The sequence below is a fragment of the Chryseobacterium nepalense genome (genome assembly GCF_023195755.1).
GTDB lineage: Bacteria > Bacteroidota > Bacteroidia > Flavobacteriales > Weeksellaceae > Chryseobacterium > Chryseobacterium nepalense.
The window spans coordinates 2,191,517-2,306,859 of record NZ_CP096203.1 but is presented as its reverse complement, the minus strand read 5'-3'; the positions used below and the strand labels follow the sequence as shown (position 1 = coordinate 2,306,859).

At 37.2% G+C, this 115,343-nt stretch carries 103 protein-coding genes, 2 tRNA genes and 3 rRNA genes; 57 read left to right on the top strand and 51 right to left on the bottom strand.

Annotation, left to right across the window (positions count from 1 at the left end; genetic code table 11):
* Window positions 1-14: 14 nt before the first annotated feature.
* The 8 genes from thiS to M0D58_RS10005 all read left to right on the top strand — a co-directional run bounded on the left by thiS (window position 15) and on the right by M0D58_RS10005 (window position 6,701).
* Window positions 15-221 (top strand): sulfur carrier protein ThiS, encoded by a 207-nt coding sequence (gene thiS / locus M0D58_RS10040; RefSeq protein ID WP_248388891.1) that lies wholly within the window; start codon window positions 15-17, stop codon window positions 219-221.
* Window positions 222-239: 18 nt separating this feature from the next.
* Window positions 240-2,051 (top strand): phosphomethylpyrimidine synthase ThiC, encoded by a 1,812-nt coding sequence (thiC, locus tag M0D58_RS10035; RefSeq protein WP_248388889.1) that lies wholly within the window; start codon window positions 240-242, stop codon window positions 2,049-2,051.
* Window positions 2,048-2,632 (top strand): thiamine phosphate synthase, encoded by a 585-nt coding sequence (locus tag M0D58_RS10030; protein ID WP_248388887.1) that lies wholly within the window; start codon window positions 2,048-2,050, stop codon window positions 2,630-2,632. Before thiC ends, M0D58_RS10030 begins: the two co-directional genes overlap by 4 nt.
* Window positions 2,608-3,351, top strand: a complete 744-nt coding sequence (locus tag M0D58_RS10025; RefSeq protein ID WP_248388885.1) for a hydroxymethylpyrimidine/phosphomethylpyrimidine kinase — start codon at window positions 2,608-2,610, stop codon at window positions 3,349-3,351. The genes M0D58_RS10030 and M0D58_RS10025 overlap by 25 nt, the downstream gene beginning before the upstream one ends.
* A gap of 90 nt (window positions 3,352-3,441) precedes the next feature.
* A complete protein-coding gene (thiE, locus tag M0D58_RS10020; RefSeq protein WP_248388883.1) occupies window positions 3,442-4,056 on the top strand; it encodes a thiamine phosphate synthase in 615 nt (204 codons plus the stop codon).
* Window positions 4,053-4,829 (top strand): thiazole synthase, encoded by a 777-nt coding sequence (locus M0D58_RS10015; protein WP_248388881.1) that lies wholly within the window; start codon window positions 4,053-4,055, stop codon window positions 4,827-4,829. The genes thiE and M0D58_RS10015 overlap by 4 nt, the downstream gene beginning before the upstream one ends.
* Before the next feature lie 12 nt (window positions 4,830-4,841).
* Window positions 4,842-5,960 carry a 2-iminoacetate synthase ThiH gene (gene thiH, locus M0D58_RS10010; RefSeq protein WP_248388879.1) on the top strand — a complete coding sequence of 373 codons (1,119 nt, stop codon included), beginning with the start codon at window positions 4,842-4,844 and terminating at the stop codon, window positions 5,958-5,960.
* Between the two features lie 30 nt (window positions 5,961-5,990).
* Complete coding sequence (locus tag M0D58_RS10005) at window positions 5,991-6,701, top strand: HesA/MoeB/ThiF family protein (RefSeq protein WP_248388878.1); 711 nt, start codon at window positions 5,991-5,993, stop codon at window positions 6,699-6,701.
* Between the two features lie 158 nt (window positions 6,702-6,859).
* On the opposite strand, the gene M0D58_RS10000 is transcribed toward M0D58_RS10005, so the two are convergent.
* Both M0D58_RS10000 and M0D58_RS09995 read right to left on the bottom strand, forming a co-directional pair.
* Complete coding sequence (locus M0D58_RS10000) at window positions 6,860-9,094, bottom strand: outer membrane beta-barrel family protein (RefSeq protein WP_248388876.1); 2,235 nt, start codon at window positions 9,092-9,094, stop codon at window positions 6,860-6,862.
* Window positions 9,095-9,152: 58 nt separating this feature from the next.
* On the bottom strand, window positions 9,153-9,242 hold the full coding sequence (locus M0D58_RS09995; RefSeq protein WP_248388874.1) for a hypothetical protein: 90 nt from the start codon (window positions 9,240-9,242) through the stop codon (window positions 9,153-9,155).
* On the opposite strand from M0D58_RS09995, the gene M0D58_RS09990 reads away from it, so the two are divergent.
* On the top strand, window positions 9,228-9,365 hold the full coding sequence (locus M0D58_RS09990) for a hypothetical protein (protein ID WP_248388872.1): 138 nt from the start codon (window positions 9,228-9,230) through the stop codon (window positions 9,363-9,365). The genes M0D58_RS09995 and M0D58_RS09990 overlap by 15 nt on opposite strands.
* 31 nt (window positions 9,366-9,396) lie before the next feature.
* Here the strand turns inward: M0D58_RS09990 and M0D58_RS09985 are convergent, their stop codons facing one another.
* Window positions 9,397-10,236, bottom strand: coding sequence for a DUF5694 domain-containing protein (locus M0D58_RS09985; protein ID WP_248388870.1), 840 nt, complete (start codon window positions 10,234-10,236; stop codon window positions 9,397-9,399).
* 183 nt (window positions 10,237-10,419) lie between these two features.
* Between M0D58_RS09985 and M0D58_RS09980 the strand changes: the two genes are divergently transcribed.
* Both M0D58_RS09980 and M0D58_RS09975 read left to right on the top strand, forming a co-directional pair.
* Window positions 10,420-11,436, top strand: coding sequence for a sensor histidine kinase (locus M0D58_RS09980; RefSeq protein WP_248388868.1), 1,017 nt, complete (start codon window positions 10,420-10,422; stop codon window positions 11,434-11,436).
* Window positions 11,423-12,106, top strand: coding sequence for a LytR/AlgR family response regulator transcription factor (locus M0D58_RS09975; protein ID WP_248388866.1), 684 nt, complete (start codon window positions 11,423-11,425; stop codon window positions 12,104-12,106). The genes M0D58_RS09980 and M0D58_RS09975 overlap by 14 nt, the downstream gene beginning before the upstream one ends.
* Window positions 12,107-12,159: 53 nt before the next feature.
* Here M0D58_RS09975 and M0D58_RS09970 read toward each other — a convergent pair whose 3' ends face one another.
* A complete protein-coding gene (locus M0D58_RS09970; RefSeq protein WP_248388864.1) occupies window positions 12,160-14,427 on the bottom strand; it encodes an aconitate hydratase in 2,268 nt (755 codons plus the stop codon).
* 102 nt (window positions 14,428-14,529) lie between these two features.
* Here M0D58_RS09970 and M0D58_RS09965 point away from each other — a divergent pair, with 102 nt between their 5' ends.
* The 4 genes from M0D58_RS09965 (at window position 14,530) to M0D58_RS09950 (ending at window position 19,501) form a co-directional block, all read left to right on the top strand.
* Window positions 14,530-15,327 (top strand): WG repeat-containing protein, encoded by a 798-nt coding sequence (locus M0D58_RS09965; RefSeq protein ID WP_248388862.1) that lies wholly within the window; start codon window positions 14,530-14,532, stop codon window positions 15,325-15,327.
* A gap of 305 nt (window positions 15,328-15,632) precedes the next feature.
* Complete coding sequence (locus M0D58_RS09960; protein WP_248388860.1) at window positions 15,633-17,738, top strand: TonB-dependent receptor; 2,106 nt, start codon at window positions 15,633-15,635, stop codon at window positions 17,736-17,738.
* A gap of 474 nt (window positions 17,739-18,212) precedes the next feature.
* Entirely contained in the window at window positions 18,213-18,989 is a 777-nt protein-coding gene (locus tag M0D58_RS09955) for a hypothetical protein (RefSeq protein WP_248388858.1), read from the top strand.
* On the top strand, window positions 18,977-19,501 hold the full coding sequence (locus M0D58_RS09950) for an acyl-CoA thioesterase (RefSeq protein WP_169231884.1): 525 nt from the start codon (window positions 18,977-18,979) through the stop codon (window positions 19,499-19,501). Before M0D58_RS09955 ends, M0D58_RS09950 begins: the two co-directional genes overlap by 13 nt.
* A 137-nt stretch (window positions 19,502-19,638) precedes the next feature.
* On the opposite strand, the gene M0D58_RS09945 is transcribed toward M0D58_RS09950, so the two are convergent.
* A complete protein-coding gene (locus M0D58_RS09945; protein ID WP_248388856.1) occupies window positions 19,639-20,010 on the bottom strand; it encodes a hypothetical protein in 372 nt (123 codons plus the stop codon).
* A gap of 140 nt (window positions 20,011-20,150) precedes the next feature.
* Between M0D58_RS09945 and M0D58_RS09940 the strand changes: the two genes are divergently transcribed.
* From M0D58_RS09940 to M0D58_RS09925, 4 genes are all read left to right on the top strand, one after another.
* On the top strand, window positions 20,151-21,101 hold the full coding sequence (locus tag M0D58_RS09940) for a 2-hydroxyacid dehydrogenase (RefSeq protein ID WP_248388854.1): 951 nt from the start codon (window positions 20,151-20,153) through the stop codon (window positions 21,099-21,101).
* Window positions 21,102-21,218: 117 nt separating this feature from the next.
* A complete protein-coding gene (locus M0D58_RS09935) occupies window positions 21,219-22,481 on the top strand; it encodes a serine hydrolase domain-containing protein (RefSeq protein ID WP_248388852.1) in 1,263 nt (420 codons plus the stop codon).
* Between the two features lie 25 nt (window positions 22,482-22,506).
* The gene (locus M0D58_RS09930; RefSeq protein ID WP_248388850.1) at window positions 22,507-24,273 is read left to right on the top strand and encodes an Ig-like domain-containing domain; all 1,767 of its coding nucleotides are present in this window, start codon (window positions 22,507-22,509) and stop codon (window positions 24,271-24,273) included.
* 2 nt (window positions 24,274-24,275) lie between these two features.
* A complete protein-coding gene (locus M0D58_RS09925) occupies window positions 24,276-24,734 on the top strand; it encodes a heme-binding domain-containing protein (protein WP_248388848.1) in 459 nt (152 codons plus the stop codon).
* Between the two features lie 66 nt (window positions 24,735-24,800).
* Here the strand turns inward: M0D58_RS09925 and M0D58_RS09920 are convergent, their stop codons facing one another.
* The 5 genes from M0D58_RS09920 to M0D58_RS09900 form a co-directional block, all read right to left on the bottom strand.
* Window positions 24,801-25,316, bottom strand: a complete 516-nt coding sequence (locus M0D58_RS09920; protein WP_248388846.1) for an NUDIX hydrolase — start codon at window positions 25,314-25,316, stop codon at window positions 24,801-24,803.
* Window positions 25,313-26,227 (bottom strand): site-specific tyrosine recombinase XerD, encoded by a 915-nt coding sequence (gene xerD, locus M0D58_RS09915; RefSeq protein ID WP_248388844.1) that lies wholly within the window; start codon window positions 26,225-26,227, stop codon window positions 25,313-25,315. The genes M0D58_RS09920 and xerD overlap by 4 nt, the downstream gene beginning before the upstream one ends.
* Window positions 26,228-26,233: 6 nt before the next feature.
* Window positions 26,234-26,656 (bottom strand): deoxycytidylate deaminase, encoded by a 423-nt coding sequence (locus tag M0D58_RS09910; RefSeq protein WP_248388842.1) that lies wholly within the window; start codon window positions 26,654-26,656, stop codon window positions 26,234-26,236.
* Window positions 26,657-26,701: 45 nt separating this feature from the next.
* A complete protein-coding gene (locus M0D58_RS09905) occupies window positions 26,702-27,469 on the bottom strand; it encodes an enoyl-CoA hydratase/isomerase family protein (protein WP_248388840.1) in 768 nt (255 codons plus the stop codon).
* 111 nt (window positions 27,470-27,580) lie between these two features.
* Window positions 27,581-29,068, bottom strand: coding sequence for a catalase (locus tag M0D58_RS09900; RefSeq protein ID WP_248388838.1), 1,488 nt, complete (start codon window positions 29,066-29,068; stop codon window positions 27,581-27,583).
* Between the two features lie 131 nt (window positions 29,069-29,199).
* On the opposite strand from M0D58_RS09900, the gene M0D58_RS09895 reads away from it, so the two are divergent.
* The 5 genes from M0D58_RS09895 (at window position 29,200) to M0D58_RS09875 (ending at window position 33,924) form a co-directional block, all read left to right on the top strand.
* Window positions 29,200-30,150 carry a LysR substrate-binding domain-containing protein gene (locus M0D58_RS09895; RefSeq protein WP_248388836.1) on the top strand — a complete coding sequence of 317 codons (951 nt, stop codon included), beginning with the start codon at window positions 29,200-29,202 and terminating at the stop codon, window positions 30,148-30,150.
* A 233-nt stretch (window positions 30,151-30,383) separates the two neighbouring features.
* Complete coding sequence (gene metK, locus M0D58_RS09890) at window positions 30,384-31,664, top strand: methionine adenosyltransferase (protein WP_248388834.1); 1,281 nt, start codon at window positions 30,384-30,386, stop codon at window positions 31,662-31,664.
* Window positions 31,665-31,749: 85 nt separating this feature from the next.
* A complete protein-coding gene (locus M0D58_RS09885) occupies window positions 31,750-32,241 on the top strand; it encodes a hypothetical protein (RefSeq protein WP_248388832.1) in 492 nt (163 codons plus the stop codon).
* 195 nt (window positions 32,242-32,436) lie between these two features.
* Entirely contained in the window at window positions 32,437-33,027 is a 591-nt protein-coding gene (locus tag M0D58_RS09880) for an RNA polymerase sigma factor (RefSeq protein WP_248388830.1), read from the top strand.
* A gap of 201 nt (window positions 33,028-33,228) precedes the next feature.
* Window positions 33,229-33,924 carry a YjjG family noncanonical pyrimidine nucleotidase gene (locus M0D58_RS09875; RefSeq protein ID WP_248388828.1) on the top strand — a complete coding sequence of 232 codons (696 nt, stop codon included), beginning with the start codon at window positions 33,229-33,231 and terminating at the stop codon, window positions 33,922-33,924.
* 79 nt (window positions 33,925-34,003) lie between these two features.
* Here M0D58_RS09875 and trpS read toward each other — a convergent pair whose 3' ends face one another.
* The 7 genes from trpS to ileS form a co-directional block, all read right to left on the bottom strand.
* Complete coding sequence (gene trpS / locus M0D58_RS09870; RefSeq protein ID WP_248388826.1) at window positions 34,004-34,972, bottom strand: tryptophan--tRNA ligase; 969 nt, start codon at window positions 34,970-34,972, stop codon at window positions 34,004-34,006.
* Between the two features lie 240 nt (window positions 34,973-35,212).
* A complete protein-coding gene (locus M0D58_RS09865; RefSeq protein WP_248388824.1) occupies window positions 35,213-35,857 on the bottom strand; it encodes a SanA/YdcF family protein in 645 nt (214 codons plus the stop codon).
* A gap of 14 nt (window positions 35,858-35,871) precedes the next feature.
* Entirely contained in the window at window positions 35,872-36,510 is a 639-nt protein-coding gene (locus M0D58_RS09860; protein ID WP_248388822.1) for a lipoprotein signal peptidase, read from the bottom strand.
* On the bottom strand, window positions 36,510-36,701 hold the full coding sequence (locus M0D58_RS09855; RefSeq protein ID WP_072884312.1) for a DUF2683 family protein: 192 nt from the start codon (window positions 36,699-36,701) through the stop codon (window positions 36,510-36,512). Before M0D58_RS09855 ends, M0D58_RS09860 begins: the two co-directional genes overlap by 1 nt.
* A 14-nt stretch (window positions 36,702-36,715) precedes the next feature.
* Window positions 36,716-36,961 carry a DUF6576 domain-containing protein gene (locus M0D58_RS09850; RefSeq protein ID WP_248388820.1) on the bottom strand — a complete coding sequence of 82 codons (246 nt, stop codon included), beginning with the start codon at window positions 36,959-36,961 and terminating at the stop codon, window positions 36,716-36,718.
* An 81-nt stretch (window positions 36,962-37,042) separates the two neighbouring features.
* Window positions 37,043-37,423, bottom strand: a complete 381-nt coding sequence (locus M0D58_RS09845; protein ID WP_027378898.1) for a TraR/DksA family transcriptional regulator — start codon at window positions 37,421-37,423, stop codon at window positions 37,043-37,045.
* A gap of 59 nt (window positions 37,424-37,482) precedes the next feature.
* On the bottom strand, window positions 37,483-40,938 hold the full coding sequence (gene ileS / locus M0D58_RS09840) for an isoleucine--tRNA ligase (protein ID WP_248388818.1): 3,456 nt from the start codon (window positions 40,936-40,938) through the stop codon (window positions 37,483-37,485).
* A 512-nt stretch (window positions 40,939-41,450) separates the two neighbouring features.
* On the opposite strand from ileS, the gene flxY reads away from it, so the two are divergent.
* Window positions 41,451-42,743, top strand: a complete 1,293-nt coding sequence (flxY, locus tag M0D58_RS09835; protein ID WP_248388816.1) for a flexirubin biosynthesis putative acyl-CoA ligase FlxY — start codon at window positions 41,451-41,453, stop codon at window positions 42,741-42,743.
* Window positions 42,744-42,769: 26 nt separating this feature from the next.
* Here flxY and M0D58_RS09830 read toward each other — a convergent pair whose 3' ends face one another.
* Window positions 42,770-44,014, bottom strand: coding sequence for an NAD(P)/FAD-dependent oxidoreductase (locus M0D58_RS09830; protein WP_248388814.1), 1,245 nt, complete (start codon window positions 44,012-44,014; stop codon window positions 42,770-42,772).
* A gap of 96 nt (window positions 44,015-44,110) precedes the next feature.
* On the opposite strand from M0D58_RS09830, the gene flxA reads away from it, so the two are divergent.
* The 9 genes from flxA to M0D58_RS09785 all read left to right on the top strand — a co-directional run bounded on the left by flxA (window position 44,111) and on the right by M0D58_RS09785 (window position 55,863).
* Entirely contained in the window at window positions 44,111-45,631 is a 1,521-nt protein-coding gene (flxA, locus tag M0D58_RS09825; RefSeq protein ID WP_248388812.1) for a flexirubin biosynthesis tyrosine ammonia-lyase FlxA, read from the top strand.
* A 65-nt stretch (window positions 45,632-45,696) separates the two neighbouring features.
* Window positions 45,697-46,428, top strand: coding sequence for a flexirubin biosynthesis SDR family reductase FlxB (gene flxB, locus M0D58_RS09820; RefSeq protein WP_248388810.1), 732 nt, complete (start codon window positions 45,697-45,699; stop codon window positions 46,426-46,428).
* Window positions 46,429-46,564: 136 nt separating this feature from the next.
* Window positions 46,565-47,785: a beta-ketoacyl-[acyl-carrier-protein] synthase family protein gene (locus tag M0D58_RS09815; RefSeq protein WP_248388808.1), complete on the top strand. Its 1,221-nt coding sequence runs from the start codon at window positions 46,565-46,567 to the stop codon at window positions 47,783-47,785.
* A gap of 4 nt (window positions 47,786-47,789) precedes the next feature.
* On the top strand, window positions 47,790-48,044 hold the full coding sequence (locus M0D58_RS09810; protein WP_248388806.1) for an acyl carrier protein: 255 nt from the start codon (window positions 47,790-47,792) through the stop codon (window positions 48,042-48,044).
* A 102-nt stretch (window positions 48,045-48,146) separates the two neighbouring features.
* Complete coding sequence (locus M0D58_RS09805) at window positions 48,147-49,031, top strand: lysophospholipid acyltransferase family protein (RefSeq protein ID WP_248388804.1); 885 nt, start codon at window positions 48,147-48,149, stop codon at window positions 49,029-49,031.
* A gap of 197 nt (window positions 49,032-49,228) precedes the next feature.
* Window positions 49,229-50,779: a phytoene desaturase family protein gene (locus tag M0D58_RS09800; protein ID WP_248388803.1), complete on the top strand. Its 1,551-nt coding sequence runs from the start codon at window positions 49,229-49,231 to the stop codon at window positions 50,777-50,779.
* A 76-nt stretch (window positions 50,780-50,855) separates the two neighbouring features.
* Entirely contained in the window at window positions 50,856-52,511 is a 1,656-nt protein-coding gene (locus M0D58_RS09795) for a C45 family autoproteolytic acyltransferase/hydrolase (protein ID WP_248394972.1), read from the top strand.
* Between the two features lie 226 nt (window positions 52,512-52,737).
* Window positions 52,738-53,832 carry a hypothetical protein gene (locus M0D58_RS09790; RefSeq protein ID WP_248388802.1) on the top strand — a complete coding sequence of 365 codons (1,095 nt, stop codon included), beginning with the start codon at window positions 52,738-52,740 and terminating at the stop codon, window positions 53,830-53,832.
* Window positions 53,833-53,850: 18 nt separating this feature from the next.
* Complete coding sequence (locus M0D58_RS09785; RefSeq protein ID WP_248388801.1) at window positions 53,851-55,863, top strand: FG-GAP-like repeat-containing protein; 2,013 nt, start codon at window positions 53,851-53,853, stop codon at window positions 55,861-55,863.
* A 52-nt stretch (window positions 55,864-55,915) separates the two neighbouring features.
* Here M0D58_RS09785 and M0D58_RS09780 read toward each other — a convergent pair whose 3' ends face one another.
* The 23 genes from M0D58_RS09780 to M0D58_RS09670 form a co-directional block, all read right to left on the bottom strand.
* Window positions 55,916-57,088 (bottom strand): DUF2062 domain-containing protein, encoded by a 1,173-nt coding sequence (locus M0D58_RS09780; protein ID WP_248388800.1) that lies wholly within the window; start codon window positions 57,086-57,088, stop codon window positions 55,916-55,918.
* 4 nt (window positions 57,089-57,092) lie between these two features.
* Complete coding sequence (locus M0D58_RS09775) at window positions 57,093-57,569, bottom strand: hypothetical protein (protein WP_248388799.1); 477 nt, start codon at window positions 57,567-57,569, stop codon at window positions 57,093-57,095.
* Window positions 57,566-57,946 carry an ApeI family dehydratase gene (locus M0D58_RS09770; RefSeq protein ID WP_248388797.1) on the bottom strand — a complete coding sequence of 127 codons (381 nt, stop codon included), beginning with the start codon at window positions 57,944-57,946 and terminating at the stop codon, window positions 57,566-57,568. Before M0D58_RS09770 ends, M0D58_RS09775 begins: the two co-directional genes overlap by 4 nt.
* Window positions 57,947-58,079: 133 nt before the next feature.
* Window positions 58,080-58,691, bottom strand: coding sequence for an outer membrane beta-barrel protein (locus tag M0D58_RS09765; protein WP_248388795.1), 612 nt, complete (start codon window positions 58,689-58,691; stop codon window positions 58,080-58,082).
* A gap of 6 nt (window positions 58,692-58,697) precedes the next feature.
* Entirely contained in the window at window positions 58,698-59,333 is a 636-nt protein-coding gene (gene lolB2, locus M0D58_RS09760; protein ID WP_486864310.1) for a flexirubin biosynthesis protein LolB2, read from the bottom strand.
* A complete protein-coding gene (gene lolA2 / locus M0D58_RS09755) occupies window positions 59,299-59,925 on the bottom strand; it encodes a flexirubin biosynthesis/transport protein LolA2 (protein WP_248388791.1) in 627 nt (208 codons plus the stop codon). The genes lolB2 and lolA2 overlap by 35 nt, the downstream gene beginning before the upstream one ends.
* Window positions 59,926-60,066: 141 nt before the next feature.
* Complete coding sequence (locus M0D58_RS09750) at window positions 60,067-60,828, bottom strand: polysaccharide deacetylase family protein (protein ID WP_248388789.1); 762 nt, start codon at window positions 60,826-60,828, stop codon at window positions 60,067-60,069.
* Between the two features lie 179 nt (window positions 60,829-61,007).
* Entirely contained in the window at window positions 61,008-62,069 is a 1,062-nt protein-coding gene (locus M0D58_RS09745) for a beta-ketoacyl synthase N-terminal-like domain-containing protein (protein ID WP_248388786.1), read from the bottom strand.
* Window positions 62,066-63,265 carry a beta-ketoacyl-[acyl-carrier-protein] synthase family protein gene (locus M0D58_RS09740; protein ID WP_248388783.1) on the bottom strand — a complete coding sequence of 400 codons (1,200 nt, stop codon included), beginning with the start codon at window positions 63,263-63,265 and terminating at the stop codon, window positions 62,066-62,068. Before M0D58_RS09740 ends, M0D58_RS09745 begins: the two co-directional genes overlap by 4 nt.
* Before the next feature lie 79 nt (window positions 63,266-63,344).
* Complete coding sequence (locus M0D58_RS09735; RefSeq protein ID WP_066437770.1) at window positions 63,345-63,602, bottom strand: phosphopantetheine-binding protein; 258 nt, start codon at window positions 63,600-63,602, stop codon at window positions 63,345-63,347.
* A gap of 93 nt (window positions 63,603-63,695) precedes the next feature.
* Window positions 63,696-64,235 carry a 3-oxoacyl-ACP synthase gene (locus M0D58_RS09730; RefSeq protein ID WP_248388781.1) on the bottom strand — a complete coding sequence of 180 codons (540 nt, stop codon included), beginning with the start codon at window positions 64,233-64,235 and terminating at the stop codon, window positions 63,696-63,698.
* A gap of 300 nt (window positions 64,236-64,535) precedes the next feature.
* Window positions 64,536-64,784: an addiction module family protein gene (locus tag M0D58_RS09725; RefSeq protein WP_248388779.1), complete on the bottom strand. Its 249-nt coding sequence runs from the start codon at window positions 64,782-64,784 to the stop codon at window positions 64,536-64,538.
* A gap of 33 nt (window positions 64,785-64,817) precedes the next feature.
* Complete coding sequence (locus M0D58_RS09720; RefSeq protein WP_248388777.1) at window positions 64,818-65,981, bottom strand: beta-ketoacyl synthase N-terminal-like domain-containing protein; 1,164 nt, start codon at window positions 65,979-65,981, stop codon at window positions 64,818-64,820.
* Window positions 65,978-66,406 carry an acyl-CoA thioesterase gene (locus tag M0D58_RS09715; RefSeq protein WP_248388775.1) on the bottom strand — a complete coding sequence of 143 codons (429 nt, stop codon included), beginning with the start codon at window positions 66,404-66,406 and terminating at the stop codon, window positions 65,978-65,980. Before M0D58_RS09715 ends, M0D58_RS09720 begins: the two co-directional genes overlap by 4 nt.
* Window positions 66,396-67,661, bottom strand: a complete 1,266-nt coding sequence (locus M0D58_RS09710) for an ABC transporter permease (protein WP_248388772.1) — start codon at window positions 67,659-67,661, stop codon at window positions 66,396-66,398. Before M0D58_RS09710 ends, M0D58_RS09715 begins: the two co-directional genes overlap by 11 nt.
* Window positions 67,648-68,403, bottom strand: a complete 756-nt coding sequence (locus M0D58_RS09705; RefSeq protein ID WP_248388770.1) for an ABC transporter ATP-binding protein — start codon at window positions 68,401-68,403, stop codon at window positions 67,648-67,650. The genes M0D58_RS09710 and M0D58_RS09705 overlap by 14 nt, the downstream gene beginning before the upstream one ends.
* Window position 68,404: 1 nt before the next feature.
* On the bottom strand, window positions 68,405-69,400 hold the full coding sequence (gene darH, locus M0D58_RS09700; protein ID WP_248388768.1) for a BtrH-related acyltransferase DarH: 996 nt from the start codon (window positions 69,398-69,400) through the stop codon (window positions 68,405-68,407).
* A gap of 33 nt (window positions 69,401-69,433) precedes the next feature.
* Complete coding sequence (gene DarG / locus M0D58_RS09695) at window positions 69,434-69,838, bottom strand: flexirubin biosynthesis protein DarG (RefSeq protein WP_248388766.1); 405 nt, start codon at window positions 69,836-69,838, stop codon at window positions 69,434-69,436.
* Between the two features lie 5 nt (window positions 69,839-69,843).
* Entirely contained in the window at window positions 69,844-70,287 is a 444-nt protein-coding gene (locus M0D58_RS09690) for a hotdog family protein (RefSeq protein WP_248388764.1), read from the bottom strand.
* A 90-nt stretch (window positions 70,288-70,377) separates the two neighbouring features.
* The gene (locus M0D58_RS09685) at window positions 70,378-70,809 is read right to left on the bottom strand and encodes a hotdog family protein (protein ID WP_248388761.1); all 432 of its coding nucleotides are present in this window, start codon (window positions 70,807-70,809) and stop codon (window positions 70,378-70,380) included.
* Window positions 70,810-71,949: a dialkylresorcinol biosynthesis protein DarB gene (gene darB / locus M0D58_RS09680; protein WP_248388759.1), complete on the bottom strand. Its 1,140-nt coding sequence runs from the start codon at window positions 71,947-71,949 to the stop codon at window positions 70,810-70,812.
* 1 nt (window position 71,950) lies between these two features.
* Complete coding sequence (locus M0D58_RS09675; protein WP_248388757.1) at window positions 71,951-72,865, bottom strand: dialkylrecorsinol condensing enzyme DarA; 915 nt, start codon at window positions 72,863-72,865, stop codon at window positions 71,951-71,953.
* 43 nt (window positions 72,866-72,908) lie between these two features.
* A complete protein-coding gene (locus M0D58_RS09670) occupies window positions 72,909-76,559 on the bottom strand; it encodes an MMPL family transporter (RefSeq protein ID WP_248388755.1) in 3,651 nt (1,216 codons plus the stop codon).
* Window positions 76,560-76,733: 174 nt separating this feature from the next.
* On the opposite strand from M0D58_RS09670, the gene M0D58_RS09665 reads away from it, so the two are divergent.
* From M0D58_RS09665 to topA, 4 genes are read left to right on the top strand one after another with little or no spacing between them, the layout of a single operon-like run.
* Complete coding sequence (locus M0D58_RS09665; protein WP_248388753.1) at window positions 76,734-77,738, top strand: hypothetical protein; 1,005 nt, start codon at window positions 76,734-76,736, stop codon at window positions 77,736-77,738.
* The gene (locus M0D58_RS09660) at window positions 77,735-78,874 is read left to right on the top strand and encodes an EpsG family protein (protein WP_248388751.1); all 1,140 of its coding nucleotides are present in this window, start codon (window positions 77,735-77,737) and stop codon (window positions 78,872-78,874) included. The genes M0D58_RS09665 and M0D58_RS09660 overlap by 4 nt, the downstream gene beginning before the upstream one ends.
* Before the next feature lie 46 nt (window positions 78,875-78,920).
* A complete protein-coding gene (locus M0D58_RS09655) occupies window positions 78,921-80,069 on the top strand; it encodes a hypothetical protein (protein WP_248388749.1) in 1,149 nt (382 codons plus the stop codon).
* Window positions 80,070-80,119: 50 nt separating this feature from the next.
* Entirely contained in the window at window positions 80,120-82,693 is a 2,574-nt protein-coding gene (gene topA, locus M0D58_RS09650; protein WP_248388747.1) for a type I DNA topoisomerase, read from the top strand.
* A gap of 49 nt (window positions 82,694-82,742) precedes the next feature.
* Here the strand turns inward: topA and M0D58_RS09645 are convergent, their stop codons facing one another.
* Window positions 82,743-83,531: a hypothetical protein gene (locus M0D58_RS09645; protein WP_248388745.1), complete on the bottom strand. Its 789-nt coding sequence runs from the start codon at window positions 83,529-83,531 to the stop codon at window positions 82,743-82,745.
* A gap of 599 nt (window positions 83,532-84,130) precedes the next feature.
* On the opposite strand from M0D58_RS09645, the gene M0D58_RS09640 reads away from it, so the two are divergent.
* The gene (locus M0D58_RS09640; protein WP_248388743.1) at window positions 84,131-85,222 is read left to right on the top strand and encodes a glycoside hydrolase family protein; all 1,092 of its coding nucleotides are present in this window, start codon (window positions 84,131-84,133) and stop codon (window positions 85,220-85,222) included.
* A 38-nt stretch (window positions 85,223-85,260) separates the two neighbouring features.
* On the opposite strand, the gene M0D58_RS09635 is transcribed toward M0D58_RS09640, so the two are convergent.
* Window positions 85,261-85,851: a hypothetical protein gene (locus tag M0D58_RS09635; RefSeq protein WP_248388741.1), complete on the bottom strand. Its 591-nt coding sequence runs from the start codon at window positions 85,849-85,851 to the stop codon at window positions 85,261-85,263.
* A gap of 157 nt (window positions 85,852-86,008) precedes the next feature.
* On the opposite strand from M0D58_RS09635, the gene M0D58_RS09630 reads away from it, so the two are divergent.
* From M0D58_RS09630 to rrf, 18 genes are all read left to right on the top strand, one after another.
* Complete coding sequence (locus tag M0D58_RS09630) at window positions 86,009-87,079, top strand: formimidoylglutamase (protein WP_248388739.1); 1,071 nt, start codon at window positions 86,009-86,011, stop codon at window positions 87,077-87,079.
* A gap of 3 nt (window positions 87,080-87,082) precedes the next feature.
* Complete coding sequence (locus M0D58_RS09625; RefSeq protein ID WP_248388737.1) at window positions 87,083-88,084, top strand: glycosyltransferase family 2 protein; 1,002 nt, start codon at window positions 87,083-87,085, stop codon at window positions 88,082-88,084.
* A gap of 91 nt (window positions 88,085-88,175) precedes the next feature.
* A complete protein-coding gene (locus tag M0D58_RS09620; RefSeq protein ID WP_248388735.1) occupies window positions 88,176-89,303 on the top strand; it encodes a glycosyltransferase family 4 protein in 1,128 nt (375 codons plus the stop codon).
* 26 nt (window positions 89,304-89,329) lie between these two features.
* Window positions 89,330-90,199, top strand: coding sequence for a polysaccharide biosynthesis/export family protein (locus M0D58_RS09615; protein ID WP_248388733.1), 870 nt, complete (start codon window positions 89,330-89,332; stop codon window positions 90,197-90,199).
* A gap of 4 nt (window positions 90,200-90,203) precedes the next feature.
* Window positions 90,204-92,699, top strand: a complete 2,496-nt coding sequence (locus M0D58_RS09610) for an exopolysaccharide transport family protein (RefSeq protein WP_248388731.1) — start codon at window positions 90,204-90,206, stop codon at window positions 92,697-92,699.
* Between the two features lie 213 nt (window positions 92,700-92,912).
* On the top strand, window positions 92,913-93,806 hold the full coding sequence (porG, locus tag M0D58_RS09605) for a type IX secretion system protein PorG (RefSeq protein ID WP_248388729.1): 894 nt from the start codon (window positions 92,913-92,915) through the stop codon (window positions 93,804-93,806).
* Between the two features lies 1 nt (window position 93,807).
* Window positions 93,808-94,557 (top strand): undecaprenyl pyrophosphate synthase, encoded by a 750-nt coding sequence (uppS, locus tag M0D58_RS09600; RefSeq protein WP_248388727.1) that lies wholly within the window; start codon window positions 93,808-93,810, stop codon window positions 94,555-94,557.
* Between the two features lie 27 nt (window positions 94,558-94,584).
* On the top strand, window positions 94,585-97,122 hold the full coding sequence (gene bamA / locus M0D58_RS09595) for an outer membrane protein assembly factor BamA (protein WP_248388725.1): 2,538 nt from the start codon (window positions 94,585-94,587) through the stop codon (window positions 97,120-97,122).
* A gap of 8 nt (window positions 97,123-97,130) precedes the next feature.
* On the top strand, window positions 97,131-97,676 hold the full coding sequence (locus M0D58_RS09590) for an OmpH/Skp family outer membrane protein (RefSeq protein WP_072884471.1): 546 nt from the start codon (window positions 97,131-97,133) through the stop codon (window positions 97,674-97,676).
* 61 nt (window positions 97,677-97,737) lie between these two features.
* Window positions 97,738-98,241 (top strand): OmpH/Skp family outer membrane protein, encoded by a 504-nt coding sequence (locus M0D58_RS09585; protein WP_072884267.1) that lies wholly within the window; start codon window positions 97,738-97,740, stop codon window positions 98,239-98,241.
* Between the two features lie 69 nt (window positions 98,242-98,310).
* Window positions 98,311-98,796 carry an acyl-CoA thioesterase gene (locus M0D58_RS09580; RefSeq protein ID WP_248388723.1) on the top strand — a complete coding sequence of 162 codons (486 nt, stop codon included), beginning with the start codon at window positions 98,311-98,313 and terminating at the stop codon, window positions 98,794-98,796.
* A complete protein-coding gene (gene rfbD, locus M0D58_RS09575; protein WP_248388721.1) occupies window positions 98,796-99,662 on the top strand; it encodes a dTDP-4-dehydrorhamnose reductase in 867 nt (288 codons plus the stop codon). Before M0D58_RS09580 ends, rfbD begins: the two co-directional genes overlap by 1 nt.
* Window positions 99,663-99,665: 3 nt before the next feature.
* Entirely contained in the window at window positions 99,666-100,349 is a 684-nt protein-coding gene (locus tag M0D58_RS09570) for a hypothetical protein (protein ID WP_248388719.1), read from the top strand.
* Between the two features lie 1,017 nt (window positions 100,350-101,366).
* A 16S ribosomal RNA gene (locus M0D58_RS09565) occupies window positions 101,367-102,883 on the top strand.
* A 300-nt stretch (window positions 102,884-103,183) separates the two neighbouring features.
* Window positions 103,184-103,257 (top strand) — tRNA-Ile (locus M0D58_RS09560).
* 80 nt (window positions 103,258-103,337) lie between these two features.
* Window positions 103,338-103,411, top strand: a tRNA-Ala gene (locus M0D58_RS09555).
* A gap of 158 nt (window positions 103,412-103,569) precedes the next feature.
* A 23S ribosomal RNA gene (locus tag M0D58_RS09550) occupies window positions 103,570-106,324 on the top strand.
* A gap of 157 nt (window positions 106,325-106,481) precedes the next feature.
* Window positions 106,482-106,589 (top strand): 5S ribosomal RNA (gene rrf, locus M0D58_RS09545).
* The 16S, 23S and 5S rRNA genes sit together here with 2 tRNA genes alongside, the layout of an rRNA operon.
* A 430-nt stretch (window positions 106,590-107,019) precedes the next feature.
* Here rrf and M0D58_RS09540 read toward each other — a convergent pair.
* From M0D58_RS09540 to M0D58_RS09505, 8 genes are all read right to left on the bottom strand, one after another.
* On the bottom strand, window positions 107,020-109,371 hold the full coding sequence (locus M0D58_RS09540) for a phosphocholine-specific phospholipase C (protein WP_248388717.1): 2,352 nt from the start codon (window positions 109,369-109,371) through the stop codon (window positions 107,020-107,022).
* A gap of 72 nt (window positions 109,372-109,443) precedes the next feature.
* A complete protein-coding gene (locus tag M0D58_RS09535) occupies window positions 109,444-110,955 on the bottom strand; it encodes a BamA/TamA family outer membrane protein (protein ID WP_248388715.1) in 1,512 nt (503 codons plus the stop codon).
* A 206-nt stretch (window positions 110,956-111,161) separates the two neighbouring features.
* Window positions 111,162-111,959 carry an SDR family oxidoreductase gene (locus M0D58_RS09530; protein WP_248388713.1) on the bottom strand — a complete coding sequence of 266 codons (798 nt, stop codon included), beginning with the start codon at window positions 111,957-111,959 and terminating at the stop codon, window positions 111,162-111,164.
* On the bottom strand, window positions 111,956-113,035 hold the full coding sequence (locus M0D58_RS09525) for a 3-phosphoshikimate 1-carboxyvinyltransferase (RefSeq protein WP_248388711.1): 1,080 nt from the start codon (window positions 113,033-113,035) through the stop codon (window positions 111,956-111,958). The genes M0D58_RS09530 and M0D58_RS09525 overlap by 4 nt, the downstream gene beginning before the upstream one ends.
* A 46-nt stretch (window positions 113,036-113,081) precedes the next feature.
* Entirely contained in the window at window positions 113,082-113,261 is a 180-nt protein-coding gene (locus M0D58_RS09520; protein WP_248388709.1) for a hypothetical protein, read from the bottom strand.
* Between the two features lie 9 nt (window positions 113,262-113,270).
* Window positions 113,271-113,597 (bottom strand): nucleotide pyrophosphohydrolase, encoded by a 327-nt coding sequence (locus tag M0D58_RS09515; RefSeq protein ID WP_248388707.1) that lies wholly within the window; start codon window positions 113,595-113,597, stop codon window positions 113,271-113,273.
* The gene (locus M0D58_RS09510; RefSeq protein WP_248388705.1) at window positions 113,598-113,789 is read right to left on the bottom strand and encodes a hypothetical protein; all 192 of its coding nucleotides are present in this window, start codon (window positions 113,787-113,789) and stop codon (window positions 113,598-113,600) included.
* A 10-nt stretch (window positions 113,790-113,799) separates the two neighbouring features.
* Window positions 113,800-115,209 (bottom strand): hypothetical protein, encoded by a 1,410-nt coding sequence (locus M0D58_RS09505; RefSeq protein WP_248388703.1) that lies wholly within the window; start codon window positions 115,207-115,209, stop codon window positions 113,800-113,802.
* Between the last annotated feature and the right edge of the window lie 134 nt (window positions 115,210-115,343).

Genomic DNA, 115,343 nt, shown 5'->3' with positions numbered 1-115,343 from the left:
TAAAAAATTTAGGAATGGAACTCATAATCAACCACACTGTAAGAAATTTTGAAATACTTCCCCAAACACTGGAAGCATTACTTGCTATAGAGATTCCCCACAAAAGAAAAGGAATTGCCGTAGCACTTAATAACCGCATTATTCCGCAGTCATCCTGGCCGGAAACATTCCTCAACGATAAAGATTCAATTTTAATTATCACTGCCACACAGGGCGGTTAACCCACAATATCAATCACTATGGCTCATAACATCACCCGTTCGCCGTTTCCGAACTCTAAAAAAATCTATGTTGAAGGAAAAATACATCCGATCAATGTAGCAATGCGCGAAATAGAATTAAGTCCGACAAAACTATCCAACGGAACATTGGAACATAACCCTCCGGTTACAGTATATGATACCTCAGGACCTTACACCGATGAAAATTCTGAAATCAATATCGAAAAAGGATTGCCCAGAATCCGTGAAAGATGGATTTTAGATCGTAATGATGTTGAAATTCTCGACGGAATTACCTCAGAGTACGGAAAAACCCGCCTTGCAGATTCAAAATTAGATGAATTGAGATTTTCTTATAACCACAAACCCAAAGTAGCAAAAGAAGGAAAACAGGTAACCCAGCTATACTACGCAAAACAAGGAATCATTACCCCCGAAATGGAATATGTTGCCATAAGGGAAAACCAGAGAATCGAGCAGCTGGATTCCGTTACAAGCGAAATGTCTTTTCAGCATCAGGGAAATAGCTTTGGTGCAAAAACGCCAAAAAATAAAATCACACCTGAATTTGTAAGAGACGAAATCGCAGCCGGAAGAGCCATTATTCCGAATAATATCAATCACCCGGAAAGCGAACCGATGATTATAGGACGGAATTTTCTTGTTAAAATTAATGCCAACATCGGAAACAGTGCCGTTTCATCAAGTATTGAAGAAGAGGTGGAAAAAGCAGTCTGGGCCTGCCGTTGGGGAGCAGATACGATAATGGATTTGTCTACCGGAAAAAACATTCACGAAACCAGAGAATGGATCATCAGAAACAGTCCGGTTCCTATTGGTACCGTTCCGATTTATCAGGCGCTGGAAAAGGTAAAAGGTATAGCAGAAGATCTAACATGGGAAATTTTTAAAGATACGCTGATCGAACAGGCAGAACAGGGCGTTTCCTACTTCACAATTCACGCCGGTGTTTTATTGAGATATATTCATTTAACGGCAAAACGCGTTACGGGAATTGTCTCCAGAGGCGGTTCGATTATGGCAAAATGGTGTCTTTTTCATCACAAAGAAAACTTTTTGTACACCCATTTCGAGGAAATCTGCGAAATCATGAAAAAATATGATGTTGCCTTTTCTTTAGGCGACGGTCTTCGTCCGGGCTCTATTGCTGATGCCAATGATGAAGCACAGTTTGCCGAACTGGAAACTTTAGGAGAATTAACAAAAATCGCATGGAAGCACAATGTTCAGGTGATGATCGAAGGTCCCGGCCACGTTCCGATGCATATGATTAAAGAAAATATGGAAAAACAGCTGGAAGTATGTGATGAAGCTCCTTTTTACACGCTAGGACCATTGACAACGGATATTGCGCCAGGTTACGATCATATTACTTCAGGAATCGGAGCGGCAATGATCGGTTGGTTCGGATGTGCCATGTTGTGTTATGTAACACCGAAAGAACATCTGGGACTTCCGAATAAAGAAGATGTGAAAGTAGGAGTGATTACTTATAAGCTGGCGGCCCACGCTGCAGACTTGGCGAAAGGGCATCCTGGTGCTCAATACAGGGATAATGCGTTGAGTAAAGCCAGATTTGAATTCCGATGGGAAGATCAGTTCAACCTTTCTCTTGATCCGGAAACGGCAAGATCATATCATGATGAAACACTTCCGGCAGACGGTGCAAAAGTGGCACATTTTTGTTCGATGTGCGGACCAAAATTCTGTTCTATGAAGATTACCCAGGAAATCCGCGAATCTGCAGAAAAAGGAATGTTGGATAAATCCCAGGAATTCATCGAAAAAGGGAAAGAAATTTATATATGATCATCATTATCACTCCTGAAAAAATTGTTGCTAATGAAACTGAAGTCATCAACGAATTATTTCAGGAAGGTTTAGATCTGCTTCATATCAGAAAACCGGTCATGAATTTAGAAGAAATGAAGGATTTTATTCAAAAGATAAATTCTGAATTCCATCACCGATTGGTTTTGCACAGTCATTATGATTTGGCTGAAAGTTATAATATTTCAAGACATCATTTTAGAGAAATTGACAGACATAATGAGTTGTATAAATCTTTAACAGGTAAAACGATTTCGACATCTGTTCATGATATTGAAACTTTTAACGAACTAAGTAAGAATTGGGAATATGCTTTTATCAGTCCTGTTTTTCCGAGTATTTCTAAAAAAGGATATGGAAAAGATTCAGAAATTTTAAATGATATTAAAAAAAGAGATAACTCAAATGTAAAACTAATTGCGCTGGGAGGAATTCATGAAGATAATATTCATATAATTTCAGACAGCAACTTGGATGGAGTGGCTTTGCTCGGAGCGATCTGGGAAAATAATCAACCGATAGAAATATTTAAAAAATGCAGACAGGTCGTCCTTTTGTAATGAGTATTGCCGGCTTCGATCCAAGTGGTGGAGCAGGTCTACTGGCGGATGTTAAAACATTTGAACAGTTAAAAGTCCAGGGATTGGCTGTCTGTACGGCAATGACTTTACAAACAGAATCTGAATTTTTTGGAATTCAGTGGCAACCTTTAGAAGATATTTTAAACTCAATTCATGTTTTAATGAAAAACTATGATGTGAAGGCCGTAAAAATAGGGGTGGTAAAAGACGCGGAATTTTTAAATGAAATTATTAAGACAATCAAATTAATTAATACTGAAGCTAAAATCGTTTGGGATCCGGTTTTGAAAAGCACCTCTGAATTTTCTTTTTTTGATTTAAATACTATTTCTCAACTGGGAAATGTTTTGCATCAACTCGATCTAATCACACCCAACTACAATGAATATAAGGTTTTAAAAGAAAATGGGTTTTTTGAAAATCCGAGAAATTCATGTGCAATATTAATGAAAGGAGGTCATCGCGAAGACAATGTAGGAACAGATATTTTACTCGAAAACGGTGAAGAAATTTCAATTGAACCCCATGATAGAAATTGTGTCTACTATCCAAAACATGGTTCAGGTTGTGTGCTCTCTTCTGCAATTACAGGTCATTTAGCTTTAGGAGAAAATCTGGAACAGGCCTGTCGGAAAGGAAAGTTATACATTGAGAAATTTCTGGCAAGCACATCTGCTTTATTAGGATTTCATTCTTAAATGGACATTAAATGCTAACCTTTACTGAATGAATGCAGTTGCGATTTAAAACAATAAAAAAAAACTTAGCGCCTTTGCGTTTAAAAATAAATGGAAAAATTACAATACATCTCTCAGGGTTATACAAGAGAAGAACAGGAAACCAATATCCGGAAAGCGCTTGATAATGGTGTAAAATGGATTCAGGTACGCTGGAAAAATGCTCCCCAAAGAGATTTTATTACGCTCTGTGAAATTTCAAAAACATTATGCTCAGATCATCACGCTGTTTGTATCATTAACGATCATGTTCAGATCGCAAAAGATATTGATGCCGATGGCGTTCATGTGGGACTCAATGATATGTCAGTTGAAACAGCGAGATATATTTTAGGAGAAGATAAAATTATAGGAGGGACGGCTAATACATTTCAGAACGTTCTTCAGCGAATGGTAGAATCGTGTGATTATATTGGACTTGGTCCTCTCAGATTTACAACAACTAAAGAACAGCTGAGTCCGGTTTTAGGATTCAGAGGATATCAGAACATTGTCCAGGAATTACATGACAAATCACTTGCAATCCCTAAAATTTTTGCCATCGGCGGTGTGGTACTGAATGATATAGAATTATTACAGCAAATCGGAATTTACGGAGTGGCTGTTTCAGGACAGATTACGGAGCAGCCTTCTATCATTACCAAATTTACAACAGCATTACAATGAATAATCAAAAATTAATAATAGCAGACAGGACCTTTGAATCAAGATTGTTTCTGGGAACGGGAAAATTCGGTAACGTTTCCGAAATGACAGACTCTGTCATTGCATCGGAAAGCGAAATGGTAACGATGGCACTTAAGCGTATAGACTCTCAATCTTCAGAAGATGATCTGCTGAATGCCATCCAACCGACAGGAGTTCATCTTTTACCGAATACTTCAGGAGCGAGAACAGCTAAAGAAGCAGTATTGGCAGCACAGCTGGCAAGAGAAGCCTTGGAAACCAACTGGGTAAAACTCGAAATCCATCCAGATCCGAAATACCTGCTTCCGGATCCTATCGAAACATTATATGCTACGGAAGAACTGGCAAAATTAGGATTTATCGTAATGCCATACATTCATGCTGACCCTGTTTTATGCAAGCGTCTTGAAGATGCCGGAACTGCGGTTGTGATGCCTTTGGGAGCACCAATAGGAACCAATAAAGGTCTTAAGACAATTGATTTTTTAGAAATTATTATCAGCCAGAGTAATGTTCCTGTGGTAGTAGATGCAGGAATTGGGGCACCCTCCGATGCGGCAAAAGCCATGGAAATGGGTGCTGATGCGGTTTTGGTGAATACGGCAATTGCGGTAGCCCAAAACCCTGTAAATATGGCATTGGCTTTTAAAGAAGGCGTTATTGCCGGAAGAAGAGCTTTTGAATCCGGATTAGGAGCAATAGCACAGCATGCTGAAGCTTCAAGCCCGTTAACATCTTTTTTGTTTGACTAATATGTAAGTAAAATGAAAAGTTTTAAAAACATTTTCGATCAATACCAATGGGATGACGTGAAAGAAAAGCTGGAAAAAGTAACGCTGAATGATGTTGAAAAAAGCCTGCAGAAAAAAAATAAAACCATAGAAGATTTTTTAAATTTTATTTCACCTGTTGCTTCTCAGAAGTTAGAGACAATGGCAAAAATGGCACAAAGCCTTACTCAGAAGCGATTTGGTAAAACCATTCAGCTGTATGCTCCGCTTTATCTTAGCAATGAATGTCAGAATATCTGTACTTATTGCGGTTTCAGTCTGGATAATCTTATCAGGAGAAAAACACTTTCCGATACGGAACTGATGATGGAAGCTGCCGTTTTGAAATCCATGAGTGTCAATCATGTTTTACTGGTAAGCGGTGAAGCCAATAAAACAGTCGGTATTGAATATTTTCTGAATGCCGTACGGCTTTTGAAATCACATTTTGCCAATATTTCGATTGAAGTTCAGCCCTTATCGGAAGAAGAGTACCGAAAGCTGCATGAAGCAGGAGTGAACGCGGTTTTGGTTTATCAGGAAACCTATCATCAGGAAGTATATAAACAATATCATCCGAAAGGAAAAAAATCAAATTTTGATTTTCGTCTGGAAACACCGGACAGAATCGGAAGCGCCGGAATTCATAAAATAGGACTGGGAGTTTTACTGGGATTGGAAGACTGGAGAATCGATAGTTTTTTTAATGCATTTCATATTGATTATCTTCAGAAAAATTATTGGAAAAGCAAATATTCCGTTTCATTTCCGAGACTGCGGCCTGCCGAAGGTATTATAGAACCTAATTTTATCATGGAAGATAAAGATCTGCTTCAGCTGATCTGCGCATACAGAATCTGGAATGAAGATCTGGAAATTTCAATTTCGACAAGAGAGAATGAAAAATTTAGAAATCATATAATTTCATTAGGAGCAACAACAATGAGTGCGGCTTCTAAAACTAATCCGGGGGGCTATTCCGTAGACAAAGAATCTCTGGAACAGTTTGAGACCAGCGATGAAAGAAGTATGGATGAAATTAAAAATATCATTAAAAAATCAGGCTACGATCCTGTAATGAAAGACTGGGACTCGGTTTACAGCGGGATATAAAACTTAAAAAAAATCAACAATAAATTATTAATGAAAAGCGAAGACATCTTTGCCCGCTACAGCCGACAGATCTTTATCGAAGAAATCGGTCTGGAAGGTCAAAGAAAAATACTAAACTCTAAAGTTTTGGTGATTGGGGCTGGTGGTCTAGGCAGTCCGGTCATTCAATATCTGGCTGCTGCGGGAGTCGGAACTCTGGGTGTTACAGATTTTGATAAGGTAGAACTTCACAATTTAAACCGACAGATTGTTCACAATGAAAATACGATTGGTATTTCTAAAGTAAAAAGTGCTGAAAATTTTGTCAGAACCTTAAATCACCAGATTCAATATATTGGCATTGAACAAAAAATTGATGAAACAAATGCTGAAGACATGATTTCCGAATTTGATATCATTGTTGACGGTTCCGATAATTTTACAACGAGATATTTGGTTAATGACATTTGTGTAAAACTTCAAAAACCTCTGGTCTATGGAAGTATTCTCGGATTTTCCGGACAGGTTGCAATTTTTAACTACAATGGAAGCAAAAACTTAAGGGATATTTTCCCGGAGCCTCCTGTTGATGAAGATTTTCCGGATTGTGACAGTCTGGGAGTTTTGGGAGCTCTGCCCGGAATTGTCGGAAGCATGATGGCGAATTTAACATTAAAGATCATTACAGATCTTCCATTGCAGCTGAATCAACTGACTCTGATTGATACCTTACGCTGGCGTTTTCAGACTATTGATTTTTAAACAAAAATTTCAATATTTCACGGTGGTACAGGTAAATATTATTCTTAAGTTTTGGCTAAAGCCGTCAAGAAGTAATATAGAAAAAGCGGACTTTAGTCCGCTCCAATTGATAAATACCTTTTTAAACATTAAATATGATATGAACATTCATATTTAGTTTATTGTCCCTGCTGCATCACGCCGCTATTTTCTTCTTTCTTCGTCTGGTTCAGGATATTGGCATCTTCCTTAGCCAGCTTGTTTTTCGTTGGAATCTTATAATTTACGGATAATCCGAAGTTTCTTGTATCGTATTTACTTCTTATAAATACAGATTCTCCTGATGGCGGGTTTGAACGTACCTGCATTACCTGTCCGTTGAAAATATCATTCGCGAAGACAGAAACAGTCAGACGGTTGTCCATGAATTTCTTCGTTAACGTAAGATCAAAAGAATTGTTGAAAGGCTTTTCTGCTGTGAAGTAGAAATAACCAGCTTTAGGAGTTAAATAACTATAATTTGCCGTCAGCTTTATTTCTTTCGGTAAAATAATCTGCGTCATGAGATTGAAAATCCAGAAGCCTCTGTTATTCAGATTATCAATGTCATGTTTCTGGTATCCGGCATAAATGTACATGAAATTAATTTTATCAGGGTTAAAATTAAACTTCATAATTTCGCTCAGAGGTTTACTGAAGATCATAAACGGAACAGGCAACCCGACATTGAAGTTATGAATTCTCATGTCTGAAATATTAATCTGCTCATTAAACAGGTTCTTGCCGTCTTTCCTGATAATCTGCGCCACCTGATTTTTTGCAGAGCTCACACTGTAACCGATGAATGCATAATCGAAAGCCGAAATTTTCAGTTCATAATTATCGAAAATAGTAGGCTGAAGGTTCGGATTACCGGTTACCTGCGTATTCGGGCCCTGGAATGTTACGTTATTCGGGTTCAGTGCGGAAATACTTGGCAGGTTTATTTTTTTGTTATAATTCGCCGCTACATAGACCTGGTTCATCAGATTGTACTGAACACTGGCATTCGGAAATAATTTAAATTTATTAAAAGGAATAAGATCTGCTTCAATAAGGGTATTGGTTTGATCGTTATATCTTGTAATACCGGAGATGTCATAATTTTCTGCGCGGGTTCCCAATATAAAATCAAATTTTTTGAGTTTCGCCTGGAACTCCAGATAGGTTGCAGTTGTTTGTCTTGTATAATCCAGGTTGGTGATTCCTTTGCTTTCCGTATCGAATTCCTGATGCTCATATAAACCGCCCAGGCTTACTTTTCCACCGTCAAGAAGATTCAGTGGTTGAGAATAGTCTACTTTAAAATTAGCGACTCTCATATCAGAGGTATTATTCAGAACATTTCCCAAAGAAATCCTTGGTTCCCATAAACCGGTATCGGCATATTTTTTATCTCTGAAAATATTATCCTGGACAAACTTACTGTCGGATTTTGTATAACCAAACTGAAAATCCAGTTTTTGAGCCTTGTCTGAGAATCGCTTTTGGTAAGTAACCACTGCTTCCTGTCTCGTGGTAAGTGTATGGGCAGCATCGGATGCGTCAAAACTAAAATCTCTGTACGTAAATTGTTGCGGATTCGTGTTAGGAATCGGTTTGGCTTCCTGTCCGTCTCCGTCACTTAATGTGTAATTGTCATTGTTGTTATGGTAAATATCATAATTTACAAGCAACCGGTCCTGCCCCAAGTCAAAAGTCAGTCCCGATTTTGCAAAATATCCTCTTCCGAATCTGTCGGTATTGCTTGTTAAAAGATTATCCTGCTTGCCGCTCAGCATACTTTCACGATAATTTTGGCCGACATTTAATTGCCATCCGAAGATTTTATTTCTTGCATTTAGATTGAGGGAATTGCTCGTTCTGCTTCTGTATTTATCGTAATTTGTAAAAGAGTAGTTGCCGGAATAGGTCGCCGTTAAATATTTATTAGCATTTTTATTGGTGATGATATTCATGATGGCCCCTCCGGAAGTCGCCGGAAATTCTGCACCCGGCTGTGTGATTACTTCAATCCGGTCTACCGAATTGGCAGGCATGCCTTCCAGAAAAGAGTTCAGCTCATTAGAAGTAATATTTAAAGGTCTTCCGTTGAGGTATACGTCCAGTACCTTTCCCTGATACATCATTCCTGCAATATCGGTGGAAACAAGCCCGGGAAGTTTTTTGATACCTTCCAGGACATTGCTGTTATTCAGCTGCGGTTGTTCAGAGAAGTCGAAAATCGTACGGTCGGCTTTTTGCTCAACGGCTTTTTTAGTTTTGGTGATCGTAATTCCTTCAATTTGTTTTTCTTTTACCTGATTATTGGTCTTTTCTTGGGCATAAGTACACACCGTACCCAGAAATGATAAGGCAATAATTGTTTTTTTCATAATGTCTTGTCGTATCAGGTTAGACGCATGAAATTTATTTTTGTTACAGGGTAAGGCTTTATTTTATATACTTTAAAACAGATTCGGGTCTGTATTTGGGGCTTCTCTTCAGGAAATCCATGAAAAATGCGGTATGGGTGCCTCCCATCAGCAGTACGATGCGATCATTCTTGCTGATGTTGATTTTATTGAAGTTTGGGCCTGCAAAGAAGTGGCAAAGGCAAGAAAGAGCGTGGTAAAATGTATTGTTTTCATTGTTAATAATGACTAAATTCTCTAATGTGTGGAAGCTGCTTAAATTTTTATTTCAAAGAATCGAATTCCGTATAATCGAAATCAGGGGATGATGTGAATAACTGTCTCAGAACAGAGGCGTGCCCATTGCCTACAATTACCAGCAATCTGTCTTCCGGGTGATGTGGAATATTCTGAATATTTCTGAACATTCTAAGGTTCCTGTTGTACCAGTACAATGCCAGCATATCTGCACCGTCATGTTCTCTTAGCTTAAAATCGCCACTCAGGTATGCTCCGTATTCATGCTGATGGTATTCTTTCCCGTTCGTATATTTGAAAAGATCCAGCAATGATCTGAAGTTTTTGGGTTCCGAGCTTTTAAAGAAAGTATTGTACTGTTTTGAAACAGGATCATCACTTTGAAAGTCGTATTCTGCACTCAGGTTCTTGAAATATAGGGAATCGGTTTTGGCAAATTTTTCCTGCAGATCATCCAGCACCGAATTTGCATCTATGCTGTACAGCTCGTTGATCTTAAGCTCTTTCGCAATACGCATGGCCAGCTGATACCGCTCATCTCTTTTATCATTATGCTTGCCTTCCTTGTATTCTTTCAGCTTCTGATTGGCATTCCAGTTCGGAAATGCCTCGATGGCTATTTTCGTAGGTTTGAACTTTTTAATATACTCTACAAGCGCAGTGACTTCTTTTGCCGTTTTTGGAGATAGCACATCAACCTGATCCCCTTTTTCAGTTTTGTGGGCATCGAGATTCGGATAGTCAAAATGGAAGGATCCTACGACGAGCACCTGCGGTTTGGTACCGGAAAAATATTCCCCAGGCTTTTTCTGGGCGGTAATAAGGGTTGATAAACAAACCAGAAATGTATATAGTACTGTTTTCATAAATAGGGATTTAGGTTAATAATAGTCTGTACTGTTGCTGACAAAATTATTGTTTGTGGCCTGAAGACGAAATGCCATTTCGACCAACCGTCCTAAAACAGGTGCAAAATGAACTCATCGGGAAAAAGGGGCGGTTTGTCGAAGAAACAGTGTACATTTTCATAGAAAGTCTATTTTTGCGGTATGAAAAACAGCAAACTGCTTTATCTGCATATTTTCTTTTGGACGATCTATATTATTGGAGCGGTTCTGATCCCCTATTTTGTCTTCCATTCCAACGCTACTATATTTAATATAACCTTTTTTATTACCAGTATCATCTGTTTTTACGTCAACTATTTTATTGTCGTTCCCAGGTTTTTTGATGCCGACAAAATTTATAAATCCTTTGTCGCTTTTTTCCTGAGTGTGAGTTCCTTTGTATTGGTAAGATATTTTGCAGAGGAATGGTTTCTACCCATTTATTTCGGGATCAGGAATTATTCAGAAGATACCGGTTTCGGCTTTTATTTCTTCGATAATATTTTTTACAGCAGCACCACGATCTTTATCAGCACCACATTCTGGTTCTTCAAATATTCCATCATTGCGGAAGAAGAAAAGTCTCAGCTTGTTGAAGCCAAAAAAAACGCGGAATTACAGGCGCTGAAAACCCAGATCAATCCTCATTTCATCTTTAATTCTTTAAATAATATCTATTCTCTTGTATATCAGAAATCGGATAATGCTTTGCCCGCCATTGAAGAGCTGAGCCGGCTGCTGCGGTACAGCACGAAAGATCTTGGTGAAGACCGGATTGCTCTGGAAAAAGAAATTGGCTACATTGAAAGTCTCATGGCCTTGGAAAAACTCAGAATTAAAAACCCGGAACTGCTAGTGTTTGAAAAGAAAATCCTTCATCCGAATCTTAGCATATCACCGATGATCCTGGTTCCGTTTGTTGAAAATGCTTTTAAGCATGGCGATTTTAGAAATAAAGGCTTTGAAATGAGAATTTCCGATGAGGATAAAGTATTACATTTTTATCTTTTAAATTATAAAAAGGAAAAGATGAAAGATTCGGTATCAGGAATTGGTATTGAAAATGTGAGAAAAAGACTGGAAATTTTATATCCTCAAAAATATACGCTTAACATTAAAGACTCGAAACAGGAATTTGTGGTAGATTTAAAAATTAATTTAAGAGATGAAAACCATTAAATGTATTATTGTCGATGATGAGCCGCTTGCCATCTCTTTACTGGAAAATTATGTGCAGAAAATTCCTTTTCTCGAACTTGTGTTTTCCTCTGAAAATCCTATTGAAGCTTTAGAATATATTCAGATTAATGAGACTGATCTTGTATTTCTGGACATCCAGATGCCTGAACTGTCCGGTATTAATTTCATGAAAATCCTCGGTGATAAGGTAAAATATATTTTAACAACCGCTTATTCCGAATATGCTCTGGAAGGCTATGAACATCATATTGTAGATTATCTTTTAAAACCGATTTCATTCGAACGTTTTCACAAAAGTGCCGTAAAGGCGCAGGAACGTTTTTCGTTGGGAAAACAAGAACAGGACTATTTCTTTGTAAAATCTTCAGGAAAACAACATAGAATCAATTTTGCAGAGATTTTATATGTTGAAAGCATTCGGGATTATGTTAATATAAAAACTTCAGAAGAAGAGTTTATTGTTCTGGACACTTTGAAATCAATGGAACAGCAGCTTCCTGAAAGCTCCTTCATGCGAATTCACAAATCTTTTATTGTTAATCTAAATCACATTAAAAATAGCACAACCAAAAAGATTATCATCGATCCGGAATATGAAATTCCGATAGGGGAGCGTTATAGGACGAATTTTTTTAACCGGATCAAATAAAAAAGCAACTTCAATTGAAGTTGCTTTTTTCTATTATTAATTAAATCTAACAATTAATTTTCTTGTTGCTTAATCAGGTTAAGTGCAGAACCGGCTTTAAACCATTCGATCTGCTGATCGTTGTACGTATGGTTTGCCATAATGATGTCTTTAGTTCCGTCTGCATGAACGAACTCCAAAGTAAGTTGTTTCCCCGGAGCAAATTGCTCAAGATCAAGGAAATTAACCGTATCATCTTCCTGTACTTTATCGTAATCGGCTTCATCAGCAAAAGTTAATCCAAGCATTCCTTGTTTCTTAAGGTTAGTTTCGTGGATTCTTGCGAATGATTTTACCAATACTGCTTTTACGCCAAGGTGTCTTGGTTCCATAGCGGCGTGCTCTCTTGAAGAACCTTCACCGTAGTTCTGATCTCCTACAACGATTGATGGAACTCCTGCAGCTTTGTAAGCTCTTTGTACAGCTGGAACTTCACCGTATTCACCGGTAAGCTGGTTTTTCACCTTGTTGGTTTCCATGTTGTAAGCGTTTACCGCTCCGATCAGCATGTTGTTGGAAATATTATCTAAGTGACCTCTGTATTTCAACCATGGTCCAGCCATAGAAATGTGGTCGGTTGTACATTTTCCGAATGCTTTGATTAAAACTTTAGCACCTTCAATATTTTTACCGTCCCAAGCCGGGAACTCTTCTAACAACTGAAGTCTGTCTGAAGTAGGGCTTACGTTTACTACAACATGAGATCCGTCTTCAGATGGAGCCTGATATCCTGCGTCTTCTACAGCAAAACCTTTTGCAGGTAATTCAGAACCTTTTGGCTCGTCTAATTTGATCTGCTCACCAGCTTCGTTTGTTAAAGTATCAGTAATAGGGTTAAAGTCTAATCTTCCCGAGATTGCTACTGCAGCTACCATTTCAGGAGAAGCTACGAAAGCATGGGTATTCGGGTTACCATCTGCTCTTTTCGCAAAGTTTCTGTTGAAAGAGTGAATAATAGAGTTTTTCTCTCCTTTTTCAGCACCTTCTCTGTCCCATTGTCCGATACAAGGTCCACACGCGTTCGTAAAGATTCTTGCATTTTCGAATTTTCTGAAAGAGTCTAAGAATCCGTCTCTTTCAGCAGTATATTTTACCTGCTCCGAACCTGGGTTGATCCCTAAGATGGCTTTAGGCTTAACACCTTTTGCAACAGCGTCTTCCACGATAGAAGCAGCTCTTGATAAATCTTCATAAGAAGAGTTGGTACAAGATCCGATCAATGCCCATTCAACTTCAAGTGGCCATCCGTTAGCTTCCGCTTTTGCTCTGAATTCGGAAACCGGTGTTGCCAAATCCGGAGTGAAAGGTCCGTTTAAGTGAGGGGTAAGCTCAGAAAGGTTGATTTCTATTAATTGGTCGAAATATTGTTCTGGGTTTGCATATACCTCAGCATCACCTGTTAAATGTTCTGCAATCTGATCTGCAGCATCCACAACATCCTGTCTTCCTGTAGAAGCAAGATATCTTCTCATGGAATCATCATATCCGAAAGTGGAAGTCGTAGCACCGATTTCAGCACCCATGTTACAGATGGTTCCTTTTCCTGTTGCGGAAAGAGATTCTGCTCCTTCTCCGAAATATTCTACGATACATCCTGTACCACCTTTTACGGTAAGGATTCCTGCTACTTTAAGGATAACATCTTTTGCGGAAGTCCATCCGGACATTTTTCCGGTAAGTTTTACCCCGATCAGTTTAGGCATTTTAAGTTCCCATGCCATACCAGCCATTACGTCTACTGCATCAGCACCACCTACACCAATTGCAACCATTCCTAGACCTCCTGCATTTACCGTGTGAGAATCGGTACCGATCATCATACCGCCAGGGAAAGCATAGTTTTCCAATACTACCTGGTGAATGATTCCGGCTCCCGGTTTCCAGAAACCGATTCCGTATTTATCGCAAACAGAACTCAAAAAATTGAAAACTTCCGAGTTTTTATTGATACCTTCCTGTAAATCTTTATCAGCACCTACCTTTGCCTGGATAAGGTGATCTGCGTGAGCTGTTGAAGGAACAGCTACTTTCGCTTTTCCTGCCTGCATAAACTGCAGAAGCGCCATCTGCGCAGTTGCATCCTGCATTGCTACTCTGTCCGGTGCAAAATCTACATAAGAATTTCCTCTCTCATACGCCTGTGTAGCATTTCCTTCCCAAAGGTGAGTGTATAATATTTTTTCTGATAATGTAAGAGGTTTTCCCACAATCTGTCTTGCTGCTGCAATCCTTTCAGGGTAACGCTCGTACACTTTTTTGATCATATCGATATCAAATGTCATATCTCAAAAACGTTTTAAAATTATCAAACAATTATAAATGTTCCCAAAATTACGAAATTTTAATATTTTATGGGAGTTATATTATTTAGATTCTTTATAAATATGAATTTTATAATTTCTATTTTTCATTGTATTTTTGCTGTCAATATGGGTTTAAAAAAAATAATTCAGGTTCTAAGTGTTTTAATTTCGATAGTCGTTTTTTCTCAGAAATCGGTTCCGAAAAAAATAGCTGTAAAAAAGAAAACAGTGACTTCTGAAAAAAATATAAGTTTACCGGTTGTCAATCAGGATCTTCCGTTATTAATTCCGAAGAAAAAAAATGGGAATTTCGGGTATGTGAATCAGGAGGGTAAGTTTGTCATCCAGCCCGAATATCATATTGCCGTATTTTTTTATGAAGATTGTAATCTCCTGAATTCCCCGAATGAAAAATTTCGGAAATTCGGTACCGCAGATTATGCAACGGTAGAAAAAGACGAAATTTCATATAGAATAGACAAAAAAGGAAAAAGAGTCTATCGTTTTAAGAAAGAAGATCTTGGAAAATGTGTTCACAAGGAATATATTCAACAGCTGTATCAGGCTTATGTTTTAAATGGTTTTTACGGAATCATAGAAAAAGCAACTTTTAAAGATCCTGCGGATTACAGGCAGTTTCAAATCTATCCTCAATATGAATATCTCTTCATTCTTGAAGGCGATGATGTGGCCAATCCGATGATTGTTGCTTCAAAAAACAATATGTTTGGAGTCATTGATGTACACAACAGGGTAATTATTCCATTTGAGTATGATGATATTAAACGTAATTTTAGCTGGAAACTGGGTAAAATGTTTGATGTTTCGAAAGATGGGAAAAATTATTACTACATCGACTCAAATAATAATACTTACTGATTTTAACCCTCACCAAATGGGGGTGCATTTGAAAAATTCTTTCAATAATGAGGGGTGCTAAATTTTTTAAAGTATATCTGATAATAATTTTGTAATTTTGCGGCAGAAATAAAGGGGTGCTGTCACAAGCTGAGATTATACCCAATGAACCTGGAACGGGTAATGCCGTTTAGGGAATTTAAAAAAATGTAACAATAGAACAGTATAACAATGTACCAATTCTTATTGTTAGACTGGTAAACTGATACATTTTTTACATTAATTTAATCCGCCCCTTTTATTCATTAAATGTTAAAATTTATAGAATGAAAGGATTATTTTTTTTAGGCCTAACTGTAGGCGCAGCTGCTTTTATCCAGGCACAAAATACCGATTCCTTAAAAATAAAGGAAATTGAAGCTGTTAATTTTACCAAAAGACTTCCCGTTGCAAAAGAGATCATTAATGTTCAGAAAGATCTGGACAGCAGGAATCTCGGGCAGGATCTTCCGATTCTATTAAAAAATCAGACTTCCATTATTTCGACATCAGATGCCGGAAACGGGGTAGGATATACCGGTTTTAGAATCCGAGGGGTTTCCGGAAGTGCAATTAATGTGATGATGAATGGTGTTCCGTACAATGACTCGGAAAGCCAGGGAACGTTCTTTGTCAACGTTCCGGATCTTACCAGTTCTGCTTCACAGATTCTGATTCAGCGAGGAGTGGGAACATCCAACAACGGAGCTGCCGCATTCGGGGCAAGCATCAATGTACTTTCAAAAGATCCGGAAGAAAAATTTTATGTTAAAACAGATGACAGCTACGGATCATTTAATACCTATAAATATTCTGCCGAAATCGGATCCGGAAAATTCTGGGGGAACCGACTTTCCATAATGGGAAGATATACCCATATTAATTCAGACGGATATATTGACAGAGCTTTTTCAAAGTTGAATTCCTATAATTTCACGGCTTTATATGAAGAAGGAAACACCAGAATCCGTTTAATGGCTTTCGGAGGGAAGGAAAAAACCTATCAAGCCTGGAACGGAATCGACCGGAAAACCTGGGAAACTGATCCCAAATTCAATTATTCCGGGGCAATTTATGATGCAAGTTGGGAAAATATTATAGGCTTTTATGATAACGAAACCGACAATTACCGACAAAATCATTACCAGTTGCTTTGGGAACAGAAATTCAATGATAAATGGAATCTCGAAACAACCTTACATTATACCAAAGGAAAAGGATATTATGAAAATTATAAGCAGGGTGATCCATTCGCCAGATATAACTTACCTGATGTTGGAAGTGAAGAATATTCGGACTTTATCAGAAAAAAATGGCTTAATAATGATTTCTATGGGATTGTTTCAACGCTTTATGGAAAACTAGGAATTGTTGATGTCAACTTTGGGGCAGTCGCCAATCAATATTATGGAAGACACTTCGGAAATGTAACCGGTGTTTTCATTCCCCAGATTGATGAATACGAATATTACAGAAACCGCTCCGTAAAAAATGAAGTGGCAGGTTTTGCAAAAGCATTGGTAAGGATAAATGATCTTGAGTTTTTTGGAGATTTGCAATTGAGAAATGTAGATTACAATACGAAAATCATCACTTCCGGAGATGATGAAGGAGCTAATCTCGATAAAAACTGGCTGTTCTTCAATCCAAAAGCGGGAATCAATTACAAAATTAGCAATGGAAAAATTTTTATTTCCTACGCTCACGCACACCGCGAACCGAACCGTGACGACCTTTTGGCAAACAATGACGTAAAAGCAGAAAAACTTCACGATTTTGAAGCTGGTTTCGAAAGACAGTTTGGACCTGTATCATTCACCGCCAACTTATATTATATGTATTATGTGAACCAGCTTGTCCTGAATGGGGAGCTGAATAATGTAGGGGCCTTTATCAGAACCAATTCAGGAAAAAGTTTCCGAAGTGGGATTGAGCTCGGAGCATTGGCTAAAATCTCAAAACAGTGGGAACTTAGTGGAAATGTAAGTTTCAGCAACAACAGGAATTTAGATTTTAAAGTAGAAAATGAAAATGGTGTTCAGGATCTCGGAAATACACAGATTTCCTTTTCTCCGGATGTTATCGCCAATCTTGCAGTGAAATTCAACCCCAATAAAAATTTCCAGTTTGCCTTAATCAACCAATATGTAGGAAAACAGTATCTGGATAATTCCGAAGATCGTAATCTGCAGCTGAACGATTATTTCCTGACTGATTTTAATGCTCAATACCAATTCAAAATTCATAATAATGACATCGCCCTCAAGCTTTTAGTAAACAATATTTTCAATAAAAAATATGTGAACAACGGCGCTGTGTACGATGGCTCTCCTTACTATTTTTCTCAGGCAGGAACCAATTTTATGTTCGGCATCAGCTGGAAAATTCAGTAATCAATCAGGCTATATTGAAATAATTATAGTAAAAAGTAAAGTTAGATTTTTAAGGCTGCTCCGGCAGTCTTTTTTATTAAATCTTGCCACTATTTATTTTAGGAGCTTTTTCCCGCTTTCCGCACTCGCTATTTCTTTATTTTCCTGGGTAGCGAAGCCGCCGCTACCCAGGAAAATAAAGAAATGAGCTCAGACAATTGCTTCAATCGCGGCTAGGGTAGCAGTTTGCCTATTTATAAATGTTCCCAAAAAACAAAAGGAGGTCTTAAATAAAAGACAGATTGTTATAAATTTCGAAATTCATGAATAAGAGCGGGTTTTATTCCGCTTCCAGGAGGAATAATCCAATGTCTTTAGCCAAAGCTTAATAATAGGGACAGGATTTCTAAAATCAGATCTGCATATTTTTAAACTTGATACCGAACAATTCTTATATAACAAAAAGTCATGAAAAAGTCATAAATTTGCCACCAAATGAATATTTCAGCTTACATTTTAGAATATTTGAAACAATTCGGTACTGTTACGGTCCCGGATTTTGGGGTGTTTTCGCTCGAAAACTCCAAGGCCATTATCAATTCCGAAAATGGGAGCATCCTTCCTCCTGCCAGTAAAATTGTTTATACCCCGGATTATAAAGTAAAGTCTGAGGAGCTGGCTGCTTTTATTGCGGGACACAAACAGATGACCGTAGAAGCTTCCAAAACAGATCTCCAGATCCAGACCGATTTCTGGAAAAAGAAGCTGCAGGCAGATCAGATGCTCGAGATTCAGGGGCTTGGTACTATTTACATTGAAGAAGGCGAAACGCATTTCAAAGGAAACAGACTCCAGTCGGATCACCCGGATTTTTATGGTTTGGAAGAAATTAAGATTTCAGACATCCATAACAATGAACCTCTGAAAACAGGTTCGAAAAATTCCGGAAAAGATTACCGGTTTAACAAATCCATTCTTTGGATTTTCCTGATCATTATTCCTGTTGCTGGAATTTTATATGTAGCTTATACACAACAGGAGCTTCTTTTTGGTGAAAAATCTTTTGGAAATACCAACCCTTCCATACAGACCAGAACCCACAGGATTGAAAAAGATACTGTAAAGCCACAACAAGCTGCTCCGCCGGTAGTCCCATCAGATTCTCTGAAAAAAGACACTGCTGTGGTAAAGCAGAATATTCAGCCGGCAACACAAAAGTCTGTAAACAATCCGGCTCCTACAAACAACACTAAGAAAAAATGGCAAAAATAAAGAAGGCGTCAGAATCCCTGACAGTAATGACGAACATTGTACTCCCCAATGATACCAACCAATTGAGGAATCTTTTCGGTGGCGAGCTGTTGGCAAGAATGGACCGATGTGCCTCAATTTCAGCGACAAGACACTGCGAAAGAAGGGTAGTGACCGCTTCCGTGAATCATGTTTCATTTGATCACCCGATTCCGGAAGGTGGAATTGTAGTAATGGAATCCAAAGTTTCCAGAGCTTTTTCCACGTCTATGGAAATTTATGTAGATGTATGGCTGGATGATCCTATTAATCACAAAAAAATTCAGACCAATAAAGGAATTTATACTTTCGTGGCGGTTGATGAATTCAACAGACCCATCCCAATCCCTGAAATGGAACCGGAAACTGATCTTGAAAAAGAAAGATACGCAGCCGCACTCAGAAGAAAGGAACTCTCCCTGATTCTTTCCGGAAGAATGAAACCTTCTGAGTCAATTGAGCTTAAAAAGCTTTTTGGGGAGGAAACAAAATAACTTGATTAAGAAATTATTTGTAGTTTTTTTGACGCAAGTTGGTGATTATCTTGGTTGTACTTAAGAAAAGAACAATCAACAAGTTTATTGATGAAGCTGTAATCTAATCTGCTAAATCTGAATAATCTGTGCGGATTTTAAATAAAACTTAAACAAATAATTTCTTTCAGCGAAAGGCCACAAAAAATTATTGTAACAAGTACAGATAGAACCGACAAAAATAGTTGTCGGTTTTTTATTGCTGCTTCAGTAGAGGATTCTAAGTAATCGGTGGTTTTAGCAAACATTTTTTCAGGAAAGAATATGGGTAAGGCCAAAAGATATAAAAACAGAAAATTAAGACCTACTTCAAGCCATAAAAAATTTTTACTCCCAAAACCGTCTCCACCGTCTCCGGAATAGTGAACGGGAATAATTTCCTGTACAGAAGAAAATTGCTGTGACAGCACAATAATATATATAAGAAGAAGCAATACGGAAATGCTGAAAATAACCTTAGGTGACTTCATGGAAAACTAAAAAAATCAATTACAAAAGCTGTTTGTGAATCTTTGTGACTACCTTTGCAGAACAAATATAAAAATTATTAACGTAATTTCGTTTGTGTCATTTGTGCAAAACAATTAGTGTCATTAGTGTTTAGAAAAATATGAAAATACTCCTTTTAGATAAGAACCATCCCTTGATTACCGAACAGCTTTTAGCCAAAAATTTTATTCTGGAAGAAGATTTTACCTCTTCCTATGATGAGGTTTGTCGAAAAATTAAAGACTATGACGGTATCATCATCCGAAGCAGAATTCCTTTAGACAAAAATTTTCTGGAGCATGCTGAAAATCTGAAATTCATTGCGAGAGTAGGAGCAGGAATGGAAAATATTGATATTCCTGTAGCACAAAAATTGGGAATTCAGCTGATCAATTCCCCGGAAGGAAACCGTGATTCTGTAGCGGAACATGTAGTGGGAATGCTTCTGATCTTAATGAACAGGCTTTTCATTGCATCCCGGGAAGTAAAAAACGGCATCTGGCTCAGGGAAGAAAACAGGGGGGATGAGCTTCTGGGAAAAACGGTAGGCCTCATCGGATATGGAAATATGGGTAAAGCAACAGCCAAAAGACTTTCCGGTTTCGGCTGCAAAGTAATTTTTCATGATATTCTACCAGGGTTAAGTGATGAATATGCCACTCAGGTTTCCTTGGATGAGCTTAAAGAAAAAGCGGAGGTGCTCAGTCTGCATATTCCTTTAACGGAAGAATCGTATTATCTTGTAGATGGATTATTTATTTCCGAAATGAAGAATGATTTTTATTTCATCAATACTGCACGTGGTAAAAATGTGGAAACCAAAAGCTTGGTGGAAGCTATAAAATCAGGAAAGGTAAAAGGGGCTTGTCTTGACGTTCTGGAATATGAAAAGTCGTCTTTTGAAAACCTGGAAACCGAAAATGAAGATCTTCGGTATCTGCTTGAATCCGAAAAAGTAATCGTAACACCCCATATTGCGGGCTGGACTATCCAGAGTAAAGAAAAGCTCGCCCAGGTAATTGTAGATAAAATCCTTGCTCAGTTTTCAGGTAATTTTCAGTCGATTCATTAATTGGTACATTTTTAAAGTATATTTTGTGATTATCTTTATGTTAAATAATTCATAATATATAATCAATATTTACTCATTATTTTCAGTTTTATTAAATTGCCGCTCATTTTGAAATTCATGAGGATGCGTAATCTTGTACTTATTATCACTACCTGTATAGCTCTTTTTTCCTGTAAAAACAAAGCTGAAAATCAGGAAGCTGCCATTGAAAGCACAACAAATCTCCCGAATTACGGAAACGTAGATCTAAGTAAAGTTTTTACTGCAGCAGACAGTCAGATCCCTGATAAAGCATCTCTTTCAAGATACATTGATCAATATTATAAAAGAGTATGGGAAAGAGGTGATCTCAGCGGTGGAATTCTGGTTGCCAAAGGCGATGATATTCTCTATGAAAATTACAGGGGTTTTGCAAGAGAAGGAAATCAAAATCCTATTGACAGGAATACTCCGCTTCATGTTGCCTCCGTATCGAAAACACTTACGGCAATGGCTATGCTTAAGCTGATAGAAGCCGGTAAAATAAATCTGGATGACCATCTTACAAAATTTTTCCCGGGATTCCCTTATCCGAATGTTACGGTTAAAACATTGCTTGATCAAAGAAGCGGTCTCCCGAAATATGAATATTTTATTACTAAAATACAGCCCGTTCCTGCCGAACTTTCCAAAGCATTTCTTACGAATCAGGATATTTTAAATATGATCATCAAGTACAAACCGGATCTGGCTAGAGATACAGATACGGGATTCATGTACTGCAATACTAATTTTGCCATGCTTGCGCTGCTGATTGAAAAGGTAACCAATACTCCTTTTCCGCAAGCCATGAAAGAGATGGTTTTTGATCCTCTTAAAATGAAAAATACATTTATTTTTCAGGAAAAAGATATTCCCACGGCATCACAGTCATTTTTTTACGGAGGAAAAAAGCTTTATCCTCTGGATCGCCTGGATCTCATTTACGGGGATAAAAATGTGTATACCACACCGAGGGATCTGTATAATTTTTCTAAAGCCATGTTTTCGAAAGATTTTTTAAAGCCTGAACTCATGGAACAGGTTTTCACGCCATACAGCAATGAAAAACTCGGAATGAATAATTACGGACTGGGCTTCAGAATGAAAATTTTCGACAACGGCGAAAAACTTACTTATCACAATGGATGGTGGCACGGCACAAACTCTGTGTTTGCCCATTTGCTGAAGTCAAAAGTAACCATTGTAGCGATTGGAAACAGGTATTCCGGGAAGGTTTATACAGCGCTTGCCTTATCGGGTCTGTTTGAAGATTTTCCTTCTCAGAAGGATAAACTTCATAGTGTTATGAGTGACGATAAAGATACATTAAAAGGTCATGGTGAAGTTTATGGAGAATAATGTTTATTTTTGCGTAAACATCTTCATGAAAAGATTTCTTTTACTATTTGTTATTGGCTTTCTTTTGCAGTCCTGTGCAAGAGTAGGATCACCGGTAGGAGGTCCGAAAGATACGTTGGCGCCAAAGTTTTTAGGTTCGAATATTGACAGCACAAGAATTAATGTTCCGAGAGATATAAAGGAACTTCGTCTTGATTTCAACGAATATGTTTCGCTGAAAGACATCAATAAGAATCTTAGCATATCGCCACCGATTAAAAATATTACCAGGATCATTCCTTCCAGTATTGCCAATAAATTTGTTCTTATCCAATGGAAAGATACGCTGCAGGCCAATACCACATATAATTTTAATTTCGGAAATGCCATTTCGGATAACAACGAAAATAATATTCTAAGATATTTCAATTTTGCCTTCTCTACGGGTGACAAACTGGATGATCTTTATATCAGCGGAGAGGTAAAAGATGCCTTGTCACTTAAAAAAGCGGGTGAAAACAAATTTGTTGTGGGCCTTTACCAGGTGAAGGATACCATTGATTATAAACAAAAGCCTTATTACATCACAAAAGTTGATGATGACGGTTATTATGAGCTGAATTATCTTGCTCCGGGAAAATACAGAATTATTGCTTTTGAAGATGAAAACGGTAATTCCATGTATGATCAGGGAAAAGAAAAAGTAGGCTTTCAGAAAGAGGCCGTTGTTGTAGAAAAATCAATCTCAGGATTAAATGTAAAGCTGTACCCGTCTAAAAAACCGGTAAAATATATTGAAACCAAAGAAGTGCCGGGAGGTGTTTTAATGACTTTTGAAGGAAGGCCGGACAGCGTAAGGGTACAGTCTCAAAGCGAAAAACTGACAGATTACAAGGTAACACATGCTCCGAAATCAGACTCTGTAAGAATCTGGTTTGATGCCGTGAAAAGCAATCTCGGGCAAACCACCGTTGAAAACCTTAAGTTAGGGTATAATGCTGGAACTAAAAAAGATACACTGTACAGCGCTTCTCTTTTCTATCGTTATAACACAAAAAATGCAATGGATGTAAACAGTGATAACGGCGGCGGAATGCTTCCTCCTAAAGAAAATTTTAAAATTAGCTCAAACTATTATATCACAAACCTTAATACGGATAAATGGATTTTCAGAGCAGCTGGAGACAGCCTCAATACACTTCCTTTCACTGCAAAAATATCGGAAACGAATCCCTATCAGATTATTGTTAATGCGGATTTTGTTTCTGGTAAAAAATATCAGCTTACCGTACCTAAAGAAACGGTTTCTTCTTTCTATGCTAAAAATTATCAGTCGAAACGGTTTGATTTTGAAGCAGATAAAGTGGAAAATTACGGAAGCCTAACCTTTAAACTGGAAAATGCTCCTACATCAAGTTATTGGATTCAACTGGTGGACAGTTCTGAAAAAATCCTTTATCAGAAATACACCAAAGGTAATGATGTGAAATTTGATATTCTCAAACCGGCAGAATATATTGTACGTATCCTTGTAGATAACAATGAAAATAAATATTGGGACGAGGCAGATTTTCAGAACGGAATTTTTGCAGAAGACTCTTATATTTATTACAAAACGGTAATTGTGAGACCTTTATGGGACAGCAATGAGACATGGGATCTTAAAGATACAAGGGTTTTGGATACCTCAAAGTTCGGAACTCAGAAGACGAACAACAGTGCTTCTCCAACACCTTCCAATCCAGCCACGCCAAAAACAAATGTAAGACCGGAATTAAAAACGGACAGGGGTTCGCTTACGCCTGTCAGATAATAATGAAAACATTTAAAAGAATACTTTTTTGGGTTTTGATAATCTTCGCTTTGATTCAGTTTATTCCAACGGATAAGGTGAACAGACCGGTTGACCATAAGGTAAATTTTGCGGATGTACAGAGAACGCCTCAAAAAATCAATGAGCTGATTAAAGGAGCCTGTTACGACTGCCATTCCGATGAAACGATATATCCCGGCTATGCTTATGTAGCACCAATTTCCTGGTCTGTTAAAAGCCATATCAACGAAGGCAGGGAGCATCTGAACTTTTCCATTTGGGGGACGTATAATCAGGACTTAAAAAAAAGCATGCTTGAGAGGTCCGTTCAGGCCATACAAAACAAAACAATGCCTATGCCTGGTTATATTGTGTATCACAAAAAAGCCAATTTATCAGAAGCAGAACGGATGTTACTTGTTCAGTATTTTGAAGAAATGCTGAAATCAAAAACATATTAAAAAAAATCCACGGATTGTAAAACTTTGAAATAAAGTCTGTCAATCCGTGGAAAATATAAGTTTGTATTAAACCTTTCGCGCGTAGTTTTCAAAAAACTTTTTCTGCGAATCAAATGCAATATCCTCAGGATTTAATTTATCCAATGGAATCCACACTGCATCCGAAATTTCAGAAATATCAAGTTTCACCTGAAACTTTTCCGAAACATGATATTCGTAAAAAAGATCAATTGTGTTATAATCTATTTCTTTGTACTGATATACATTCGGAAGGCTCGTAAGATACTTTAAATTTGAAATATCAACATCAAGCTGCAGTTCTTCAAAAAGCTCTCTTTTGCAGGTTTCTTCTGCGCTTTCACTCGGGTCTACAAAGCCTCCGGGAAGATCAAGCTTTCCTTTTTTCGGATCTCTGTTCCTTCTGGTAAGGTAAATTTCATTTTCAAATCGTATAATCACAGCTACCGCTCCGGCTACATTATTATAAAGCGTGAAATTACATTCGGGACAGCTCCATTTTTTCTCACCGTCCCAGTTCAGAGATTCTTTGCCACAGCTTGGGCAATATTTCAATATTTTCATTGAGCAACATTAATATTTCTCGGGTGGTAATTTAAAATAACATCCCGGAGTTCTTCGGTTTTAAGATGGGTATAAATTTCCGTGCTGGTGATGCTGGAATGGCCCAGCATTTCCTGGATATAACGGAGATCTGCCCCGTTTTGAAGCAAATGCGTCGCAAAAGAATGCCTGAAGGTGTGCGGTGAGATTTTCTTGCTCACGCCAGCTTTGTCCGTAAGTTCTTTTATGATTAAAAATACGATTACTCTTGACATGGAAGTTCCTCTGCTATTCAGAAACAGAGTATCTTCATATCTTTTGCTGACTTTAATTTTCGAACGTATCTCCGAAATATAATTTAAAAGTAAGGTAGCAGTATAGTCCGCGAGCGGAACAAAACGTGTTTTATTGCCTTTTCCAAGCACTTTAATGTAGTGTTCGTGGAAGTTGATATTGGAAATTTTAAGCTCAATAAGCTCCGATACCCGCAGTCCGCATCCGTAAAGCACCTCAATAATGCACTGGTTTCTTTTTCCCAAATCAGAATCCAGTTCAATGGCGTCTATAATTTTGTTAATGTCCGGAAGTGTTAAGGTATCAGGCAGATAAAGCCCTAGCTTTGGACCTTCTAATAAAGTGGCCGGATTGTCTTTGCGAAATTCATCCTCAACAAGATATTTGAAAAATGCTTTTATAGACGAGATCCATCTTGCCTGTGAACGTTCGCTGAATTTCTTTTTGGAAAGGTTAAAAATGTATTCCTGCAGGTTTTCGTACTGAATCGTATCTGGCCCCACATTTTCTAAATCTTCTTCTGCGTATTCTTTTAGTTTTTTGATATCCCTGATATACGCATCAAGAGTATTTTCTGAAAAATTTCTTTCAAAACGAAGAAAAATTTCAAAATCCTTAATTTTTTCATCCCAAATCATGTTGTGTTATTTTTTTAATTCATATTCCGAAATCTGTATTATTTCAATACCATGGTTTTTTAAAAATGATATTCCATCATCGTCCGAATACTCGTTTATATATACAAGCCTGTTGATTCCGGCCTGTAGAATAAGTTTACTGCATTCTTTACACGGAGACAGCGTTAAATATAACGTGGCTCCTTTTGCAGACTGTGTGGAAGCGGCCAGCTTTAAAATGGCATTGGCTTCTGCATGCAGCACATACCAATGCGTTTTGCCTTCTTCATCCTCACAGCAGTTTTCAAAACCTGATGGGGTACCATTGTAACCATCTGAAATAATCATCCTATCTTTTACGATAAGAGCTCCTACCTGCTTTCGTTTACAGTAGGATAGTTTTGCCCATTCCTGAGCCATCTTCAGATAAGCTTTATCAAACTTATTCATACATCAGCATCGTTTTTTTTCGAAATAATTTTAATCAAGGATAATTTAGAAGCTGGGTTTTCTTTTTTCAAGAAACGCAGAGACTCCTTCTTTTTTATCATCTAAGTCAAAAAGCTCTCCGAAATATTGAATTTCGGTTTCAAAACCTTTATCCGTATCTGATAAGTTTACAGCACGAATAGCTTTGGATATTGCCATTGGGGAATTGTTAGCAATAACGTTGGCCAATTCCTGTGTTTTGGTTAATAATTCTTCAACAGGATATACTTCATTTACCAGTCCGATTTCTTTTGCTCTCTGAGCAGGAACCATTTTGGCAGAGAAGATCATTTCGTTGGCAATACCTTTTCCTACAAGCTTCGGAAGCCTTTGAGTTCCGCCATAACCCGGAATCAATCCCAGCGTTACTTCAGGTAATCCCAGTTTGGCATTTTCCGATGCATATCTGATGTGGCATGCCATAGCAAGCTCCAGACCGCCGCCCAAAGCAAATCCGTTTACGGCTGCAATAACAGGCTTGGTCATATTTTCTATTTTATTGAATAATGAGTTTTGTCCGTTTCTGGCAAGTTCTTCTGCTTTCTCCTGTCCGAAATCACTGAATTCTTTAATGTCGGCTCCTGCAACGAAAGATTTTTCACCGCTTCCTGTAAGAATGATTACCCTACAGCTGCTATCAGTATCTAATTCTTCCAAAGCTGAACCCAGTTCACTGATTGTTTTGGCATTTAGTGCATTTAAACTTTCAGGACGGTTTATGGTAATTATAGATATGTTATTTTGTTTATCTAATAATATGTTTTCGTAACCCATTTTTCAACTGATAAAATATTATTCTGTGCAAATTATAAATTTTTTATAAAAAAAAGGAAAAAAGATTGACTTTTTTTCCTTTTATTGCATTTGTTTTATTATTTAAGGCAATTATTTAGAATGATTCATCATATTGGCATCAATAACAACATTAAGCTGTGTGGCGACTTTCATGCCCAGCTCAATATTCGCTCTGAAAAAATGGCAAAGCTGGCGGTTGATGATTTCATCTCTTTTAGGTCCTGTGATGCCTTTCATGCTTCCCACAATATTGTTCACAAGATTATGCCGGTCTTCAGGACTCATTGCTTTTGAGTATAGCAATCCCGGCTGAGTGTAATGATCATCATCGTTTTCATTTCTGCTGTAATTGGCTACATGAGCGCTGTCCAGTTCGTATTCATAATTTTTGTAAGATGAATCAGGTTTTATATCATCAAAGCTGTTCGGATGATAATTTGGCTTGTCCTGATAATGACTGGAGTCTGCCATAAAACCGTCGCGCTGATAATTATTTACGGCAAACGGACATCTGTTCACTTCAAGATGATGGGCATTGACGCCCACTCTGTATCGATGGGCATCAGGATAAGAGAACAGTCTTCCCTGAAGCATTTTATCCGGAGAAAAGCTGATTCCGTTAATTAAGTTACTTGGTGAAAAGGTTGATTGCTCAACGTGAGCAAAATAATTTACCGGAATTTCATTCAATTCCATTTCGCCCACTTCAATTAACGGGAAATCTCCCTGAAACCATACTTTAGTTATATCAAAAGGGTTCCATCTGAAGTCTCTTGCCTGATCTTCTGTCATTACCTGAATATACATGGTCCATTTCGGGAAGTTTCCTTCTTCAATGGCATTGCACATATCCTCCTGGGCGAAATCAGGATTTTCGCCTGCCATTTTTATCGCTTCTGCATCCGTGAAATTCTTGATTCCCTGTTTTGTTTTCATGTGGAATTTTACCCATACCCTCTCGTTTTTATCATTGATCATCGAAAAAGTATGAGATCCGAAACCGTGCATATGACGGTATCCGTACGGCGTTCCTCTGTCGGACATCAAAATAAGAACCTGATGCAGCGATTCAGGATTAAGACTCCAGAAATCCCACATCATAGTAGCACTTTTAAGATTGGTTTTCGGAACTCTTTTCTGGGTGTGGATAAAGTCCGGGAATTTTTTTGCATCTTTAATGAAGAATACCGGTGTATTATTTCCTACGAGATCCCAGTTTCCATCCTCTGTATAAAATTTAAGAGCAAAACCTCTTGGGTCTCTAGCCGTGTCTGCACTTCCTTTTTCCCCACCCACAGTAGAGAAACGGGCAAACATCCTGCATGAATTTCCTACTTTTGAAAATAATTTTGCTTTTGTATATTGGCTGATATCGTGTGTTACAGTGAAAGTTCCGTAGGCGCCGGTGCCTTTAGCATGAACAATTCGTTCGGGGATTCTCTCTCTCACAAAATGGGCAAGATTTTCCTGTAAAACGAAATCCTGCAACAAAACAGGCCCTCTTGGTCCTACGGTCTGCGAATCCTGATGCTCATAATAAGGAGCGCCATTGTTTAACGTTAATTTTTTAGAATCCATATACTTATGATTTGTTTCGCGGTTTTTACTGTTAGCTGCCTGTATAGACGTATTAAAATATCAAATTTACTTTAATTTTTAATTACAAATGGCAAAAACATTTTATCTTTGTCATAGATAATATTAATCAGATGAACATTCAGCAATTGGAGTATCTTATCGCTGTAGATAAGTATAAACATTTTGGTAAAGCAGCTCAAGCATGCTTCATTACGCAGCCTACGTTAAGTGCAATGATACAGAAATTTGAGGATGAACTGGATGTAAAGGTTTTTGACAGAACTACCCACCCGATTCGTACCACAGATGTGGGGCTTCAGATCATTGATCAGGCAAAAGTGATTATAGAATCTGTCAATGAACTTAAGAATAAGGCCAACCTTTTAAACAATATTTTAGGTGGTACCATTAATATAGGAATTATTCCTACGGTTTCTTCTTTTATCCTTCCAACAGAGATTTTCAAATTTCTGGAGGATAATCCAAAGATCCAGATGAATGTAAAGGAAATGACAACCGATAATATCATTAAGGCCCTTAAAGCGGGTGAACTTGACGCCGGAATTATTTCTACCCCATATGATTCTGCGGACGAATTTTATCAGGATTTCCTGTTTAATGAAGAACTGATGATTTACAGTTCTGATACGGAAGCTAACAAGAAAAATTCTTACGTTGTTCCGGAAGAACTGAATGTGGAAAAAGTATGGTTGCTTGAAGAAGGAAACTGTCTTAGAAATCAGTTTGAGAACATCTGCCATCTGAAAGAAAATACCCTGAAGCCGAAGAATCTTGATTTTCTTGCTTCCAATATTCAGACATTGGTACACATGGTAGATAAAGTAGGAGGGATCAGTATTTTACCGGAACTCGCGTTAAGTCAGCTTTCCGATCAGCAGAAAGAAAATGTTTTCAGGTTCAAAAAGCCTTTTCCGTACAGGGAAATCAGCATTATTTATTATAAGCCGACCTTCAAGCAAAAAATTATTGACGAATTGTCACATTCTATAAGAGCATCACTCGAGAAAAAGCTTAATTATCACGAAAATCCGAAAGAATTCGTAAGCATTAAACCACAATAAATTTTATTGTTAAAGTTGATAAGCTGCTGCTATTCATGAAATTTATAATAAACGGGCAAAAATTTGAGTATTAAAAAAATAGTACTTAACTTTGCGCACGTTTACGAACGAGGAAAAATTTGTCCTGATTGCAACCTCTATAAAAAAATGCTAAAACAGTATTTCTTTTTAGTCGTACCGACAATTATTCTTATTTTTCTTCGTTAATTTTAATCTAAAACAAATAGAGTAATATGTCTTATTTATTTACGTCTGAATCCGTTTCAGAAGGACATCCGGATAAGATTGCCGATCAGATTTCTGATGCGTTAATCGATCATTTTTTAGCATACGATAAAAATTCCAAAGTAGCTTGTGAAACCCTTGTTACAACAGGACAGGTAGTACTTGCCGGTGAGGTAAAATCTGATGCATATCTTGATGTGCAGACGATTGCCAGAGAAGTCATCAACGGAATAGGCTATACAAAAGGAGAATATATGTTCAATGGTGATTCCTGCGGTGTTATTTCTGCGATCCACGAGCAGTCTCCGGATATTAATCAAGGTGTTGACAGAGCTGTAGAAGATGAATCTTTTGAAGGAAAGGCCAACGCACAGGGAGCCGGCGACCAGGGGATGATGTTCGGGTATGCAACCAACGAAACAGCCAATTATATGCCTTTAGCTCTTGACCTTGCGCATACTATTCTTAAAGAGCTTTCAGCGATCAGAAGAGAAGATTCTGAAATTAAATATCTTCGCCCGGATGCAAAAAGCCAGGTGACGATTGAATATTCTGATGATCATAAACCGATCAGAATCGATTCTATCGTTGTTTCTACACAACATGATGATTTCGGCTCTGAAGAAGAAATGCTGAACAAAATCAGAGAAGACATTAAAAATATTCTGATCCCAAGAGTGGTGGCTTTGCAGTCTGATGAAATCAAAGCGTTATTTAATGATCAGATCAAATACCATATCAATCCTACCGGGAAATTTGTAATCGGTGGTCCTCACGGAGATACAGGTCTTACAGGAAGAAAAATCATTGTAGATACCTACGGAGGTAAAGGTGCTCACGGAGGTGGTGCTTTCTCCGGGAAAGATCCTTCAAAAGTTGACAGAAGTGCCGCGTATGCGACAAGACATATCGCTAAAAATCTTGTTGCCGCGGGAGTTGCAGATGAAGTTTTGGTTCAGGTGTCTTATGCAATCGGTGTGGCAGAACCTTGTGGTTTGTACATCAATACCTACGGAACTGCGAAAGTTGATCTTCACGACGGAGCTATCGCAAAAAAAGTTTCTGAGATATTCGATCTTAGACCTTACGCGATTGAGCAGAACCTGAAACTTAGAAATCCTATCTATCAGGAAACTGCTTCTTACGGGCACATGGGTAAAGAACATTATGTGGCTGATAAGACCTTCAACAAAGGACAGAAAAATGAGCTTACACTTACTGGTTTAGAGTTCTTTACATGGGAGAAACTGGACAAAGTAGACGAAATTAAATCCGCTTTCGGAATTTAATTTTCACAATAATAAACAAATGAATAGCTGCTTTATCTTTCAGGTAAAGCAGTTTTTTTTAATTTTACATAAAATAGAACAGAATATGAATAAAGTACGATTCGTCATTACAATCCTTACCGTTTTTTTTCTCGGCACTTTTGCCAAAGCACAGCTTACCGTACATAAAATGGTAAATGTAGGATATACTTATCAGAATCAAAGTTTTGGCGAAGTGGGTGGCAAGTTGCTTTTCCTTAAGAATGATGATGTCATCTACAGGCTTGGTGCGTCTGCCATGATGGGGTCTGTAAATTCGCAGTTTGCAATAATGCCTAAGGTTTCGACTGACGTTTTATTGAATTTTCAGAAAAATGTGGATTTTTACCATTCGTATTATTTTCTGATAGGCGCAGAAGGTACCAACAAATATGTTGCTCCGAAAGTTGGTTTTACCCTATTCGGGATTCTGGATCTTACCGGAGGGTATGCTTTTCCAATAGGAAACAGCGGAATAAACGGAAAAGAATTAAAAGGACTGAATATTAATTTTTCACTAAATATCCCTACTGTATTCATTCATGACATGTTTAAATGATTTTTTTTAAATTTTTCTTTCAAAAATTTAATAATAGGTTAACAGTTATTAAAAATTTATTATATTTACATCATTAAAAATTGTATCCGCCTATTGATTATACTTTACTCTGAAGAATTGTTTTGTATTTACAGCTGAAACCAGATGAAAAATCTGGAAAGTATTTGTTCAGCAAAAAAGTATTGAGAAGAAGTTATGAAATCAAAATCGGATAGTTTACTTATTTCCCTTTATCAAAAAGGAGACGAAGAGGCGTTGTCGACCCTTATCCACCGCCATCAGAGAGAACTGTTTACATTCATTTTTTACAAAATTAATGATGAAGATCTGGCAAATGATGTTTTTCAGGATACGTTCATGAAAATCATTGTTATGCTTAAGGAAGGACGTTATAACGAAGAAGGAAAATTCATTCTTTGGGCAAAAAGAATTGCTCATAACCTTATTATTGACCATTTCAGAGCAAAATCCAAGAATATTAAAGTATCGGAAACAACTTTTGAAACTGAAGAATATTCCATTTTCGACCTGTTGAGAGAACCTTCTGAAAATATTGAAGACCAGCTGGTAACCAACCAGATTCAGGAAGACCTTTTAAGGATGCTGCAGTTTCTTCCTGAAAATCAGCAGCAAGTAATAAAACTGAGATTTTTTGACGGGTTAAGTTTTAAAGAAATTGCAGATCACACCGATATGAGCATTAATACCACATTGGGACGCGTAAGGTATGCATTAATTAACCTGAGAAAAATCATGGAAGAAAATAATATTATCTTGACACGATAGATAATAATTTCGGAAAATTCTCGTTTTAAGGAAAAACATTTAACCGCCTATGAGAAAAAATGATTCCTTAAAAGTGAAAACTTTGAAACCAAAAAAGCAAACAATTGAGTTTTTACTCAATTTTTCGAAGAATCTTGAGGTTGTAAAAACCAAGAGCAAGAATTATCCGATTTCCAAAAATTAAAATTAATTTTGTGCTGTATGAAAATTCAGCACATTTTTTTTGATCTCGACAATACCTTGTGGGATCACCGCAGAAATGCTTACCTTACCATTAAACAGCTTTTTGAAAAAGAGAAAATTGCCCTGAAATACGGAATTGACTTTGAAGAGTTTCATTCCGTTTATCACGAAATCAATGAGAAGCTTTGGGAAGATATTCGCGACGGAATTATTGATAAAGAGTATCTGAGGAAGCATCGTTTTTATGATACATTCAGACATTTTAATGTTGACGATGAACAGCTGTCCATGTATTTTGAAGAACATTTTTTAGATAAAATACTTAATCACAATGAATTGGTGGAAGGCGCCACGTATATTTTAGATTATCTTAAAGCTAAGAATTACACTTTACATATTATTTCTAATGGTTTTAAAGAAGTTACAGAAAGAAAATGTATTTTATCCGGAATTGATCAATATTTTCAAACAATCACCAGTGCAGATACTGTGGGCGTAAGAAAGCCAAGACCGGAGATTTTTGAATATTCTCTAAAGCTTTCAGAAGCATCAAAAGAGGAAAGTATTCTGATCGGTGACGACTGGATCGCAGATGTTGTCGGAGCACAAAATTTCGGAATGGATGTGATTTTCTTTAATGTTTTAAAGGAAAACAGGCAGGAAGAAGGATTGAAGGTAATACAGCATTTACTGCAGATTAAAGAGTTTCTATAACTTTTTTATAACAATTTTGTTTAAAAAGTTTCGGCGGCACCTTTGGTGCCGCCGAAACTTTATCATAAGGTTTAAAACATTAAAGCCCTAAACTTTTTCTCACTCTTGTAATGGTTTCCGTAGCGATAACTCTCGTTTTAGCGGCTCCTTCCTGAAGTTTTGCTTCCAGTTCTTCAAGATTATTCATATAGTAAGAGAAAAGCGCTCTTTCTTTCTCAAATCTTGTTAAAATTAAATCCAGAAGTTCTTTTTTAGCATGACCGTAACCGAAGTTTCCGGCCAGATATTTCGCTTTCAATTCTTCAGTCTGTTCGGGAGTTGCAATCAGCTGATATATTGCAAATACTTTATCGGTTTCAGGATCTTTCGGTTCTTCCAGTGATTTGGAGTCGGTTTCAATACTCATGACCTGTTTTTTCAGTTCTTTTTCAGGTAAGAAGATATTGATGATGTTTCCTCTGGATTTAGACATTTTATGACCATCAATACCGGGAACATACTTGGTGTTTTCCTGAAGCTCTGACTGAGGAAGCACAAAAACTTCACCCATCTGATTATTAAATCTTGACGCGACATCACGGGCAATTTCCAGATGCTGAAGCTGGTCTTTTCCTACAGGAACGATTTCCGCATCATATAATAAAATATCGGCAGCCATCAGGATAGGGTAGGTGAATAAACCTGCATTAACGTCCTGCAGTCTGTCTGCCTTATCTTTGAAGGAATGTGCTAACGTTAGTCTTTGGTACGGAAAAAAACATGATAAATGCCAAGAAAGTTCACAGGTTTCAGGGATGTCACTCTGTCTGTAAAAATAGGTTTTTTCAGTATCCAGCCCACAAGCAAGCCAAGCCGCAGCAATTTCGTAGGTATTTTGTTTTAGCACTTCCGCATCTTTAATCTGGGTTAAAGAATGAAGATTGGCGATGAATAAAAAAGATTCGTTTCCTTCCTGTTTCGATAGTTCAATCGCAGGAATAATAGCACCCAACAGGTTTCCCAGGTGCGGAGTTCCGGTGGCTTGAATGCCGGTAAGAATTCTTGACATTGTTTAAAATTTATATTTAAAATTAATGAATTGCAAATTTAAATTAATTCTCTAAAATATAGGTTAGTTTAAGCTCTGTTAGACGCAAAGATTTAAGATTGTACTTTTAATATCAGAGAGCAAAGGCACATATATTTGCTGCGCGAACCTTCATCAAATCAACTTGTTGATTCATTCTTTACCTACTTGAATTTATCATTTAATGTAACTTTGCGTTAAAAAAAATACACGCTGGAAAAATTAAGGAATCAAAACTTTATCACCACCAAACTTAGGTTCAACGTCGAAAATTAGATCCCAATACGCTTTTGCTTTAGCAAGATATTCTCTCATATTGGTTTTAAAACCGGCATATTGATTTACATCTAATGCGTTGTAACCGAAAGCTTCCATCCCGTTTTGCCGGGCTAGGAATACCGCTCTTTCATTATGGAATTTCTGGGAGACAATGATAATTTTATTCTGACCAAAAATTTCTTTTGCCCTAATTACTGAATCCAATGTTCTGAATCCTGCAAAATCAAGAAAAATTCTGTCTTGAGGAATTCCGTGCTCCATTAAAGCGAGCTGCATATCTTCAGGTTCGTTGTAATCTTTCGTACTGTTGTCGCCGCTTACGACAATGTATTGTATTTTTCCGGTTTTATACAATTCTACCGCGGCATAAATGCGGTTGTAGAAATAAGCATTCGGAAAACCATTATTTAAGCTTTTGCTTGTACCCAGAAGCAGAGCGGTTTTTGCTGCTGGAAGATCTTTAGTCTCATAAGAAATATAGGGGCCACTGCTTGCCTTAATGCTGTAATTGGCCCAGGCCATAAAAATAATTCCCGCCACGAACAGAAGCAGGAAAAATTTAAGTAAGTTTTTAATCAATTTTTTCATCGGTGTAAAATTCTTTAAAATTCCAAACCGTTCGGGAAGGCTTTTTTTCTGAAAATTAATAATAATGCTGCGCCCACGGTAATCGCAGAATCCGCTACATTAAAGATATATTTAAAAAATTCTATATGTTTTCCTCCGATCAGGGGCCAGCTTTCAGGAACGTTCCAGTCTACCAGTGGGAAATGAAGCATATCCACCACACAGCCTCTCATAAAGGTAGAGTATCCTTCACCGAAAGAGGAGAATTTTGAGATTCCGCCATAGCCGATCCATCGGTCAATACTTGCATCATATACGGTACCGCTGTCGAAAATCAGTCCGTAAAACATGCCGTCTATCAGGTTACCGATTGCTCCGGCAAAGATCATGGCCATCGGAATCAGAAGATAATTGGATTCGCCTCTTTGCAACCATTTTTTAAATAAATAAATCATTCCTCCGATCAGGACAATCCTTACCAAAACAAGGAAATATTTTCCGATAACGCCTCCGAAATGAAGGCCGTACGCCATCCCCGGGTTTTCTACAAAAGTGAGCTTAAACCCCGGCAGAACGGAAACACTGTCATCCAGGTTAAAATGGGTTTTTACATAAATTTTTGAGGCCTGATCAATCAATAAGATAAGAAAGGTTACCAATACGATCTTTTTCATTATAATCCTTTAGGTTTTGTAGGTTTTCCTGTTTTCTCGTTCTTCTTATCAACGATTTTTTTAATCGTCTTCTGATTGTGATGCATGTTCTTGGTATGGAATTTTTCGAACTTAATGTTCATGTCTTTTAGGACGCTTTTCAGCGCACTGAGTTCCATTGCATTTTTCGGATGTACAATAATGGATTCCACTTTTTTAATTTAAATTATTTTTTGGACAGCTCATCAAGCCTTTTTCTTTCTTTGGGTGAAAGATCATTGATGCCGTTTTTGCCCATTTTACTTAAAAGCCTGTCTATTTCTTTTTCCCTTTCGCGTTTATCAGCATTAAACCGGTCATCGATCGTTAAATTTTTTTGCTTTGCAGGAAAAAACCGATTCCTGATCCGGCCTCTGTAAATAAACGCCAGGATTACAACGATGATAATGATTAAAATGAATAAATCACTCATGGATATATACTAAAAATTAGGTTTATAAAGTATTTGTCAAAAATACAATATAAACCCAAATTTATGATATTAACCTTCCGGTTATTTCTGCATATTTTTCGCTTCGATGCTTAGCGTTGCATGAGGAACAGCCAGAAGCCTTTCTTTAGGAATTAATTTTCCGGTTACCCTGCAAACGCCGTAAGTTTTGTTTTCAATTCTTATCAGAGCATTTTTAAGATCACGAACGAATTTTTCCTGTCTTCCGGCTAAAATAGAGTTCTGTTCTTTACTTAAAGTTTCAGCACCTTCTTCAAAGGCTTTAAAGGTTGGTGAGGTATCATCCGTACCGTTATTCTGGTCGTTAATGAAACTTTCTCTGATCAATTTAAGATCATTTTCTGCTTTTTCTATTTTCTCCTTAATGATTGCTTTAAATTCTTGTAAATCAGCATCACTGTATCTTACTCTTTCGTCTGACATGGTTCTTTCTCTTTTTTAATAAAATTATGAAATGGAATTTGAAAAACAATAACTATATGTTAAATTTTTTCAACATTTATCTTAAAATTAACTTCATCTATTTCGATTTCGTTAAAATTTGAAAGTGAAGATACAATTTCTATTTTATTTGACAAGACTTCGGAAGAAATATATTCTTCATTTTTCCTGATGTCATCAATGAAAGGCGAGTTGTCTTCCAGTGAGATCAAAATTCTGTCTGTCAAATCGAAATCTTTATCTTTTCGCAGGTTCTGAATCCTGTTGATGAATTCTCTTGCGATCCCTTCAGATTTTAATTCTTCTGTCAACGTCAAATCTAATGCCACAGTTGTTTTCCCATCGGAAGTTACCGTCCATCCCGGGATATCTTTTGTGGAAATCTCTACATCCTCCAATGTAATTTCATAACCCTGAACATCTAATTTTCCATCTTTTTCAAGTTGTGAAATCAGTTCTGCATTGAAATTGGCAATCTCACCTCCAACTGCTTTCATGTCTTTTCCTAACTTAGGCCCCAACGCTTTGAAGTTCGGTTTGATCTGTTTTATAATAAGATGAGATGCTTCTTCCGCGTTGATCAACTGAATTTCCTTAACATTTACCTCCTGTTTGATCAGTTCTGAAACCGCTGAAATCTGCTCCTCAGTTTTAGAATCTAAAACAGGAATTAACACTTTTTGCAATGGCTGGCGAACTTTTACATTTTCTTTCTTTCTCAAAGAGAAAACCATACTTGTAATGTTCTGTGCCAAATGGGTTTTTTCAACCAGATCCCGGTCAATAAGACTTTCATTCGCAACCGGGAAGTCTGTTAAGTGAATCGATTCTGCACTTTCTTTTCCGGTTACTCTATTTAAATCCTGATATAATTGATCCATAAAGAACGGCGCGATAGGCGCAGATAATTTGGCAACTGTTTCAAGACAGGTATATAAAGTCTGGTAAGCCGAGATTTTATCTTCAGAATAATCTCCTTTCCAGAAACGTCTTCTGCACAATCTTACGTACCAGTTGGATAAGTTATCATTTACAAACGTACTGATGGCTCTTGCCACTCTTGTAGGTTCATAATCTTCGTAGAAAGCTTTTACTTCTTTGATGAGCAGATTTAATTCCGATAAAATCCATCGGTCGATTTCAGGTCTGTTTTCAACTTCTTTTTCAGAATAATTAAACCCGTCAACATTTGCATATAAAGCAAAGAATGAATAGGTGTTGTATAGGGTTCCGAAGAACTTTCTTCTCACTTCATCAATTCCTTCGATGTCAAATTTCAGGTTTTCCCACGGATTGGCGTTTGAAATCATGTACCAGCGGGTAGCATCCGGACCGTAAACCGCAAGTGTTTCAAAAGGATCTACGGCGTTGCCTAAGCGTTTTGACATTTTCTGACCGTTTTTATCCAAAACAAGCCCATTACTCATTACGTTTTTATAGGCTACTGAATCAAAAACTGCCGTTCCGATCGCATGAAGCGTGTAGAACCATCCTCTTGTCTGGTCAACACCTTCGGCAATGAAATCTGCCGGAAAAGCTTTATTGGTATCAATTAATTCTTTATTTTCAAAAGGATAATGCAGCTGCGCGTACGGCATCGCTCCCGAATCGAACCAAACGTCAATCAGATCGCTTTCGCGTTTCATGGCTTGTCCTGAATCTGAAACGAGGATTACCTTATCAACCACATTTTTGTGAAGATCAACAAGTTCGTAATTGGATTCGGACATATTTCCGATGATAAAACCTTTGAACGGATTTTCTTTCATCAATCCTGCTTCAATTGATTTTTCAATTTCATTATACAATTCTTCTACAGATCCGATGATTTTCTCCTCCTTCAGATCAGCTGTTCTCCAGATCGGCAACGGAATTCCCCAATATCTTGAACGGGAAAGATTCCAGTCGTTTACATTTTCCAGCCAGTTGGCGAAACGGCCTTCTCCCGTTGATTTCGGCTTCCAGTTGATTTCTTTGTTTAAATCTACCAGTCTGTCTTTCACGGCTGTCATTTTTACAAACCATGAATCCAGTGGGTAATATAACAATGGTTCATCTGTTCTCCAGCTGTGCGGATACGAGTGAACATATTTTTCTACTTTGAAAGCTTTGTTTTCTTCTTTTAATTTTAAAGCAATTCTTTCATCTACAGACATATATTTTTTCAAGTCTTTGATGACAGAATTTAATTTTTCTTTTTGAATATTGAATTCTATACTTTTTTCTGCTTCACTAAGGTATTCTCCTTTTACATATTCATTGGCAAAACCGTAGATTTCATCGCTTACCTGCGATAAAAATCTTCCCTGTAGATCCACCAGCGGAACAGGATTTCCGTTTTTATCCAAAACAAGCATTGGCGGAACTTCAGGAGTCGCTTCTTTAGCTACTTTCGCATCGTCAGCACCGAAAGTAGGTGCGGTGTGAACGATACCTGTTCCGTCTTCCGTCGTTACGAAGTTTCCTGAGATTACCCTGAATGCATTTTCCGGATTTTGGTGAGGTTTAGCGTAATCTAAAAGCTGTTCATATTTAATTCCAACCAAATCAGCCCCTTTAAATTCGGCTAAAACCTGATAAGGAATAACTTTACTTTCTGCAGTGTAATTTGCGAAATCTTCTTCTGTACCTTCACTGTATTTTTTTGCAAACTGTTTTCCAACCAAAGCTTTAGCCAAAACTACATTTACCGGTTCAAAAGTATATTGATTGAAAGTTTTAACCAAAACATAATCGATTTTCGGTCCTACTGTCAACGCTGTATTGGAAGGCAGCGTCCACGGAGTTGTCGTCCAGGCTAAGAAATGCACATCGCCAAATCCCTGTAAAAATGAAGGCAATGTTTCCGGCAATGTTTTAAACTGTGCCACCACTGTTGTATCTGAAACATCACGGTAAGCTCCCGGCTGATTTACTTCGTGGGAAGAAAGTCCGGTTCCCGCTTTCGGAGAGTACGGCTGAATGGTGTAGCCTTTGTACAGTAACCCTTTATCATACAGTTGTTTCAGCAGCCACCAAACGGTTTCCATGTATTTAGACTTGTACGTGATATACGGATCGTCAAGATCTACCCAGTAACCGATTTTCTCGGTAAGGTTGTTCCAAACGTCTGTGTAACGCATTACCGCTTCACGACACGCTTTGTTGTAATCTTCAATTGAAATCTTAGTGCCAATATCTTCTTTAGTGATTCCTAATTCTTTTTCCACACCAAGCTCTACCGGAAGTCCGTGTGTATCCCATCCCGCTTTACGGAAAACCTGTTTTCCGTTCTGGGTCTGATAACGACAGAAAATATCCTTTAATGCTCTGGCCATTACGTGGTGAATTCCGGGCATACCGTTTGCAGAAGGCGGACCTTCATAAAAAACAAACTCAGGTTGCCCCTCACGAATCTCAACACTCTTATTGAAAGTTTTATTCTGTTTCCAGAATTCCGCTACATTCTCGGCTACGTCAATAAGGTTGAGGTTTTTGTATTCTTTAAATTGGCTCATTGTAATAGATCAATATCGTTGATTAATTAAGTTGGCAAATTTACTAAAATTTACCGGTTTATAATATATGTTTTGTTTTGATATTTATAGTGAAAAATGTTCTGTTTCAGAAAAGTAAAGCAGAGGAATAAGGAAAGGTGAAAGATCAAGCGTGAATAAGTGAATTTATCCTGTTGCTAAAAGTTGTTTCAAAAAAACTTCCACAAATAAAAAATCTGCCTGCAAAATCTGCATGGTTTTTCTTACCAAGCAAGGATTTATTTTAAACCTGTATATTCTTAAGTGGATAAAGAATGCATCAGCCGGCTGATTGATGAAGGATATCTATTTATTAGCTTCGCGCAGCAAATTTATTTGCCTTTGTTTACTAAGATTAACGGAATAAGCAATTAGTCTTTGCGTTTAAAAAAACAAATTAACAAGTCCAATCATCCGTGAAATCCATGAGCGATAAAATCTTCATGAGAAAATTAATATTAATTAAATAAATTTGTCCTTTAAAAATAAATCTATTGGACTTCTATCCATCCATCGAAAGATCAGACATTAGGGAAATCAAAAAATTTCAGGAGCAAAAACTTCAGGAGCTTTTGGCTTATCTTGAACAAAAATCACCTTTTTATCAAAAAGTATTCAGGGAAAACAATATTAACATTTCTGATATTCGGACTTTGGAAGACCTGCGGAAAATTCCCATCACCACAAAAAACGATATTCAGCAGCATAATGATGATTTTTTCTGTGTAACTCCGGATAAAATTGTGGATTACAGCACAACTTCAGGAACACTGGGTGATCCTGTAACCTTCGGATTGTCAGATAACGACCTTGAGAGATTGGCTTATAACGAAGCGATTTCTTTTGCCTGTGCCGGAATTCAAAAAGGAGATGTTGTCCAGATGATTACAACCATTGATAAAAGATTCATGGCCGGGCTTGCTTATTTTTTAGGACTCAGAAAAATGGGCGCGAGCGTGGTAAGAATGGGACCGGGAATTCCTGAGCTTCAGTGGGATTCTATTTTCAGATACAGGCCGAAATATTTAATTACTGTTCCTTCATTTTTATTAAAAATGATCGATTATGCAGAAAAGCATGGAATTGATTATAAAGACTCCAGTGTTTACGGTGCGGTTTGTATCGGAGAAAGTATCAAAAATCAGGATTTTACAGATAATATTTTATCCCGGAAAATTAAAGAAAAATGGGATGTTAAATTATTCTCAACCTACGCTTCCACAGAGATGAGCACTGCTTTTACAGAGTGTGAAGAACAAATCGGCGGACATCATCATCCGGAACTAATCATTACCGAGATTCTTGACGACGATGGGAATCCGGTAAAAGAAGGTGAAAGCGGGGAATTAACCATTACAACTTTAGGTGTTGAAGCGATTCCGTTATTAAGATTCAAAACGGGAGATATTGTAAAAGCGCATGATGAACCTTGTAAATGCGGAAGAAATACAATGAGACTCGGTCCGGTGATCGGCAGGAAGCAACAGATGATCAAATATAAGGGAACTACATTGTATCCGCCTGCGATGAATGATATTCTGAATGATTTCAATGGTATTCTGTGTTACCAGATTGTTATTCAGTCGAATGAAATCGGGTTGGATGAAATTATCATTAAAATAAGCACAGACAGCGATTCCGAAAGCTTTGTAAGTGAAGTAAGAGATCATTTCCGGGCGAAATTAAGAGTAAGTCCGAAAATTGAGCTTGTTGAATTTGATATTTTATCTAAAACAGTTTTTAATCCGAACAGCAGAAAGCCAATTACGTTTATCGATTTAAGATAAATAAAACGGAAATCTCAGGCCGTTTTTTATGCTTGTTGCTTTTCTTTTTTAATGAATTCTGCGAGATTCTTGATCGCCGTATCATGTATTCGGACAAAAGTATTTTTTTTGTCCCATACATAACCTGCGAGAACTGCACAGATTTTTCTTTTCACATCGGGGTTTTCCGGCTGGTGGAAAAACAATTCCTGGAGATTTCCGGTGTACCATTCTTTTACGTACGTGGTAAAAACATCAACACCATAAAGAATATAGTCTGCAAATTCTTTTTGCCAGTCAACTTTTTCGCCGTTGAGTTGTCTTAAAGCTAATTTTGCGGCGGTCATTCCGCCTTCTGTGGCAAAAGCCATTCCTGAAGAGAAAACCGGATCAAGAAATTCCGAAGCATTTCCCGTTAATGCAAAACCATCACCATACAGTTTTTTTACCGAGCAGGAATAGTCTTTTAAATGTTTTGGCTCAAAGAGAAAATCCACATCTCCGAAACGTTTTACATAATAATCTGAAAGAGAAATCGCTTTTCTCAGAGCTTCTGTGGTATCTCCGTTTTTAGAAAGTCGGTCTATGTATTCGGTAGGACCCACAATTCCTACGCTGGTATTTCCGTTGGAAAAAGGAATTACCCAAAGCCAGACTTCCGTTTCGATAATATCAAAAGAAATTAAAGTGCCTTCTGTTCCTGCTTCTCTGTTGATGTCCTTTACATGGGAGAAAATAGCGGAGTGAGGTGAAAGTTTTGAAGGTTTTTCCAAATCCAGAAGTCTTGGAAGGACTCTTCCGTAACCGCTGGAGTCGATGACAAATTTGGCGTGGATTTCTTTTGTTTCTCCATTTTTATTTTTTACTGTGGTCACAGAATCTGTTCCGTTGAATTCAATCCCGGTCACTTCCGTTTCAAACTCCAGATCAATCCCTTTATTAATAACTTCCTGAGCTAAAACATTGTCGAAATCTGCCCTCGGAACCTGCCATGTCCAGTCCCAGCCTTCTCCGAACTTATTGCTAAAATCAAAAATACATACTTCTTTTCCTCTCAGAAACCGGGCACCGAGTTTCTTTTCAAAACCCATTTTGTCAAGCGCGGGAAATAATCCGGCCTCTTCAAAATGATCCATTACCCGTGGAATCAGGCTTTCTCCTACTACCAGTCTTGGAAATTTTGTCTTTTCAACAACTTTAACGTTGACGTTGTTCTTCTTTAAATATGAAGAAGATACGCATCCGGAAGGCCCGGCTCCGATTACAAGAACGTCAACAAATTCTTTGCTCATCTTTGATTTTTTATTTTAATAATAACTTCTATCTTTGCCGCAAATTAATGACAATTAATTAATAACTACAAAATTATCATATTATTCTATCAATAAATGAAAATAAACAACTTTTTAGAACTGAGCGACTTTAAGAAAATCATTGTTGAGAATAAAAATATAGAACTGGATAAAGCACTTCTTACCAGAGTGAATGAAAGTTTTCAGTTTTTAAAGGAGTTTTCAAAAAATAAAGTAATATATGGTGTGAATACGGGTTTCGGACCGATGGCACAATTTAAGATCAGTGATGAAGATACACATCAGCTTCAATACAATCTCATCAGAAGCCATTCTTCGGGAATAGGAAATCCGCTTCCGGCAGACGAAGCAAAAGCCTGTATGCTGGCCAGACTGAATACATTATCTCTTGGGAAATCCGGGGTTCATGAATCTGTTGTTATTTTACTTAAAGAATTAATAAACAGAGATATTACACCGTTGATTTTTGAACACGGAGGAGTAGGTGCAAGCGGTGATCTCGTACAATTGGCACACTTAGCCTTAGTGCTGATTGGTGAAGGTGAAGTCTTCCATAAAGGTGAAAGAAAATCTACAAAAGAAGTTTTTCAATCTGAAGGTTTGAAACCGATTCAGGTAGAAATCCGTGAAGGACTCGCGTTAATGAACGGAACTTCCGTGATGTCCGGCATTGGTGCTGTTAATGCGCATAAAGCGAATCAGTTAACTGATATTTCTATTAAATTATCCTGTGCGATTAATGAAGTTGTTCAGGCGTATGATGATCACTTATCGGAAGTATTAAACGGAACAAAACTTCATGCCGGTCAGCAGAAAATTGCAGAAAAAATGCGGGCTCATTTGTCTGACAGCAAATTGATCAGGAAAAGAGCAGATCATTTATACACTCATTTTGAAGAACAGGAAAAAGTTTTCAAAGAAAAAGTTCAGGAATATTACTCTTTACGATGTGTTCCGCAGATTTTAGGACCTGTTTTGGATACTCTGGAATACACTGAAAAAGTATTGGAAAACGAGATTAATTCAGCTAATGATAATCCAATCATCAATGTTGAAGACCAGCATGTTTATCACGGCGGAAATTTTCACGGAGATTATGTTTCCCTGGAAATGGATAAGCTGAAAATTGTAGTGGCCAAACTAACAATGCTCGCAGAAAGGCAATTAAATTACCTTTTAAATTCTAAAATCAATGAAATCTTGCCTCCGTTTGTTAATTTGGGCAAATTAGGATTTAATTTCGGGATGCAGGGAGTTCAGTTTACGGCAACTTCAACCACGGCGGAAAGCCAGATGCTGTCTAACCCGATGTATATTCACAGTATCCCGAATAATAATGATAATCAGGATATTGTGAGCATGGGAACCAACGCTGCGGTTATCTGCAGAAAAGTGATTGAAAATGCATTTGAAGTATTGACTATTGAGGCAATTACAATTGTTCAGGCCATTGAATATCTTGGTTTTCAGGATAAAATTTCATCTGCCACTAAAGAACTGTATGATGATATAAGAAAAATTATTCCTGCATTCTCCGATGATATGGTGATGTATCCATATTTGGAACAGGTAAAAAAATATTTAAAAACTATGTAATTTTTATCCAAAATAAATTGTCATAGAAGTATACTTAAAGAAATTAAACTAATATAAGCAAACACATGAAATGTGCAATCATCACAGGAGGCTCAAGGGGAATCGGAAGGGCCATCTGTATAAAACTGGCAGAAGAAAAGAATTATCATATTTTGATTAACTATACTTCAAACGAAACGGCAGCAAGGGAAACCTTGGCTAAAGTTGAAGAATTGGGGGCAACAGGGGAAATTCTGAAATTCGATGTAGGAAATGCTGAGGAAACAAAGGTGGTTTTAACAGAATGGCAGGATGCGAACTCCAGTGCTGTGGTGGAAGTGATTGTAAATAACGCCGGAATTACAAGGGACGGATTATTCATGTGGATGCCGAGTGAAGACTGGAATTCAGTGATTAACACCAGTTTAAACGGATTCTTTAATGTTACGAATTTCTTTATTCAAAAATTGTTACGTAATAAATACGGAAGAATCATCAATATGGTTTCTGTTTCCGGAGTGAAAGGAACAGCGGGACAAACCAATTATTCTGCTGCAAAAGGAGCTTTGGTCGGAGCTACAAAAGCCCTGGCTCAGGAAGTGGCAAAAAGAAATATTACGGTAAATGCGGTGGCGCCGGGATTCATTAAAACAGATATGACTCAGGAGTTTAACGAAGATGAATTAAAAGGCATGATTCCTGCAAATAGATTCGGGGAAGCAGAAGAAGTCGCAGATTTGGTAGCATTTTTGGCGTCTAAAAAAGCATCATATATTACAGGTGAAGTTATAAACATCAACGGAGGAATCTACTCATAATAATTTAGCAATGTAATAATTTAACAATGTACGAATAATGGAGATTCTTCACTTCGTTCAGAATGACAGAAAGTATTATGGTTGCGAATTTGAAATTGTTACACTGTTAAATTGATAAACTGTTACATTTTTTAACATGGAAAATAGGGTTGTCATTACCGGAATGGGGATTTATTCCTGCATCGGAACTTCTTTGGAAGAGGTGAAAGAATCTTTATTTCAGGGAAAATCCGGAATTTTTTTAGTAGATGAAAGAAAGGAGTTTGGTTTCAGATCCGGATTAACCGGCGTTGTTCCGAAACCGGATCTTAAAAATCTTCTCAGCCGCAGGCAACGTGTAAGCATGGGCGAGGAAAGCGAATATGCGTATGCAGCAACTTTAGATGCCTTAAAACAGGCTGGTGTAGACCAGGATTTTTTAGACAATAATGAAGTCGGGATTTTATACGGAAACGACAGTGTTTCTCAGGCAGTGGTAGAATCTATCGACATTGCAAGAGAGAAAAAAGATACGACTTTAATGGGTTCTGGAGCTATTTTCAAGTCGATGAACTCCACCGTTACCATGAATCTTTCCACGATTTTTAAATTAAGAGGGATTAACCTTACGATCAGTGCTGCCTGTGCAAGCGGTTCCCATTCTCTCGGACTGGCTTATATGATGATTAAAAACGGCTTCCAGGATATGATTGTTTGCGGAGGAGCACAGGAAACCAACAAATATTCCATGGCGAGTTTTGATGGATTGGGTGTTTTTTCAGTGAGAGAAGATGAGCCTACAAAAGCATCAAGACCTTTTGATTCTGCAAGAGATGGCTTGATTCCCAGTGGCGGAGCTGCTACTTTAATTGTTGAAAGCCTGGAGTTTGCGCAAAAAAGAGGAGCGAATATCATTGCGGAAATTGTGGGTTATGGATTCTCTTCAAACGGAGGACATATTTCAACACCGAATGTTGACGGGCCTGCTTTAGCAATGAATAGGGCTTTGCAACAGTCTGGTTTACAGGTAGAAGATATTGATTATATTAATGCTCACGCAACATCCACACCAATTGGTGATGCTAATGAAGCCAAAGCAATTTATGAAATTTTCGGGGGTGAAGTTCCGGTAAGTTCAACAAAATCCATGACCGGTCATGAATGCTGGATGGCAGGTGCAAGCGAAGTTATTTATTCCATTCTTATGATGCAGAACGATTTCATTGCCCCGAATATCAATCTGGAAAATCCTGATGATGAAGCAAAAAGGATAAATTTGATTGCCGAAACAAAAAGTCAAAAAATTGACGTATTTTTGTCGAATTCTTTCGGATTTGGGGGAACCAATTCCGCATTAATTGTTAAAAAATTTAATTAAAAACATGGAAAGGGAAAAAATTGTTGCGACCGCCAACGACTTTTTAGTCAATGAATTTGAAGTAGACGGCGATGAAATCAGCAATGATGCAAACTTTAAAAAGACATTAGGCCTAGACAGCCTGGATTATATTGATCTGGTGGTTGTAATAGAATCTAATTTCGGAGTGAAATTGGGCGAAGCTGATTTTAAAAACATTGTGACTTTTGACGATTTCTATTCCACTATCGAAAACAAAATCGCAGAAAAAAATAAATAATTTATAATGTAGCAATATATCAATATAACAGTTGACCAATATTTGATTAAATAATTGTTACACTGTTACATTTTTACATTGGTACATGGTTCAATGACGACTATGAACAAGTGGAAAGGTAAATCTAAGGGGACGATTCTGGGATACAGAATTTTTGTCTGGTGTATTAGAAATATCGGAATCAGAAGTTCATATATTGTGCTTTATTTTGTTGCCTTCTATTATTTTTTATTCGAAAAAAACGGCAACAGATATTACAGATATTATTTCGGAAAAAGACTGAATTACGGATACTGGAAAACAAAAATTTCATTATTTAAAAACTATTTCACTTTCGGAAAGGTTCTTATCGACAAAACAGCTATTTCAGCCGGATTACGGGGAAAATATACTTATGAATTCGACGGAATTGAAAATCTGAGAAATCTTTTAGCCGAAAAGAAAGGTGGTGTTCTCATCAGTGCCCATATCGGCAATTTTGAAATTGCAGAATATTTCTTTGCAGATATTGATTTTGATTGTCAGATCAATTTGGTGACTACAGATCAGGAGGTTACGGTTATTAAAGAATATCTTGAAAGCGTATCGGTTAAAAAAAGTACCGTTAAATTCATTTATGTAAAAGAAGATATGTCTCATATCTTCGAGATTAATGAAGCGCTATCCAAAAACGAACTTATTTGCTTTACCGGCGACCGCTATTTCGAAGGGTCAAAATTTTTAGAAGGCGAATTGCTTGGGAAAACAGCAAAATTTCCTGCAGGTCCTTTTCTTATTGCCTCAAGGCTTGGCGTTCCCGTGGTGTATGTTTATGTAATGAAAGAAAAAAATCTTCATTATCATTTGTACGCCAGAGTTGCTGAGAATGTAAAAAAGCGCGATGCACAGGGACTTCTCAATTCTTATACCCAAAACCTGGAATCCATGATCAGGAAATATCCGCTTCAATGGTTCAATTATTTTGATTTTTGGGACGATATTGATTAATTTTCCTACTTTTACTCCAGAAAAAACTAATATTTAACTCAAACATTAAATGATTGAGAAATTTAAAATAAAGTTCTAAGTTCATTTTTGTCTTGCTGAGTGTTTAACGCCTTTGCGAATTTAAAAACAGCAAGTGATCAAGAAAAATCTTTGCAGGCTTTGTGTTTAAAATTCAAATCATAAAGACACTTTCCTCCTTGAAAAAAACATACGACATACTCGTAATCGGCAGCGGATTGGGCGGCCTTGTTTCGGCACTTATTCTGGCGAAAGAAGGCCTGAAGGTTTGTATACTGGAAAAGAATAATCAGTACGGAGGTAATTTACAGACTTTTTCCCGTGATAAACTCATTTTCGATACAGGAGTTCACTATTTAGGAGGTCTCTCGGAAGGGCAGAACCTGCATCAGTTTTTTTCCTATCTGGGAATAATGGATGCTCTTGAGCTCAGGAAAATGGATGAAAACGGATATGATAAAATAACTTTCGGAGACGATCAGACAGAATATCCCCATGCACAGGGCAGCGAAAATTTTGTTAAACAGTTATCAAAATATTTTCCTGAAGAAAAAGAAAACATAGAAAACTATTGCGAGGAAGTCCGGCGGATATGCAGTCAGTTTCCAAGATACAATCTTGTTGGGGAAAATCGGTATAACGAAGAAATTCTCCACTTAAATACCAAAAGATTTATTGAATCTTTAACCTCTGATAAAAAGCTGCAGTCCGTTTTATTAGGTTCAAACTTTTTATATGCGGGTGATTCTGAGCATATTCCGTTTTATGTTCATGCGCTTACGGTTAATTCCTATATTCAGAGCGCTTACAAATGTGTAAATGGAGGCAGCCAGATTTCAAAGTTGCTCATTCGCAAGCTTCGTGAACATGGTGCTGAAGTTCATAAACATACTGAGGTTTCAGCGTTTATTTTTAATGAAAATAATGAAATAGCCGGTGTAAAAACGGAAAGGGGAAGAGAATATTTTGCCAAAAAATTTATTTCAAATATAGAAATACGCTCTTTAATTCATCTAATTGGAGAAGAAAGGCTAAAAAAATCTTTTTTAAACAGGATCATGAGCTGGAAACCTGTGTCTTCATGCTTCAGTGTGTACCTTGTACTTAAACCCCACACAATTCCTGATTTTAATTATAATATATACCATTATTCTAATGAACAAATGGTCTGGAATGCATACCATTATCAAAAAGAATCCTGGCCTGAAACCTACATGCTTTCTTCAACGGAATCAAAACATAATCCTGGTTTTGCAGAAAGTCTTACGGCAATTTCCTACATGGATTTTGAAGAAGTAGAAGAGTGGAAGAATACATTCAATACCGTTGCAGATGAGCATGAAAGAGGAGCGGGCTATGAAAGATTCAAGCTTGATAAAGCAGAAAAAATGATTGATGCCTTAGAAAAGAAAATCCCTGATCTAAGAAAATATATAAAAAAAATCTACACCTCTTCACCATTATCTTACCGCGATTATATCGGCAGCTTCAACGGAAATATGTACGGTTATCGCAAAAACTCGGAAAATCCTCTAAAAACAATGGTTTCGCCAAGAACAAAAATCGACAATCTTTTTCTCACAGGGCAATCTGTGAATATGCACGGAATCTTAGGTTGTACTATAGGGGCATTCAATACCTGTGCGGAAATTGTTGGTAAAGAATTGATTGATAAAAGATTAAAACAATTTATTAACGAAGGTAAAAGTGGAGAAGAAATACAACATTAATTTACGATTAGTCATTCCAAATGGAGAAAGACGAATTAAAACATCCAAATTAAAAACAAATTTTTATTCAAGATGCATCGTTTTATCATTTCTCAGTCTCAGCCTTATTTTTATCCTAATATCTTGCGGTATACAAAAATCCATCAATCATATTCCTGATATCCAACAGTATTCTATTGAAATTCCGGAAGTTAAAAGAGTCAATGATTCCACTTTCAGCTTTAAAAAAAATTATTTAACGAAGAACAAGCAGCAGATCTGGGAGCTTTATATTACAGGAAACCCTTTGCAGCTGGGGTATAATAATGGAGCGCTTACACAGAGCCTCATGCAAAATCAGGAAAAGATTTTCTTTTCAAAAGTAGAAGGTTTTGTTCCGTCGAAATTTAAACAAAGTCTCTTGCGTGGGTTTTTGAAATGGTATAACCGGAAAATGTATCTGAATGTTCGGGAGGATTTTCAGGCAGAGCTCTATGGTTTATCCCGGTATTCTTCCGATGAATATGATTTTATCGCCCCTAAATACCAGCGAAATCTTTATCTGCACGGGGCTCACGATATCGGTCATGCCATGCAGGATCTTATGATGGTTGGATGTACTTCTCTCGCCGTCTGGAATGAAAATACCGAAGACGGAGATTTGCTGATCGGAAGAAATTTCGATTTTTATGTGGGTGATGATTTTGCGGAAAATAAAGTTATTGAAATTGTAGAGCCGGAAAATGGGATTCCTTACTTATCTGTAAGTTGGCCGGGTATGATAGGGGTAGTTTCCGGGATGAATAAAGAAGGAATTACGGTAACCATCAATGCCGGAAAATCTAAAATTCCGTTAACAGCAAAAACGCCGATTTCTCTGGTAACGAGAGAAATTCTTCAGTATGCTAAAAATATTGATGAAGCCATAGCCATTGCAAGGAAGAGAAAAGTTTTTGTCTCGGAATCTATTCTGGTTGGAAGTGCTTATGATAAAAATGCTGTAATCATCGAAGTTTCTCCGGATAATTTCGGGGTATATAAAGTAGAGAATACAAGTCGGGTTTTTTGCACCAATCATTTTCAGTCGGATGCTTATAAAAATGATAAAAGGAATCAGAAGCATATTGCAGAAAGTCATTCCGAATACCGCTACGAAAAGCTGCAGGAACTTTTAGAAAAAAATAAAAAACTTACCCCTGAAAAAATGGCTGCAATCTTACGTGACAAGTCCGGACTGAAAGGAAAAAAAATAGGTTACGGAAACGAAAAGGCAATTAATCAGCTTCTGGCGCATCATGCTGTGATTTTTTCGCCCCAGAAAAAGTTGGTTTGGGTTTCGGCAAATCCTTATCAGCTGGGAGAATTTGTATGTTATGATCTTAATGAATTATTTTCGGATCAAAAATTGAAAAATGGTGATTTCGCAAGGTCTGAATTGAATATTGCAAAAGATCCTTTTATAGATTCCCGGGAATTTGAAGATTATAAACAATACAAAATGATGAACGAAGAAGTTCAGAAAGCAATTGAAGGAGATGTATTGTTAACGGAAGATTTCCTGCCATATTACCAATCACTAAATCCGGATTTCTGGGTGGTTTATTATCAGTCTGGAAAATATTATTACAAGCAAAAAGAATACAGCAAAGCAAAAACAGAATTTGAAAAAGCACTGACCAAAGAAATCACAACTCTTGAGGACAGAAAGCATATTGAACATTATTTTAAGAAAGCACTCAAAAGATGTAAATAAACATTTTCTTTGTTTAAAAAATATTGTTTTTATGATGAATATTTTAAATAATAAATTTCTGAGTCTGATTCTTGATATGATTTGTTTTTATTAAATTTTAACAAAATAAATAGCTGTAAGTATAGTATAAATTATCTGTTTTTAAAAATATTATTGTTTTTATTGTTAATAATTTTATTTTGTATGATTTAAATGATTAAATTCGTTTTCGTTAAATCGTTAATGAATGAGAAAAATCTACTTACTGTATTTATTTTGCTTTTTAGGCCTTTTTTCCTGTAAAAACGACGAAAAAATTGAAAGTGTAGAAACGGAAAGTTCTTTTGTTAATTTTAATATTGACGCAGTTCCGTACGCAAAACTCTCAACTTATATGTTTTTTACGGGGGAACTGAAAAATCTGCAGCCTAACACCAAAGTTATTCCTTATGAACCCGCCAGTTCGCTTTTTACAGATTATGCTTTGAAAAAGAGATTCATCTGGATGCCGGGTAATGTAAAGGCAAACTATGATGCGGATGATAAAATACTGAATTTTCCTGTGGGCTCCGTACTGATCAAAAATTTCTACTACAATACCGTACAGCCCGGAAATACAACAAAAATTCTTGAAACACGCTTAATGATTAAAAAATCCACAGGCTGGATTTTTGCAGAATATCTCTGGAATGATGCTCAGACTGAAGCCGAGCTGGTTACCGGGGCCAACTTTGCAAGCGGAAGTTCTAAAAACATTACTTTTAAAAAAGATAATGGTGATATCATCACTACGGATTACAGAATCCCTTCGGAAACGGAATGCCTGGCGTGTCACAAATTAGACAATAAACCAATTCCGATTGGGATGAAGCCACAGAATTTAAATGGGACTTACAATTATCCTAATGGTATTAAAAACCAGCTTCAAAAGTTTGTTGATGAAGGCTATCTCCAAAGTTTTCCATCCAATATTGTCTCGACAGTGAATTATAAAGATACAAGCAAACCTCTGGATATCCGGCTGCGTTCTTATCTTGATATCAACTGTGCCCATTGTCACCAGGAAAATGCAAGATGTGATTACAGAGCAATACGTTTAAGCTTCACCCAGACGGCCAACTTAACAAAGATGGGGGTTTGTGTGATGGCTGATGAACCCCTCGGCTCATCGCTGGAAAAAATTATTACGCCAGGAAATCCTGCCAAATCGGTAATGCATTTCAGATTGAATTCTGTCAATGAAAATAACAGGATGCCGCTGCTAGGAAGAACTATCGTTCATGATGAAGGTGTACAACTCCTGAATCAATGGATCTCTTCTTTAAATCAAACTTGTCCTTAATAATAAAAACTTCTATCCATGAAAAAAATATTCCCCTTACTTATTTTATTATTGAACAGTACATGGGCGTCTGCACAGCTTACCTGCGCAACAGCAGTTTCCCTAAATCTAGGAACAGTTACCGTGCCGGATGTCACGGGAGATCCTCCTTTAACGGCTTGTACCTTAGGTGCAGCCGGAACAAAAGGCTTGTGGTATAAATATACGGCTACAGCAAATAAAACGATTAAAATTACCACTTCGTCTGCTGGGCAAAACGCTGATACCCGTTTAATGGTGTTTTCAGGAAATTGTACCGCACTTAATTGTATTACGGCCAATGATGATTACATTGGACAGTTTTCCCAGGTTACCTTTAATGCAGTTGCCGGAACCACATATTATATCGTCTTTGATAATAAATATTCTTCCTTGGGCTTTAATGTTACATTATCCGAGGTAATAGTTCAGCCGGATCGCCTGGTGTTTAATCCTCAGACTGTTTCTGTTGCAGGAAGTTTTAATAACTGTATTGTAGATATGAACGGAGATTATCTTGATGATATTGTTTCTGTAGTAAGTGCTACACAGATTGTCATTTCCTATCAGCAGCCGGGCGGAACATTCAATAATGTAACGTATACCGTTCCCACCACAGTTATAACACCTTCATGGAGTATAGCCGCCGGAGATTATGATAATAATGGATTTAACGATCTGATTTATGGTTCGGGAAGCGGAATTGCTTTTTTAAAGGCAAATGCCACCGGAACGGCTTATACGTCAGACAGAAAACAGCAATCATTCTTAGTTCAGAGAACAAATTTTATCGATATTAACAACGATGGGAAATTGGATGCTTTTGTATGTGACGATAATGCTCCGAACAGATACTATATTAATGACGGCACGGATATGAATCATAGCCAGGGCGGACTGGGAGATTTCCCTTCCGGAGGAAACTACGGTTCTATCTGGATTGATTATGATAATGACGGAGATATGGATCTTTTTATTGCAAAATGCAGCGGAGGAGGTTCGGGGCCCGGAGGGAACATCGATGAACTTCACCGAAATAACGGCAATGCTACTTTCACCAATGTGGCGGCAACAGCCAACATGGCAAACCCTGTTCAGACATGGTCTTCCGCGTGGGGAGATTTTAATAATGACGGATGGATGGATGCAGTGGTAGGAATTAATTCCACGGCAAATGGACTGAGTAAGGTAATGAAAAACAACGGAGACGGAACATTTACTGATAAGTCTGCAGGATCGGGATATGATACCAACAGTGCACTGAGCAGAGAATATGTAGCTCATGATTTTGATAACGACGGATTCCTGGATGTATTGGGAGCTGGAAATAACATCATGTTCGGAAATGGTGATTTTACATTTACCCCAAATCCAAACCCTTATAATCTCAGCAGCTTTGACCGTCCTATCGGAGATTTAAATAACGACGGATTTCTGGATATTCAGAACGGAAACACGATCATGATGAATGCCGGAAATACCAATAAGTGGCTTAAAGTAACCCTGAAAGGAACTCAGAGCAATAGAAACGGAATTGGCGCAAGAGTAGAAATTTACGGGTCTTGGGGTAAACAGATCAGAGATGTGCAAAGTGGCACAGGTTTCGGGAACATGAGCACGCTGAATGTTCATTTCGGGATCGGGCAGGCTACTGCCATTACAAAAGTGATTGTGCGCTGGCCTTCGGGATTGGTAGATACAATTAATAATGTTACCCCGAATACAACATTAAATGTAATTGAAGGTTCATTCTTAGGTACAAAAGAGATTCAGACCGCAGAAGAAATTTTCACGGTATATCCTAATCCTGCACACGATAATATTCAGTTTAAAACCAAATCCGGTTTTGTTCCTGAACAGGCTAAAATGTATGAGATGAGCGGGAGAATGGTTCTGCAGACTAAAGTAGAAAGGGATCAGATTTCCGTAAAAGATTTAAAACCGGGAACATACCTGCTTCAGGTAACTGATAAATCGGGTAAGAATTATTCACAAAAAGTAACAATAAAATAACACGAAATACAACTGCAAGGTCAAAAGGCTTTGCAGTTTTGTTTTAATAATACTAAGTGTTTTCCGGATCTACTTTATTCAGGAAGAGAAAAACAGCAGTCCCGGAAATGACGGACATGGAAACCGATAATATCGCGCTGCCGATCAGATACTGCAGCAGATTATTTTTTACAAGATCAAAATTCAGCTCCTGGCTGAAAATATTGCTGTTTCCCCCAACAAATGGCGAACCCAGAAACAATGAAGCTGCAATAATAAAAGGGATAAAAGGCGGTATACTTACATTTGAAGCCACAAAAGCCAAGACTTTATTCAGCTTAAAAAGTACGGCCAAAGATATGGTAAGCAGGGTATGAAAGCCCCAAAAAGGAGAAAAACCTATCAATACACCGAGTGCAACGGAAAAAGCTTTGGTTCGGTTACTTCCATCGCTTTCCAGAACGTCTTCTTTTATAAATCTCTTAAAACTTTTTTTTTTGAAATTATTAATGAAATTTCTAGGAATAATGTAAACCAGCGTAATGGCTACCAAAATCGTATTAAGGATGCTGATTCGGGTGAAATCTTTAAAAGGCCTGAAATGGGACACTCTTTCTGCAGGATCGTATAATACTTTTACAGGAACATTTTTTACAGGAACATGCCTCCAGGCTGTCCGTACAATAATTTCAATTTCAAATTCAAATTTAGGGGTAAAATATTTTCTGGGAATTTTATGCAACGGATACAACCGAAATCCCGATTGTGTATCTTCCAGCTTAATCCCTGTTTCAAACCAGAACCAGAAATTAGAAAAACGATTTCCGAAGCTGCTTTTTTTAGGTATTCCGTCCTGAGCCATATTTCTGTTTCCAATCAGAAGTACATCCTGACTTTCCTTTAGCAAAGCTTCTACAAAAACCGGAATGTCATCCGGGTAATGTTGTCCGTCAGAATCAATAGTGATCGCATAGCTGTATCCTATCTTTTCTGCCACTCTGAAACCTGTTTTCAAAGCATTTCCTTTTCCTTTATTTTCAGGCAGATGAATAATCCTGATTTCGGGATAATCCTGTAAAATAAATGGTGTGGAATCTGTAGAACCATCATTAACAATGATAATGTTACTCGTGTAATGTAAAATACCGCCGATAACTCTCCTCAGCGTTTTTTCATTGTTATAGGTAGGAACTAAAACACAGATATTCTTTTCGGAAATTGCTTTCTGGACTTCAGTGAGGGTCATGGTTTTATTTAAAACTTGCTTTTTCGGCCTCCGTCATTGTTTTAGATTGTGCCGCAAATTTTTTAATATAGTTTTTTAATGTTGAATTTTGCTTGCTGTAATTATTCAGAATGAAAGCTTTATCATCTTTAAGACTTCCTCTGTATCCCACAATTTTCGGAATATTTTCCTGAACACTCATCCTGATGACCCGAAGTTCGATATTATTGGGATTGCTTTTGATAATAGTTTCAAGACTGGTAGCACCGGATTTTACCAATGCTTTCCGGTTGTGCTTCGTAATTTTGGCTTCCATTATTTTAGCTGCCGCTTTATAACCCTGGATGACGGCGTCAGACCCGGAGCTTTTTTCAGCAGTATTGATAAATGCTTCGGTATTGGCATTGGATGCATTTGCTTTAGCATAACTTTCCCGCAAAGATTCAATTCCCGATTGAAAGAAAAGCATAACTGCGGTTACGAACGAAAAAATTAATTTCATTTTGCCAGTTTTTTATAGTTAACTGACATTTTTAATGCAATAGTCTCGCCAAAAGAAGTGGTATTTTTTACTTTAACTTCTTCTTCAGATTCATTAATATCCAGCTGTAATTTCAGTTCAGGGGTTTCAAAAGGATTAATGATCGCCATAAATTTTACATTGGAAGCTGATTTCAGAAATAATTTTTGTCCTGCTAATTCTTCAGAAAGTTCTTTTACAATCTGCATCATACAAACTCCTGGAGTAACGGGATTTCCCGGGAAATGTCCCTTAAAGATTTCATGATCTTTATTAAGTAAAATATGGGCGATATAACTTCCGTTCTCTGTTTTTTCGTAGGATTCTAATTGGTAAAAATCGGTAAGAATTGTCTGCATTATTTATTCTGTTTCAGTTATTTGGAATAATTTTATATTGAATTTAAATCTTTATCTAGAAAATTCAAACTATTCGCGAAGATATATCTTTTTGAAACGAAAAGGAAATTGTTTTACCAACAGATTTTTAAACTTACTTTTTAAAGCGAAACGTATAATAAGCTCCAATCTGAAAAACAGTATTTGAATTGGCAAAAAGAAAAGAAGAATTTTCGTGATCCAGCATGGATATAAATCCCTTTTTGATCCGTACTTCAAAGCCCAGATTTTTGGAAAGATCATAACCCAAGCCTCCAGCGAAGCCAAGATCAAGTCCGGCATTATTATTACCGACAGCAAGATCCAGAAACGGGCCGGCAAAAACATTAAAGTTTTTTATATATACTTTATTTGTAAATTGCAACCCTACAAAATCATAGTGAAGCCTTTTTCGCGGAAGAATTCCGTTTTCTGAAGTGTATTGCAAATTTGTACCCTGTCTTGAGTAATTAAATTCAGGCTGTAAAGCGTAGCGCTCCGTAAATCTAATGTTTCCCTGTAATCCGATATAAAAATCTGTAACTGTTTTCAGGTTTGTATTGATCACCTTTTCGGGTTTGTCGTCTTCGTGGATGTAAAAGCTTTCATTGTTTCTTTTAGTAAGGGTAGCGAAATTTACGCCTGTCCTTATGCCCGTACTGAAAGTCACCTGAGCTGATGAAAATCCGAAGATCAGAATCAGACAGGTAAATAAAATTTTTCTCATGTAAGGTTATTGGTTTTCGGTAATCTGGAATAGTTTTATATTGATTTTGAAATCTTTATGCCGGAGATTCAAACTATCCGCGAAGATATGTTTTTTTGCGTCAAAAGTAAAATCGATCTTTTCCCTGTTGTTTTTCGTATAAACAATTTGTTTCAGCATTCGGTTCTCCTTGCCAAAGAATAGATAATATGCTTTCTTATCTGCTTTTGAAAGATAAATATAATCGGTTTTGTTTTCAAAACTTTGTGAAACAGGATAATTTTGTTTTAAAAGCTCCCGGAAATCGTTCTTCAGAAAATTAATGACGATTTTTTTATCCATATCGGGAAGCACATAATTGAGTTTAAAATCTTCCTCCGAAATTTCAAAGTCGATCAATTTATTTCCAAAATCCGAGGTTAACACAACACGATGAGTGTTTTCACTAATTTTTTTTATGATCAGAATGCCGCTTACATGGTTTTTATAAATATCCATCTGGCATTTATACACATAATCTTCCGTAGATGAAAAATAGAGATTTTCAACAGCCTTTTTAACGGCCGTAACAGGTTTCGCATCATTAAGCGTATAGGTTTTACACGCTGTAAACAAAATGAAAATCAGGCTATAAGCTAAATTCCGAAGCAGCAACCGGCGCATTGACTTTTGTATTTTTGAAAATAATATTGGTAGTGTCTCCGGAAGCTTCCGTCATATTGACCTGAGAAACCGTTGATTCATTTTTAGGGAAATATAATTCAATTTGCTTAATATATTTCAGCAGCTGAGCAGATTTCGGGGTAAATTTTGCAATGTTGAAATTGGCACTTTTCATATAACTTACTGAGAATTCTGGATCATTGAACATCTGTCCGTTTGAACTTCCTACGATTAATTTATTGATTTTTTCGAAAGTTTTGCTTTTGGCATCCACAGAAGATTTCTTACCCTGATCATTAATAAATATTTTATTATCCTTAAAAACAATGCTGTACTGATAGGGTTTTGTGTATTTCCAGGCAAGCATATTCGGAGTTTTGAGGGACATTCTTCCATAGGTGACGATGCTTTTATCCAGGAAATCCATTTTCTTGGTCTGCGTAAAATCGGCCTGCAGCGTTTTTATCCCTTTCGTTTCCGAAGAAACTTTCGCTACAAATGCTTTGGCTTCAGCCCCGGACATTGCCGTATTCTGTGAAAAAAAAACACCTGAAATCAATAGAAATGCTCCTAAAGCTATATTTTTAATCATTTTTTAACGTTTTAATGTAACCACAGAAGGCACAAAAGATTATTATTTCCATTTAACATTACAATTAAAGTCTACAAAAGATGAAAATCAAAAATTTTCAAAACTTATGTGTTCTTCTTTTGATTTAAGCGTACTCTGGTGTTAAAAAGCTTTTGTGTCTTTTGCGGTTAAAATATTATCAATTGTAAAAGTTGAATATTTCTTATCCTTCAAAAATACCAATAAATCTGCCAAAACTTTATACGTTTTTTCTGAGGTATCGTGAAGAAGAATAATGCTTCCTTTTTTTAATTTTTTGGTAATGTTATGGTAAATTTTGTTCTCATCCTGAATTACCGTATCTAATGACCGTACATTCCAGCCAATGCTTTTCTTATGGGTTTTTCTGATTGCTCTGGCAATGTTCGGGTTGGTTACACCAAACGGAGGACGGTATAAACTGGTTTTTAAATTGCCGGTTTTCAACATCATTTCGTTACATTTTTCGATCTCTTCGATCATTTTTGAAGTTGATAAAAAACCGGTATTGTCAGCATGTGAAAAAGTATGATTTCCAACGGTATGACCTTCTGCAATAATTCTTTGGAAGGTTTCGGGATATTTTTCAATCTGTTTCCCGATGCAGAAGAAGGTTGCTTTTATATTGTTTTCCTTGAGCAGATCCAGAAATTGAGGTGTATATTCTGTAGGCCCGTCGTCGAAAGTCAATGCAACTTCCCTGATTTTTGTTCTTTTATGATTAAAACTGCTTACGAAATAATTCAGCCCGACATCAAAAGATCCCCAGATAATAACCGCAAAAAACATCAGAAAACAAAACAGATATACCCAAAACGTTCCCTGAAATGCATAAATAAAAACATTGCAGAAAATATAGAACAGGATAAACGGATAATGTTTCATCTTTTATTGTTTATAAATTTAGGGTTTAAAATATCCATGATTTATATTCGTGTTGTCATTCTGAATGGAGCAAAACGGAATGAAAATGCTCTTGCGAACGAAACCTTTTCAAACTTTATATTTCCAAACTTAACAGGTTTCAAAAATCTGTTAGGTTTTAATTTCATTAATTCAACAAACTAAACTTTTCCCAACAAAACCAAACTGTGATCATTTCCTCCCAAATGATTATAAAGCAGAATGTTCCTAATCTCACCTTTTTTCAGATCGTTAATCATCATCACTTCCGGAATTTCCTGATTCTTAAGAATATGACAAGCGATAAAGGTAGAAAATCCACTGGCCGTATTGAATTCGCCGCTTAAATGTTTGTAATACAGCAATGAAGAACCTGTAAATAGTTCCGTTACTTTGTTGTAATACACATCAGACTTTGAATCTCCGCTGAAACCCAAAATTACTGCGTCAATATTAGTGTTTGCTAAATTATTTTTATTTAAAAATTCTTTAATAAAGTCTTGAGTTTCTCCTAATTCTAATACATTAACAATCTGAATATCTTTCAGTTGAGCATAACAATTTACTGCCTTTTCTTTTCCCAGGACAAAAAAACTTGCTCCTTCTCCCCAAACAACGCCGTGCGTTTCTGAGTTCAGGTAATCTACAGGTAAATCTTCTTCTTTTTTAATGGTTTTGTTTAATTTGTACAATTCCATTGTTCTTTCGGTCTGTTCATCCGTTGAACCAACGAGCACATTTTCCGCGTCACCGTCAATAATCTGTAGTTTTGCATCCAAAAAAGAAAATTCCAGAGACGAAGATGTATTCACATACGTGAAATTATATGCATGACATTGAAGACCTAAAGCGATCTGTCCTGCCACCGTATTATGAGTAGACTGGATGAAATAAGTGGGAGTCAAAAACTCTTCATTATTATCCAGCACATTTTTTAAAAATTTCTCGGAATCCTGAGAACATCCTATGCCGGTTCCCACAATGATCGCATCCGGATTTTCAATACCAGCCTCTTTTAATGCATAATGCGAAGCAACAGAACTCATTTTTACTGTTTTAGACATTCTTCTGATCATAGCCGGAGGAATGAATTCTTTGTAGACAGGTTCGATGGCTTTTAAGACCAGAGTAGAATATTCCGGCTTTAAATTTTCTAAGAAATTTTCATTTAAAGTGTCCTGAACAGAAATGCAGGCGGCACTGTTGATGTAAACCGGATTCATGACTTTGAGAAAATTAAGGTTGAACAATTTCCGCCAAAACCAAACGAGTTGGAGAGAACGTGGTTGATGTTTTTTTCTCTGAGTTCGGTAACCGGGGTCAGGTCAAATTCTGCCATTTTAGTTTTAAAATTCAGATTCGGGAAAATGATATTATTCTGAATGGCCAACAAAGAATAAACCGCTTCAATTCCTGCTGCTGCAGCCAGAGTATGGCCCGTGAAAGCTTTGGTAGAACTGAAATCCGGGACTTTATTTTCTCCGAAAATTCTGATCATTGCAATACCTTCTGATAAATCATTATTTGGAGTTGCCGTTCCGTGAACGTTAATATAATCGATTTGTTCTTTATCTAAACCCGAAATTTTTAGTGCTTTTTCCATCGCTAAATAGGCACCCTGACCGTTTTCGGAAGAAGCAGTCTGGTGATGCGCATCATTGGCATTTCCATATCCCGAAAGATAACCAAGCACTTTTTTATGTTCCTTTTTCACCACGTCTTCGGATTCCAAAATTATAAAAGCGGCCGCTTCTCCAAGATTCAGACCTTTTCTGTCATGATCAAAAGGAGTATTATAAGAATCTGTAAGAATCATCAGCGTGTTAAAGCCATTCAAAGTAAATTTTGAAAGGGCATCTGTCCCGCCGACAATCACACGATCCAACACTCCGTTCTTAATCAGTTTGGCTCCCATCATAATCGCATTGGCTGCTGACGAACATGCTGTACTGATGGTGGAGACCATACCTTTCAAACCCAGATAGTCCGCAATTAACAAAGATGAATTTCCGGCATCGTGAGAGTCAATATATTTTTGCTGTTCAGGAAGATCTTCGTAGGAATAGAAATATTTTTCGGTCATGTCCATTCCGCCAACGCTGGTTGATGAAATGAGACCTGTTTTATATCCATTGATGTCTGTAATTGCTGCATTTTCTACCGCTTCTTTTGCGGCAATCATTCCTAACAGGGCTGTTCTGGTAGCATTTTTTACATCTTTAAGATGAAGCTTTTCTATAAGTTCTGCGTTTGAAAGCTTGATTTCACCTGTTTTGATGCTTCCGGCATGGCGTGTTTCAAAGAGTTCAATATCTGAAATTCCGTGCTTTCCGGACATTAAGGATTGCAGATTTTCCTCCACATTGTTTCCAATAGAAGAAATAATGCCCATTCCTGTTATAGCAATTTTTTGACTCATTTTTACAAAATGTAACAATGTATCAATGTAACAGTTTATCAATTGCTAGACTGTTACATTGGTACATTGATATATTAATTTATTTTGTTCTGTTTTCCTCGATGTATTTTGCCATAGTGTCAATGGATGTAAAAATTTCTTTTCCTTTTTTAGGATCGGCCAATTTTATTCCATATTCTTTATCCAAAAGAACAATCAGCTCCAACGCATCAATAGAATCCAGACCCAGACCACCACCGAATAACGGATCCGTATCTTTAATTTCTTCTACTGCAACGTCTTCTAAATTAAGAACTTCAATGATTTTGTGTTTTAATTCTTCTCTTAAGTTTTCCATAATTTTAAAATTTACCAATGTATCAATGTATCAGTTTACCAATTGATTATGCTGAATGTCATTGTTACATTGTTATACTGTTATATTGTTACATTAGTTCGTGAGCAAATATACAAAAGCATTATAACTTTCGTGATATAACTCTACCCAACCGCACAATACCTTGTCGGCTTTTCCTGACTGCAAAATCTGTTCCGAGTAATTATTTAAAAATTGCTCATCAAATTCATCCAGTACAAAAAAGGCATTTTCGGTCTGCATTTTATGCTTAATGCTGATTTCTCCTACGCAAATATTGGGTAATGTATATACAAAAACCGCGGGGCTCGGGAAATAATTTTCCTGAGAATTGATGCTTTCCTGATATTTAAAGTCGGTATCAAGGCTTGAAGATCTATTGGCAAAAACCAATGCGGTTCTGCTGTGATCTCCCTCTTTTAGAATTATTTCAGAGGCAAGAAATGCGAGTTTACTCAGATTATCCATCTTATGAAATTTCGCATAATTGACTTCTAAAGTTTTATAGGCTTCTTTGGAAAAATCTGAGAAATTTTCAGTTTGAGTTTCAAAAATAACCTCGTTGTTGAAAGTAATTTTTGAATTATTTATGGTGCAAATATCTGTTTTCTTCATGAATGCGTTTTAGAATTTTAAGGCTTTTTTGTTGGGTTTTGATGGGTGTTGAAAACAGCAAAAACAATAATTTTATTTTCTATAATTTGATAAATGATGACGTAAGGAAACTTTTGAATATAAGCCTCACGTAAGTTTCCTTTTTTTAAAGGAAAGTGCAATGGGTTATTTTGAATTTTGAAAAAATAAGATTCAACTTTTTTTTAAATTGTATTCCAAGCCCAATCTGCTTACTTTCGTACCACAATGCAGCTTCTTGAAGATCAGCTTCGGCATTTGGAGATAAAGAAATTTGATAAATCATAAATTTTTCATCAGTCTTTCTTTTACTTCTTCCCACGAAGAAGTTTTAAGTTCACCACTTAAATATTTTCCACGTTCTTCTTCAATTCGGTCATAAATATGATCCGGAACTTGTGGATATTCTGAAGATTTTAGTTCTGAATCTTCTTCTGCATCAATAATGCTGTTGATGATTCTTAAAATTCTTTCATCCGCAATGTCGATGAATTCGTGAATTCTTTTTCTGATTTCTATTGTAGAGCCCATTTTTCAACCTTTAAGTCTATCAAAATTACGAAATTATTCTTTACACTTTTCCAAAACAACCGCCGCATTACAACCGCCAAAACCTGAAGCCGTTTTCAGAATATATCTGATTTCTGCAGGTTGATTTTCTTTAATAATATTCAAAGATTGGGAAGTCCCGATGTCTTCAAAATTTTTAGATGGAAGCAATGTTTTATGTAAGGCACTTTCCATCGAAATAATGGTTTCCAGTAGCCCGGAAGCGCCTAAACAATGCCCATAATACGCTTTTAAACTATGCAAAGGAATATTTTGTAACTCCGCACGGTTGAAAGCGATAGCTTCCATCTCATCATTATAGATGGTGGCAGTTCCGTGAGCGGAAATAAAATTAATTTGCTCTGCTGTAACCTGTGCTTCCGTCATCGCATTTTTAATGCTTGTATATAAGCCATCACCGGTTCTGGAGGGTCCGGAAATGTGATTGGCATCATTAATAGCAGAATCTCCTAAAATTTTAAAACTAAATTTTCCGTTTTGTAGGGTTTTTCCTTCGTCAGAACGATAGCCTGTTATGTAAACTGCTGCTGCTGCCTCACCAAGATTGATGCCGTCGCGGGTTTTATCATAGGGTTTGCATATCCCGCTTCCGATAGCCTGAAAAGAATTGAAGCCAGAGATGACAAATTCTGAAATTTCGTCTCCGGCAATAACAAAGGCATCGTTATATTTTCCGGACAAGATCATGTTTTTTGCAACAGCGAGTGCCATTACTCCGGAAACACAAGCATTGGAAACTACAATTGGCTTGGTTTTAAATCCGAAAAAATCGGCAATTTTTTGAGCTAAATCCGAAAGGAAAACGCCTTCCGGCAAAGTGTTTTTATTTTTTAATAAACTGATGTTTCCTTTGGTAGTTGATAAGATAAAAGCTGTTTCTTCTGTAATCTGATGTCTTTCAACCAAAGGTTGTAAGCTTAACAAAAACATTTTTTCCAGCCTTGTAAAATTGTTGTTCTGTACGGATTTGAAATTTGTTGTAAATTCCTCTTCCAGTTTTTCAGAATTAATTTTGGAAGCGTAAAAAGGTTCGTGATTCTCTACGATTTTATGCAGAGAGACACCGGATTTTCCTTCCAGAAGAGCATCCCAGTTGGAAAAAACATCAAAACCTAATGGTGTGACACAATTGTAATCGGTGATATAAATTTCTTTCATGGTAATCCCATTTTATCTTTCCAGCTCTGAAAAAACTCAGGATTGTACAAACATAAATTATTATCGGAATCCAGGAAAACCTGAATGGTTTCTCCGGAACAAACCAACTGATTATTTTCGTTAAAAAGCTCGTATTGATATATTAATTTCGCTGATACCGCATTAACGAAAGTCGTCACAATCTTGAACGTTTCCCCGTATTTCAGTGGGAGAAAATGTTCGCAGGTACTTTTAACGATTGGCGTTACATAACCAGCCTTCTGAATATCGAGATACGTTAAACCATGTTGTCTCCCGAAAGCTTCTCTTCCATCTTCAAAATACACAATATAATGCCCATGCCAAACAATTCCAAGCGGATCTGTTTCGTTGAAGCGGACACGGACTTCCTCGGTACAGCTTAATATAGTTTCTTTAGACTGCATTTTGTTTTCTTTCGTAAAATAATGAAATAGCAACCATAGCGATATAAAATAAAAATAAAAATATGATTTCTTTTGCAATACCACCGATTCCGCTGTTTCTTAAAATGATATCATAATACGCATTTAAGCCCCAGTTCATCGGCGAAAACTTAGCGATGGTCTGCATAAATTCCGGCATCAGGAAAACCGGAACCCAAATTCCGCCGATTGCTGCCAGCACAACAACTGAAGTTGCCCCGAACGGAGCTGACTGTTCCTGCGTATCTGCAACAGTTCCCAGCAAAACCCCAAATCCAATAGCCGCTAATCCGGCGAAAATGGTAACGATAATTAACGGAAACATCTTTCCGGTCACATCAAACTGCGGAAGATCCATATACGGGAAAAGATAAATTCCTACCGCAACCATCAGCAAAAACTGAATGACACAGATAATAAGATATGTAAATGTTTTTCCTAAAATATGAATGAAATACGGTGTCGGACTGATTCTTGCCCTCACGCTTGTTCCCTGGCTTTTTTCTTTAACTAAATTAATAGAAAGCGGAACGACGATGAAAAATATCGCAAACAAAGCCCAAGCCGGAACATTATGCTGAACGGAATTCGGCAATACATCCATATTTCCTTTTTTCGGAGTGATCTCCTTAAAGGCAATCAGGCTGTTATTTTTTAGATCTTCCGTAGTTCCCAGCTGATCCTGAAACGCTTTATAAATCTTTTTGTTTTCGATCTCAAAAACCATTTTATTCACGGCATTCATCACATTGTTTTTGAAGCTGATATTGGTTGCGGGATCGAAATAAAGGCGGATATCTTTTGCTTTTGAAGTATTCTGTTTTATCGCCGTAGAATCGGTTTCTAATCCAAATGAGCTAACAATAGACTGAACCTTAGAATCAATATTGGAGTTGATGTCTTTCGTTAAATTTTTAGGGATAACAATAGCCATCTGATAATCTCCCCCAAATACGGCTGTCTCAGCAGATTTTTCATTAAAATCGGTCAGCAGCTCAAATGTTTTACTGTTTTCAAGCTGTTTCTTTATGCTTTCTGAAATTTCAGATTGGTCATTATCAATAAATATAATCGGGATTTTTGAACCTTCCATATTTTTAAAGGTCGAATCCTGAATTAGAGTAATGGTAATAATCAGCAGTAACGGCATCACGAAAATGATGACGATCCCTCCGATATCTCTTTTAAGGAGAAGAATTTCTTTAATAAAGCTTCGCCACAGTTTATACAACAACATCTCGTAATTCTTTTCCGGTTAATGAAATAAAAACATCTTCTAAGTTTTCTGCGTTGCCTACTTTGTTTACCAGTTCTTCGGGAGTTCCAACTGCGTGGATTTTTCCGTGATCGATAATAGCAATTTTGGTACAGAATTCTTCCGCTTCAGAAAGGTGATGTGAAGTATAAATAATACAGGTTCCTTTTTTATTCAGATCTAAAAGATGGTCAATAATTGCTTTTTTAGACTGTACGTCAACGCCTACGGTCGGTTCATCCAGAAATAAAACTTTCGGGTTGTGAAGGGTTCCTGCGATGAGGTTGCAGCGGCGTTTCATTCCTCCGGAAAATTGTTCCACTTTTTTATCGGCGAATTTTGACAGTCCCATGATTTCCAGAGATTCATCAATGGAAGTTTTTAAATTTTTATGGCTTAAACCATACAAGCTTCCGAAGAACATTAAGTTTTCTCTTGCCGTCAAAGTAGGATACAAAGCGTATTCCTGAGGAACAATACCAATAATCTGCCTTAATTTAAAGCCGTTTTTCTGGGGGGAAAGCCCGTCAATGGTAAATTGTCCCGATGTGGGTTTAATCAATCCGGAAAGTATGGAAATAAGCGTGGTTTTACCGGCTCCGTTGGGCCCGAGAATTCCGTAGATCTCGTTTTTGGCAATATTCAGCGAAATATCATTTACAGAAAAGTCTTCTGCATTCTTATATTTTTTGTAAAGATTTTTTATTTCAATAAAATGTTCCACGTTATATTGCTTTTCTTAATTTTTTATAGAAAGCTTCTTCCAGATCTGCAATGTGAAGCATTGATTTTGAAAGGTTGTTATAGATATCGCTTTTTGAATTCCTGTTTTTGTAAACCCGGGCAATATCCACTGCAAAATCTCTCCAGAGGTCACCAATCATGGTGATTTCTTTCGACAGTTCTTTTAATTCATCATTTTTGAGAATAACAGCCGCTTCCTGTAAAAAAGCTCCGTAAATGAACCTGAAGCCTCCTCCTCCGGTTCCTATTTCCTCCTGCATGCGGATCAGCTGACCCAAATAATGATTGGTAGTCTTTGTACCTTTTTTTTCAGCCCATTTCGGAATGCTTCTGGCGACCCATCTTATCGCTTTTACCCCGACAATAGGAACAGGAGCAAGCATATTTTTGCAGGTATCTTTAATTCCTTTTTTAATAGCCTCTTCCAGATGAATGTTTTCCGGAATATAAGTAGGGTAGTACATGTGTCCTTTCGGAGGAAGTGCTCCTTTGGCATATCTCACCTTTTCCAGCTCGGTTTCGCTGAGGGTGGTTACATAATCCATTACGGGATCACTGATAAGAAATTTCCCGTCTTCTTTTCCGTACACTACAAGATTGTGCGCATTGAAATGGAATTTATACTCTTCAGGAAAATAGGTAAGGTTGAAAACACCTACCTGAAGGCCGGTAGGAATATTATTTTCAAGGTTTTTTTCAAGGGCTTTCTGAGCTTCCTGAGGATTAGAAAATTTAAGCCTTTTAATTTTAATTCCCAGTCTTTTTGCGGCTTTGCTGAAAATGGCTCCCGGCATCGGACGGTAGCTGAAACCGGGCGCAAAATTTACTTTTAAAAAAGGGAGGTAAACAAAAAATAATCCGGAACCGATTCCGAAGATCATGGGCTCGCTTAGTTTTAACCCTTTGTTTAATAATAAATTGGAAGCAACACCGTTTTCGCAATGCGCAGTCTGATGGTGTTCAAAATTAATTTTCATTCTTAGCTTGGTTTATTACTTTTCAACGATAATTTACTTACCGTTGAAATTTTTCAGTTCGTCTACCGTAATACCGAATGTATCAGCATATTTTTTCAGTACAGAGTCGCTTAGTGTTTTAAATATTTTTGGTTTTCCGTGTCTTTTTACCCGCCACTGCCACATTCCTACGTAGGCTGCCAACACCTGAAGATCCATTTTATTGAGCTCCATGAAATAGACAATAGGACTTACGATATTATTGGCTACGTTTTGCTTTGCTTCTTCAATTCTTTCATGGATGAGTTCCATGGATTCTTCCAGCGCCGCTTTTTTGGCATCCCAGCCAATGCTGTTGGCGGTGGTATAATTGTCATTTTCATCCGTAACATACAGAACTTCGGTCATGTTTGCGGATTTAAGATTGCTTTCGTCTTGCGGAAGGTCTTGCTTTTTCATGGGCTTTAGCTTTTTACTTCTTGAATAAACAAATTGATTTCAGCTCTGATCAAAAGCTGGTCATTATGAAAAGTTTCGCAAAAGATATTGCATATATTCCCGAATTGTGAAATGAGCGAGGCTCTGGAAATAATTTTATCACCTACTTTTGGGAGTGCATGCACTTCTATTTTTTTGATGGAGGTAATAAAGCCAATCACTTTGGTATCTGTGTCAGGATTCTCAAAAAAACTTTGTCCCAGAATTGAAGAACAGGTTTGTGCAAGATTTTCAATAAGGCCGGCTTCAGCAAATTCGTTATTGTGTACAAAAATATTGTTTTGCTGAATCTCAAAGGAAGTTACCACTTTTTCTTTAGTCAGTTCCATGATATAGTCTGCCATCAGCATCGGGTCGCGATGCGGGAGAAAATTGTGGATGTTGATGATGTTTTCTTCCTTGATTTCCATTAAATGATATATTTTAAGTTCGCGAGTCGTTTGACTACCACAAATCTTCGATTTTACTTAGCCAAGATCACGAAATTTTTAATTCAAATATTACATGACTACAGTCTTCATCTGAGATTTTGCAACAACCTCGTCATTGACTTTTGTGATGACATCTACCAAAGTTACACCCATCATTTCATTAATAATGAAAACTTCGGATACTAACTCATCTCCCGTTTCCGGAAGCTTGTTTACCTCAAACGATTTAACAGCGCCGATATATCCGGTAGGCGCTTCTTTTCCCGAAAGATAGAATTTATAGCCGGTATGAAGCGCTACACTTTGTGCCTGATGTTCCAGCAATCCTGAAGCCTGGAAAATTCCGTTCTGAATAAAAATGTTTTCTTGCGTCGGAATAAATCCTGAAACAATATGACTTTCCGAATATTCTGCGATGCTGTTTACCATTACAAAAGGAAACCGCTGAGGAATCAGGTTTTCAACAAAATTCTGATCGGATGTAGGCAGTCGGTTTTCCATTTAGCAAACAGTTAAGAGGGCACAAGAGTAGGCAAATCTTCCACTTTCCGGCACGCAAAGAAGTACTTTTTCTCCTTTTTTCAATTTTCCTGAATTCATTAGTTCTTCAAGAGCGATGAAAATAGAACCGGCACCAATATTTCCTACTTCGGAAAGGTTATAGAACCATTTTTCCCAAGGAAAATCCAATCCTACATTGGCAAATTCTTCTTTCAATCCTTCTTTAAAGTATCCTGACGAAATGTGCGCCAGTACGTGGTCTATTGTATTTGGGTCAAGATTGTGCTTATCGAAAGATGATCTTAAACTTTCGGCACCTTTTACCAAAATATACTGGTCTAAAATTTTTGTATCCTGTTTAAGAGCAAAGATGGATTGTTTCAGCCATTCGTCCGAAGAATAATCTGCCCAAGATTTCAGGCTTCCGTCTTCCTGTTTTTCGCATCCGGCATACATACATGCTTCAATCTCGTGGGCGTAAGAATAAAAATCAATGAATTCTACTTTCAGGGAAGTTTGGTTGGGTCTTGGTTTATTTTCAAGAAGCAGCGCACCTGCACCGTCGGAAAGCATCCATCTTAAAAATTCTCTTTTGAATGCAATAATAGGTCTTTCTTCAAGCAGTTTTAAATTTTCTGCTTCATGATTGAATTTATCGGCAGTCATCCATGCTGAAAATCTTTCCGAGCCTACACAAACGGCATTTTCCTTAACCCCTGCTTTTACGGAAAGAAAACCGTAATTAAAGGCATTCATCCCAGAATTACAAAGGCCTGTTGAGGTGTTAATCTCGATTGACTTATTGAGATTAAGCTCTCCGTGAACCATGGATGCATGAGAAGGCTGGATCTGATCTGCAGAAGTAGTTCCGCAAGAAAGCAACTCGATATCCTGTTTACCAAAATTTTCATCAAAAAGACCTTCTACGGCTTTTGCGGTAATCTGGGCATTGGTGTGGGTAGGTTTTCCTTCTTTGTCTAAAGCGTAATACCTTGTTGTAATTTTGTTGTTTCTTAGAATTAAAGCTCTTGCTTTTGACGGTTTGTCATTTATATAGCCAAGATACGTTTCCATTTCATCATTAGAAACCGGTTCATTCGGCAAGTATGTTGAAGCTTTTGTAATAAATACGTCGTTCATTCTATTTTATATTAATTCCTTGTAAATATTCTCTTTGTTTTTTTCTTTTAAACCAAAAGATAGGTGCTGTAAGCAAATGTAATACCAGAACTATGGGTGATACAATCCATATTGCGGCCATCAAATATACCTTAAAGAATTTGATCAGCAAAGGTCGCTTTTCTTTTTTCCTCATGATGAGGCCGGACCATACTTTGAAAATTTTATTGCCTACTTTTTCTACTCTCACCAGGAAGGCACGGATTTCTACGGCTCCGTTTTTTACAAGATCCGGCTGTAGTGCTCCCAGTGTATTGGCGGAAAAATGTTTTTCAATAATTCTGCCGTATTTTCCGGCGCCGTTAATCTCTTCATCTGAAACTCCTGCTGCAGGAAGCATACCGGATTTTTCCTTTTTTCCGGTAGTCATCCAGCGAAGGATGGTAAGGACACTGGTGTAATTATCGTGTCTGTCTACCAACGCAATATTTCCTACAAGCTTAGCCTGCATTTGTTTCAGGTATACTTTAAGCTTTTCCTGGGAAAACATCCACATATTTCTTGTTCCTGAAACAGTAATAACCGGAGTATCTTTAAGAATGTTTTCGGCAAAGCCACTTTTCAGAAAAGAAATAATGGGAATGGACGGGGTTAAATACCAGACCTGGTATCCGAAAATGACCAGGTCAAATTTTTTATTCAGAACTTCTTCCGGTGGCGGCAGAATTTCACTGGGTATCTGCAGATAAGATTCAGGAAAAGTATTGAAAAATACATCACCTGACCACGGAAAAGGAAAATCTTTTTTCAGTTGTATATTATAGTACGTTACCTCATATTCCAGGTTTTTCTCTTCAAATGGCTGAGCCATATTTTTTACAATATCTTCCAGCTGGCCGGACTGAGTATAATATATAACAAGTATATTCTTTTTCATTAATTCTTTTTATCCGTTTACAAAAATATGCTTTTCATATTTATTATTGTGAAGTAAATATTTTTAATGATCCATAACTGAATTTTAATAAATAATCAGCATTATCTAATATATTATTTTTTGCATTACAAAAGATAATGGTTTCAGGAAGTTTTTCCAGCGCATTGATGCTGAAGTTTTCATCTGAAATCAACAGGATGTCAATGTTTTTTGTGATTTCTTCAAAATCATTGATGTAGCTGATCTTTCTTCTTTTGACCAGATAGTTCTGTTGGGCAATCTGTCTTTTTTCAACATCTTTTATGAAACTGAATATTTTTCTTTCTGCCTGCTGAAGCGTAAGCAGAATGTCTTTCTGTCCGAAATCGTCTGCGATGTGAAGGATATTCGCGTTCTTCGGAATATGCTTGCCGAGTTCAAAGTAGATTGATTTATTGTTTTCAAAATCTTTTTTAACGGCGCTCACCACTTCATTGTCTTTATATAAAAAGCTTAAAAACAGTTTTTTCTTAAAATAATTTTCATCTTCGAGTTCATTTCGCAGAATGGCAAATTCTTTTCTGAAGTAAGCGTTAATCTTTTTGGTACGTTCAGAATAATTCTTCCCGAAGCTTTCATCTTCCTTTTTTATCCTTTCGCCAATTTTTACGATAATGGATCCGTCGTAAATGATAAAATCTCCTTTCGGCAATACCTCGGAATTTCCGTGAATATAAACCGGTACAATATCCAATCCGAATTGCTCAGCGAGATAAAATGCCCCTTTATGAAATCTTTTAATATCGTTTGTGTAGGAACGTTCTGCTTCCGGGAACACAGCGAGAGAATATCCTTGGTCTACTTTATCTTTTAACTTATCAATACCATTTTCTATACCTTGGGAAACAGGATAGCATCCTAATGCCCTCACCATTTTTCCGAAAACAGGTGATTGATATACCCAGTCATTAACAAGGAAAACAAACTTATGTGTAGTCATTGCAACTGCAAGTATATCAAGGAATGAGGTATGGTTGGCAATAATGATGGCCGGTTTGCTGAAATCTTCATCCGTAGCTTTAATGATCTTTTTCTTTACCCATGGATTGGTAAACAAGACAGAAGTTAAAAATTTCGCAGAAATAAATTTAAAAAAGTTTAAAGTTCCGCCTTTGGAATTCTTTGTAAATGGACTGATAAACAGAGAAAAAAACAATCCTCCCAATCCGTAATAAAGGAAAGACAGCACCGAATGTATAAAAAGCCTTAATGTAATAGGAGAGAGTCCTTTTCTTGCCCTGTTGGTAATAAGTAATCTGAACCAGAAAGGATATAAGGTTGACGTAATAACAATTACCGAAAACATTCCTATTAAAGCTACCAAAGCCAATGAATGAAGGGCAGGATGTTTGGCGAAGATCAGTGAACCAATAGACAAAATAGTGGTGAAAACCGCCAGAATAATTGAGGTTCTGTATGTAGGAAGTTCATTTTTGCCGGTCGTATGCTCCTTTTGCATAGCTTGGGTCAGGAAGATGCTGAAATCATCTCCCACTCCGAAAACCAATGTACATACCACCGTACTGAAAATATTAAGTTCTAACCCGAGAAAATATAACATCCCTGCCGTGACTATACCGGTAAGGACAATCGGGAACATGGTGAGAAGCGTGAGTTCAAAATTTCTGAAAAACACAATGATCGTTAAAACAATGGCTAAAAGGGAATAATTGATCAGGGTGTTAAAATCGCGTTTCAGCAGTCCCAGAAAGTTTTCATTCATCTGCTGCCGGTCGATGGCAAGAACGTCATGTTTTTTTTCAACATCTTTAATAAAAGCGTTTCTTTTGCTTTCATCTACTTTTACGACATTCGATACAGTATAAAATCCGTTTTCTTCACTCAGGAATTCAGAGACTTGCAGTGCTTTTATCTGTTCATACTCTTTAAGGCTTAACGGAGTGTAATCTTTATTTAAATTATCATTAAACTGATTGAATGCAGCTTCATTAAAACCATATTGATTCCCATTTTGAATGAGCCCGGAAACGGTGCGTATTTTTTTATCAGAGGTCCAGAATTTTTTCCAGTCTTCAATTTTTTTCTGCTGATCTTTTTCGGAAAGCACAACTTTTCCCAAAGAATTATAGCTTAATATTTTTCCCTCCTGCTTTTCCTTTTCCAGAAACCGGCCCAGCTCCGAATTTTTGGAGAGTGCTTCTTCTGCAGAATTGCCATAAGAAATCGTGTAAATGGATTTTGAAGTGATGTCGGAAAGCTTTTGGAGTTTAGCTTCCGTTATTTTTAAATCTTTAGGAATATAATTTAAATCTCCGATATCTTCGTTAAATCCTACATGCCGGAATCCAAACAGGCAGGCAATGATGATCACCGAACAGCCGATAATCAGAGGTTTATTTTTCTCATAAGGATAAGACCCGATTCTATCAATAAAATTGGTATTCGCGTCTTTTTGTTTTTTGGGATGGTAGAGCTGGGGAACAATAATTAATGCCATAACAGAGGATAGCATAACCGTAATGGCGGCAAAAAGCCCCAGATCTTTCAACGCCTCGGAACGTACCAAAACCAGGCAGAGAAACGAAATTGCCGTGGTGGCACTACTTAATATGATGGGCTGTGTGATTTCTTTATAAAGTTCTTCAATATTATTGTTGTGCTTGTAATGGGTAAGAATATGGAGGGCATAATCAATCGTAATCCCGATCAGAATGGCACCTACACTTAATGAAATAGCGGAAATTTTATCTTTTATAAAATATAGAATCAGTAAAGCCAGCAATACCGAAAAAACCGTCGGGAGAAATACAATAAACGGGGTAAAGAAATTCCGGAAATAATAGATCAGTACCACCAATAAAATAGTCAGGGAAATCAGTACCGTGTTCTGGATGTCTTTTTTGATTTGCTGTGCATTGGCAACCGCAATTACCGGAGAGCCGAAATAGCTGATTTCCGTTTTCCCTTTGAACTGCTTATTCAGGTTATCTTTTATTTCATTTAAATGATCGATGAATGCTTCATTGTTTTTGGTATCGTTGCTTTTATTTTTAGGATCGATAAAAAGCAAAAGATTTTTTCCGTCTTTGGTAACGATATAGCTGTTTTCAAGTTTAAAATCCTTGCTGATGTTTAATGCATTGAGTTTTTTTATCCCTAAAAAAGTAATGCCAAGCGGATCTTTCTTAATAAATTCCTTCGTCACCAGGCTTGTGGGAGAAACCAGGGAGATATAGTTGTTTTCTACCTGTTTTGCAATACTGTCTTTATTGAGCTTTCTCTCAATTTCCGTGTAATCGTTTTCATCTAAGAATAAAGGAAGATTTTGGTTGACAAAATCAAAGGTTTCGGATATTTCACTGTCATTTACTTTTCCCTGAACAGAGCTGATGTACTTTTGTAAAGGTTCTGTTTTCTGAAGAAAAGCATCTGCCGTTTCGGAAAGCTGGAAATTATCCTCCCCGGACCGGTTTTCAATAATAACAATAATTTTATCTGAAAAGTTAAGCTGCTGAAGAACTTTTGCGGTAAGATCTGACTTTTCATTTTTAGGAATAATCTGGTTAATATCTTCCTCAAAATTGATTTTTGAAGCAAAGAAACCACATACCACAGCAATTCCTACTGCAAATAATACAGACAGAAGCTTATTTTTAGAAATGAGATAATATAAAAAGATGAAAAAACGATGCATCACATGGTAAAATCAAGTTTGCAAATTTAAATTTTTCAGGATTAGTTCAAAGTGTTTTCATAATAAGTTTATCTGAAAATCAATAAAATATTTAATCGTAATGAAAAAAAATATACATTTGCAGAAGTTCCTATTAATAATATAAAAAAAACTAAGCATCGCTTAGAATTTATTATGTTTGCAACAAATGATGAAAAAATAAACGGATTTTTATTCGTAATAATTCTTCCGTTCCTGCTGTATTTCATGTCCTACTATGGATTTGAATCTTCTTATGCACGGCTTAAAACAATGGAAAAAGCACCGGCATTTATGTTCTCTTCAGTATATGCTTACAGAGTAATTCCTAACTATCTGAGTGTACATGGCACAGAACTTCTTACTTCTACTGTTAATACATACGTTCCATTTATGAAGAATTTTCTTTTGAAACAGGGAACATTATTTTATCACAGTACATTTCTTATTAACAGTTTCTTTTTTCTGCTGTCTTCTGTCATTTTAAATTCAATTTTTGGAGTCAGCACTTCCGGGATGCCTACGCCCCTCATTGTCAGAAGAGTGCTTCATTTGCTGGCTGTTTTCTTTCTCGTAATTACGCAGTATGTCCCTACCAATTGCGATTCGATTGCCATTTTCTTTTACCTGTTGGGATGTATTCTCACCTTTAAATATTTACAGAAAAAAAGACGGGCAGATTTTGTTCTGTTAATCATTGTTATAGCAGTTTCAACATTTGTAAGGGAAACTGCGTGTCTTATTATTTCTTTTTTTGCTGCCGTTTTTGTGAATTTTGAAAAGCTGAAGAAAAAAGATTTTTCTTTTATGAACGAAATATTCATATTGGCTGTAGCTTTTGCAATTCCTTACATCGCTCTGCGGATGATTATTAATCAGGAAGTGTCTTTGGTGGAGGGAATCTATTTGTTCCAGAACTTTACCAGTCTGTTTAACATGAGCGGTTTGATGTTTGCGGTTATAAGTGTTTATTTCTGCTATCAATTATGCAATGAGGAAGGAAAATCTCTGGTAAAGAAATATATATTCTTTTCTCTTCCGTATCTTCTTATGATTACTGTAGTGGGGCTTTTTTGGGAAGTCAGGCTGTTTGTTCCCATCATTCTTACGGGACTCATTTTTGTTTCCTATCAATTTAAAATACAAATAATCAAACCATGAGCTTGCTGCATCCATATTTTATCATTGCGATGATTTATATGCTTATTTTCAGTTGTTTGGAAGTATTTAATGGTAAGGTTGAAAAAAAATGGCTGTGGATTTTGGGTGTTTATCTTATTATGATAGCAGGTCTCCGAAATAATGTGGGGCCTGATTACGGAAGTTATAAAGGAATTTATATTTATTCTGATGTCAAAGATTATATTTCAATTTTGATGAGTGCTATCGGAAGGGAAGGTCCGCAACCTGTAGAATTGGAATGGCTGTATGTACTCATCAATAAAATATTGCTCAATATATTTGGTGCTCCGTTTTACATGGTTACTCTGGTTATTGCGATTCTGGCCGTTTTTTTTAAGGTAGAATATGTGGATGATAATACTTTCTATCCATTTACCTTTATGCTTTTAATGTTTATTCCCGGCTTTTTTATTGGAGAAAGCGGCCAGATCAGACAAAATTTAGGGTCATTCATTGTTTATTTCGGAATAAGATACATAAAGGAACGGAAATTCTGGGCCTACTTACTTTGTATTTACTTAGCTGGTGGTATTCATAATGTTTGCTATATTTTCCTTCCAATGTACTGGCTGGTAAAAATTCCATTAAATAAATATGTGATGCTTTTTCTCATTATTGTCTCTGTGTTTTTATCTCCTTTCGAAATTTACAGATCTTTTGGAGGTTTTTTGAACAATGTTGCAGCAGACAATACACTCTCCATAGGCTTTAACGGTTATCTGGATGAATCTGTTGAAAGAATTAACGGTGCGGTTGGTATACCGGAAATTATGATGGCTCTCCTTACATTCTTTCTGTTTGTTTTTGATGATAAGATGAAAGCCAGATTCCCTTATTACGAATATCATAGTATTTATGTGGTGCTGGGAATATGTTTTTATTTTATTTTCAGGAATAACCCTATATTTTCCTCAAGACTCGCAGGTGCGTTTATCGGTTTTGCCTATATCATTATTCCTAATTCAATGTATGTAGTATCCGCCAGAATGAAAGGCTTGATTTATACATTTATAATTGCACTGATAGTTTTTAATTTTATCGTTTTTTCAGCTTTTAACAATATAAAAGCAGGACGTTTTACTATTGATCTTTATCAGAATTATCTTCTTCCGTGATCAAGAAATGATTTCACTCTAACTTCGCTCTTAAATAAAACACACTATGATACCGAATAAATTCCTGGCATTCTTCAATATAAAAATATGTATCTATTTTTTAATTGCAGTTACTGCAGTTTATACCCTTGTGTTTACCTGTTATTACAATTTTAAAGACGATGGATATATCCTTGCCGACTGGCTCATTAATTATCAGGATGGAGGTTTTAAAAGAAGAGGTTTATCAGGAAGTTTCTTTTTCTTATTGCAGGATATAACGGGTTTACGGCTTAATTATCTTGTGTATTTTTTTCAGTTTACTATTATTTCTGGCTTTTTTTTGCTTTACACAAAACTCATCCTTTATAAAGTTACAGACCTGTTGTACTTATCTCTCTTGTTATCATCCATAGGTTTTGTAGGACTTCTCAATACAGTTACTTACGTAGGAAAAAAAGAGTTTATTCTCTTTCTGATATTTATCTGGTTTGTGTATGTATTAGATCGGGGTAAACTTTCAAAATATAAGGAATATATTGTATGCGGTGCACTTGTCATAACCAGTCTTTTGCATGAAGCCGTATTATTTTATATACCTTATTTTGCTATTGCATTATATCTTAAAACCGGAAGATTACAGATTAAAAGGTATGTCAAATATTTTCTTTGCGTCGGAATCCCATGTCTTCTTTTATTCTTTTTCGGAAAAAATATTAATGAAGGAAAATCGCTGGAAATTCTCTCAGCAAGAGGAGTTCATCCCATTTATGGTATATTTTATTGGAATATTAATGAAAGAGATTATATTAAAGAGCACATCAATGAATACATTTTGTATTTTATAAGTTTAGGCTTTAGTATTTTTCATATTTATTATTATTTAAAGTTTCTAAAAGACAGAAAGGTAATATCTATTTTATTAATTATAGCTTTTTTATTTTCGCTTCCGCTTTTTTATCTGGCTATTGACTGGGGAAGATGGATGTACATTCATATGATGATGATCATTGTTCTTTTTGCTTTATTATTAAGGACAGGACATTCTGCATACGTATTTGAGCCAATTATTATTAACAGAAAATTCTATACTGTTTTATTCATTATTATTTTTTCTCTGATCTACAGGGTTGAGATGTCCGGAAAAGGCTTTACTTTTGAAGGGATATTGTATAGAGTGTTCATAGCACCGCTGGAATTATTAAATAAAATGTAATTCCAAAACCTATCTAATAAAAAAACTTTACTTTTGCAAAAATTTTTAGAATGTCGAAAAATTTAGTAATCGTCGAATCACCGGCAAAAGCAAAAACGATTCAGAAGTATTTGGGGAAGGATTTTGAAGTGAAATCCAGCTTTGGGCATATCCGTGATCTTCCTAAAAAAGGAATGGGAATCGATTTGTCAACCTTCAGCCCGGATTACGAAGTTTCTGCAGACAAAAAGAAACTGGTGACCGATCTGAAAGCTGCCGTGAAAAAAGCCGATATGGTTTGGCTCGCATCCGATGAGGACCGCGAAGGAGAAGCCATTGCATGGCATCTGGCCGACGAGCTGAAGCTGAAACCGGAAAACAGAAAAAGAATCGTTTTTCATGAGATTACTAAAAATGCCATTCTAAAAGCAATCGAAAATCCAAGAGATATTGACCAGAACCTCGTTAATGCTCAACAGGCACGAAGGGTATTAGACAGAATCGTAGGGTTTGAAATGTCTCCCGTACTCTGGAAAAAAGTAAAACCCGGATTATCTGCAGGAAGAGTGCAGTCCGTAGCCGTAAGGTTAATTGTGGAAAGAGAAAAAGAAATCCGTGAGTTTGTTCCGAAAGCAAGCTTCAAGCTGGACGGGATTTTCCTTAATGCAGCCGATCAGGAGATTGCGGCAAAACTGAAAAAGGATTTCGATAAAGAACAGGACGCCGAAAAATTCATAGAACTTGCAAGAACTACAGAATTTAAGGTTTTAAATGTGGAAACAAAGCCCGGAACAAGATCTGCTTCAGCGCCTTTTACTACTTCCACACTGCAGCAGGAAGCCTCTTCGCGATTAGGATATAATGTAACCACTACCATGCGTCTTGCACAGAGATTATACGAAGAAGGATTTATTACGTATATGAGAACCGATTCCGTAAACCTTTCCCAGGAAGCGATTGAAGGAGCAAAAAAACAGATTACTTCAGAATACGGCGCAGCATATTCTTCACCACGAAATTATACCACAAAATCATCATCAGCTCAGGAAGCTCACGAGGCGATCCGTCCTACGGATTTCGGGGTGAAAACGGTAAGTGATGTTCAGCTGAACAGATTATACCAGTTGATTTACAGAAGAACACTGGCTTCGCAGATGGCGAATGCTAAAATTGAGAAAACCGTTATTGAAATCGGGAATGCTAAATTACCACAGAACTTTGAAGCACAGGGTGAAGTGATTATTTTCGATGGTTTCTTAAAAGCATACGGCATCGTGAAAACTGAAGAAGATGATGAGGAAAACAACGAAAAATTGCTTCCGAAAGTAAATATCGGTGAAGTATTGGAGTATAAGAAAATTACCGCTACCGAAAAATTTACCAGGCCAAGCGCAAGATATACCGAAGCAGGACTGGTAAGAAAGCTGGAAGAACTGGGAATTGGACGTCCTTCCACGTATGCGCCAACCATCCAGACCATTCAGAATCGTGAATATGTGGACAAGCGGGAAATCGAGCCACAAATTCGTGAAGTGGTAAAAATATCTTTAGTAAAAGATAAAATAAAGAAAGAAGTCCTTGAAGAAAAATTCGGAGGGGATAAAAATAAATTTGTTCCTACCGACATCGGTGAGGTAGTAAATGACTTCCTGACCGACAATTTTAAAGAAATTCTCGACTACGGTTTTACGGCCAGGGTAGAAGAAAGTTTCGATGAAATTGCCAGTGGCGACCAGAAATGGAAGCAGATGATGACGGATTTCTACTCGAAATTCCATCCGAGAATCGAAGATGTGGAAGAAAATGCAGACCGTGCTACGGGCGACAGGCTTCTTGGCATTGATCCGAAGACCGGCAAAAATGTTCATGCCAGAATCGGAAGATTCGGGGCAATGATCCAGATCGGGGAAACGGAGGACGAAGAAAAACCAATCTTCGCATCATTAATGGCAGGGCAGAACATCGCCACCATTACCCTTGAAGAAGCTCTGGAATTATTTAAGCTTCCGTTTGATCTCAGCGAAGTAGACGGGCAGCCGGTTTCCGTAGGAGTCGGAAGATTCGGACCGTATGTGAAATGGGGCGAAACCTATATCAGCATTCCTAAAGGGGAAGATCCGCTTTCGGTAGACCAGAAGCGTGCGGAAGAAATTATCAATGAAAAGAAAATCGCAGACGCACCGATTGCAACATACAAAGGTGAGCCTGTAACGAAAGGTTCCGGAAGATTCGGGCCGTTTATCAAGTATAAAGATATTTTCGTGAATGTTCCGAAGCGGTATGATTTTGAAAATCTTTCCCAAAGTGATATCAACGAATTGATTGATGCTAAACTGGAAAAAGAAGCCAACCGGTACATCCAGCAATGGGAAAAAGAAAAGATTTCCATTGAAAACGGAAGATGGGGCCCTTTCATTAAATTCGGAAAAGGGATGTTCAAGATTCCGAAAAAAGCAGATGATACCAAATATGATGCTGAAGAGCTGAAGGAAATTTCTTTAGATGAGGTTAAAAAATGGATCACCGATCAGGATCCGAAAGCTTTTGCTGAGAAGAAAAAGCCGGCAGCGAAAAAGACAGCTGCTAAAAAGACAACGGCAACAGCAAAAAAGCCTGCAGCTAAAAAACCGGCAGCGAAGAAATAAAATAGTTTTATAAAATATGAAGCACAGATTTTTAGTCTGTGCTTTTTTATTATAATTCTTTTTTTAATATTTCTATAATTTTCGTAATTTGTATTTTTTCAAACTCTTCAAGACTATAGTAGTTATCAATTAATGATTTTTCAAGTTCAATTATTTGATCAGAACATGCACTTTTATAACTTTTTATATGAAATGACTTTTCTTCTTCTAATTTGTATTTTAATTTTTTTTCTAAATCTTTATCAGTAAAATTTTTACTATCTATTTCTGCTATTTGAGAATTTATATGTTCAATATTTTTAATAAATTTTTGATATCTATATTGAGTTAATTTAATTTGGCTTTGAATCCACTCATTCACCAAAAAACCGCTGAATCTTTCTTGAAATTCAGTTTTAATTAATTCATTATCTGTTAAACTTCTAAGCCGAATTTCATATTCATATGCTTCTAATTTTGAATAAAATAAATCATTTGAATTTACTTCTAGAATTTTTTCAATAATAACATAAGAAAGATACGATAGAATAACGATTTTGATGATATCAGATTTATATTCAACCTTTAAATCATAAATAAAAATCATTGAAACTATAGCAATAATAAGTGCCGTTAATATTGTAGCTATAAGAATTATATGTTTCAATTTAGGTGGATCAGAATTTATTTTTAAAGTATTTGAATTGTTATTTTTGATTAATAAAATAAAAGCAGACCAACCAGATAAATTAAGTAGAAATATTATAATACAATATGTTTTAAAAAGATAATGTGAATTATCTGCTGTGAATAAGATGTATAATATTAAAATAGTTCCTATAGAGAATGTCAGAATCATACTTATCAAAACGTAAGATTCCGTTTTATTTTTTTTAGAAACTTTATATGATTTAAAGTTTTTAAATTTGGAAATAATTGATAAATTGCAACTCCAACACAAACCAATGCATTAAAAGTATAACATATTAACTCAATTGATTTATTTAAGTTGGTACTTTCGAAAATTGAATTGGTTAGTAAAAATTCAACATGATTAAATAGCTTATATAAACATAAGCCTAAGGCAGATATTAAAACATAGCCAGTTAATCCAGACTCTCTTTTTCTTTGTATATTCCTATCGTTGATTTTTGAAATCAGATTTATCATTATAATGGTTATTTGTTTTTATTAAAAATATCTATTTTATTTTGAAAGTTAGATACTAATTCAAATATAATAATTGTGATAGATATTGTAACAAATCTTTTTATTAGCTTTTTATATATTTCTTAATCAGTTTTTAATTTAAGGTAATATTAACCACTTATTATAAAGTTTTTAAAACTTTGTCAAAGATTAAACTTTGACAAATTGCTTTATATACAAACATACCCTCATGCGCAGGATACTCTTTGAAAATCTTTCTCTTATTTTAGCTTACATCAAATTGAATAAATGAAAGAATCAGGAAACTTCACCCGCAAAGAATTTCTTCAGACCTCAGCGTTGGGAATGGCTGCCGTATTGTTGGGGTCATCTTTTACAGGCTTACTGTCCTCAGAAGAAAAGCCTTATTTCAGGTTGAAACCTATTGGAAGATCACTCGCTTTGGAAGGTTACTACATTTGGTGCAGTTCGCCAATCTGGGGGGAAGACGGAAAAGTTCATCTCTTCTATTCCCGATGGAAAAAGGAAAAGGGAATGGGCGGCTGGCTCAACGGATCTGAAATTTGCCTCGCCGAAGCCAATTCTCCATTTGATACATTCGAACATAAACAGGTAATTCTGGCCCCGCGAGGGGAAGGCTTTTGGGATGCAACGACCTGTCATAATCCTTTAATTAAGAGAGTGGGGAATCAATATTTGTTATTTTTCATGGGAAATTCTAATGGAAAAACCAATACCAAAAGAATTGGGCTTGCAACTTCAAACAGTATTGACGGACCGTGGACAAGGCCTGACCAGCCGCTGCTGCTTCCCGGAAATGAAGGTTCTTGGGACGATCACTGTACCACGAATCCCGCTTTTGTAAAAGGAAACGACGGAAAATACTGGCTCTTCTACAAATCCTGGAACACACATGAGTATGAAACCCAGAAAGGCCCGGTCAGGGGAAACAGGAAATACGGTCTGGCAAAGGCCGATTCTCCGCTCGGTCCCTACAGGAAAATTTCAGAAAATCCTGTGATTGATTTTTCATCATTGCCTAATAATGCTCAGCTTGAAGATGCTTTTGTCTGGAAACAAAATGGGAAATTTCACATGATCGCCAGAGACATGGGTTTTTTTAATCATGAATTTGGGCTGCACCTTACCACAAAAGATGGAGTCAGCTGGACAAAACCGGAGGTGGCCTACCTGAATATGCAGTATTATACTAAAGAAGCCAATCCTCCGGCGCACCTGAAAAGATTTGGCAGGCTGGAAAGACCGATGCTTTTGCTGGATAAAGACGGAGAAACGCCGCGGTTTTTGTTTGGAGCTACCCAAGGAGGAGATTTTGAGACTTCTACCACTTTTGTTTTTGAGATTTTAAAAAATAAGTAATTTTTACTTGGATAATTTAGACAAAGCTGAGCCATGAATTAAAGTGCATTTTCAACGGTTCCGTATAAGATATTGTTTTCTTTAAAGAATTCTTTTATCATATCGTATTTTTGGGAACATTCATCACCTAAATTTATTTTGTCAATGTTTGTTCGAAATTGGCTGCAGCCAAAACATAATTCTATAAAACTGAAAAGTTTTCCTTCTTTATCGATAAATAAGATTGCGTTTTGTGGGAAATAACATTTTGTTGCCTCATAAATTGTAGGTTTACTTTTGTATCCGTAATTATAAATAATATCAGCAATTTTAACGATTTCCGAAGTTTCTAAAATTTTAATTTCTTTAAACTGACTCAGCTCAGCAGAATCAATTTTCTGACCTGTAAATTTGTCCAGCTGTTTTTGAAGTTCTTCTCCTATTATCCCGGGGATATGGTTTTGGTAAGAAACAAGAATTACCTTTTCTGAAATACCGTAAGGAAATATTTTCAGTAGCTCTTCAGGATTTAGGATGTTGTTTTTTTTACAATTCAATTTGTCAATTTCTTTATCTGCTCTTCTGTTTTGAGAAAATATATGAATGGTAGAGAATAAAAAAATGAGAATAATCTTAATTCTAAATGTCATGTTGCTTGGAAAATTTGCATTCAAATATAAAAGATAAATTGGTATTAATAATCTAAATTCAGTTTTACTAGAAACTTAAACAACTGCTGTTGTTTTTATGCTTGGGGAATAATTTAATTTTAATATTTTTGATCTCAATATATATTGAAAAGGGATCATGAATTTTGAAGATTTTATTATTTCGCCAAGAAATTTCAAAACAGAAAGCTGGCAGATCGGCCACAGAATTACGAAGGATATCAAAGAAGACAGCATTGTCCTTCTTTTTGTTTCGGATTACAGGGGTGCCGGGGGAGAGGCAGAAGTACAGGATTTTACCGGGATCCGAAGAGAGTTTTACAAACTTTCACAGCTTGATTTTGAAATTCCTGTGGTAGATCTCGGTGATCTTGTTTCCGGAAAATCGGTTCAGGATTCCCATTATATCTTACAGGAAGTCCTTTCGGCATGTCATTATAAAAGGGCTATTCCAGTAATTATCGGAGGGTCCAATGATTTTTCGTTTTCCCTTTTTTCAGCGCTTAATTTTCATACAAAGAATATCAATTATACTCAGATAAGCAATATTATTTCCCTTCAGCAGGGAGAAATGATTAACGAATATACTTTCCTCAGCAAGATTTTCGGGGCAAAGAATTTTTCGATTAACAATTATCATCATCTCGGCTATCAGAAACATCTGAACGAAATTGATTCTGTGAGACTTATCAAAGAAGTGGAATTTGACATCATCCGCCTTGCCGAAATGATGAATTCTACAGAGAAAACAGAGCCGTTTTTCAGAAAAGCGGACCTGGTAACCGTAAATTGTGATGCCATTGAAAGCTTCAGTGAGCCTTTTTCCATGAATCCTCAGGTAAACGGCCTAAACAGAAGGGAGGTCTGCGCGTATATGAAAGAGATCGGGCTCAGTGAAAATTTGAAATCCGTGGGAATTTTTAATTATAATATTTACTCGGAAAATCAACTAAACCACCAGCTTCTTGCGCAAATGATCTGGTACCTCATCGAAGGGATCAATATTCAGAGATCTCATCCCAAAGAAAGACATTATGAAATATTTTATGTCCTGATTGATGACCGCCAGTATACTTTCAAACGGGATACGTTCAGCAATCTCTGGTATTTCGGGGATGATGAAAATATAGAAAACTGCGTTCCCTGCTCCCGTAAAGATTTTGATGAAGCTAAAAAAGGCTGGCTAAACACACGACTGACGAAAATTTAATATATGAAACATGTTCCCTCAAAAGTTTCTGTTATTGTTCCGGTTTACAATGTTGAAAAATATCTTTCCAAATGTCTTGATTCTTTAATTTCCCAGAGTTATCAGAATCTGGAAATTCTGGTAGTAAATGACGGAAGTACAGATTGTTCTGAAGATATTATCCGGAATTATGCACAAAGATATCCGGACAGGATAAAAGCTTTTCAAAAAGAAAACGGTGGCCTCAGCGATGCCCGGAACTTCGGAATCGACAGAGCAACCGGAGATTATATCGGCTTTGTAGATAGTGATGATTATGTAAGCCCTGTAATGTTTGAAGAGATGACCGTGCTTGCCGAAAAGCATTGCGCAGAAATGGTGATCTGCAATGTCCTGAAAGTAGATGAACACGGCAACATCCGGCAAAAACTGATTCAGGTTCCTGAGATGCCGGAGAAAATCGATCTTGAAAATAATTTTTCCGTTTTTTCCGATATCAGCTATTTTGCCTGCAATAAGCTGTTTAAAAAAAGTCTTTTTAATGAAAAAAGATTTAAAAAAAATGTTCATTTTGAAGATATTCAGCTTATTCCCCAGCTTTTACTGGATTGTACAACGGTAGCCCAGACCCAGAATTTCCATTACCATTATCTTGAAAGAACCGATTCCATCAGTAAAACCCACACCGAAAAAGGACTTGATATTTTAAGGGCAGTAGAGGAGGTGGAAGAGTATTTTAAAACAACAAAATATTCGGATAAAGTAGGCGAGCTTAAGAACTTTCAGATTTTTGAAGGGGTGTATTCGTTTATAGCATATCTTGCTTTTGTAAAAAATGATGAGGTTTTTTATAAAATGTGTGAAAAGCTTGAATTTTTTATGAATAAAAGGGATATAAAACTTAAAAATTTATTGCAATTTAATCGTTTTGGTAAGAATTATCTATTATCTTTGTCATTGAAAAAAAACATATTTTATCTTTTATTTTTTGCAGGGCAGAAAAAACTGATAAGAAAATTTATATAAAAACACAGATGTAAGTGCTGTTTCGGGGAAGCTTACACAACTTTTCCGGATATTCTCAACAGAGTAGAACAGTGCTTTTAAATGAAAAAAAATGAAAAATTTTGAATTATTTTTAGCTCAATCGGGTCTTCCCATATTTTACATTAAAATAGGACTTGGTTTTTTATTCTCTTTTTTAATCACATTTTTTTCAATTCCTACCATTATCAAGATTTCCAGAAAAAAGAATCTGATGGATGAGCCGGGAATTAGAAGTTCTCATTTGCGAAAAATTGCAAATCTGGGAGGGATTGCCATATTTTATTCCATCGGAATCTGTGCGCCTATTTTTGCCTATGAACTTTTTGATCTTTATAAATTTCTCTTTGCCTCATTGGTTATCCTGCTTTATGTAGGCGTAATGGACGATATTGTCATTATGAGGGCTTACAAGAAACTTGTTGCGCAGGTTATTGTTTCATCTCTTGTTGTGATTGGTTCGGATATCAGGATAAGAAATCTCTTCGGAATTTTCGGGATTTATGAAATCAATTATTTTGTAAGTGTGATCTTCAGTATCGTTACCTTTATTATTCTTATTAATGCCTTTAATCTTATTGATGGAATTGATGGTCTTGCAGGAGGGTATTCTTTGGTCTGCAGTGCGCTTTTCGGAATCAGCTATTACAGATTAGGTTCATACAATTATCCGCTGGTCGTTTTATCGGTTATCATTATCGGCTCTGTGCTGGCTTTTCTATACTATAATTTATCCAATTGCAGAACCGGTAAAATTTTTATGGGAGATACGGGATCAATGCTGCTGGGGTTTCTGCTGGCATTTACTTCAATCTCCTTTATTGATATTTTTATTGATAAAAAGCTTCCCGATGTTCCAAGGTACCATCTCCAGTCTGCTCCGGTAGTTGCGGTGGCTATCCTGATTCTGCCTATTATAGATACGCTGAATGTAATCATTATCAGATTAATCAACAAAAAGTCTCCTTTCGATGCGGATAAAAATCATATTCATCACAGGCTTTTAAAGCTTAATCTTACGCACAGAAAATCGTCCGGTTATATCATTTTGTACTATCTTTTTGTAGTTGGTTTAGCATACTGTCTGAGACATACCAATGTTAATCTTTTGCTGTTTATTATAATATTTTTAGGTTTTTTGGGCGCATATATCCCTCACTTCATTTATGCGCTGAGAAATATTAAAAACACTAGAAATTAGATCTGTTTCACAATAATTTCAAAAATATGATGAAGAATTACAAGTATTTATTTTTAATAATGCTGCCTTTCCTGATGGTCTCCTGCATTACGACAAGGGATGTCCGGTATATGCAGCCGAACGAAAGCCTGGTGATTAACGAGGAAGGGCTTATTCCCTACAATATTCCCATTTACAGAATTACCAGAAATGACATGTTAAATCTTAATATTGTTACAACTCCAAAAGGTGATGCTGCCCAGTTTTATTCCTCATTCAATACTTCCGGAGCCGTTGGAGTACAGGGATCATCAGCTTCAGGGGTGGGTTCAGGATTCAATCAGGGAAATTCGAGAGCCAGCGGAGGGAATTCTGTTTTTTATTTTAATGGATTAAAAGTAGATTCAAAAGGTGATATTAACGTCTTTGGTATCGGTTATATTAAAGCTGAAGGAAGAACTATTGAAGATGTAGCCGACGAAATTCAGGCAAAAGTTAATGAAAACTTTCAGGAAGGAAAATCTGAAGTAAGACTGAATACCGACGGGATTACCTACTATATACTGGGAGATATTGAAACAACAGGTCTTACCGGTGAAAAAGTAGCGCATAAAAATACACTTAATATTACAGAAGCATTGGCAATGAACGGTGGGCTCAATAGAAATGTCGATAAAAAAAATATCGTTATCCACCGAAAACTTCCGGAAGGAATTAAGATTGCAAGAATTGATCTTACCCGGGAAGATATTATGAACTCACCCTATTATTATGTTCAGAACGGAGACGAAATATACCTTAACACAAGAGCAAAAAGCCTGAATGGCCTCGGGAAAGATCCTATCCAGACCTTAACAACAGGAGTTTCGGTTTTCACAACGGCATTGTCCATCTATCTTCTTCTTAAAAATCTTTAATATTATGATCCCGGAAAAAGAGACAAAAATTGAGAAAGATGATTCTCAGGAAGGAAAATATGGTTCATTCGGATTGTTTGACCTTGCCCATTTTTTTAACAGGATTATTAAAAACTGGTATTGGTTTATACTGATGCTCTTTATAGGGTACTGTATGGCATGGGTATACAGTAAATATTATGCGCAAAATATCTATGCTTCCAATCTATCATTAAGTATATCAAATAACACATCCAGCTACTTTACTCCTAGCCAGTCTATAAATTTTATTTGGGGGCAGGGAGGGAATCAGGATGGTATTTATCTGAAAAAAATGCTGCTGTCGAGAACGCACAATGAATTTCTGGTAAAGGAATTGGAACTTTATGTAAACTATTCTACTAAAGGTGTTATCAAATCAACCTATCTGGACAAAGATGATGTGCCTATCCTGCTCGAGGTGGATAAAAAACATCTTCAGCAGATGGATTACCCTATAACATTGGTTCCCAAAAGTAATAATAAATTTGAGGTTGTTCTGCCGGAGGACGGACATTCCCGGAATTTGTACAGTTATGAAACGGAAGGATTTACTACAGTTGATCCATATGACAGACCTGATAACAGGACCATTGAAATCGGAGAATGGTTCACAGCTCCCAATCTGAGATTCAGGCTGGTGAAAAATCCCATCATACAGAAAATTGACCTGCAGAATATCATTGTTAAGCTAAGTACGGTAAATAATGCAGTACAGGATATTGTTTCTACCATCGGAGTTGATTTTGATAAGGAAATCGGGACCATTATGATTATTACAAAAAGAGGGTATAACCTTAATGGAACCGTAAATTTTCTTAATAAATCCGTAAGCGAGCTTCAGAAAAAAAGACAGGCCGATAAGCTGATTGTTGATAAAAATACCAACGCTTATTTACAGGAAAATCTTGATAATGTAAGAAAAAAACTGGATTCAAGCGCCTATGTCCTCAATTATATGAAGACAACTGAAAAGCTTTATGATATTAAAGACAGAGATGAAAAATCTCTTAATAAAATTAAGGAACTAGAGTCTAAAAAAGCAGATCTTGAAAGTAAAATAAGTTCATTGCGTCATATGAAAAATTCCCTTGCTTCCCAGAACCTGGAGAAAATGATCAATACAACTGCGGCAGGATTTCAGGATGGTGTTTTTTCTGCAACAGTTTCTGAGCTTAAAGATTTATACCTTAAAAGACGCGAAATGGCCCGCATTTATAAGCCGAATTCCGAGCCAATGATTGAAATCAATAAACTCATAAATGACGCCAGAGCTAATTCAAATGGGGTTTTGGGTAATTATTACTCAGATTATCTTGAAGAAATAGCTAAAATAAACCGAGAAGTAATGCAAGCCAATTCAGATCTTACCACTTATCCCGAAAAGGAAAGAAAATATCTGGATGCGGAAAGAGGGTATAACATGATTGAGGCAACCTACAACAGTCTCCTGAGCAGACAAAACGAAACCCAGTTAAAGATAGTGGGCAATCAGTCCGATATCAGTGTGATAGACCCTGCCAAAAATATAGGGCAGGCGCCGATAGCACCGAATATAAAAGTCGTTAAAGCAGGAATTATAGGCGGACTTCTGATACTTCCGATGTTGTTTATCCTAATAGGAGAATTGCTCGACAATAGAATCAGAAATATTAAAGAATTACTTAATGCCACAAGAATTCCCCTTCTCGGTGTTATCGGTAACAATACCAATGAAACAATGCTTACCGTTCTGGATCAGCCGAAATCTTCAGTTTCAGAGGCATTCAGAGGAATCAGAGCCAATATGAGATTTTTAGCAGGAAGCGATCGCGGAAGTAAAGTAATTCTGGTAACATCATCCATTGGTGGTGAGGGGAAAACGTATGTTTCCATCAACCTGGCTTCCGTATTAGGGCTGAGCGATAAAAAAACAATTCTTCTGGGAATGGACCTCAGAAAACCAAAAATCTTCGGGGATTTCAGAATTGATAACAAATATGGAATTTCAAATTATCTTACCGGGGAGGTGGAAATGAGCCAGATCATTAATAAAACAAAAATCCCCAATCTTGATGTGGCTACATCAGGCCCAATCCCTCCAAACCCTTCCGAATTGCTTATGGGTGAAAGCAATATCCGATTTATTCAGGACCTGAAAAGTCTTTATGACTTTATTATTATTGATTCACCGCCGGTGGGTCTCGTTGCAGACTCTTACGAACTGATGAAATATTCTGATACCAATATCTATGTAGTCCGTCACGAATACACCGAAAAATATATGCTCAAAATGATTACTGAAAAGTATCATAATGGAGAAACAGGAAATCTCGGGCTCGTTTACAATGACTACAATACGAAGCAGGGATATGGCTATGGTTACGGCTATGGTTATGGCTACGGTTATGGTTACGGCTATTTTGACGAAGATAAAAATTACAAAGAACCATTGTTAATAAGAATTAGAAATAAAGTACGGGAAATATTCAATAAAAAATAATACTTTTAAGCCCTCATTTAATGAGGGTTTATCATGAAGCAGAAATTTAGTATCTGATAAAAAAAGAATAATTTATCGACTTTATCGTTTACTTTATAACAAATTATGTTTTTTTGTTTATTTTTAACTAAACATTAAGATTATCATTAATATAAAAATGTTTTATATTTGCAAAAATTAAATTTTAAAATAACCATAAATCCATATTCTTTTATGAATAGAAAATTATTGTTTAGCTTCCTTGCCGCCCTAGGAACTGTGGTAAGTGTTAAAGCACAAAGAAACGAACTGGGAGTTCGTCTAGGTATGAGTAACCTAGTTGGGGATATAGGGAGAACGAATTATATTTTACAAAAGCCATTGGATTTAAGTAAAGCATCGGATTGGGGAGTTCCGTTTTATGGAGGGATTTTATATAGATTTAATTTTAATCCTCATCAAACGGTAAGATTAGATCTTGGATACAACCAGATTCAGTTTAATGATAAAGTTGCAAAAGAAGAGTACAGACAAAACAGAAACTCTTTCGGGAAAAACAATGTGTATGAGGCAAGTCTTGTTTTCGAATATAATTTCTTCCCGGTAAATAATGAACAGAAAGGTATGGTAAGCCCGTATATTTTCGGTGGGGTGGGAGCGTTAATGTTTGATGCGCCTAAAGCTACACTCATTAACGATTTCAGGAGAGATGCTGATGGTGTTGCGCAGGCTCCAATTAATGAGCTTGATTTTACCACTACAGCTCAGTACTCTACGGGAACAAAAACTACCATGCATATTCCTTTTGGAGTAGGTTTGAAATATAAATTTAATTATAACTGGGCCATTTTTGCTGAAGCAACATTCAGATATACTCTGACGGATCAGCTTGATTACAGCAAAATTCTCACTAAAGATGTAATCTCTACTTATAACGGAGATATCTTAAGCCCTGTTACAGGAGGTTCTCTTCTTCAGACAGATGCCTATTATGTGGTGTCTAAAGAGAGGGAAGCCGCTTTTACAGGAGGTAGAAATGTTGGAGATACAAAATCTAAAGACTGGATGAATACGGTAAGTTTAGGTTTGACTTATTCGTTCGGAAGACCTCCGTGTTATTGTGATTAATATGTCGTTGATAAAAGATAAAATAGATCCTGATAATTTACCAAAGCATGTTGCGGTTATCATGGATGGTAATGGAAGATGGGCAAAATCCCGTGGCGAAGAAAGAACATTTGGCCACAGAAATGCCATTAATGCAGTAAGAAATGCCATTAATGCATGTAATGAAATACATATTCCGTACTTAACGCTTTATACCTTTTCTTCGGAAAACTGGAACCGCCCTGCAGAAGAAGTAAATACATTGATGAATTTACTTGTAGAGACTTTATTGCTCGAAGCAGAGGAGATTTTCAGCAAAGGCTTAAGAATGCACGTGATTGGTAATTTAGAAAAGCTTCCCCCACTTGTAAAAGATCAGCTGAACCGTGTGGTGGAACTTACAAAAGAAAACACAAAAGGTAATTTGGTACTCGCTATAAGCTATGGCTCACAAAATGAAATACTGAATGCCGTAAAAAACATAAGTGAAGATGTAAAAGAAGGAAAGATACATGCGGCGGATATTGATGAAAAATTATTTGAAAGCTATCTCTACACCAAAGATTTTCCACCTGTTGATCTCTTGATAAGGACCAGTGGCGAAATCAGAATCAGTAATTTCCTCCTTTGGCAGATCGCCTATGCAGAACTGCAGTTTTTAGATGTTCTGTGGCCGGACTTTACCAAAGATATTTTCTTTCAGTGTATTGTTGATTATCAAAACAAAGAAAGAAGGTTCGGAAAGACCGGGGAACAAATAAAAATCCAGTAAAATTAAGAAAAGAAAGACTACGATAAAATGAAGTTTAGACTATTACCCATCATTATGTTTGTTGCTTCTGCACATTTCTATGGACAGGTAACGCCACAGGACAGCACACAGGTAAATACTTCTGTACAGGCAGGAAACCAGACAGGAACATACACATTGAAAGACATCGTTGTAGATGGGGTTAAAAAATATACACCGGCTCAGATCCTTAGATTTACAGGATTATCGAAAGGTGAGACGGTAGACATTCCGGGACAGAAAATCAGTAACGCGGTAAAAAAACTTTGGGATACACAATCCTTTTCCGAAGTTGAAGTATACGTTCAGAGCATTGAAGGGGAAACTATTATCCTTAAATTTTATCTTCAGGATCTTAAAGATCTGGGCGAGGTGAAGTTTACAGGAAAAGGTATCGGGAAATCCAAAAATGAAAAGATGGCTAAAGACAACAATCTGAAGCCGGGAACCAAAATTACCCAAAATTTGGTTTCAAGTCTTAAAACTAATATTCCTAAAGATTTTATCAAAAAAGGATACGCTGATGCAAAAATTACCATTCAGGACAAAGTAAATGCGGGAGATCCTAATCTTGTTGACTGGACAATCAATGTAGATAAAGGTAAAAGAATCAAAATCGATCATATCGAGTTTGAAGGAAATACAGCGGTTTCTGATAGAAAACTTAGAAAAAAAGCATTTAAAGAAACCAAACAGAAAAGATTCGGAATCGGAGGTATTCTGAAATCTTCAAAATTCATTGAAGAAAAATATCAGGAAGACAAGCAAAATCTCATCAGTTACTACAACTCATTGGGTTACAGAGATGCGAAAGTTCTTTCAGATTCTGTTTGGAGAAACAAAAGAAATAATTACGAGATCAATGTAAAGCTTAACGAAGGGAAACAGTATTATATCGGCGATATTACATTTACCGGAAATACCGTTTATTCTACGGATTATTTACAGAGACTCTTGGGATATAAAAAAGGTGATATTTACGATGCAGTAGGATTCAACAAAAAAGTTGGTGAAGACGGAGGTAAAGAAGATGATTCTGATATTAAGTCGGTCTACATGAACAACGGTTACCTTTTCTCAAATGTTATGCCTGTTGAAAAATCGGTAAACGGAGATAAGATCAATCTTGAAATTCGTATCAACGAAGGGGAAAAAGCTACTTGGAACAGAGTAACCTGGGAAGGAAATACAACGACCCATGATCATGTGATCTTAAGAGCTTTAAGAACCAAACCGGGAAATCTTTTTGCTAAAAGTGATATCAAAAGAACATATTTTGATCTTGCCGGAATGCAGTTTTTTGATCCGCAGCAGGTAGGCCAGGATATTCAGCCAAATCAACAGGATAACACCGTGGATATCAACTGGAAGCTCGTTGAAAAAGGTTCTTCCCAGGTTCAGCTTCAGGCAGGTTACGGTGGTAACAGCTTTATCGGTACTTTAGGGTTGACATTCAACAACTTCTCTTTGAAGAACTTCCTCAAGTTTAAAGATTTTAAACCTGTACCACAGGGTGACGGACAAACATTGTCACTTCAGGCACAGGCAGGGCAATATTTCCAGAATTACAGTATCGGGTTTACAGAACCTTGGTTATTCGGAACAAGGCCAACTGCATTATCTGTGAGTCTCAATAACTCAAGAGTTAAGTACTCGGATGTTTACGGATCATCTCAGAAGCTGAATATTTTCTCCGCTTCAGTTGGATTAAACCGATTGTTGAAGTGGCCGGATGATTATTTCTCATTATACACAGGAATTCAGTTTCAGAAATACGATTTTAAGAACTATCCTTTCGATTTCGGAGGAACTACAGAGTATTATGGTACGGCGAACAACTTTAGTATCAATCTCGGGCTAAGTAGAAACTCTGCCGGTATTGACCCCATTTTCCCTACGGTAGGGTCTAATTTAGACCTCTCGGTGAAATTTACACCGCCGTATTCATTGTTCAGTAACAAAGACTATTCTACACTTAGTCCTACAGAGAAATATAAATGGATGGAGTTCTATAAAGTGAAGTTTAAAGCAGATGTATATAACGAAATTGCCGGGAAACTGGTCTTAAGATCTTCTGCTGAAATGGGCTTCATGGACGGTTATAACAAAGAACTTGGTGCACCGCCGTTTGAAAGATTCTATGTAGGGGGTACAGGACTTTTCGGAGGCCGTTTTGATGGTAGAGAATTAATACCGTTAAGAGGATATGAAAATGCTTCTACCTACGGAGGAACTTCTGAAGATATTACCCCTACAGGTGGAGGTACTATTTATAACAGATTTACGTTAGAATTAAGATATCCGATTTCATTGAACCAGACTGCAAAAATTTATGCACTCACGTTCGCAGAAGGAGGTAACGTTTGGAATTCATGGGGAAGCTATAATCCATTCCAGTTGAAAAGATCAGTTGGGGTAGGGGTAAGAGTTTATATGGGAGCATTCGGCTTGATTGGGTTCGACTTCGCTTATGGATTCGATAAAACAGTTTCAGGAACAGATCCTTCCGGATGGAAGACTCACTTCCTGATGAACCAATCTTTATAATTCATCATATGAAAAATTTTAGAATTGTTTTCTCATTCTTCTTATTTTTGCTTTTCAGTTTAAGCAATGCGCAGAAAGTGGGTGTTGTTGATACAGAGTATATTCTGAATAAAATGCCTCAGTATAAGGAAGCGGAAGCAAGACTTAACGCCCAGATTGATACATGGCAGTCCGAACTTCAGAACCTGCAGTCGGAATACGAACGTAAAAGATCTGCTTTTGAAAGTGAGAAAGTACTTTTAATTGGAGATCAGCTGAAGTTGAGAGAAAAAGAAGTAATGGATTTGGAAAAAAATATCAAAACCACTACAAGTTTACGCTTTGGAGCTACGGGAGAGATTAAAAAGCTAAGGACTAATCTTGTTCAGCCGTTTCAGGATCAGATCTGGGGCGCAATCAAGACAATGGCCGAGAAAAACGGAATAGGAATAGTGATTGATAAAACAAGTAATAATGTACTGTTCCTGCAAAAAAGATTCGATTACTCAGATAAAGTACTTGATATTTTATTAAAAGATACCGATAAAAAAGAAAAAACTAAAACCCGAAAATAAAAGTTTAACTTTTATTAAATTTACAGATCTAAAAACAAATTAAATTATTTATTTACCAATTATGAAAAAATTAAGTGTATTATTTGCAGCGGTAATGATGGTTGTATCGGTAGGTATGGCAAAAGCTCAAAAAATTGCAACTTTAGACGTTATAGGTATTCTTAATGCAATGCCTGAAAAGAAAAAAGCAGATACTGATCTTAAAGCCTTCTTAGATACAAAACAAGCTGAAATCAAGAAAAAGGCGGATGCAGGACAGGCTAAGTTAAAGCAATATTCTGAGGAAGCTCCTAAGAAAACAGCTGAAGAAAACAAAGCAAGAGAGGCTGAATTGGCAAAAATGCAACAAGAAATTCAGGATATGAACGATAAAGCTCAAAAAGATTTTGTTGCAAAACAGGATGCTGCTTATGAACCAATCGAGAAAAAACTGAATGATGCCGTTTCCAAAGTTGCTAAAGCAAACGGATACGATTATATCATGGATGCAAACTCTTCTGCCTTCGTATTCAAAGGAGGTCCGGACGCTACGGCTGCCGTAAAGAAAGAATTAGGCGTTCAATAATTTATCAGATATTCAAAAACATTTATAAAAAACCATCTCTCATCGGGGTGGTTTTTCTATTTTTGCAGCATGGAAAAAGAAGTATCAACCACGGTAAAGGTGAGGTTTAGTGATTGTGATCCGATTGGTCATTTAAATAACGTTAAATATCTGGACTATATGTTCAATGCCAGGGAAGATCATGTGGAAACATTCTATGGTTTTACCTATGAAGAATATACCAAGCTTACAGGCTGTACCTGGATTGCCATTCAGAACGAAATTGCTTACATTAAAGAAGTACGGTACAATACTTCAGTGATCATCAGCAGCAAAACCATAGAAGTTCAGGACAGAACGGCAAAGGTTGAAATTCTTATGAAAAGCCTGGACGAGAAAACCATTCATGCAGTATTATGGGTTACCGTAATTTATTTTAATGTTAAAACAAGAAAATCTGAAGTACATCCAGAAGAGATTAAGGAAACGTTCAATAAATTTTATGTAGATTTAGAGCAGAAAGAGTTTCAGTCAAGAGTTAAATTTTTAAGATCACAGAACGCAAAAAATTCATAATGAAAAAAATATTGGTAGTAGGAGGAAACGGACAGTTAGGAAATTGTATCAGAAAAATCGCTCCTGATTTTGAGCTGGATTATGAGTTCGTTTTTACAGATTCTCAGATATTGGATATCACAGACGAAGATCAGGTGAATTCTTTTTTTTACGATAACAAACCGGAGTTCTGTATCAATGCATCAGCTTTTACAGCGGTAGACCTTGCTGAAAAGGAAAAGGAAAAAGCTTTTGCCGTAAATGCACAAGGTGTTGCTTATCTTGCACACGCCTGCAAAGAATACAATACTGTACTTATTCATGTATCTACAGATTATGTTTTTGACGGAGAAACAAATCTTTGTTATTCAGAAGACGACTTTACCAATCCTATAGGCGTTTACGGAGAATCAAAGTTAAAAGGAGAAGAACTGGCTTTAGAAGCAAACCCTAAAACAATAATTCTTAGAACATCATGGCTCTATTCAGAATTCAATAAGAATTTCGTAAAAACCATGCTTCACCTCTTTTCGCAAAAAGAAGAATTAGGAATTGTGGCAGATCAGTTCGGGCAGCCGACTAATGCCAACGATCTTGCTGAAGCTATTATGAATATTATTGAAACACCCCAAAAAAGTTATGGGATTTTTCATTTTTCAAACTATCCGGAGACAACCTGGTTTGAATTTGCACAGAAAATAGCTGAGCTTTCAAAATCATCAGTCAAGCTCAATGCATTAAGCACAGAACAATATCCTACTCCGGCTAAAAGACCGAAAAGAAGTACCATGTGTCTCGATAAAATAGAAGAAGTTTATAAAATTGAACCCAAACATTGGGAGAATAGTCTCGAAGAGTGTCTGGATATTCTGCATAATAATCTATAAAGAATGAAAAAAATACTGTTTGCCACCTTTGTTCTTGCAGCTCAGTTGTTCTTTGCGCAAAATGTGTTTTTAACAAAAGTTGAAAAAACGCACGATAACACGGATAGGTTTTTATATAAAATTGATGAAGAAAAAAAAGATGCGGAATATCTCGGAGAAATCGAAGTTCAGGGGTTTTCGAAAAATGATGCCGAAATTTTTTCATTGATTTATAAAAAAGCAAAAGAAATCGGAGCCAATACTTTCGCTTTAAAACCTTTTGAAAATGTTGACGGCTCATGGCAAAGTGTCAATCCTGCCAATTACAGATTGGCTTTATATTATCTTCCGAAAGATAAATTACTGAATCAGACAGGACTTTTATATATATTTGCCTCTTCGGAAAGAGATCAGAAGATTGCTGTAAATAAAGTTGATTATAACATTCATCCAAGATCATATATGATATTCCAGACCACGCTGGGGGAAGTTTATACCATCTCAACAAAAAAACTTCTGGGCTCAGCCGTAAAATTCCAGCCTAAAGAAAATACTATCAATCAGTTTTTTCAGATTTCAGCAACAAAAATAAAATCAGATGAAACAGGAGTCGGAGGCCTCAATTTAAAAAGTGGTGATATTATAGGACTCGAAAAATCTTATGCCGAATTTCTTAGTCTTATTTATAATAAACAAAAAGCAGAGTGAAAACTTTGCTTTTTTTATTTTCAATAATCTTCTTGAATTAAAAACTGTTTCCTACGTTTCAGACGGGCTTGCCGAATTTAGATAAATACCTCATTCATTCACAAGCTTGCTTAAAAACATACACACACGCTCTCACACAAACACAATCCCACACTTTCACACGCTCCAACCTACCTCTTATTTCAGGAGCTTAATCCGGCTCTCGCTACTCGCTTTTCCTGTTGTATTGGTAGCGGCGGCAAAGCCGCCGCTACCAATACAACAGGAAAGAGCTCAGACATGCCGCTCGATCCGGGCTAGGGTGGGATGGAAGTAAGAAGTAAGAAGTAAGAAGTAAGAAGTGAGAAGAAAGAAGTAGAGGATTCTGAGTTTAATTTCAAAGCTTCATGATTCAGCTCTCTATAACGACCACCTTACAGGACATCCTGTTATCCCTTGCCCATTACCCACAACTCATAATTCATAACTCATAACCACAACTTCCTTCTCACCTGAAAATTATTCATGCATACAACCAGAGAGTTAAGGGCAAAAATTGCGTAAACTTAAATTTTATGTTAAATAGATTTGGAATATAGGATAAAGTGTTGTTATCTTTGCCCCACTGAAAACGGAAGGAAGTAGGTAGCGCAGGAGATGCCTTTCGGGGTTTAAAAAATAGAAGCTCTGAAAAGGGGATACGAAAAAAAAGTTTTACAAAATTTAATTAAAAAAAATCTTGTAGGAATAAAAAAGATTTGTATCTTTGCAGTCCGGTAAAACGGGGAGCAGGAGTTGAGTTGAGGGATTGTTTAAGAGGGCTTAAGGTTACTAAAAAAACTTTAAAATTTTCTTCAAAAACATTTGGTCAATTCAGAAATATTTTTTACTTTTGCACTCGCAAATACGAAACGAAAACTGACAAAAGAAGTAGTTTTGTAGGAAGTGAAAGAAATGAAGATCATTGACATACAATATAACAACCAAGTAAGGAAAAACTAAAGCGTTAAAAAACTTTGAGTGAGTCAAGACAAACATACAATGGAGAGTTTGATCCTGGCTCAGGATGAACGCTAGCGGGAGGCCTAACACATGCAAGCTGAGCGGTAGAGTATCTTCGGAGACTTGAGAGCGGCGTACGGGTGCGGAACACGTGTGCAACCTGCCTTTATCAGGGGGATAGCCTTTCGAAAGGAAGATTAATACCCCATAATATATAGAGTGGCATCACTTTATATTGAAAACTGAGGTGGATAAAGATGGGCACGCGCAAGATTAGATAGTTGGTGAGGTAACGGCTCACCAAGTCGATGATCTTTAGGGGGCCTGAGAGGGTGATCCCCCACACTGGTACTGAGACACGGACCAGACTCCTACGGGAGGCAGCAGTGAGGAATATTGGACAATGGGTTAGCGCCTGATCCAGCCATCCCGCGTGAAGGACGACGGCCCTATGGGTTGTAAACTTCTTTTGTACAGGGATAAACCTATTTACGTGTAAATAGCTGAAGGTACTGTACGAATAAGCACCGGCTAACTCCGTGCCAGCAGCCGCGGTAATACGGAGGGTGCAAGCGTTATCCGGATTTATTGGGTTTAAAGGGTCCGTAGGCGGATCTGTAAGTCAGTGGTGAAATCTCACAGCTTAACTGTGAAACTGCCATTGATACTGCAGGTCTTGAGTAAGGTAGAAGTGGCTGGAATAAGTAGTGTAGCGGTGAAATGCATAGATATTACTTAGAACACCAATTGCGAAGGCAGGTCACTATGTCTTAACTGACGCTGATGGACGAAAGCGTGGGGAGCGAACAGGATTAGATACCCTGGTAGTCCACGCTGTAAACGATGCTAACTCGTTTTTGGGTTTTCGGATTCAGAGACTAAGCGAAAGTGATAAGTTAGCCACCTGGGGAGTACGAACGCAAGTTTGAAACTCAAAGGAATTGACGGGGGCCCGCACAAGCGGTGGATTATGTGGTTTAATTCGATGATACGCGAGGAACCTTACCAAGGCTTAAATGGGAATTGATCGGTTTAGAAATAGACCTTCCTTCGGGCAATTTTCAAGGTGCTGCATGGTTGTCGTCAGCTCGTGCCGTGAGGTGTTAGGTTAAGTCCTGCAACGAGCGCAACCCCTGTTACTAGTTGCTACCATTAAGTTGAGGACTCTAGTAAGACTGCCTACGCAAGTAGAGAGGAAGGTGGGGATGACGTCAAATCATCACGGCCCTTACGCCTTGGGCCACACACGTAATACAATGGCCGGTACAGAGGGCAGCTACACAGCGATGTGATGCAAATCTCGAAAGCCGGTCTCAGTTCGGATTGGAGTCTGCAACTCGACTCTATGAAGCTGGAATCGCTAGTAATCGCGCATCAGCCATGGCGCGGTGAATACGTTCCCGGGCCTTGTACACACCGCCCGTCAAGCCATGGAAGTCTGGGGTACCTGAAGTCGGTGACCGTAAAAGGAGCTGCCTAGGGTAAAACAGGTAACTAGGGCTAAGTCGTAACAAGGTAGCCGTACCGGAAGGTGCGGCTGGAACATCTCATTTTAGAGCGTCTTAAAGACGATAAACAAAATTAGTACCGTAAGGTACATGTACTTACTTCAAAGTAAAGCTTTAGTTTTTTTATTGGTTGATTTATAAGGAAGGTAAAAAGTTAAAAGTAAAAAGATCCAAGTGTAAAATCAAGGAAGATAAAAATTACTCATTACCGATTACTTATTACTTATAAATATATTAAAAATAAAACCCACTAGAAATTAGTAACGGGAAAGAGATTGAGAAATGAATGAAGGTAATGCAGTATGAAAATATTACTTATTACTGATCACTTATTACTCATAACAGAGTCTCGTAGCTCAGCTGGTTAGAGCGCTACACTGATAATGTAGAGGTCGGCAGTTCGAGCCTGCCCGAGACTACTAATTAAAGTTTAAGGTTTAGAGTTTAGTTTTAGAGTTAAAACTCGGAACAAAAAACATAAAACCCGGAACACCTAGAGGGGGAATTAGCTCAGCTGGCTAGAGCGCCTGCCTTGCACGCAGGAGGTCAAGGGTTCGACTCCCTTATTCTCCACAGTTTTGGAAGATTGATTTAAAAGTTACGGATGGAGCCAAAAACAACATCTGTTCATCAGTCGGAAAAGAAGACATTAAGATCATTGACATTAACGGTAAAGACATCACAAAGAGAAAACCGAGCACTTATAAGTGCTTGAGTAACCTAAAAATAGGAAAGAAATCGTTAAGGGCGTATGGCGGATGCCTAGGCTTTCAGAGGCGAAGAAGGACGTGGTAAGCTGCGAAAAGCTCGGGGATTGGCACACACGAATTGATCCCGAGATGTCCGAATGGGGCAACCCAATACATTGAAGATGTATTACTCTAATTTATTAGAGAGCAAACCCGGAGAACTGAAACATCTAAGTACCCGGAGGAAAAGAAATCGAAGAGATTCCGTAAGTAGTGGCGAGCGAAAGCGGATTAGCCCAAAAGTCTTTATATATTTAGAAGAACGTACTGGAAAGTGCGGCCATAGACGGTGATAGCCCGGTATTCGAAAGGTATATTAAGATGATAAATGAGTAGGGCGGGACACGTGAAATCCTGTCTGAATATGGGGGGACCATCCTCCAAGGCTAAATACTCCTGAAAGACCGATAGTGAACAAGTACTGTGAAGGAAAGGTGAAAAGCACTTCGAATAGAAGGGTGAAATAGAACCTGAAACCGTACGCCTACAAGCGGTCGGAGCAGATTAATTCTGTGACGGCGTGCCTTTTGCATAATGAGCCTACGAGTTAATTTTACTAGCGAGGTTAAGGACTTAAGGTCCGGAGCCGGAGCGAAAGCGAGTCTGAATAGGGCGCATAGTTAGTAGGATTAGACGCGAAACCTTGTGATCTACCCATGGGCAGGTTGAAGCTTTGGTAACACAAAGTGGAGGACCGAACCGGTTGACGTTGAAAAGTCTTCGGATGACCTGTGGGTAGGGGTGAAAGGCCAATCAAACTGGGAGATAGCTCGTACTCTCCGAAATGCATTTAGGTGCAGCGTCGTATATAAGTTTATTAGAGGTAGAGCTACTGATTGGATGCGGGGGTTTCATCGCCTACCAATTCCTGACAAACTCCGAATGCTAATAAATGTTCTACGGCAGTGAGGGCATGGGTGCTAAGGTCCATGTCCGAGAGGGAAAGAACCCAGACCAACAGCTAAGGTCCCCAAATATATGTTAAGTTGAAGCAACGCGGTTGGACTGCATTGACAGCTAGGATGTTGGCTTGGAAGCAGCCATTCATTTAAAGAGTGCGTAACAGCTCACTAGTCGAGCGGTCCGGCATGGATAATAATCGGGCATAAACATATTACCGAAGCTATGGATTTATAATTTATTATATCTGGTAGGAGAGCATTCTGTTTGCGCCGAAGCAGTATCGTGAGGTATTGTGGAGCGGACAGAAAAGAAAATGTAGGCATAAGTAACGATAAAGGGGCGAGAAACCCCTCACCGAAAGACTAAGGTTTCCTCAGCCATGCTAATCAGCTGAGGGTTAGTCGGGACCTAACGCGAACCCGAAAGGGGTAGTGGATGGACAATGGGTTAATATTCCCATACTTGCTCACACTAAAAGGGGACGGTTCGATGTAGCTACTAAAGACGGACGGAAGTGTCAAGGCCTAGCCTTCGGGCGAAGCTGCTGTAGTGTAATCGGATCCAAGAAAAGCCGAAGTGAAGCAACCCGTACCAAAACCGACACAGGTGGTCGAGGAGAGAATCCTAAGGTGCTCGAGTGAGTCGTGGCTAAGGAACTAGGCAAAATAGTCTCGTAACTTCGGAAGAAGAGACGCCATCAGCAATGGTGGCCGCAGTGAAGAGGCCCAGGCGACTGTTTATCAAAAACACAGGACTCTGCTAAATCGAAAGATGCTGTATAGGGTCTGACACCTGCCCGGTGCTGGAAGGTTAAGGAAGGGCGTTAGCGTAAGCGAAGCGTTTGACTGAAGCCCCAGTAAACGGCGGCCGTAACTATAACGGTCCTAAGGTAGCGAAATTCCTTGTCGGGTAAGTTCCGACCTGCACGAATGGTGTAACGATCTGGGCACTGTCTCAGCCACGAGCTCGGTGAAATTGTAGTATCGGTGAAGATGCCGATTACCCGCAATGGGACGAAAAGACCCTGTGAACCTTTACTATAACTTCGTATTGACTTTGAGTAAGTAATGTGTAGGATAGGTGGGAGGCTTTGAAGCAGGCACGCTAGTGTTTGTGGAGCCAACGTTGAAATACCACCCTTTACTTACTTGGAGCCTAACTTCTTTAAAGAAGGACATTGCGTGGTGGGTAGTTTGACTGGGGTGGTCGCCTCCAAAAGAGTAACGGAGGCTTTCAAAGGTACCCTCAGCACGCTTGGTAACCGTGCGTAGAGTGTAATGGCATAAGGGTGCTTGACTGTGAGACCAACAAGTCGATCAGGTGCGAAAGCAGGACATAGTGATCCGGTGGTTCCGTATGGAAGGGCCATCGCTCATAGGATAAAAGGTACTCCGGGGATAACAGGCTAGTCTCCCCAAGAGCTCACATCGACGGGGAGGTTCGGCACCTCGATGTCGGCTCGTCACATCCTGGGGCTGGAGAAGGTCCCAAGGGTTGGGCTGTTCGCCCATTAAAGTGGCACGCGAGCTGGGTTCAGAACGTCGTGAGACAGTTCGGTCTCTATCTATTGCGGGCGTTAGATGTTTGAGAGGGCTTGATTCTAGTACGAGAGGACCGAATTGAACAAACCTCTGGTGTATCAGTTGTACCGCCAGGTGCACCGCTGAGTAGCTATGTTTGGAAGAGATAAACACTGAAAGCATATAAGTGTGAAACTCGCCTCAAGATGAGACATCTTTTAAGGGTCGTGGGAGATGACCACGTTGATAGGCTACAGGTGTAAAGTTGGTAACAGCATAGCCGAGTAGTACTAATTACCCGTAGATTTATAGCCTATTGGTTACAAACAACAAGCCTTATAAGTGCAATACTGGTTTTGCCTTTGTGATGAAATTTACCGATAAAAACGGTTCAAGGTTCAATGTTTAAGATTCAAGGTTAACAACTTTGAACATTAAACAAAAAAAAACCTTACACCTATATACAACCTTTAGGGTGGTTTTAGCGGTGGGGCTCACCTGTTCCCATTCCGAACACAGAAGTTAAGCCCACCAGCGCCGATGGTACTGCGAAAGCGGGAGAGTAGGTCGCCGCCAGTTTTTTTTCAAACCTCATACAGCAATGTGTGAGGTTTTTTTGTTTTTATATCTTAGGAGAGAGTGAGAAGTAAGATGTAAGAAGTGAGATGTGGATGTTCAGGGTTTAATGTTCAGCGTTCAGAATTTAAAGTTTAAAGTTTAGGACTTGTTAAGGTTTAAGTTAAGATTCAGGTATCAAGTTTAAGCCGTACTTAAAATACCAATCTTGAATTTTATCCATGCTTTTATTACTCATTACCAATTACTCATTACCAATTGCTTATTACTCATTACTCATTACTCATATAAAGATAGGCAACTGCCCTAGCCTCGATAGCAGCGGCTACCCCACAGCAGGGATGGAAGGAAGGGCTTTAAGCCCTGGAAAGCTCTGGAGCGAGGAGTAAGAGCGGAGAGCGAGAGATAGCTCCTGAAAAAGATATTTCTGTCATCAGCTCCAGTGCGGATCTGAAATAGAAGTTTTACCATTTTCCAGACGGCCCGCAAAATACCAAATGTTATGATCCGAAATTATTTGCAAATCATACCAACCTTTTGTTTTATCTAGATTCACAATTATTTTTTCTTGTATTTTCATTAATGGAATTTTGGTTTTTCTTTTTTCGTAAAGATTTTCCATAGTGATATACGGGCTGATGCTTTCTTTTTTATTTTTCTTAATCATAATTTCAACCTGATTCTTTGATGGGTCATTGACCAGGGTAATTTCCAAATCGGGGAATTGATCCCCTTTAAAGTTTCTGTAAAAGCCATTAGGTCCAAAAACTTCGTAGCCGTAAGTCTCGGTAGAAGTAACATGAGATAATTCCTGTTTAGCATAAAGTGCGTAGGAAAAGTAAAAATCATCTTCTTCAAATCTTGTCCTGTCATAAATAATAATCGGAACAGCCCTGTCGGTTAGATTTTTCATGATAATTTTCCCATTCTCGAGGTTGACAAGATAATTATATGGAAGAGCATTAGACGGTTTGATTCCACGTTCCTGAATGTTAAGAATTTTGTCTTCAAGCTCATTCTCATGGTACCATTTCAAATCAGGAACAGGTTTATTTTTAGCGGAGTTGATGGTTTTAGTGTATTCCTTCTGATCCAGATAATTCATCTCATGAATTTTAATATTGGCAGCATTAAACGCTGATGTAAGATCTCCGCATATGGCCCTCCTCCAATCGCTGATATTGTTTACAGTAACATCTTTTTTATATTTTTTTCGGACGAAGTTTTCTAAAAACATCAGCACAGAAGTATGATCCGACACTTCAGAATTTACGTATCCTCCTTTTGTCCATGGGGATGCGATGATCATAGGGACCCTGTAACCGAGACCAACTGTTCCTTCTACTTTTTCGTAATCTTTCATTAAAGGGGAAGCCATATACTCCTGCTTTTTGCTTACATATTCAACACCCTCTGTTCCATTCAGGTCTACAGGCTGACTGGGATTTAAAGGCGGTGCAAAAGGCAGAACATGATCAAAATAGCCATCATTTTCATCGTAGTTGATAATGAAAATTGTCTTTTTCCAGATTTCAGGATCACTTGTAAGGATATTCATCACTTCAGAAATATACCACGCGCCGTACCAAGGAGATCCGGGATGATCTGAAAAGCGTTCAGGCGCAATGAGCCATGATACCAGTGGAAGTTTATTATTTTCAACATCTTTCCTAAACTGATGTAAAACGTCTCCTTTCGGTATTACAAGTCTTTCGCCATTTTCATCATGTCCTATTTCCAGATGCCAATAATCAGGATCATTTATGTTGGTGGTGAATGCTTTTTCGTGAAGATTCCTTTCCTTCTGTGAGAGACTTGAATATTGATCCGGGGGGTATTTTATTTTATCTTCCTCCAGTTCGGCAATCCTTTTTTCCAAACTGTCTTTCTGATCAGGATGTTTTTCAATTTCCTTTTTCAAATAGGCAATAATATTGGGAATATGCTCATAATAACCCTTCGAAAATTTTACATTAAAATTTGAAAACCATTCGATAGGATTATCCGTAAAATTACTCAGCCAGGCTTCCTGCTCACCGGACATTCCTTTCGGAAGGCTGATTTCATTCTGATAAATTCTCCAGGAAATATTCTGCTCTTCCAGTATTTCAGGAAAACTTTTCCATTTGGCCTGATGGTTTTTATCATAGTCAATATTTTCATTATAAATATTAGCCTTTACTTTTCCGTTTTTTTGTTCACGTAAGGTTCCCGACCAATGGAAAAGCCTGTTTGGGGTAGTTCCTGTTAGTGATGAGCAAAAATACTGGTCAAAGATTGTGAAAGCGTCCGCCAGCTGATAGTAAAAAGGGAGGTCTTCCCGGTTATAATATCCCAAAGTCAAAGGGATGTCTTTATAGTTTTTATTATCAGATGCTTTGGCCTGAAGCCAGCGATCGTATTTTCCTTTATTAAGCGCATGTTGCTGATTGTTCCAGGAGTGAGGAAGAGAGCTCATCCATGTGGATTTGGTATTCTTTAGATCCAGGCGGGCCGGTGCTGCATACTTTCCGTCATTATTTTTCTGAAAAAATACGGAATGGCCGTCCTGTTTTATGAAAGCTCTGCGATCAGAAAATCCTCTTACACCTTTTAAAGCACCGAATGCGTGATCAAAAGAACGGTTTTCCTGCATGAGAATGACAATATGTTCCGCATCATAAAAAGTAGACTGTGCCGCTGGCTCTATCATCAAAGCCTTCAGAATGGCAGGATGTAGAACACTTGAAGTTCCCAGCCCGGCCAGCAAGATTCCAGACTTTTCCAAAAATTCTCTTCTTTTCATATGGATCGTAATAGAAAGAAACCGCAAGTTAACAGGTTTCGTTTTAATTTAATAATAATTCTAATGAGTAAATTAAAATCTGCTCAAAATCCCCCAGTGGATCTTAATATCATTAAACTTAAAAGGATTTCCGAATTCGTTACCGTTGGAAAGCTGGAAACTCATCAACCCGATCGGAATAAAGAAATTGAATCCAAGCCCGACACTATAGAGTTTGGGTTTCACATTGAGGGATTTGTTGTTGAGCTGTCCGTACTGCCCGAATACATCAAAAAAGGCCTGGCTTCCGATGAGATACCGGTACTCCAAACTTCCGTAATAATAAAAATCGGCGGCCAGGGAATTTTCATTGAATCCCCGCATGGAATTCCATCCTCCGAAACGGTACAATTCGTTGGCGGAAAAGTCGATCCTGGAGTCCATCATCGCGCCTTCGCCCTTGATGTTGAGGAAATGGTTCCCGTTAATATGGTAATTATGTTCTCCGAAAAAGTAAAACTGATTTTGCGGAGACGTGATATCATCTTTGGTATATCTCGTCGTCAGATAATCGTATCCGGCATTAATTCTCGTTTTGTAAAGGAAAAGATCAATATCCGTAGGTTCTATCATTTCAAACCAGATCCCGATTCCTTTTTTGTTGTAATCTTTCCCCTGAACATACAGCGTATCAATAATACTCGAGCTTTCAAAAGTTCCCCGGAGACCGATCTTGTTTCTTGAATTCAGATGATAATAGAACGCTGGAAGCGCTTTTACATTGGCAAAAGTAGAATCCTGACGGAAAATATTGACCTTCATATTCAGTCCGACATTCGATTTGAAGAGATAGGGAACATCCGTCTGGAGATCAAATGTCTGCCCTTTATCCGGATTCCGCTGCCAATAAAGATTGATCGTTTCAAAACTGTTAAATATGTTCCTGAAATTTACGTTCAGGGTTCCGTTCAGTGTGAATTTATCTGTTTTGTCATTCCCGAAACCTATTACCCCGTCGAAGCTGTTGGTTTTTTTCTTCTCCATGAAAAGGTAAATACTTGTGGAATCTTTTGTAAACATAGTCTGCGGAGGACGTTCAAGGCTGACAAACTGATGGCTCTGAAAAGATTTATTAATGGCCAGAAGATTTTTATCATCATAGGTTTTGCCTTTAAATTCTTTTTCAAGATTTTTAATAAACCTTTTCGGAACACTGGTGTAGCCTTTCACTACAAAACCGTCGATGGTTCTTTTATCATTTTTATTGATGTCAAGCTCTACAACCGGATATCCGTTTTTCTGACCTTTATATTTCGATTTTATCCTGCTGAAGGCAAAGCCGTCATCAATATACTTTTTGTTGATGCTTTTTTTGGTTGAATCTAAATTTTTAGTGAAAAAATCTTTCTGAACTTTTATTTTATCCGAAATAGAATCTGAGAGCTTCACATACGTTTCATTGAAGTTTTTCCCTTTATGAAAAACAATTTCCGTTGTATCTCCTTTTTTTCTGACTTCCTTCAGCTGGGTGAAAAAATAGTTATTCTGAGCCAATGAATCTAGAAATTTCACGGCAGAAGCAGAATCTTTCACCTTTTTTTTCACTTTTGTTTCCGAATCAATAAGAAAATAAGGCTTCTTCTGCGCCTGAATAAAAACGCAAAAAAGGATAAAAAATATTTTTAAAATTAATTTCAATTTGTCATTCTGAATGTAATGGAACGGAATGAGGAACCTCAATAAAAAACAAAAATCCTTCACTGCATTGTATTCCATTCAGAATAACAATGCATCCAATCATTTAACTGTTTTTAGGACAGTTTATTGTATTTCTTCATTAAATTTTCATAAGTTCCCTGAGGAAGAATCCACTTTAAAGGAACTCCTATTTTCTGCCCGAATTTTCCAAAGTAATAGTGAGCTTTCCATTTGTTTTTCTGTAAAAGCAAATCTACATACTCCGCGACTTCCAGAGGTTCTGTTCCGTCTCCTACATGGCTGTTCATTAAAGCATATACTTTATCGAAAACATTCTTATAAGGTTCCGAAACTTTGGTACGTACCCGATTTTCAGCAATATTCGTTTTAATATCCCCAAGATGCAACGAGCAGACATGGATATTCCACGGATACACTTCATACCTCATCGCTTCTGTCACTTTATCCAAAGCAGATTTTGATGCAGAGTAAAACCCGCGGAAAGGCAATCCCATTTCACTTCCGATACTGGAAACATTGATGATCTGTCCGAATTTATTTTCCCTCATCTTCGGCAGTACGGCACTCATCATCTGAACCGCCCCCACCAAATTGAGATTAAATAATTTTAAAATATCTTCTTTTGAAGAATCTTCCACAGCACCCACCATTCCAATTCCGGCATTGTTGATCAGAACATCAATTCTGTTTTCTGTTTTCAATACTTCGGCAATGGCATCTTGTACTGCATTATTATCTGTAACATCTGTTGGAATTGATGTAAAATAACTGCTTTCGGTATGCTTTCGGCTTAATCCGTACACTTTATGACCTTTCTTCGCGAAATATTCTGCCAGCACGAATCCTATTCCTGAAGAGGTTCCGGTAATGATGATTGTTTTTGTATTCATGAGTTTTCAGTTAAAATAATTTGTAAATCTTCCCAAAACTTCGGATAAGACTTTTCTACTACATCTTCGTCTTCAATCTCTAATTCCTCAATAAGACAGAAAGGAGCAAAAGCCATTGCCATCCTGTGATCCTGATAAGTCTTAATGGAAATGTTATCTTCAGGCTCATTAAAGCTGATTGATTTAATCGAAAGATCAGTAAATTCAGTTTCCGTGCCCAATTTTTTTAATTCATTATGCAGTGCTAAAAGCCTGTCGGTTTCTTTTACTCTTAATGTTCCAAGTCCTGAAATTTCGAAAGGGATTTTTAAAGCTGCTGCTGTAACACAAAGGGTTTGCGCAATATCCGGGCAGTTGTTCATATCTAAGACAATCTTTTCAGGAAGAATAAAGCCGGAATCCGGTTTTAGCGTGATGGTATGATCTGCATCGCTGAAAATCGTTTTGATTCCGAAAAACTTTTCATAAATCTTTGCAATGGCAGAATCTCCCTGGGTGGATTCTTTATAAAAGCTTTTCAGATGAATGGTCTTTCTTCCCAAAGCTGCGAAAGAATAGAAATATGAAACGGAACTCCAGTCGCTTTCTACTTCATAATTGATGATTGATGATTGATGATTTATGAAAGGCTCAACTTTGATTGTGTTTCCGATAAAGCTGTTTTTAATTCCGAATCGGGTTAAAATATTCAAAGTCATTTCAATATAAGACCTCGAGGTGACTTCGCCAACCAGGTTTATTTCCAAACCGTTTTCAAGTTTTCCTGCAATCAACAATAGGGAAGTGATGAACTGGCTTGAGATATTTGCCGGAACATCAACTTTTGGCTGAGTGATTTTTCTTCCTTTAATCTTCAAAGGCGGAAATCCCTCATTTTCCATATATTCGATTTCTACGCCTAGACTTTTTAGAGCCGTCACCAGATTTTTGATCGGTCTTTCTTTCATCCTTTTGGAACCTGTCAAAATCGTTATTTTCCCATTTTGGATAGAATAATACGAGGTAAGAAAACGCATCGCTGTTCCCGCGTGATGAATGTCTACCACGTCTGTATTTTCCGATAAGGCCTTTTTCAAAAGACTTGTATCTTGGGAATTTGAAAGATTTCCAATTTGTATATTTTTAAACAGACTTTCTAAAATCAACAAACGATTCGAAATACTTTTCGAACCGCTGATTTGTATAGTCTGATTTTCTTTTAATTCTGATTTTTTTAGCTTCTTCATTATTTTCAGTAGGGAAGTTGGAGGCCGGAAGCAGAAAGTCATTTACTGTATTAAACTTCCTTCTTCTATCATCCATCTTCCTGCATTATTTTAATTTCCCGTTATTCTGATGTCTATCTTTATCCCGCTCAGTTTTTACTTTCATTTTTTTATCGAATGCTTCCTGCAGATTGACACCCGTTTGATTGGCTAAACATAATGTTACAAATAACACATCAGCCAGTTCTTCGCCAAGATCTTTACTTTTGTCGCTCTCCTTTTCACTTTGTTCGCCATATCTCCGTGCAATAATTCTTGCAACCTCGCCAACTTCTTCTGTCAACATAGCCATATTGGTAAGTTCATTGAAATAACGGACACCAATGGTTTTGATCCATTCATCAACTTGTTGCTGCAGATTGGTAATTTCCATTTAATTTTTAATATTAATCTTTTCTTCTAAAGCTACGATTTTCGTTCTTAAGGCTTCGTTTTCTTCTTCATACTGGGAAGGATTGCCTATATTTTCCGTAAAGTCGGCAAACTTTTTAAAAAGTTTTCTTACCATAACATAAACAATAATTAATGTAATGAAAGCTCCTGTTTTTACAATATTGAAATCCATTTATCTTAATTTATTGATATTGATAAGCGCCTAAAGTAGGATTTGAGGTTCTTGAAAATCCGGCAATATCCGTAGGAACTGTTGCTGCAACTGCTGTACTTCCTTTCCCGATTGCCGGAGAGTTCTGCTTAACTCTTAAATTCATCTGGGCTGCAAAATAATTGACAAACAACGGATCCTGGTTTTTCACCAGCTGAATAACACTTGGCGCAGTATCCAGGAACCCTGCTTCCGACTGACTGGAATATTTCAGCAGACAGTTTTCAAACGTAAAATTAAACAGCTGTCCGGGAGTCTGCTCAAAAAATACTGAATTGTCCCGGTCTGAGTACACGATACTGTTTCTTACATTCAGGATCAGTGCACCCTGCTCCGTCTGGTTCGATTCATTTTTCCATTCATTGGTAGCAAATATTCCGTTTCTGTTATAAGACTGCAGAAGATCAGAATAATTGGCAATGGTACAATGTGTTAAATTATAGGTTCCGCCTCTGAAGATCCCTATTGCAGATTCTCCGCAGTTGTTCATTACCAGGTTTCTTGCTGTAATTGTTGATCCGATGGAATAAATTCCATATTCCTGGAAAGTATGGATGAATGAATTGCTGATTGTAGCATTGGCCTGCTTCATTTCCAACCCTTTTGTTCCACCGAAAAGCCTTGTATAATTCATGTTTAACGTAGATCCGGGCTCCATTTTAACTGAATTCCAGTTTTTAGGAATGGTATCATAGGCAGGATCATTTCTGTCGCCGCGAAGTGTGACATTGTTGGTAAGCGTCCCGTTAATATTGAGTGTCGCACCCTGGAGTACTTTCATTCCGCTGTTTTTATGGAAATAAACTTTAGTTCCCGGCTGAATATTCAGGATTACATTCTGATCAACTGTAAGGTCACCATAAATTATTTTAGCTTTATTATTGGTCCAAGTAGCATCAGACGTTAAGATATTGGGGTTGGATGAACTTTTGATAAAAAATTCTGCATCCTGAACTACGGAGAAGAGCACAACATTTTGCTGTCCCGCAGGACTTTCAAAAAGAATTTTGTCTTCCGCAATCGCTTCAGGACCTGTTGCTTCCGGAGCAATTTCCACGAAAATATAAAGGCTGTCTTTCTTTCTCAGGGCAACATCTTTAAAATCATATCCCGGTTTTCCGTCTACATTGATTTTATATAAAGATGATGCACCTTTTTCCAGATGTATTCTCGGGATCAGGATGTCTTTATCTTCATTATTATAAACCTTTACGGCATATGTTTCCGAACGAACCTGATGATAAACGGTATCACAAAAAACCGTGTCTTTTGAAAAGCTCAACTTTTGTGAAGGAGCATCAAAACTGATATCATCTTTATTACAAGACACAGTCATCACAAGCATCCAGAAAGAAAAAGCCAGTAGTAATTTGATTTTCATCGAAATTAAGTTTAATAAATTTCAAATGTAACGAAAATACTTTAAATTTCTTATGAAGAAAAAAATATTGACAGCTTATTTGCAAATTCAAAAAAATATTGTACTTTTGCAACCTAAAATTAGCAGAGAAATAT

Excerpts from the sequence above, each read along its gene's own strand:
- topA (WP_248388747.1), top strand. The coding sequence starts at position 80,120 with ATGTCGAAAAATTTAGTAATCGTCGAATCACCGGCAAAAGCAAAAACG.
- M0D58_RS09765 (WP_248388795.1), bottom strand. The coding sequence starts at position 58,691 with ATGAGAAAAATTTTATTTACCTGTCTGATTCTGATCTTCGGATTTTCA.
- M0D58_RS09860 (WP_248388822.1), bottom strand. The coding sequence starts at position 36,510 with ATGAAAAAGATCGTATTGGTAACCTTTCTTATCTTATTGATTGATCAG.
- lolA2 (WP_248388791.1), bottom strand. The coding sequence starts at position 59,925 with ATGATTAAAAATATAGCTTTAGGAGCATTTCTATTGATTTCAGGTGTT.
- M0D58_RS09950 (WP_169231884.1), top strand. The coding sequence starts at position 18,977 with ATGGCAAAAATAAAGAAGGCGTCAGAATCCCTGACAGTAATGACGAAC.
- M0D58_RS09750 (WP_248388789.1), bottom strand. The coding sequence starts at position 60,828 with ATGAAACATTATCCGTTTATCCTGTTCTATATTTTCTGCAATGTTTTT.
- M0D58_RS09640 (WP_248388743.1), top strand. The coding sequence starts at position 84,131 with ATGAAAGAATCAGGAAACTTCACCCGCAAAGAATTTCTTCAGACCTCA.
- DarG (WP_248388766.1), bottom strand. The coding sequence starts at position 69,838 with ATGAAAAAGCAAGACCTTCCGCAAGACGAAAGCAATCTTAAATCCGCA.
- xerD (WP_248388844.1), bottom strand. The coding sequence starts at position 26,227 with ATGATTTGGGATGAAAAAATTAAGGATTTTGAAATTTTTCTTCGTTTT.
- M0D58_RS09810 (WP_248388806.1), top strand. The coding sequence starts at position 47,790 with ATGGAAAGGGAAAAAATTGTTGCGACCGCCAACGACTTTTTAGTCAAT.
- M0D58_RS09995 (WP_248388874.1), bottom strand. The coding sequence starts at position 9,242 with ATGGGAGGCACCCATACCGCATTTTTCATGGATTTCCTGAAGAGAAGC.
- M0D58_RS09780 (WP_248388800.1), bottom strand. The coding sequence starts at position 57,088 with ATGACCCTCACTGAAGTCCAGAAAGCAATTTCCGAAAAGAATATCTGT.
- porG (WP_248388729.1), top strand. The coding sequence starts at position 92,913 with ATGAATAGAAAATTATTGTTTAGCTTCCTTGCCGCCCTAGGAACTGTG.
- M0D58_RS10000 (WP_248388876.1), bottom strand. The coding sequence starts at position 9,094 with ATGAAAAAAACAATTATTGCCTTATCATTTCTGGGTACGGTGTGTACT.
- rfbD (WP_248388721.1), top strand. The coding sequence starts at position 98,796 with ATGAAAAAAATATTGGTAGTAGGAGGAAACGGACAGTTAGGAAATTGT.
- M0D58_RS09730 (WP_248388781.1), bottom strand. The coding sequence starts at position 64,235 with ATGAAGAAAACAGATATTTGCACCATAAATAATTCAAAAATTACTTTC.
- M0D58_RS09630 (WP_248388739.1), top strand. The coding sequence starts at position 86,009 with ATGAATTTTGAAGATTTTATTATTTCGCCAAGAAATTTCAAAACAGAA.
- ileS (WP_248388818.1), bottom strand. The coding sequence starts at position 40,938 with ATGAGCCAATTTAAAGAATACAAAAACCTCAACCTTATTGACGTAGCC.
- M0D58_RS09930 (WP_248388850.1), top strand. The coding sequence starts at position 22,507 with ATGAAAAGATTTCTTTTACTATTTGTTATTGGCTTTCTTTTGCAGTCC.
- M0D58_RS09665 (WP_248388753.1), top strand. The coding sequence starts at position 76,734 with ATGTTTGCAACAAATGATGAAAAAATAAACGGATTTTTATTCGTAATA.
- metK (WP_248388834.1), top strand. The coding sequence starts at position 30,384 with ATGTCTTATTTATTTACGTCTGAATCCGTTTCAGAAGGACATCCGGAT.
- lolB2 (WP_486864310.1), bottom strand. The coding sequence starts at position 59,333 with ATGCGCCGGTTGCTGCTTCGGAATTTAGCTTATAGCCTGATTTTCATT.
- M0D58_RS09920 (WP_248388846.1), bottom strand. The coding sequence starts at position 25,316 with ATGAAAATATTGAAATATTGCCCAAGCTGTGGCAAAGAATCTCTGAAC.
- M0D58_RS09740 (WP_248388783.1), bottom strand. The coding sequence starts at position 63,265 with ATGAGTCAAAAAATTGCTATAACAGGAATGGGCATTATTTCTTCTATT.
- M0D58_RS09625 (WP_248388737.1), top strand. The coding sequence starts at position 87,083 with ATGAAACATGTTCCCTCAAAAGTTTCTGTTATTGTTCCGGTTTACAAT.
- trpS (WP_248388826.1), bottom strand. The coding sequence starts at position 34,972 with ATGTCAAGAATTCTTACCGGCATTCAAGCCACCGGAACTCCGCACCTG.
- M0D58_RS09945 (WP_248388856.1), bottom strand. The coding sequence starts at position 20,010 with ATGAAGTCACCTAAGGTTATTTTCAGCATTTCCGTATTGCTTCTTCTT.
- M0D58_RS09670 (WP_248388755.1), bottom strand. The coding sequence starts at position 76,559 with ATGCATCGTTTTTTCATCTTTTTATATTATCTCATTTCTAAAAATAAG.
- M0D58_RS09685 (WP_248388761.1), bottom strand. The coding sequence starts at position 70,809 with ATGGAAAACCGACTGCCTACATCCGATCAGAATTTTGTTGAAAACCTG.
- M0D58_RS10030 (WP_248388887.1), top strand. The coding sequence starts at position 2,048 with ATGATCATCATTATCACTCCTGAAAAAATTGTTGCTAATGAAACTGAA.
- M0D58_RS09660 (WP_248388751.1), top strand. The coding sequence starts at position 77,735 with ATGAGCTTGCTGCATCCATATTTTATCATTGCGATGATTTATATGCTT.
- M0D58_RS09725 (WP_248388779.1), bottom strand. The coding sequence starts at position 64,784 with ATGGGCTCTACAATAGAAATCAGAAAAAGAATTCACGAATTCATCGAC.
- flxA (WP_248388812.1), top strand. The coding sequence starts at position 44,111 with ATGAAAATAAACAACTTTTTAGAACTGAGCGACTTTAAGAAAATCATT.
- M0D58_RS09745 (WP_248388786.1), bottom strand. The coding sequence starts at position 62,069 with ATGAATCCGGTTTACATCAACAGTGCCGCCTGCATTTCTGTTCAGGAC.
- M0D58_RS09690 (WP_248388764.1), bottom strand. The coding sequence starts at position 70,287 with ATGGAAATCAAGGAAGAAAACATCATCAACATCCACAATTTTCTCCCG.
- M0D58_RS09515 (WP_248388707.1), bottom strand. The coding sequence starts at position 113,597 with ATGGAAATTACCAATCTGCAGCAACAAGTTGATGAATGGATCAAAACC.
- M0D58_RS10025 (WP_248388885.1), top strand. The coding sequence starts at position 2,608 with ATGCAGACAGGTCGTCCTTTTGTAATGAGTATTGCCGGCTTCGATCCA.
- M0D58_RS09815 (WP_248388808.1), top strand. The coding sequence starts at position 46,565 with ATGGAAAATAGGGTTGTCATTACCGGAATGGGGATTTATTCCTGCATC.
- M0D58_RS09895 (WP_248388836.1), top strand. The coding sequence starts at position 29,200 with ATGAACATTCAGCAATTGGAGTATCTTATCGCTGTAGATAAGTATAAA.
- darB (WP_248388759.1), bottom strand. The coding sequence starts at position 71,949 with ATGAACGACGTATTTATTACAAAAGCTTCAACATACTTGCCGAATGAA.
- M0D58_RS09520 (WP_248388709.1), bottom strand. The coding sequence starts at position 113,261 with ATGGATGATAGAAGAAGGAAGTTTAATACAGTAAATGACTTTCTGCTT.
- M0D58_RS10015 (WP_248388881.1), top strand. The coding sequence starts at position 4,053 with ATGAATAATCAAAAATTAATAATAGCAGACAGGACCTTTGAATCAAGA.
- M0D58_RS09850 (WP_248388820.1), bottom strand. The coding sequence starts at position 36,961 with ATGAGTGATTTATTCATTTTAATCATTATCATCGTTGTAATCCTGGCG.
- M0D58_RS10005 (WP_248388878.1), top strand. The coding sequence starts at position 5,991 with ATGAAAAGCGAAGACATCTTTGCCCGCTACAGCCGACAGATCTTTATC.
- M0D58_RS09790 (WP_248388802.1), top strand. The coding sequence starts at position 52,738 with ATGAGAAAAATCTACTTACTGTATTTATTTTGCTTTTTAGGCCTTTTT.
- darH (WP_248388768.1), bottom strand. The coding sequence starts at position 69,400 with ATGAAAATTAATTTTGAACACCATCAGACTGCGCATTGCGAAAACGGT.
- M0D58_RS09885 (WP_248388832.1), top strand. The coding sequence starts at position 31,750 with ATGAATAAAGTACGATTCGTCATTACAATCCTTACCGTTTTTTTTCTC.
- M0D58_RS09775 (WP_248388799.1), bottom strand. The coding sequence starts at position 57,569 with ATGAAATTAATTTTTTCGTTCGTAACCGCAGTTATGCTTTTCTTTCAA.
- M0D58_RS09585 (WP_072884267.1), top strand. The coding sequence starts at position 97,738 with ATGAAAAAATTAAGTGTATTATTTGCAGCGGTAATGATGGTTGTATCG.
- M0D58_RS09805 (WP_248388804.1), top strand. The coding sequence starts at position 48,147 with ATGAACAAGTGGAAAGGTAAATCTAAGGGGACGATTCTGGGATACAGA.
- M0D58_RS09580 (WP_248388723.1), top strand. The coding sequence starts at position 98,311 with ATGGAAAAAGAAGTATCAACCACGGTAAAGGTGAGGTTTAGTGATTGT.
- thiH (WP_248388879.1), top strand. The coding sequence starts at position 4,842 with ATGAAAAGTTTTAAAAACATTTTCGATCAATACCAATGGGATGACGTG.
- M0D58_RS09875 (WP_248388828.1), top strand. The coding sequence starts at position 33,229 with ATGAAAATTCAGCACATTTTTTTTGATCTCGACAATACCTTGTGGGAT.
- M0D58_RS09905 (WP_248388840.1), bottom strand. The coding sequence starts at position 27,469 with ATGGGTTACGAAAACATATTATTAGATAAACAAAATAACATATCTATA.
- M0D58_RS09985 (WP_248388870.1), bottom strand. The coding sequence starts at position 10,236 with ATGAAAACAGTACTATATACATTTCTGGTTTGTTTATCAACCCTTATT.
- uppS (WP_248388727.1), top strand. The coding sequence starts at position 93,808 with ATGTCGTTGATAAAAGATAAAATAGATCCTGATAATTTACCAAAGCAT.
- M0D58_RS09965 (WP_248388862.1), top strand. The coding sequence starts at position 14,530 with ATGAATTTTATAATTTCTATTTTTCATTGTATTTTTGCTGTCAATATG.
- M0D58_RS09590 (WP_072884471.1), top strand. The coding sequence starts at position 97,131 with ATGAAAAATTTTAGAATTGTTTTCTCATTCTTCTTATTTTTGCTTTTC.
- M0D58_RS09925 (WP_248388848.1), top strand. The coding sequence starts at position 24,276 with ATGAAAACATTTAAAAGAATACTTTTTTGGGTTTTGATAATCTTCGCT.
- M0D58_RS09570 (WP_248388719.1), top strand. The coding sequence starts at position 99,666 with ATGAAAAAAATACTGTTTGCCACCTTTGTTCTTGCAGCTCAGTTGTTC.
- M0D58_RS09645 (WP_248388745.1), bottom strand. The coding sequence starts at position 83,531 with ATGATTCTGACATTCTCTATAGGAACTATTTTAATATTATACATCTTA.
- thiS (WP_248388891.1), top strand. The coding sequence starts at position 15 with ATGGAACTCATAATCAACCACACTGTAAGAAATTTTGAAATACTTCCC.
- bamA (WP_248388725.1), top strand. The coding sequence starts at position 94,585 with ATGAAGTTTAGACTATTACCCATCATTATGTTTGTTGCTTCTGCACAT.
- M0D58_RS09720 (WP_248388777.1), bottom strand. The coding sequence starts at position 65,981 with ATGAAAGAAATTTATATCACCGATTACAATTGTGTCACACCATTAGGT.
- M0D58_RS09675 (WP_248388757.1), bottom strand. The coding sequence starts at position 72,865 with ATGAAAAAGAATATACTTGTTATATATTATACTCAGTCCGGCCAGCTG.
- M0D58_RS09980 (WP_248388868.1), top strand. The coding sequence starts at position 10,420 with ATGAAAAACAGCAAACTGCTTTATCTGCATATTTTCTTTTGGACGATC.
- M0D58_RS09715 (WP_248388775.1), bottom strand. The coding sequence starts at position 66,406 with ATGCAGTCTAAAGAAACTATATTAAGCTGTACCGAGGAAGTCCGTGTC.
- M0D58_RS09770 (WP_248388797.1), bottom strand. The coding sequence starts at position 57,946 with ATGCAGACAATTCTTACCGATTTTTACCAATTAGAATCCTACGAAAAA.
- M0D58_RS09540 (WP_248388717.1), bottom strand. The coding sequence starts at position 109,371 with ATGAAAAGAAGAGAATTTTTGGAAAAGTCTGGAATCTTGCTGGCCGGG.
- M0D58_RS09990 (WP_248388872.1), top strand. The coding sequence starts at position 9,228 with ATGGGTGCCTCCCATCAGCAGTACGATGCGATCATTCTTGCTGATGTT.
- M0D58_RS09785 (WP_248388801.1), top strand. The coding sequence starts at position 53,851 with ATGAAAAAAATATTCCCCTTACTTATTTTATTATTGAACAGTACATGG.
- M0D58_RS09710 (WP_248388772.1), bottom strand. The coding sequence starts at position 67,661 with ATGTTGTTGTATAAACTGTGGCGAAGCTTTATTAAAGAAATTCTTCTC.
- M0D58_RS09635 (WP_248388741.1), bottom strand. The coding sequence starts at position 85,851 with ATGACATTTAGAATTAAGATTATTCTCATTTTTTTATTCTCTACCATT.
- M0D58_RS09505 (WP_248388703.1), bottom strand. The coding sequence starts at position 115,209 with ATGAAAATCAAATTACTACTGGCTTTTTCTTTCTGGATGCTTGTGATG.
- M0D58_RS09900 (WP_248388838.1), bottom strand. The coding sequence starts at position 29,068 with ATGGATTCTAAAAAATTAACGTTAAACAATGGCGCTCCTTATTATGAG.
- M0D58_RS09935 (WP_248388852.1), top strand. The coding sequence starts at position 21,219 with ATGAGGATGCGTAATCTTGTACTTATTATCACTACCTGTATAGCTCTT.
- M0D58_RS09960 (WP_248388860.1), top strand. The coding sequence starts at position 15,633 with ATGAAAGGATTATTTTTTTTAGGCCTAACTGTAGGCGCAGCTGCTTTT.
- M0D58_RS09615 (WP_248388733.1), top strand. The coding sequence starts at position 89,330 with ATGATGAAGAATTACAAGTATTTATTTTTAATAATGCTGCCTTTCCTG.
- M0D58_RS09880 (WP_248388830.1), top strand. The coding sequence starts at position 32,437 with ATGAAATCAAAATCGGATAGTTTACTTATTTCCCTTTATCAAAAAGGA.
- thiE (WP_248388883.1), top strand. The coding sequence starts at position 3,442 with ATGGAAAAATTACAATACATCTCTCAGGGTTATACAAGAGAAGAACAG.
- M0D58_RS09510 (WP_248388705.1), bottom strand. The coding sequence starts at position 113,789 with ATGGATTTCAATATTGTAAAAACAGGAGCTTTCATTACATTAATTATT.
- M0D58_RS09940 (WP_248388854.1), top strand. The coding sequence starts at position 20,151 with ATGAAAATACTCCTTTTAGATAAGAACCATCCCTTGATTACCGAACAG.
- M0D58_RS09970 (WP_248388864.1), bottom strand. The coding sequence starts at position 14,427 with ATGACATTTGATATCGATATGATCAAAAAAGTGTACGAGCGTTACCCT.
- M0D58_RS09735 (WP_066437770.1), bottom strand. The coding sequence starts at position 63,602 with ATGGAAAACTTAAGAGAAGAATTAAAACACAAAATCATTGAAGTTCTT.
- M0D58_RS09865 (WP_248388824.1), bottom strand. The coding sequence starts at position 35,857 with ATGAAAAAATTGATTAAAAACTTACTTAAATTTTTCCTGCTTCTGTTC.
- M0D58_RS09975 (WP_248388866.1), top strand. The coding sequence starts at position 11,423 with ATGAAAACCATTAAATGTATTATTGTCGATGATGAGCCGCTTGCCATC.
- M0D58_RS09530 (WP_248388713.1), bottom strand. The coding sequence starts at position 111,959 with ATGAATACAAAAACAATCATCATTACCGGAACCTCTTCAGGAATAGGA.
- M0D58_RS09955 (WP_248388858.1), top strand. The coding sequence starts at position 18,213 with ATGAATATTTCAGCTTACATTTTAGAATATTTGAAACAATTCGGTACT.
- thiC (WP_248388889.1), top strand. The coding sequence starts at position 240 with ATGGCTCATAACATCACCCGTTCGCCGTTTCCGAACTCTAAAAAAATC.
- flxB (WP_248388810.1), top strand. The coding sequence starts at position 45,697 with ATGAAATGTGCAATCATCACAGGAGGCTCAAGGGGAATCGGAAGGGCC.
- M0D58_RS09655 (WP_248388749.1), top strand. The coding sequence starts at position 78,921 with ATGATACCGAATAAATTCCTGGCATTCTTCAATATAAAAATATGTATC.
- M0D58_RS09845 (WP_027378898.1), bottom strand. The coding sequence starts at position 37,423 with ATGTCAGACGAAAGAGTAAGATACAGTGATGCTGATTTACAAGAATTT.
- M0D58_RS09910 (WP_248388842.1), bottom strand. The coding sequence starts at position 26,656 with ATGAATAAGTTTGATAAAGCTTATCTGAAGATGGCTCAGGAATGGGCA.
- M0D58_RS09610 (WP_248388731.1), top strand. The coding sequence starts at position 90,204 with ATGATCCCGGAAAAAGAGACAAAAATTGAGAAAGATGATTCTCAGGAA.
- M0D58_RS09620 (WP_248388735.1), top strand. The coding sequence starts at position 88,176 with ATGAAAAATTTTGAATTATTTTTAGCTCAATCGGGTCTTCCCATATTT.
- M0D58_RS09830 (WP_248388814.1), bottom strand. The coding sequence starts at position 44,014 with ATGAGCAAAGAATTTGTTGACGTTCTTGTAATCGGAGCCGGGCCTTCC.